This is a genomic window from Mesorhizobium sp. M6A.T.Cr.TU.016.01.1.1, assembly GCF_003952585.1.
Taxonomy (GTDB): Bacteria; Pseudomonadota; Alphaproteobacteria; order Rhizobiales; family Rhizobiaceae; genus Mesorhizobium; species Mesorhizobium mediterraneum.
In genome coordinates this window covers 2,060,975-2,172,654 of record NZ_CP034452.1, presented here as the reverse complement: position 1 = coordinate 2,172,654, position 111,680 = coordinate 2,060,975, and the positions used below count along the sequence as shown (strand labels likewise).

107 protein-coding genes, 1 tRNA gene and 3 pseudogenes (2 of these 111 running past the window's edge) are annotated in these 111,680 nt (G+C 63.7%); 49 read left to right on the top strand and 62 right to left on the bottom strand.

The features are described from left to right. On the top strand, nt 1-175 hold the 3' end of the coding sequence (locus EJ075_RS10215) for a saccharopine dehydrogenase family protein (RefSeq protein ID WP_126104271.1). 929 nt of this gene lie to the left of the window's left edge; the window shows 175 of its 1,104 coding nt (coding positions 930-1,104); the start codon falls outside the window, past its left edge; its stop codon occupies nt 173-175. A 337-nt stretch (nt 176-512) separates the two neighbouring features. Here the strand turns inward: EJ075_RS10215 and lpdA are convergent, their stop codons facing one another. The 4 genes from lpdA to EJ075_RS10190 form a co-directional block, all read right to left on the bottom strand. Beyond that, nucleotides 513-1,910, bottom strand: a complete 1,398-nt coding sequence (gene lpdA, locus EJ075_RS10205; protein WP_126104270.1) for a dihydrolipoyl dehydrogenase — start codon at nt 1,908-1,910, stop codon at nt 513-515. Nucleotides 1,911-2,157: 247 nt separating this feature from the next. Then, a complete protein-coding gene (locus tag EJ075_RS10200) occupies nt 2,158-3,528 on the bottom strand; it encodes a dihydrolipoamide acetyltransferase family protein (protein ID WP_126104269.1) in 1,371 nt (456 codons plus the stop codon). Between the two features lie 235 nt (nt 3,529-3,763). Then, entirely contained in the window at nt 3,764-4,777 is a 1,014-nt protein-coding gene (locus EJ075_RS10195) for an alpha-ketoacid dehydrogenase subunit beta (protein ID WP_126104268.1), read from the bottom strand. A gap of 2 nt (nt 4,778-4,779) precedes the next feature. Further along, nucleotides 4,780-6,012: a 3-methyl-2-oxobutanoate dehydrogenase (2-methylpropanoyl-transferring) subunit alpha gene (locus EJ075_RS10190; protein WP_126104267.1), complete on the bottom strand. Its 1,233-nt coding sequence runs from the start codon at nt 6,010-6,012 to the stop codon at nt 4,780-4,782. A 435-nt stretch (nt 6,013-6,447) separates the two neighbouring features. Here EJ075_RS10190 and holA point away from each other — a divergent pair, with 435 nt between their 5' ends. Further along, entirely contained in the window at nt 6,448-7,494 is a 1,047-nt protein-coding gene (gene holA, locus EJ075_RS10185) for a DNA polymerase III subunit delta (protein ID WP_126104266.1), read from the top strand. A 306-nt stretch (nt 7,495-7,800) separates the two neighbouring features. Here holA and EJ075_RS10180 read toward each other — a convergent pair whose 3' ends face one another. From EJ075_RS10180 to mnmE, 5 genes are all read right to left on the bottom strand, one after another. Continuing rightward, complete coding sequence (locus EJ075_RS10180) at nt 7,801-8,685, bottom strand: ParB/RepB/Spo0J family partition protein (protein ID WP_126104265.1); 885 nt, start codon at nt 8,683-8,685, stop codon at nt 7,801-7,803. Nucleotides 8,686-8,743: 58 nt separating this feature from the next. Beyond that, nucleotides 8,744-9,544 (bottom strand): ParA family protein, encoded by an 801-nt coding sequence (locus EJ075_RS10175; RefSeq protein ID WP_126104264.1) that lies wholly within the window; start codon nt 9,542-9,544, stop codon nt 8,744-8,746. 36 nt (nt 9,545-9,580) lie between these two features. Next, nucleotides 9,581-10,216, bottom strand: a complete 636-nt coding sequence (gene rsmG / locus EJ075_RS10170) for a 16S rRNA (guanine(527)-N(7))-methyltransferase RsmG (RefSeq protein ID WP_126104263.1) — start codon at nt 10,214-10,216, stop codon at nt 9,581-9,583. Continuing rightward, nucleotides 10,213-12,087 carry a tRNA uridine-5-carboxymethylaminomethyl(34) synthesis enzyme MnmG gene (gene mnmG, locus EJ075_RS10165; RefSeq protein ID WP_126104262.1) on the bottom strand — a complete coding sequence of 625 codons (1,875 nt, stop codon included), beginning with the start codon at nt 12,085-12,087 and terminating at the stop codon, nt 10,213-10,215. Before mnmG ends, rsmG begins: the two co-directional genes overlap by 4 nt. A 444-nt stretch (nt 12,088-12,531) precedes the next feature. Then, a complete protein-coding gene (gene mnmE, locus EJ075_RS10160; protein WP_126104261.1) occupies nt 12,532-13,860 on the bottom strand; it encodes a tRNA uridine-5-carboxymethylaminomethyl(34) synthesis GTPase MnmE in 1,329 nt (442 codons plus the stop codon). Between the two features lie 64 nt (nt 13,861-13,924). Here mnmE and EJ075_RS10155 point away from each other — a divergent pair, with 64 nt between their 5' ends. Next, nucleotides 13,925-15,958, top strand: coding sequence for a thioredoxin domain-containing protein (locus tag EJ075_RS10155; RefSeq protein ID WP_245458133.1), 2,034 nt, complete (start codon nt 13,925-13,927; stop codon nt 15,956-15,958). 223 nt (nt 15,959-16,181) lie between these two features. Here the strand turns inward: EJ075_RS10155 and rho are convergent, their stop codons facing one another. The 3 genes from rho to hemE all read right to left on the bottom strand — a co-directional run bounded on the left by rho (nt 16,182) and on the right by hemE (nt 19,185). Beyond that, nucleotides 16,182-17,447: a transcription termination factor Rho gene (rho, locus tag EJ075_RS10145; RefSeq protein ID WP_095485107.1), complete on the bottom strand. Its 1,266-nt coding sequence runs from the start codon at nt 17,445-17,447 to the stop codon at nt 16,182-16,184. Between the two features lie 170 nt (nt 17,448-17,617). Continuing rightward, complete coding sequence (gene hemJ, locus EJ075_RS10140) at nt 17,618-18,154, bottom strand: protoporphyrinogen oxidase HemJ (RefSeq protein WP_126104259.1); 537 nt, start codon at nt 18,152-18,154, stop codon at nt 17,618-17,620. 2 nt (nt 18,155-18,156) lie between these two features. Next, nucleotides 18,157-19,185, bottom strand: coding sequence for a uroporphyrinogen decarboxylase (gene hemE, locus EJ075_RS10135; RefSeq protein ID WP_126104258.1), 1,029 nt, complete (start codon nt 19,183-19,185; stop codon nt 18,157-18,159). A 512-nt stretch (nt 19,186-19,697) separates the two neighbouring features. Here hemE and EJ075_RS10130 point away from each other — a divergent pair. From EJ075_RS10130 to dnaQ, 5 genes are all read left to right on the top strand, one after another. Then, the gene (locus EJ075_RS10130) at nt 19,698-20,519 is read left to right on the top strand and encodes a pyruvate, water dikinase regulatory protein (protein WP_126104257.1); all 822 of its coding nucleotides are present in this window, start codon (nt 19,698-19,700) and stop codon (nt 20,517-20,519) included. A 198-nt stretch (nt 20,520-20,717) separates the two neighbouring features. After that, nucleotides 20,718-21,317: a Maf-like protein gene (locus tag EJ075_RS10125; RefSeq protein ID WP_126104256.1), complete on the top strand. Its 600-nt coding sequence runs from the start codon at nt 20,718-20,720 to the stop codon at nt 21,315-21,317. Continuing rightward, nucleotides 21,310-22,161 (top strand): shikimate dehydrogenase, encoded by an 852-nt coding sequence (locus EJ075_RS10120; RefSeq protein ID WP_126104255.1) that lies wholly within the window; start codon nt 21,310-21,312, stop codon nt 22,159-22,161. The genes EJ075_RS10125 and EJ075_RS10120 overlap by 8 nt, the downstream gene beginning before the upstream one ends. Further along, nucleotides 22,158-22,760 (top strand): dephospho-CoA kinase, encoded by a 603-nt coding sequence (gene coaE / locus EJ075_RS10115; protein WP_126104254.1) that lies wholly within the window; start codon nt 22,158-22,160, stop codon nt 22,758-22,760. The genes EJ075_RS10120 and coaE overlap by 4 nt, the downstream gene beginning before the upstream one ends. An 86-nt stretch (nt 22,761-22,846) precedes the next feature. Then, nucleotides 22,847-23,566, top strand: a complete 720-nt coding sequence (dnaQ, locus tag EJ075_RS10110) for a DNA polymerase III subunit epsilon (protein ID WP_126104253.1) — start codon at nt 22,847-22,849, stop codon at nt 23,564-23,566. Between the two features lie 335 nt (nt 23,567-23,901). Here the strand turns inward: dnaQ and secB are convergent, their stop codons facing one another. Together secB and EJ075_RS10095 are read right to left on the bottom strand one after the other, a co-directional pair. Continuing rightward, nucleotides 23,902-24,402: a protein-export chaperone SecB gene (gene secB / locus EJ075_RS10100; RefSeq protein WP_126104252.1), complete on the bottom strand. Its 501-nt coding sequence runs from the start codon at nt 24,400-24,402 to the stop codon at nt 23,902-23,904. 140 nt (nt 24,403-24,542) lie between these two features. Further along, nucleotides 24,543-25,043, bottom strand: coding sequence for an FxsA family protein (locus EJ075_RS10095; protein WP_095485105.1), 501 nt, complete (start codon nt 25,041-25,043; stop codon nt 24,543-24,545). Between the two features lie 199 nt (nt 25,044-25,242). On the opposite strand from EJ075_RS10095, the gene EJ075_RS10090 reads away from it, so the two are divergent. The 4 genes from EJ075_RS10090 to EJ075_RS10075 are packed head-to-tail and all read left to right on the top strand — an operon-like array spanning nt 25,243 to nt 28,032. Then, nucleotides 25,243-25,947, top strand: a complete 705-nt coding sequence (locus EJ075_RS10090; RefSeq protein ID WP_126104251.1) for a Tim44/TimA family putative adaptor protein — start codon at nt 25,243-25,245, stop codon at nt 25,945-25,947. Between the two features lie 24 nt (nt 25,948-25,971). Continuing rightward, nucleotides 25,972-27,123, top strand: a complete 1,152-nt coding sequence (locus EJ075_RS10085) for a murein transglycosylase A (protein WP_126104250.1) — start codon at nt 25,972-25,974, stop codon at nt 27,121-27,123. Then, the gene (locus EJ075_RS10080) at nt 27,120-27,653 is read left to right on the top strand and encodes a Smr/MutS family protein (RefSeq protein ID WP_126104249.1); all 534 of its coding nucleotides are present in this window, start codon (nt 27,120-27,122) and stop codon (nt 27,651-27,653) included. Before EJ075_RS10085 ends, EJ075_RS10080 begins: the two co-directional genes overlap by 4 nt. A 10-nt stretch (nt 27,654-27,663) precedes the next feature. Then, nucleotides 27,664-28,032, top strand: coding sequence for a helix-turn-helix transcriptional regulator (locus tag EJ075_RS10075; RefSeq protein ID WP_095485104.1), 369 nt, complete (start codon nt 27,664-27,666; stop codon nt 28,030-28,032). A 7-nt stretch (nt 28,033-28,039) separates the two neighbouring features. Here the strand turns inward: EJ075_RS10075 and EJ075_RS10070 are convergent, their stop codons facing one another. The 3 genes from EJ075_RS10070 to EJ075_RS10060 form a co-directional block, all read right to left on the bottom strand. After that, nucleotides 28,040-28,657: a transglutaminase-like cysteine peptidase gene (locus tag EJ075_RS10070; protein WP_095484772.1), complete on the bottom strand. Its 618-nt coding sequence runs from the start codon at nt 28,655-28,657 to the stop codon at nt 28,040-28,042. Between the two features lie 171 nt (nt 28,658-28,828). Beyond that, nucleotides 28,829-30,106 (bottom strand): polyhydroxyalkanoate depolymerase, encoded by a 1,278-nt coding sequence (locus EJ075_RS10065; RefSeq protein WP_126104248.1) that lies wholly within the window; start codon nt 30,104-30,106, stop codon nt 28,829-28,831. Nucleotides 30,107-30,378: 272 nt separating this feature from the next. Then, nucleotides 30,379-30,738, bottom strand: coding sequence for a septal ring lytic transglycosylase RlpA family protein (locus EJ075_RS10060; RefSeq protein ID WP_126104247.1), 360 nt, complete (start codon nt 30,736-30,738; stop codon nt 30,379-30,381). A gap of 304 nt (nt 30,739-31,042) precedes the next feature. On the opposite strand from EJ075_RS10060, the gene EJ075_RS33100 reads away from it, so the two are divergent. Then, nucleotides 31,043-31,228, top strand: a complete 186-nt coding sequence (locus EJ075_RS33100; RefSeq protein WP_164547073.1) for a hypothetical protein — start codon at nt 31,043-31,045, stop codon at nt 31,226-31,228. A gap of 101 nt (nt 31,229-31,329) precedes the next feature. Here the strand turns inward: EJ075_RS33100 and EJ075_RS10050 are convergent, their stop codons facing one another. The 4 genes from EJ075_RS10050 to tauA form a co-directional block, all read right to left on the bottom strand. Continuing rightward, nucleotides 31,330-31,518 (bottom strand): hypothetical protein, encoded by a 189-nt coding sequence (locus EJ075_RS10050; RefSeq protein WP_095485103.1) that lies wholly within the window; start codon nt 31,516-31,518, stop codon nt 31,330-31,332. Nucleotides 31,519-31,535: 17 nt separating this feature from the next. Beyond that, nucleotides 31,536-32,408 carry an ABC transporter permease subunit gene (locus tag EJ075_RS10045; RefSeq protein ID WP_126104246.1) on the bottom strand — a complete coding sequence of 291 codons (873 nt, stop codon included), beginning with the start codon at nt 32,406-32,408 and terminating at the stop codon, nt 31,536-31,538. Beyond that, complete coding sequence (locus EJ075_RS10040; protein ID WP_095484767.1) at nt 32,405-33,172, bottom strand: taurine ABC transporter ATP-binding protein; 768 nt, start codon at nt 33,170-33,172, stop codon at nt 32,405-32,407. The genes EJ075_RS10045 and EJ075_RS10040 overlap by 4 nt, the downstream gene beginning before the upstream one ends. A gap of 137 nt (nt 33,173-33,309) precedes the next feature. Continuing rightward, nucleotides 33,310-34,323 (bottom strand): taurine ABC transporter substrate-binding protein, encoded by a 1,014-nt coding sequence (gene tauA, locus EJ075_RS10035; RefSeq protein WP_126104245.1) that lies wholly within the window; start codon nt 34,321-34,323, stop codon nt 33,310-33,312. 636 nt (nt 34,324-34,959) lie between these two features. Between tauA and EJ075_RS10030 the strand changes: the two genes are divergently transcribed. The 4 genes from EJ075_RS10030 (at nt 34,960) to EJ075_RS10015 (ending at nt 39,780) form a co-directional block, all read left to right on the top strand. Continuing rightward, nucleotides 34,960-35,412 (top strand): Rrf2 family transcriptional regulator, encoded by a 453-nt coding sequence (locus EJ075_RS10030; protein WP_126104244.1) that lies wholly within the window; start codon nt 34,960-34,962, stop codon nt 35,410-35,412. Between the two features lie 61 nt (nt 35,413-35,473). Next, nucleotides 35,474-36,823: an FAD/NAD(P)-binding protein gene (locus EJ075_RS10025; protein ID WP_126104243.1), complete on the top strand. Its 1,350-nt coding sequence runs from the start codon at nt 35,474-35,476 to the stop codon at nt 36,821-36,823. Nucleotides 36,824-37,177: 354 nt separating this feature from the next. Beyond that, entirely contained in the window at nt 37,178-38,602 is a 1,425-nt protein-coding gene (locus EJ075_RS10020; RefSeq protein ID WP_095484762.1) for a pyridoxal-phosphate dependent enzyme, read from the top strand. Next, nucleotides 38,599-39,780, top strand: coding sequence for a cystathionine gamma-synthase (locus tag EJ075_RS10015; protein ID WP_126104242.1), 1,182 nt, complete (start codon nt 38,599-38,601; stop codon nt 39,778-39,780). The genes EJ075_RS10020 and EJ075_RS10015 overlap by 4 nt, the downstream gene beginning before the upstream one ends. A 219-nt stretch (nt 39,781-39,999) precedes the next feature. Here the strand turns inward: EJ075_RS10015 and EJ075_RS10010 are convergent, their stop codons facing one another. Then, a complete protein-coding gene (locus EJ075_RS10010; RefSeq protein WP_126103272.1) occupies nt 40,000-40,986 on the bottom strand; it encodes an IS5 family transposase in 987 nt (328 codons plus the stop codon). A 313-nt stretch (nt 40,987-41,299) separates the two neighbouring features. Here EJ075_RS10010 and EJ075_RS10005 point away from each other — a divergent pair, with 313 nt between their 5' ends. The 5 genes from EJ075_RS10005 to EJ075_RS09985 all read left to right on the top strand — a co-directional run bounded on the left by EJ075_RS10005 (nt 41,300) and on the right by EJ075_RS09985 (nt 47,393). Then, the gene (locus EJ075_RS10005) at nt 41,300-42,277 is read left to right on the top strand and encodes a GlxA family transcriptional regulator (protein WP_126104240.1); all 978 of its coding nucleotides are present in this window, start codon (nt 41,300-41,302) and stop codon (nt 42,275-42,277) included. A gap of 292 nt (nt 42,278-42,569) precedes the next feature. After that, nucleotides 42,570-43,874: a Xaa-Pro peptidase family protein gene (locus EJ075_RS10000; protein ID WP_095484758.1), complete on the top strand. Its 1,305-nt coding sequence runs from the start codon at nt 42,570-42,572 to the stop codon at nt 43,872-43,874. A 17-nt stretch (nt 43,875-43,891) separates the two neighbouring features. After that, nucleotides 43,892-44,572, top strand: coding sequence for an isochorismatase family protein (locus tag EJ075_RS09995; protein WP_126104239.1), 681 nt, complete (start codon nt 43,892-43,894; stop codon nt 44,570-44,572). A gap of 27 nt (nt 44,573-44,599) precedes the next feature. Beyond that, nucleotides 44,600-45,577 carry an alpha/beta hydrolase gene (locus tag EJ075_RS09990; RefSeq protein WP_245458132.1) on the top strand — a complete coding sequence of 326 codons (978 nt, stop codon included), beginning with the start codon at nt 44,600-44,602 and terminating at the stop codon, nt 45,575-45,577. A 172-nt stretch (nt 45,578-45,749) separates the two neighbouring features. Further along, the gene (locus EJ075_RS09985; RefSeq protein WP_126104238.1) at nt 45,750-47,393 is read left to right on the top strand and encodes an ABC transporter substrate-binding protein; all 1,644 of its coding nucleotides are present in this window, start codon (nt 45,750-45,752) and stop codon (nt 47,391-47,393) included. A gap of 50 nt (nt 47,394-47,443) precedes the next feature. On the opposite strand, the pseudogene EJ075_RS09980 reads toward EJ075_RS09985, so the two are convergent. From EJ075_RS09980 to EJ075_RS09970, 3 genes and pseudogenes are all read right to left on the bottom strand, one after another. Beyond that, nucleotides 47,444-47,983: pseudogene (locus tag EJ075_RS09980) on the bottom strand (pyridoxal-dependent decarboxylase); the annotation flags it as partial. Nucleotides 47,984-48,089: 106 nt separating this feature from the next. Next, nucleotides 48,090-49,358: an aminotransferase class I/II-fold pyridoxal phosphate-dependent enzyme gene (locus EJ075_RS09975; RefSeq protein ID WP_126104237.1), complete on the bottom strand. Its 1,269-nt coding sequence runs from the start codon at nt 49,356-49,358 to the stop codon at nt 48,090-48,092. A 20-nt stretch (nt 49,359-49,378) separates the two neighbouring features. Further along, nucleotides 49,379-50,467, bottom strand: a complete 1,089-nt coding sequence (locus EJ075_RS09970; protein ID WP_126104236.1) for a pyridoxal-phosphate dependent enzyme — start codon at nt 50,465-50,467, stop codon at nt 49,379-49,381. A gap of 240 nt (nt 50,468-50,707) precedes the next feature. On the opposite strand from EJ075_RS09970, the gene EJ075_RS09965 reads away from it, so the two are divergent. From EJ075_RS09965 to EJ075_RS09950, 4 genes are all read left to right on the top strand, one after another. Continuing rightward, nucleotides 50,708-52,747 (top strand): BTAD domain-containing putative transcriptional regulator, encoded by a 2,040-nt coding sequence (locus EJ075_RS09965; protein WP_164547072.1) that lies wholly within the window; start codon nt 50,708-50,710, stop codon nt 52,745-52,747. Nucleotides 52,748-52,996: 249 nt separating this feature from the next. Then, nucleotides 52,997-53,782, top strand: a complete 786-nt coding sequence (locus EJ075_RS09960; protein WP_245458131.1) for a GntR family transcriptional regulator — start codon at nt 52,997-52,999, stop codon at nt 53,780-53,782. 197 nt (nt 53,783-53,979) lie between these two features. Further along, on the top strand, nt 53,980-55,215 hold the full coding sequence (locus tag EJ075_RS09955) for a D-amino acid dehydrogenase (RefSeq protein ID WP_126104235.1): 1,236 nt from the start codon (nt 53,980-53,982) through the stop codon (nt 55,213-55,215). 22 nt (nt 55,216-55,237) lie between these two features. Then, nucleotides 55,238-56,077 carry an aspartate/glutamate racemase family protein gene (locus EJ075_RS09950; RefSeq protein WP_245458130.1) on the top strand — a complete coding sequence of 280 codons (840 nt, stop codon included), beginning with the start codon at nt 55,238-55,240 and terminating at the stop codon, nt 56,075-56,077. A 350-nt stretch (nt 56,078-56,427) separates the two neighbouring features. On the opposite strand, the gene EJ075_RS09945 is transcribed toward EJ075_RS09950, so the two are convergent. The 13 genes from EJ075_RS09945 to EJ075_RS09885 all read right to left on the bottom strand — a co-directional run bounded on the left by EJ075_RS09945 (nt 56,428) and on the right by EJ075_RS09885 (nt 68,128). After that, nucleotides 56,428-56,667, bottom strand: coding sequence for a hypothetical protein (locus EJ075_RS09945; RefSeq protein ID WP_126104234.1), 240 nt, complete (start codon nt 56,665-56,667; stop codon nt 56,428-56,430). 239 nt (nt 56,668-56,906) lie between these two features. After that, nucleotides 56,907-57,125, bottom strand: a complete 219-nt coding sequence (locus EJ075_RS09940; RefSeq protein ID WP_337124585.1) for a hypothetical protein — start codon at nt 57,123-57,125, stop codon at nt 56,907-56,909. A gap of 167 nt (nt 57,126-57,292) precedes the next feature. Further along, entirely contained in the window at nt 57,293-57,985 is a 693-nt protein-coding gene (locus tag EJ075_RS09935) for a L,D-transpeptidase (RefSeq protein WP_126104232.1), read from the bottom strand. After that, on the bottom strand, nt 57,982-58,947 hold the full coding sequence (locus tag EJ075_RS09930) for a glycine betaine ABC transporter substrate-binding protein (RefSeq protein ID WP_126104231.1): 966 nt from the start codon (nt 58,945-58,947) through the stop codon (nt 57,982-57,984). The genes EJ075_RS09935 and EJ075_RS09930 overlap by 4 nt, the downstream gene beginning before the upstream one ends. Before the next feature lie 347 nt (nt 58,948-59,294). After that, a tRNA-Leu gene (locus EJ075_RS09925) sits at nt 59,295-59,379 on the bottom strand. Between the two features lie 67 nt (nt 59,380-59,446). Further along, on the bottom strand, nt 59,447-60,067 hold the full coding sequence (locus tag EJ075_RS09920) for a 2,3-bisphosphoglycerate-dependent phosphoglycerate mutase (protein WP_126104230.1): 621 nt from the start codon (nt 60,065-60,067) through the stop codon (nt 59,447-59,449). A gap of 32 nt (nt 60,068-60,099) precedes the next feature. After that, nucleotides 60,100-60,942, bottom strand: a complete 843-nt coding sequence (dapB, locus tag EJ075_RS09915) for a 4-hydroxy-tetrahydrodipicolinate reductase (protein ID WP_126104229.1) — start codon at nt 60,940-60,942, stop codon at nt 60,100-60,102. Then, nucleotides 60,939-62,810: an ABC transporter ATP-binding protein gene (locus EJ075_RS09910; RefSeq protein ID WP_126104228.1), complete on the bottom strand. Its 1,872-nt coding sequence runs from the start codon at nt 62,808-62,810 to the stop codon at nt 60,939-60,941. The genes dapB and EJ075_RS09910 overlap by 4 nt, the downstream gene beginning before the upstream one ends. A gap of 107 nt (nt 62,811-62,917) precedes the next feature. Beyond that, nucleotides 62,918-63,937 (bottom strand): glucokinase, encoded by a 1,020-nt coding sequence (locus EJ075_RS09905; protein ID WP_126104227.1) that lies wholly within the window; start codon nt 63,935-63,937, stop codon nt 62,918-62,920. Nucleotides 63,938-64,138: 201 nt separating this feature from the next. Then, nucleotides 64,139-65,257, bottom strand: coding sequence for a penicillin-insensitive murein endopeptidase (gene mepA / locus EJ075_RS09900; RefSeq protein WP_095484743.1), 1,119 nt, complete (start codon nt 65,255-65,257; stop codon nt 64,139-64,141). Between the two features lie 138 nt (nt 65,258-65,395). Further along, complete coding sequence (locus EJ075_RS09895) at nt 65,396-66,298, bottom strand: SDR family oxidoreductase (RefSeq protein WP_126104226.1); 903 nt, start codon at nt 66,296-66,298, stop codon at nt 65,396-65,398. Next, on the bottom strand, nt 66,295-67,455 hold the full coding sequence (queG, locus tag EJ075_RS09890; RefSeq protein ID WP_126104225.1) for a tRNA epoxyqueuosine(34) reductase QueG: 1,161 nt from the start codon (nt 67,453-67,455) through the stop codon (nt 66,295-66,297). Before queG ends, EJ075_RS09895 begins: the two co-directional genes overlap by 4 nt. Further along, a complete protein-coding gene (locus tag EJ075_RS09885; RefSeq protein ID WP_095484740.1) occupies nt 67,436-68,128 on the bottom strand; it encodes a glutathione S-transferase family protein in 693 nt (230 codons plus the stop codon). The genes queG and EJ075_RS09885 overlap by 20 nt, the downstream gene beginning before the upstream one ends. Nucleotides 68,129-68,320: 192 nt before the next feature. Between EJ075_RS09885 and EJ075_RS09880 the strand changes: the two genes are divergently transcribed. Continuing rightward, the gene (locus EJ075_RS09880) at nt 68,321-69,127 is read left to right on the top strand and encodes an undecaprenyl-diphosphate phosphatase (protein ID WP_126104224.1); all 807 of its coding nucleotides are present in this window, start codon (nt 68,321-68,323) and stop codon (nt 69,125-69,127) included. A 288-nt stretch (nt 69,128-69,415) separates the two neighbouring features. Next, a complete protein-coding gene (locus EJ075_RS09875) occupies nt 69,416-69,742 on the top strand; it encodes a hypothetical protein (RefSeq protein WP_126104223.1) in 327 nt (108 codons plus the stop codon). Between the two features lie 17 nt (nt 69,743-69,759). On the opposite strand, the gene EJ075_RS09870 is transcribed toward EJ075_RS09875, so the two are convergent. The 6 genes from EJ075_RS09870 to rsmI all read right to left on the bottom strand — a co-directional run bounded on the left by EJ075_RS09870 (nt 69,760) and on the right by rsmI (nt 77,154). Then, nucleotides 69,760-71,793, bottom strand: coding sequence for a winged helix-turn-helix domain-containing protein (locus EJ075_RS09870; protein ID WP_126104222.1), 2,034 nt, complete (start codon nt 71,791-71,793; stop codon nt 69,760-69,762). Between the two features lie 177 nt (nt 71,794-71,970). After that, the gene (locus tag EJ075_RS09865) at nt 71,971-73,722 is read right to left on the bottom strand and encodes a TRAP transporter large permease subunit (RefSeq protein WP_126104221.1); all 1,752 of its coding nucleotides are present in this window, start codon (nt 73,720-73,722) and stop codon (nt 71,971-71,973) included. After that, nucleotides 73,719-74,387 (bottom strand): TRAP transporter small permease subunit, encoded by a 669-nt coding sequence (locus tag EJ075_RS09860; protein ID WP_095484735.1) that lies wholly within the window; start codon nt 74,385-74,387, stop codon nt 73,719-73,721. Before EJ075_RS09860 ends, EJ075_RS09865 begins: the two co-directional genes overlap by 4 nt. Before the next feature lie 75 nt (nt 74,388-74,462). Next, a complete protein-coding gene (locus EJ075_RS09855; protein WP_126104220.1) occupies nt 74,463-75,602 on the bottom strand; it encodes a TRAP transporter substrate-binding protein in 1,140 nt (379 codons plus the stop codon). A gap of 252 nt (nt 75,603-75,854) precedes the next feature. Continuing rightward, nucleotides 75,855-76,232, bottom strand: a complete 378-nt coding sequence (locus tag EJ075_RS09850) for a YraN family protein (protein ID WP_126104219.1) — start codon at nt 76,230-76,232, stop codon at nt 75,855-75,857. Next, nucleotides 76,225-77,154 carry a 16S rRNA (cytidine(1402)-2'-O)-methyltransferase gene (gene rsmI / locus EJ075_RS09845; RefSeq protein ID WP_126104218.1) on the bottom strand — a complete coding sequence of 310 codons (930 nt, stop codon included), beginning with the start codon at nt 77,152-77,154 and terminating at the stop codon, nt 76,225-76,227. The genes EJ075_RS09850 and rsmI overlap by 8 nt, the downstream gene beginning before the upstream one ends. Nucleotides 77,155-77,321: 167 nt before the next feature. Here rsmI and EJ075_RS09840 point away from each other — a divergent pair, with 167 nt between their 5' ends. After that, nucleotides 77,322-77,513, top strand: coding sequence for a hypothetical protein (locus EJ075_RS09840; RefSeq protein ID WP_126104217.1), 192 nt, complete (start codon nt 77,322-77,324; stop codon nt 77,511-77,513). Between the two features lie 73 nt (nt 77,514-77,586). Here EJ075_RS09840 and EJ075_RS33505 read toward each other — a convergent pair. The 6 genes and pseudogenes from EJ075_RS33505 to rph all read right to left on the bottom strand — a co-directional run. Further along, nucleotides 77,587-77,730 (bottom strand): annotated as a pseudogene (locus EJ075_RS33505) (transporter); the annotation flags it as partial. Between the two features lie 108 nt (nt 77,731-77,838). Continuing rightward, nucleotides 77,839-78,162 (bottom strand): low molecular weight protein tyrosine phosphatase family protein, encoded by a 324-nt coding sequence (locus EJ075_RS09830; protein ID WP_095484730.1) that lies wholly within the window; start codon nt 78,160-78,162, stop codon nt 77,839-77,841. Between the two features lie 68 nt (nt 78,163-78,230). Continuing rightward, the gene (hemW, locus tag EJ075_RS09825) at nt 78,231-79,394 is read right to left on the bottom strand and encodes a radical SAM family heme chaperone HemW (RefSeq protein ID WP_126104215.1); all 1,164 of its coding nucleotides are present in this window, start codon (nt 79,392-79,394) and stop codon (nt 78,231-78,233) included. Next, nucleotides 79,391-80,053, bottom strand: a complete 663-nt coding sequence (gene rdgB, locus EJ075_RS09820) for an RdgB/HAM1 family non-canonical purine NTP pyrophosphatase (RefSeq protein WP_126104214.1) — start codon at nt 80,051-80,053, stop codon at nt 79,391-79,393. Before rdgB ends, hemW begins: the two co-directional genes overlap by 4 nt. Continuing rightward, nucleotides 80,053-80,463, bottom strand: coding sequence for a VOC family protein (locus tag EJ075_RS09815; protein WP_126104213.1), 411 nt, complete (start codon nt 80,461-80,463; stop codon nt 80,053-80,055). Before EJ075_RS09815 ends, rdgB begins: the two co-directional genes overlap by 1 nt. A 14-nt stretch (nt 80,464-80,477) precedes the next feature. Continuing rightward, the gene (gene rph / locus EJ075_RS09810; RefSeq protein ID WP_095484726.1) at nt 80,478-81,194 is read right to left on the bottom strand and encodes a ribonuclease PH; all 717 of its coding nucleotides are present in this window, start codon (nt 81,192-81,194) and stop codon (nt 80,478-80,480) included. 134 nt (nt 81,195-81,328) lie between these two features. Here rph and hrcA point away from each other — a divergent pair, with 134 nt between their 5' ends. The 6 genes from hrcA to EJ075_RS09780 all read left to right on the top strand — a co-directional run bounded on the left by hrcA (nt 81,329) and on the right by EJ075_RS09780 (nt 87,066). Beyond that, complete coding sequence (hrcA, locus tag EJ075_RS09805; RefSeq protein WP_095484725.1) at nt 81,329-82,441, top strand: heat-inducible transcriptional repressor HrcA; 1,113 nt, start codon at nt 81,329-81,331, stop codon at nt 82,439-82,441. Nucleotides 82,442-82,590: 149 nt separating this feature from the next. Continuing rightward, complete coding sequence (locus tag EJ075_RS09800; protein ID WP_126104212.1) at nt 82,591-82,788, top strand: hypothetical protein; 198 nt, start codon at nt 82,591-82,593, stop codon at nt 82,786-82,788. A gap of 208 nt (nt 82,789-82,996) precedes the next feature. Next, entirely contained in the window at nt 82,997-83,614 is a 618-nt protein-coding gene (locus EJ075_RS09795) for a LysE family translocator (RefSeq protein WP_095484724.1), read from the top strand. 226 nt (nt 83,615-83,840) lie between these two features. Then, nucleotides 83,841-84,821, top strand: coding sequence for a cysteine synthase A (cysK, locus tag EJ075_RS09790; protein ID WP_126104211.1), 981 nt, complete (start codon nt 83,841-83,843; stop codon nt 84,819-84,821). A 243-nt stretch (nt 84,822-85,064) separates the two neighbouring features. After that, nucleotides 85,065-86,195 (top strand): IS481 family transposase, encoded by a 1,131-nt coding sequence (locus tag EJ075_RS09785; protein ID WP_126104210.1) that lies wholly within the window; start codon nt 85,065-85,067, stop codon nt 86,193-86,195. Between the two features lie 244 nt (nt 86,196-86,439). Further along, on the top strand, nt 86,440-87,066 hold the full coding sequence (locus tag EJ075_RS09780) for a glutathione S-transferase family protein (protein WP_126104209.1): 627 nt from the start codon (nt 86,440-86,442) through the stop codon (nt 87,064-87,066). A 15-nt stretch (nt 87,067-87,081) separates the two neighbouring features. Here the strand turns inward: EJ075_RS09780 and EJ075_RS09775 are convergent, their stop codons facing one another. Next, nucleotides 87,082-88,338, bottom strand: coding sequence for a DUF6596 domain-containing protein (locus EJ075_RS09775; protein WP_126107294.1), 1,257 nt, complete (start codon nt 88,336-88,338; stop codon nt 87,082-87,084). Beyond that, nucleotides 88,338-88,691 (bottom strand): YciI family protein, encoded by a 354-nt coding sequence (locus EJ075_RS09770; RefSeq protein WP_095485097.1) that lies wholly within the window; start codon nt 88,689-88,691, stop codon nt 88,338-88,340. Before EJ075_RS09770 ends, EJ075_RS09775 begins: the two co-directional genes overlap by 1 nt. 260 nt (nt 88,692-88,951) lie before the next feature. On the opposite strand from EJ075_RS09770, the gene EJ075_RS09765 reads away from it, so the two are divergent. The 3 genes from EJ075_RS09765 (at nt 88,952) to EJ075_RS33500 (ending at nt 92,535) form a co-directional block, all read left to right on the top strand. Then, nucleotides 88,952-89,911 carry a TAXI family TRAP transporter solute-binding subunit gene (locus EJ075_RS09765; protein ID WP_126104208.1) on the top strand — a complete coding sequence of 320 codons (960 nt, stop codon included), beginning with the start codon at nt 88,952-88,954 and terminating at the stop codon, nt 89,909-89,911. A 159-nt stretch (nt 89,912-90,070) separates the two neighbouring features. Continuing rightward, nucleotides 90,071-92,161 carry a TRAP transporter permease gene (locus EJ075_RS09760; RefSeq protein WP_126104207.1) on the top strand — a complete coding sequence of 697 codons (2,091 nt, stop codon included), beginning with the start codon at nt 90,071-90,073 and terminating at the stop codon, nt 92,159-92,161. After that, nucleotides 92,158-92,535 carry a DUF1850 domain-containing protein gene (locus EJ075_RS33500; RefSeq protein ID WP_126104206.1) on the top strand — a complete coding sequence of 126 codons (378 nt, stop codon included), beginning with the start codon at nt 92,158-92,160 and terminating at the stop codon, nt 92,533-92,535. Before EJ075_RS09760 ends, EJ075_RS33500 begins: the two co-directional genes overlap by 4 nt. Before the next feature lie 44 nt (nt 92,536-92,579). On the opposite strand, the pseudogene EJ075_RS09750 reads toward EJ075_RS33500, so the two are convergent. The 3 genes and pseudogenes from EJ075_RS09750 to EJ075_RS09740 form a co-directional block, all read right to left on the bottom strand. Then, a pseudogene (locus tag EJ075_RS09750) lies at nt 92,580-94,142 on the bottom strand (DUF4166 domain-containing protein); the annotation flags it as partial. A 94-nt stretch (nt 94,143-94,236) separates the two neighbouring features. Next, complete coding sequence (locus tag EJ075_RS09745; RefSeq protein WP_126104204.1) at nt 94,237-94,680, bottom strand: DCC1-like thiol-disulfide oxidoreductase family protein; 444 nt, start codon at nt 94,678-94,680, stop codon at nt 94,237-94,239. Nucleotides 94,681-94,873: 193 nt separating this feature from the next. Continuing rightward, a complete protein-coding gene (locus tag EJ075_RS09740) occupies nt 94,874-95,020 on the bottom strand; it encodes a hypothetical protein (RefSeq protein ID WP_023801394.1) in 147 nt (48 codons plus the stop codon). Between the two features lie 408 nt (nt 95,021-95,428). Between EJ075_RS09740 and EJ075_RS09735 the strand changes: the two genes are divergently transcribed. Together EJ075_RS09735 and ligD are read left to right on the top strand one after the other, a co-directional pair. Continuing rightward, nucleotides 95,429-95,935 (top strand): ferritin-like domain-containing protein, encoded by a 507-nt coding sequence (locus EJ075_RS09735; protein WP_126104203.1) that lies wholly within the window; start codon nt 95,429-95,431, stop codon nt 95,933-95,935. A gap of 152 nt (nt 95,936-96,087) precedes the next feature. Beyond that, the gene (gene ligD, locus EJ075_RS09730) at nt 96,088-98,622 is read left to right on the top strand and encodes a DNA ligase D (protein WP_126104202.1); all 2,535 of its coding nucleotides are present in this window, start codon (nt 96,088-96,090) and stop codon (nt 98,620-98,622) included. A gap of 3 nt (nt 98,623-98,625) precedes the next feature. On the opposite strand, the gene EJ075_RS09725 is transcribed toward ligD, so the two are convergent. Continuing rightward, nucleotides 98,626-99,300 (bottom strand): winged helix-turn-helix domain-containing protein, encoded by a 675-nt coding sequence (locus EJ075_RS09725; RefSeq protein ID WP_126104201.1) that lies wholly within the window; start codon nt 99,298-99,300, stop codon nt 98,626-98,628. 68 nt (nt 99,301-99,368) lie between these two features. Here EJ075_RS09725 and EJ075_RS09720 point away from each other — a divergent pair, with 68 nt between their 5' ends. The 3 genes from EJ075_RS09720 (at nt 99,369) to EJ075_RS09710 (ending at nt 100,369) form a co-directional block, all read left to right on the top strand. Next, nucleotides 99,369-99,596 (top strand): DUF1127 domain-containing protein, encoded by a 228-nt coding sequence (locus tag EJ075_RS09720; RefSeq protein WP_126104200.1) that lies wholly within the window; start codon nt 99,369-99,371, stop codon nt 99,594-99,596. Nucleotides 99,597-99,695: 99 nt separating this feature from the next. Beyond that, the gene (locus EJ075_RS09715; RefSeq protein ID WP_095484713.1) at nt 99,696-100,028 is read left to right on the top strand and encodes an NIPSNAP family protein; all 333 of its coding nucleotides are present in this window, start codon (nt 99,696-99,698) and stop codon (nt 100,026-100,028) included. Beyond that, nucleotides 100,025-100,369: an antibiotic biosynthesis monooxygenase gene (locus EJ075_RS09710; RefSeq protein WP_095484712.1), complete on the top strand. Its 345-nt coding sequence runs from the start codon at nt 100,025-100,027 to the stop codon at nt 100,367-100,369. The genes EJ075_RS09715 and EJ075_RS09710 overlap by 4 nt, the downstream gene beginning before the upstream one ends. A 47-nt stretch (nt 100,370-100,416) precedes the next feature. Here the strand turns inward: EJ075_RS09710 and mbfA are convergent, their stop codons facing one another. Then, the gene (gene mbfA / locus EJ075_RS09705) at nt 100,417-101,400 is read right to left on the bottom strand and encodes an iron exporter MbfA (RefSeq protein WP_126104199.1); all 984 of its coding nucleotides are present in this window, start codon (nt 101,398-101,400) and stop codon (nt 100,417-100,419) included. 177 nt (nt 101,401-101,577) lie between these two features. On the opposite strand from mbfA, the gene EJ075_RS09700 reads away from it, so the two are divergent. The 4 genes from EJ075_RS09700 (at nt 101,578) to EJ075_RS09685 (ending at nt 105,644) form a co-directional block, all read left to right on the top strand. Then, a complete protein-coding gene (locus EJ075_RS09700) occupies nt 101,578-101,901 on the top strand; it encodes a hypothetical protein (protein ID WP_126104198.1) in 324 nt (107 codons plus the stop codon). 204 nt (nt 101,902-102,105) lie between these two features. Beyond that, a complete protein-coding gene (locus EJ075_RS09695; protein ID WP_126104197.1) occupies nt 102,106-103,083 on the top strand; it encodes a threonine/serine dehydratase in 978 nt (325 codons plus the stop codon). Nucleotides 103,084-103,176: 93 nt separating this feature from the next. Then, nucleotides 103,177-103,830 carry a glutathione S-transferase family protein gene (locus EJ075_RS09690; protein ID WP_126107293.1) on the top strand — a complete coding sequence of 218 codons (654 nt, stop codon included), beginning with the start codon at nt 103,177-103,179 and terminating at the stop codon, nt 103,828-103,830. Between the two features lie 143 nt (nt 103,831-103,973). Beyond that, entirely contained in the window at nt 103,974-105,644 is a 1,671-nt protein-coding gene (locus tag EJ075_RS09685; RefSeq protein WP_126104196.1) for a cyclic nucleotide-binding domain-containing thioredoxin-disulfide reductase, read from the top strand. A 26-nt stretch (nt 105,645-105,670) separates the two neighbouring features. On the opposite strand, the gene EJ075_RS09680 is transcribed toward EJ075_RS09685, so the two are convergent. The 5 genes from EJ075_RS09680 to EJ075_RS09660 form a co-directional block, all read right to left on the bottom strand. Further along, nucleotides 105,671-106,616, bottom strand: a protein-coding gene (locus EJ075_RS09680) for an IS630 family transposase (protein ID WP_126104195.1) whose coding sequence is annotated in 2 segments (ribosomal slippage) — nt 105,671-106,276 and nt 106,278-106,616 — 945 coding nt in all. Because the reading frame shifts where the segments join, the coding sequence is not laid out codon by codon here. 83 nt (nt 106,617-106,699) lie between these two features. Further along, nucleotides 106,700-107,836: an ABC transporter permease gene (locus EJ075_RS09675; protein WP_126107292.1), complete on the bottom strand. Its 1,137-nt coding sequence runs from the start codon at nt 107,834-107,836 to the stop codon at nt 106,700-106,702. Nucleotides 107,837-107,844: 8 nt separating this feature from the next. Then, entirely contained in the window at nt 107,845-108,765 is a 921-nt protein-coding gene (locus EJ075_RS09670; RefSeq protein ID WP_126104194.1) for an ABC transporter ATP-binding protein, read from the bottom strand. Next, a complete protein-coding gene (locus EJ075_RS09665) occupies nt 108,762-109,715 on the bottom strand; it encodes an HlyD family efflux transporter periplasmic adaptor subunit (protein WP_126104193.1) in 954 nt (317 codons plus the stop codon). Before EJ075_RS09665 ends, EJ075_RS09670 begins: the two co-directional genes overlap by 4 nt. Beyond that, the gene (locus EJ075_RS09660; protein ID WP_126104192.1) at nt 109,712-110,407 is read right to left on the bottom strand and encodes a DUF1956 domain-containing protein; all 696 of its coding nucleotides are present in this window, start codon (nt 110,405-110,407) and stop codon (nt 109,712-109,714) included. The genes EJ075_RS09665 and EJ075_RS09660 overlap by 4 nt, the downstream gene beginning before the upstream one ends. Before the next feature lie 90 nt (nt 110,408-110,497). On the opposite strand from EJ075_RS09660, the gene EJ075_RS09655 reads away from it, so the two are divergent. After that, on the top strand, nt 110,498-110,971 hold the full coding sequence (locus tag EJ075_RS09655) for a CYTH domain-containing protein (protein WP_126104191.1): 474 nt from the start codon (nt 110,498-110,500) through the stop codon (nt 110,969-110,971). Beyond that, nucleotides 110,968-111,680: the 5' portion of a CHAD domain-containing protein gene (locus EJ075_RS09650; protein ID WP_126104190.1), read on the top strand. The gene runs 235 nt beyond the window's last position; 713 of the gene's 948 nt are visible here — the first part of the coding sequence; it begins with the start codon at nt 110,968-110,970; the stop codon falls past the right edge of the window. Before EJ075_RS09655 ends, EJ075_RS09650 begins: the two co-directional genes overlap by 4 nt.

The following is a 111,680-nucleotide window of genomic DNA, read 5'->3' as shown; positions in this document are numbered from 1 at the left end:
CATCCAGATCACTACGGCCTCCGCCATCTGCGCCGTGCTCGACATGCTGGCCGACGGCACCTTGCCGGCGAAGGGCTTCATCAAGCAGGAGGACATCGCGCTCGACGCTTTCCTCGCCAACCGCTTCGGCCATGCCTATGCGCAGCATGAGATGGTTAGCCGGCTGGCGGGGTGAGGTGCCACCTCTGTGGAGAAGGATGGGAGCCGGAAGGAATAAGTTCGCGCCATTCCTCTCCCCCGTCGACCGGGGGAGAGGTGTCGAGCGAAGCTCGACGGAGTGGGGGTCGACCTGGCTCGGGCGCCGTTATTTCAGATCGGGGCGATGCCTCGCCCTAATTGAGCCCCTGTGGTGAGTTGTCAGCGGCGGCGCATTTGAGGACCGGCTTCCCCCACTCCGTCGCTGCTTCGCAGCGCCACCTCTCCCCCCTCCGGAGGGAGAGGAAAGGCGCCTGGCGACGTAGGTTCGCGCCGTTCCTCCCCTTGTGTCCAACAAGAGGGAAGAGTGAAGCACCTCAAATATGCAGCGCATGCCCCATCGCCTTCAGCGCCGCTTCCTGAAAACCTTCGCCCTGCGTCGGATGGGCATGGATGGTGCCAGCGATGTCCTCCAGCCGCGCGCCCATTTCCAGCGCCAGGCCGAAGGCCGTCGACAGTTCCGACACGCCCTGGCCGACCGCCTGGATGCCGAGCACAAGATGGTTGTCCGCCCGGGCAACGACCCGGACGAATCCCTCCTCACCCATCTTCGTCATGGCGCGGCCATTGGCGGCGAACGGAAACAGCCCGACCTTGACCTCGCCGCCGAGGGCCTTTGCCTCGTCCGGCGACAGGCCTGCGGTGACCAGCTCCGGATCGGTGAAGCAGATGGCGGGAATGCAGCGCTTGTCCCAACTGCGCTTGTGGCCGGCGACGATCTCGGCGACCATTTCGCCTTGCGCCATCGCCCGATGCGCCAGCATCGGCTCGCCAGTGACGTCGCCAATGGCAAAGATACCGCGCATCGAGGTGCGGCACTGGTCGTCGATGCGGATGAATTTCCCCGCCATGTCGAGGTCGATCTGGTCCAGCCCCCAGTCTTCGATCACCGGCTTGCGCCCGACGGTGACCAGGATCCTGTCGGCAGCGATCTTGGCATTCTTGCCGTCCTTCGTCTCGACCAGCAGCGCATCGCCCTTAGTCGACAGCCCCTTGGCCTTGGCGCCCACCAGCACCTCGATACCGAGCTCGGTGAGCCGCTTCACGACCGGCCGGGTCAGCTCTGCATCATACAGCGCCAGCACGCGCGGCAAAGCCTCGACCACGGTCACCCTGGCGCCCATCTTGGCGAAGGCAATGCCGAGCTCGAGCCCGATATAGCCGCCACCGACGACGGCAAGCCTTTCCGGCACTTCGCTCAGCCCAAGCGCTTCGGTCGACGAGATCACCGGCCCACCAAACGGCAGCGACGGCAGCTCGACCGGCGCCGAGCCGGTCGCGATCACCACCGTCTCGGCGCGGACCACCTGCATCCCGGTCTCGGTCTGGACCTCGACGGTCTTGCCGTCGCGGAATTTCGCCCAGCCGTGCACGGTCTTGACCCCGGCCTTCTTGAGCAGGCCGGCGACGCCACTATTCAGTCGGCTAACAATACCGTCCTTCCAGGCGATGGTGGCTTCGAGATCAATGGATGGTGCTGCGATTGAAATGCCGAGCGGGCTCTTGCCGCCGGCCATGTGGGAGATCTTCTCGAACTCCTCGGCCGCATGGATCAGCGCCTTGGACGGAATGCAGCCGACATTGAGACAAGTGCCGCCCGGTTTGCCGAACTCGACGATCACCGTGTCGATGCCGAGCTGGCCGGCGCGGATGGCGCAGACATAGCCGCCAGGCCCGGCGCCGATGACGAGCAGCTTGCAGGAGATTTCCTTCATGTTGTGACCCTAACTCGTCGCCGCACTCGATCCGAAGAAACGTTCTGTAGCGATCCTTCACGCCCCCCTCTGTCCTGCCGGACATCTCCCCCACGAGGGGGAGATTGGCAACTTCGGCGCTTCGCCCGTTCCTGCAACGTTGGAGATTGGCGAAAGCGGTGGCGACGTCCAATCTCCCCCCTTGTGGGGGAGATGCCTGGCAAGGCAGAGGGGGGCGCTGTCCCGCCATCATCTCGATCGTTCCGCCCTAATCCACGAAAATCAGCGCCGGGGTCTCCAGCAGCGTCTTGATCCGTTGAATAAACACCGCGGCGTCCCAGCCGTCGATGACGCGATGGTCGAAGCTGGAGGACAGGTTCATCATCTTGCGCGGAATGAACTGGGTTCCGTCCCATACCGGCCGCACCATCATCTTGTTGACGCCGATGATCGCCACTTCCGGGTGATTGATCACCGGCGTCGTCGCGACGCCGCCCATGGCGCCGAGCGAGGTGATGGTGATGGTCGATCCCGAAAGCTCGTCGCGCATCGCCGTGCCTGATTTGGCGGCCTCGGCCAGCCTGATGACCTCGGCGGCGCAATCCCAGATGTCGCGCGCCTCGGCGTGCTTGACCACCGGCACCACCAGCCCCGAAGGCGTCTGCGCGGCGATGCCGATATGGACGCCGCCATGCTGGTGGATGATGCCGGCCTCGTCGTCGAACAGCGCGTTGATATTGGGCTGGTCGGCAATCGCCCTGACCATCGCTCGCATTAGGAACGGCAGCAGCGTCAGCTTCGGCCGTTCCGCGCCGCCGCGCTTCTCCTTGTTGAGCGCGGCGCGCAGATCCTCGAGCGCGGTGACGTCGATCTCCTCGACATAGGTGATGTGCGGGATGCGCGACTTGGCCAGCGCCATTTTCTCGGCGATCTTGCGCCTGAGCCCGATGATCTTGATGTCCTCGACCGCCTCGTTGCGGGCGAGGCCGGAGACTTTCGCGAGCTGCGGTCCACGCGCCAGAAACGCCTCGATGTCCTCATGCTGGATACGGCCGGCCGGGCCCGTTCCCGCGACCTGCCGTAGATCGACGCCGGCCTCTTTTGCCCTGAGGCGGATGGCGGGCGACGCCAGCGGCTTTTCGCCTTCGGGGCGCGGCGCGCTGCTAACCCTGGACCTGACGCCGTCATCCTCGGGCTCGTCCCGAGGATCTACCGACCTCTCGGAACTGGTCGCGTCATATCCGTGTGGGACGGCAGATCCTCGGGACGAGCCCGAGGATGACGGCGCTAAATTGAGTGATGACGGCTCCAAGCCCGAGGACGGGCGAGCCCGTGCATCGTCAGTACCCTCCGCCGTAACGTCCGCAAGCGCCTCGCCCGCGCTGACATTGCCCTCTCCCGCCACTTTCAACCTGACAATGGGCGAGCCGATCGCCACCGTGTCGCCGATCTCGGCGCCAAGCCACAGGATTTCGCCATCGACGGGCGACGGAATCTCGACCGTCGCCTTGTCGGTCATCACAGCGGCAAGCACCGCGTCCTCGCGCACGAGATCCCCGACCTTGACCTGCCATTCGACCAACTCGGCCTCGGCGACGCCTTCGCCGACATCGGGCAGCTTGATTACATATTCGCCCATCGTCAGGCCTCCCCTACCGAGGCGTTTGCGCTGCCCCTCACCCCCGCCCATTCCGGGGCGAGCCGCTTGTCTCGCCCGTCCTTGGGACCCCCGTGGAGAACGGGGAGAGGGGGATCGCCTGCGTGGCGGCCAGCCCCTTCTCCCCGTCCCTCACGGGGAGAAGGGGCTGGCAGGCAGATGAGGGGCGGCGCCATGGTTGGCAATTGGTCCGAAGCGATTGCTCTGCCTCCCATCATCAGGCCTCCATCGTCTCAAGCAAGGCCCGGCCGAGCCGGGCGGGACCTGGAAAATAATCCCACTCCTGCGCGTGCGGATAGGGCGTGTCCCAGCCGGCGACCCGCGCCACCGGCGCTTCCAGATGATAGAAACAATTTTCCTGCACCAGCGCCGACAGCTCGGCGCCAAACCCCGATGTCAGCGTCGCCTCGTGCACGACCACGCAGCGGCCCGTTTTTCTCACCGAGGCGACAATCGTCTCGAGATCGAGGGGCAGCAGGGTTCTCAGATCGATGATCTCGGCGTCGATGCCGGTCTCCTCGGCCGCCGCCTGCGCGACATAGACCATCGTGCCATAGGCGAGCACGGTGACAGCGGCACCCTGCCGCCGGATCACCGCCTTGCCGAGCGGGACCGTGTAGTGGCCGTCGGCGACCTCGCCGAGCTCATGTTTCGACCACGGCGTCACCGGGCGCTCGTGATGACCGTCGAACGGGCCGTTGTAGAGCCGCTTCGGCTCCAGGAAGATCACCGGATCGGGATCCTCGATCGCCGCGATCAGCAGGCCTTTGGCATCGTGCGGATTGGACGGCACGACGACCTTCAGGCCGGAAACGTGGGTGAACAGCGCCTCCGGGCTCTGGCTGTGGGTCTGGCCGCCGAAGATGCCGCCACCGGTCGGCATCCTGACCACGATCGGACAGGTGAAATCGCCGTTCGACCGGTAACGCAGCCGCGCCGCCTCCGAGACGATCTGGTCGTAGGCCGGATAGACATAGTCGGCAAACTGCACCTCGACGCAAGGTTTTAGGCCATAGGCGGCCATGCCGATGGCCGAGCCGACGATGCCGGCTTCGCTGATCGGCGCATCGAAGCAGCGGCTCTTGCCGTACTTCGCCTGCAGCCCTTGCGTGCAGCGGAAGACGCCGCCGAAAAAGCCGACATCCTCGCCATACACGATGACGCGTTCGTCGCGCGCCATCGACACGTCCATGGCATCGCGGATCGCCTCGATCATCGTCCGTCTTGGCATGATCAGACCCCTGCCTGCTGGCGCTGGCGCCTGAGATGCGGCGGCATCTCGGCATAGACGCCCTCGAACATGTCGCGCGCCGAGGGCTTGCCGCCGGCATGCAGCGTGCCGTGCCGCTCGGCCTCCCTTTGCGCCGCGATCACCGTTTCGAGGATTTCTGCCTCGGCCTGGGTGTGGCGCTCGTCAGACCAGACGCCGCGCTGGATGAGGTGGTTTTTCAGCCTGACGATCGGGTCGCCGAGCGGCCATGCGTCGGACTCGGCCTTCGGCCGGTAGGCGGACGGATCGTCGGAGCTCGAATGCGCGCCGACGCGGTAGGTGACGTATTCGACCAGCGTCGGCCCGAGATTTTTCCGCGCCCGCTCGGCGGCCCATTTGGCCACCGCATGGACGGCGAGGTAATCGTTGCCGTCGACCCGCAGCGAGGGAATGCCGAAGCCGAGACCGCGCGCGGCGAAAGTGCCGGAGCCGCCCCGGGCGATGCCCTGAAAAGTCGAGATCGCCCACTGGTTGTTGACGACGTTGAGCACGACCGGCGCCTTGTAGGTCGAGGCGAAGACCAGCGCCGAATGGAAGTCGGACTCGGCGGTCGAGCCGTCGCCGATCCAGGCGGCGGCGATCTTAGAATCATTGCTGATCGCCGAAGCCATCGCCCAGCCGACCGCCTGGATATATTGCGTCGCCAGATTGCCGGAGATCGAGAAGAAGCCATGCTCCTTCGACGAATACATGATCGGCAATTGCCGCCCCTTCAGCGGGTCGGCCTCGTTCGAATAGATCTGGTTCATCATCGTGACCATCGGATAGCCGTCGGCGATGAGCAGGCCGGCCTGCCGGTAAGTCGGAAAGTTCATGTCGCCCGGCGCCAGCGCCTTGCGGAAGGCGCAGCTCACCGCCTCTTCGCCGAGATGCTGCATGTAGAAGGAGGTCTTGCCCTGGCGCTGCGCCATCTGCATGCGGGCGTCAAAGCTGCGCAGCGTCATCATGTGGCGCAGTCCTTCCAGCAATTCGTCGTCGGAAAGCAGGCCGGCCCATGGCCCGACGGCTTCGCCGGAGCGGTTGAGCACGCGGATGATCGAAAACGCCAGATCGCGGATGGTGCGCGGATCGACATCGATCCCCGGGCGCGGCACCGAGCCAGCTTTGGGGATGGTCACGTCAGAGAAATCCGGCGTCCCGCCCGGCCGCACCTCCGGCTCCGGCACATGGAAGCGCAACATTCCTGCATCGGCCATGACCACGATCCTCCAATGTTGCCTGGCGCGATAGTTGCACACCGCCGGACCAGTGCCAATTCGTCGGGCAAGGCTTCAGGCCAGCGACGCACCGGCCAGCACTCGCCAAGATGAAGATATGTCGGCGAAATTTCTTGTCGATCTTCCGCCGCCACGCGCAATTTGGCGTATGATTGCGCCGGGTTTCCCGCCAGATGAGCAATTCTCGGCGGATTGAGGGGCTTCGCGCTGCGTCTCCTTCTCCCCTTGTGGGAGAAGGTGGCCGAGCGAAGCTCGGTCGGATGAGGGGTGTTCCAGCCTGGCAAGGACGGCGCTCCGTCCAGCACCCCTCAACCGTCTTGGCGCTGCGCGCCAATCCACCTTCTCCCACAAGGGGAGAAGGAAGAAGGAGCCCCGCCGTTCACCCCGCGCCCGCATCATGCTAACCATCCCCCCATGGCACAGAAGAAAGGTTACGAGGTCGATTCGTGGTTGGCGCGGCCGGATCCGCGCGTCTCGATCGTCCTGCTCTACGGTCCCGATCGCGGGCTCGTCGCCGAGCGGGCCAAGGCCTTTGCCGGCAAAACCGGCCTGCCGCTCGACGATCCGTTCTCGGTGGTCAGGCTGGACGGTTCGGAAGTCGATCGCGACGAGGGTCGCCTGCTCGACGAGGCGAGGACCGTGCCGATGTTTTCAGACCGGCGCCTGCTCTGGGTGCGCAATGCCAGCGGCCAGAAGGCACTTGCCGACGACGTCAAGGCGCTGACATCAGAGCCCGCGCAGGATGCGATCATACTCATTGAAGCCGGCGACTTGAAGAAAGGCGTCGGCCTGCGCGCCATCGTCGAGGCGGCCGACATTGCCATGGCGCTGCCGTGCTACGCCGACGAGGCCCGCGACATCGACACGGTCATCGACGACGAATTGCGCAAGGCCGGCATGTCGATGACGCTGGAGGCGCGCCAGGCGCTGCGCCGGAACCTCGGCGGTGACCGGCTGGCCTCGCGCGGCGAGATCGAGAAGCTGGTGCTTTACGCCCATGGCCAGACCGAGATCGGCATCGAGGACGTCAAGGCGACATCGGGCGACGTTTCCGGTCTCTCCTTCGACGACGCCGTCGATGCTTTGCTCGAAGGCAAGGTCGGCGACTTCGACATGGCCTTCACCCGCCACTGCCAGTCCGGCGGCCAGGCTTTTCTGGTGCTGTCGTCGGCGATGCGGCAGTTGCAGGCGATCCAGGCGATGCGCGGCCTGATGGACACCGGCGGCCGCAACGCCGCTTCGGTCGTTGCCGCGGCGCGCCCGCCAGTTTTTTTTACCAGGCGCAAGCTGGTGGAGAAGGCCCTCGAACGCTGGAGCAGCGAGGCGCTTGGCCGCGCTTTGACCAGGCTGCAGACGGCGGTCCTGCAGACGCGCCGACGGCCGGATCTGTCGGTGGCGCTGGCACGGCAAGCGCTGCTCGGCATTGCCGTGGAGAGTGCCCGGCTGGCTCAGCGCGGATGATCTCCCCCCTTGAGGGGGAGATGTCGCCGAAGGCGACAGAGGGGGTCCCAGCGCGTGGAATGCCGACGCCTTTCGCGACGACAGACGACGTAGGCGCTTTATGTGAGCCGACCCCTTCTGGCCTGCCGGCCATCTCCCCTCGAGGGGGGAGGTCAGCAGCCTCGGCGATTTCGCCAATTACCAGAGCACTGAAAAAGGAAGGGCGGCATTCGCCAGCCCTCGTTGTATTACCAGGGCGAAGATGTCCGCCGGGTTGCTCCTAAGCCGAAGATTATTTGCCGGCTAAAAACATGCGTGCCTCAGCACCTACCGCTCCTGCTTCAACCGCCTGCACAATTCATCGAGCTGGTCCAATGTCCGATAGGCGACGCGCAGCACGCCGCCGCGTTCCTTGTGCTCGATCGTGACGATCATGCCTATCGTGTCGGTCATCAGCTTTTCCAGCGCCAGCGTATCGGCATCTTTTTGCGCCGGTTCCGCAGGCTGTCGTTTTACGGTTGGAGCGCCCGCCGGCATCTGCGCCAGCGCTTCGGCCTGGCGCACCGAAAGCCCCTCCTCGACGATCCGCTTGGCCAGGCCCGCCGGGTCCTCTGCCGTCACCAATGTGCGGGCGTGGCCGGCCGACAGCGCGCCGTCGACCAGCATGTCGCGGATCGCGTCCGGCAGCTTCAGCAGCCTCAGCGTGTTGGCGACATGGCTGCGGCTCTTGCCGATCACCTGGCCGAGATCGGCCTGGGTGTAGCCGTGATCGTCGATCAACTGCTGGTAGCCCATCGCCTCCTCGACCGGATTGAGGTCGGTGCGCTGGACGTTTTCGATGATCGCCAGCTCGAGTGCGGTGCGATCGTTGACATCGCGCACGATGATCGGGATCTCGCTCAGCCCGGCGCGCTGCGCCGCCCGCCAGCGCCGCTCGCCGGCGATGATCTCGTAGCGGCCAGCTTGCGTCGGCGACGGCCGCGCCACCACCGGCTGCACCACGCCGTGCTCGCGGATCGACTGGGCAAGATCGGTCAGGTCGGCGTCGCCAAAATGCCGGCGCGGATTTTTAGGGTTCGGGCTCAGGAACTCGATCGGCACCTTGCCGTCGGCATTCATGCCCTGCTTTTCCACTGCTGCCGGACGATCGATTTCGCCGATCAGCGCGGCCAGTCCCCGCCCCAGTCTTTTTCTTGAAAGGTCTTCGCTCATCGTCTGTCCAGATCGTTTCGGTATCGAATTATCTTCTGCAAGTCGCAATCCCGATGCATTAGGCGGCGCGCAGTTTGCGCTCGCGGCGGATCACCTCGGAGGCAAGCTGCAGATAGGCCTGGCTGCCGGAGCATTTGAGGTCGTACAGGATCGCCGGCTTGCCATAGGACGGCGCCTCGGAGACACGCACATTGCGCGGGATGACGGTTTCGTAGACCTTGTCGCCCATATGCGCCCGCACATCCTGCACCACCTGGTTGGCGAGGTTGTTGCGGCCGTCATACATGGTCAGCACGATGCCCTGAATGATCAGATCGGGATTGATCGAGCGGCGCACCTGCTCGACCGTCTCCAGCAACTGGCTCAAGCCTTCAAGCGCGAAGAATTCGCATTGCAGCGGCACCAGGACCGAATCGGCCGCCGCCATCGAGTTCAGCGTCAGCAGATTGAGCGATGGCGGACAATCGATGAGCACGTAGCCGAATGGCGCGCCACGCTCGCTCGCGGCACGGAGAGCATTGCGCAGCTTGAGCACCCGGTCGGGCGCGGAAGCGATCTCCATCTCGATGCCGAGCAGGTCGAGTGTCGACGGCACGATCGACAGCCCGGGCACCGCCGTCGGGATCGCCGCTGCTTCCAGATCCAGCTCGCCAGTCAGCACGTCATAGGACGAGACGGTACGGTCCTTGCGCTCGATGCCAAGGCCTGTCGAGGCATTGCCTTGCGGATCGAGGTCGACGATCAGCACCTTTTCGCCGATCGCCGCCAGCGCCGTGGCTAGGTTGATGGCCGTCGTCGTCTTGCCGACGCCGCCCTTCTGGTTGGCTACGGTGATGATTCGGGGGCCATTCTTAATCATGGGTCTATGCCAGAAATTCATTCCGAGGTCGCCGATCTAAGTCAGTTGGCGCAAATCAGACAGTTCGAGGATGACGCCATGAGCGTCGGTCGCGCTGGCATGTTCTACCAGATCGAACGACCATCGTTGAGCGCTTTCTGCCACTTCGGCGCGGTAATCCCGGCCTTTGTGGAACAGGCCGCGCCCGCCCGCCGTCAGCCACGGCGCCGATAGGTCAAGCAACGTCGGAAGCGACGCCAGCGCCCTGGCCGTGACGATTTGCGGTGTCGAAACAAGCGGATAGGCATCATCGATGCGCCGCGCGATGACTCTCGCCGGCAGACTGAACTGGCCGACGACCGCTTGCAGGAACGACGCTTTCTTCCGGTTGCTCTCAACCAGATCGATGCTGGCGCCGTCACGCTCGGCAAGCAGGAAGGCAAGCACCAGGCCGGGAAAACCGCCGCCAGAGCCGAGATCGACCCAGCGCTTCGCGTCCGGTTTGATTCGCGCAAGCTGCGCGCTGTCGAGGATGTGGCGGCGCCAGACATCGTCCTGCGTCGATTGCGCCGCCAGGTTTATCCGGCGGTTCCATTTCTGGAAAACCACCTCGAACTCGACCAGGCGTTCGAATGTTTCACGTGAAACCGGACCTGCAACCGCTTGCAGGCTCGCCCAGGAGGCAGCGCTCACGCAACATTCCTTCGCGCAGCAGCCTCGGCATTGCGAACATGCGCGACAATGATTGCCAGTGCCGCCGGGGTCATGCCTTCCATCCGCTGTGCGTCGGCGACGGAACGCGGCTGGCGTGCCAGCATCTTCTGCTTCAGCTCGTTGGACAGGCCCGGAACCGTCGCAAAATCGAGCGAATCCGGAATCAGCCGGCTTTCCTCATGCCTGATCTGCGAGACATCAGCCTGTTGGCGATCGAGATAAACCGAATATTTCGCCTCCGTTTCGAGGCGCTCGGCCGTTTTGGCATCGATTGCCGCGAACGCCGGGGCGATTCGGGCCAACCAAGCGATATCGACACCGGGATAAGCCAGCAACTCATAGGCGGAGCGACGCACTCCGTCCCTGTTGATCTCCAGCCCATGGCGCGCCGCTTCGTTGGGGGTCATGGTCGTTCCAAGCGCAAGGTCCCTCGCCTTTTCAAGCTCCTGCATGACATCGTTGAAGCGCTGCATCCGCTCCGGTGAAGCGATCCCGAGCTTCGTGGCCAGCGGCGTCAGCCGCTCATCGGCATTGTCGGCCCGCAGCGACAGCCGGAACTCGGCCCGCGAAGTGAACATGCGATAGGGTTCGGCAATGCCGCGGCTGGTCAAATCGTCGACCATCACCCCGATATAGGCCTCCGTGCGGCTGAGCACGATCGCGTCGCTTGCCGATGCCTGCCGCGCGGCGTTGAGGCCAGCAAGCAGCCCTTGCGCGCCAGCCTCCTCATACCCGGTGGTGCCGTTGATCTGCCCGGCCAGGAAAAGAGCGCCAATCCGCTTGGTTTCCAGCGTCGGCTTAAGCTCGCGCGGATCGACATGATCATACTCGATGGCATAGCCGGGTTGCAGCATGATGGCACGCTCAAGGCCAGGAATGGTCTTCAGAATGTCGATCTGAACGTCCTCGGGCAGCGAGGTCGAAATGCCGTTGGGGTAAACGGTGTCATCGTCCAGCCCTTCCGGCTCCAGAAAAATCTGGTGGCCTTCGCGGTCGCCGAACTTGACGATCTTGTCTTCGATGGACGGACAGTAGCGCGGCCCGACCCCTTCGATCGAGCCGGAATACATGGCGGAGCGGCTCAGATTGGCGCGGATCAGCTCGTGCGTCGCCGCTGTCGTACGCGTGATGCCGCAATGGATCTGCGGATTGTCGATGCGGTCGGTCATCAGCGAGAACGGCACCGGATCCTCGTCCGCCGCCTGGCTCTCCAGCGACGCCCAATCGATCGTCCGCCCATCCAGCCGCGGCGGCGTGCCGGTCTTCAGCCGCCCGAGCTTGAAACCCGCTCTGCTCATCGTCGCCGACAGGCCAAGGCTGGCCTGCTCGTTCATGCGGCCGGCAACGATCTTCTTCTCGCCGATATGGATTAGCCCGCGCAGGAAAGTGCCGGTCGTCAGCACCACGGCGCCGCAGGCAAGCCGGCGGCCATCCGCCAGCAGCACCGCTGCTATGCGCTCATTGTCGACTTCGAAATCCAGGACCTCGCCCTCGACCACGTCGAGACCGGCCTGCTCGCGAATCGCCGCCTGCATGGCGAGCCGGTAGAGCTTTCTGTCGGCCTGCGTGCGCGGCCCGCGAACTGCCGGTCCCTTGCGACGGTTGAGCAGGCGGAACTGGATGCCGGCAGCGTCGGCGACGCGCCCCATCAGCCCGTCCATGGCGTCGATCTCGCGAACCAAATGGCCCTTGCCGTTCCCGCCGATCGCCGGATTGCAGGACATGACGCCGATCGTCTCGAAGCGCAGCGTCACCAGAGCGGTTTTGGCACCGGCGCGCGCGGCAGCGCTGGCCGCCTCGCAACCAGCATGGCCGCCGCCCACCACAACCACATCATAGTGATCGGTCATTTTAGATTCCCGAATTCAAGTCGACCGACACATGTGCCCGTCAGAACGTAGTGTCAAGAATACGTGTCGCTTGGCGGGCAAATCTCTTCGAAGAAGTGGCGAAAGCCGGCGCCGTCTTCCCTTCTCCCCTTGTGGGAGAAGGTGGATTGGCGCGCAGCGCCAAGACGGTTGAGGGGTGCTGGACGGAGTGCGGTCGGTGCCATGCTGGAACACCCCTCATCCGTCGCCTTCGGCGACACCTTCTCCCACAAGAAGGGGAGAAGGGAGAGCCGCACAAGCACAAGCGCCGGCGCGCCACGCCTCGCCCCGGAATTGGTGAGGAGCGAACTCAACCTGGAGCGATTACCCGGCGAATCGTTTCACGTGAAACAATGCCTTCGACGTGATCACTCAGCGTTTCACGTGAATCATCGCGAGCCTTCCCTCCCCAGTGTTTCACGTGAGTCATTTGCCGATGCAGAATTGCGAGAAGATTACGTCCAGCAAATCCTCGACATCGACCGCCCCACCGATCCGGCCAAGCCTATCAGCTGCCAGCCGCAATTCCTCGGCCCGCAGCTCCTGCCCGCGCTCATCCCCTGCCACCGCCGCAAGCAGAAAGCGTTTCGCCTCATTGAGAAGCTCGACGTGCCGCAGCCGCGACGGCAGGATATCGCCGGCCTCGCCGATCTGCGCTGCCGCGCGACGCCCGATCTCCGCCAGCAGCTCCGCCAGCCCGGCACCGTCTCTGGTCGAGATAACGGCATCGTAGCGCGTCGCAAGCGCCGGTGATTCATCTTGCAACAAATCGACCTTTGTCCCGATCCACAATGTCGGGACCTCCGCTGGTATTGTGCCGATCGGGACCGGGTCCACCATATCCTCCAACACGAGCAACAGATCGGCGGTTCCCGCCTTGCTCCTCGCCCTTTCGATGCCAATCGCCTCGATCCTGCCGGGCGTCTCGCGCAGGCCGGCGGTATCCGTCACCCTGACCCGCATCCCCTCCAAATCCAGCACCACCTCGAGCAGGTCGCGGGTCGTGCCGGGCTCTTCCGTGACGATTGCCGCCTCGCGCCGGGCCAGCGCATTGAACAGGCTTGATTTGCCGGCATTCGGCGCGCCGAGGATGACGACCTCAAACCCGTCGCGGATGATCTCGGCCGCCCGGAATCCCTGGACATGACGCTCGATCTCGTCGGTCATCGCGCGAACATCCGACCAGACCGTCTCTGCAACGGAACCGGGCACATCGTCTTCGTCGGCAAAATCGATCTCGGCTTCGATCATCGCCCGCGCATGGATGAGCCGACGCCGCCAGCCCAGATAGAGCTCGCTCTGCATACCCTCGGCATTCTGCACGGCAAAGCGTCGCTGCGCCTCCGTCTCGGCGTTAACGAGATCGGCCAGCGCCTCGGTCTCGACCAGGTCGACCTTGCCGTTAAGAAAGGCGCGGCGGGTGAACTCGCCCGGCTCGGCATGCCTGACGCCATCGAAGCCGGCGATCGTCTCCAGCATCTTCGCCACCACGGCGCGGCCGCCATGGACATGGAATTCCGCGATATCCTCACCAGTAAAGCTGTTCGGTCCTGCGAAGAAAACGATCAGGCCGCTGTCGAGCACCGATCCGCCCGGCGCCCTGAACTTGCGATAGGCCGCAACACGGTTCTTAACCACTGGACCGGCAATCGTTTCGACGACGAATCGACTTTGCGGACCCGAAATGCGGATCACGGCAACGCCGGCGGGCAGGCGGCCGCTCGACAGGGCAACAATGGAATCACTTGAAATCATTTGCCGACCCAGCACAACCGCCCTAGCTTCGCTTATTCATCGACAATTCGCCGAGTGCCCGACCGTGACATTACCCGCGCAAAATCTGCCCGCGCAAAATCTACTTGCCGAAGAGGCCAGCCCCTATCTGCAGCAGCATAGCGGCAACCCGGTGCATTGGCGGGCGTGGTCGCCGGCGTCGCTCGCCGAAGCAAAGGCGCTGGAGCGGCCAATCCTGCTCTCGGTCGGCTACGCCGCCTGCCACTGGTGCCATGTCATGGCGCACGAAAGCTTCGAGAATGACCATGTCGCCGCCGTCATGAACCGTCTCTTCGTCAATATCAAGGTGGATCGCGAGGAGCGGCCGGACATCGACCAGATCTATATGGCCGCGCTGTCCTCGATGGGCGAGCAGGGCGGATGGCCGCTGACCATGTTCCTGACGCCGGACGGAAAGCCTTTCTGGGGCGGCACCTATTTTCCGCGCGAGACACGCTACGGCCGGCCGGGTTTCGTCCAGGTGCTTGAGGCGGTCGACAAGGCGTGGCGGGAGAAGAAAGAAAGCGTTAACCAAAGCGCCGACGGCCTGACCACGCATGTCGAGGCGCGGCTGGCGGGCACGCATGCCAAGGCCGTGCTCGACCGCGACACGCTCGCGAACCTTGCCCGAGGCATCGACGGCATGATCGACAGGGATCTCGGCGGCCTACGTGGCGCGCCCAAATTCCCCAACGCGCCTTTCATGCAGACGCTTTGGCTGTCGTGGCTGCGCGACGGTAGCACATCGCACCGCGACGCCGTCCTCCTCAGCCTTGAGCAGATGCTGCACGGCGGCATCTACGACCATATTGGCGGCGGGCTGAGTCGCTACTCGACGGATGCCGAATGGCTGGTGCCGCATTTCGAAAAGATGCTCTACGACAACGCGCAGCTCATCCGGCTGTGCAATTGGGCCTATGCGGCATCAGGCAATGATTTGTTCCGGATACGAATCGAAGAGACGATCGACTGGCTTCTGCGCGAAATGCGCGTCGACGGCAGCGCTTTCGCCGCCAGCCTCGACGCCGACAGCGAAGGCGAGGAGGGGTTGTTCTACACCTGGAGCAAGGATGAGATAGAAACCGCTCTCGGTGATGATTCCTCCTTGTTTTTCAAGTACTTCACGCTTTCCGGCCCGCATGGCTGGGAGGGCAAGCCAATCATCCACCAGACGCAAGCCCAGCAAACGCAAAGCGTGGCCGATCGCGATCGGCTCACTCCGTGGAAAGAGAAACTGCTGGCAACCCGGGAGCAACGCGTCAGACCCGGGCGAGACGGAAAAGTCCTGACCGACTGGAACGGCTTGGTCATCGCAGCTCTCGCCGAAGCCGGGCGCGCCCTGAAACGGATCGACTGGATCGAGGCGGCAGAACAGGCCTTCGCCGCCATTGCCAGCGCCGGGCGAGACGGCCGCTTGCCGCATTCGATGCTTGGCGCAAAGAAGCTGTTCCCGGCGCTGTCGAGCGACTACGCCGCCATGGCCAATGCGGCGATCTCGTTGTTCGAGGCTACCGGCACATCGAGCTATGCCGAACTGGCCGGCCAATTCGTCGCACAACTCGACCAATGGCACCGCGACGATGACGACACCGGCTACTATCTGACCGCTTCGGACAGCGCCGATGTGCCGATCCGCATCAGGGGCGATGTCGACGAAGCCATTCCTTCAGCCACCGGCCAGATCATCGAGGCCATGGTCCGATTGTCTTCGCTCTCCGGCGATCTCGAATTGCAGGAAAAGACCTGGAAAATCGCCGAACACGCGGCAGGCCGCGCGGCGCATCAGCCCTATGGCCAGGCGGGCGTCGTCAACGCTTGCGCCTTGGCGATCGAGCCGTTGAAACTGGTGCTGGTGGATGACCCGGAGAATCCCGGGCTTGTTCCGGTTGCGAATCGAAATCCCGACCCGCGCCGGGTCGACACTATCGTGCCGGTCGGCGCGGCAGGGAACCTGCCGATGCTGCCAGGCGGCATCCTGCCGCCAACGACCGAGCCCGGCGCCTGGCTGTGCACCGGGCAGGTCTGCCTGCCGGTGGTAACGGATGCCGAAGAGCTCGAGCGGCGGTTACATCGTCATTAGGCGCAAAGGTGCGCAGAACCGGGAACGCTGGAGGGACAGCGCCCCCCTCTGTCCTGCCGGACATCTCCCCCACTTGGGGGGAGATCGGCAGCTTCGCCGACAGCGTCCCTTTTGCAAAGTTGGTGGTTGGGGAAATCAGTCATCACGGCCAATCTCCCTCCTTGTGGGGGGAGATGTCCGGCAGGACAGAGGGGGCGCGAAGGATCGCCGCGCCTTTGCCCTCTTACGTATTCATCGAATCGAAGAAATCCGCGTTGGTCTTGGTCTGCTTGAGCTTGTCGATCAGGAACTCGATGGCATCGGTCGTTCCCATCGGCGCCAGGATACGGCGCAGCACGAAGATCTTTTGCAGGTCCTGGCGGGCGACCAGCAGGTCTTCCTTGCGGGTGCCGGACTTGAGGATGTCCATGGCCGGGTAGATGCGCTTGTCCGCAACTTTGCGGTCGAGCACGATTTCCGAGTTGCCGGTGCCCTTGAACTCTTCGAAGATGACCTCGTCCATGCGGCTGCCGGTGTCGATCAGCGCGGTGGCGATGATGGTCAGCGAACCGCCTTCCTCGATGTTGCGGGCCGCGCCGAAGAAGCGCTTCGGCCGCTGCAGCGCATTGGCGTCGACACCGCCGGTCAGCACCTTGCCGGATGACGGCACCACGGTGTTGTAGGCGCGGCCTAGGCGGGTGATCGAATCCAGCAGGATGACGACGTCACGCCCGTGCTCGACCAGGCGCTTGGCCTTCTCGATCACCATTTCGGCGACCTGGACGTGACGCACCGCCGGCTCGTCGAAGGTCGAGGAGACAACCTCGCCCTTCACCGAGCGCTGCATGTCGGTGACTTCTTCCGGTCGCTCGTCGATCAAGAGCACGATCAGGTAGCATTCCGGATGATTGGTGGTGATCGAATGGGCGATGTTCTGCAACAGCACCGTCTTACCGGTGCGCGGCTGCGCCACGATCAGGGCGCGCTGGCCTTTGCCGAGCGGCGCTACCAGGTCGATGACGCGGGCCGAGATGTCCTTCGAGGTCGGAACGTCCATCTCCATCTTCAGACGCGAGGTCGGGTAAAGCGGCGTCAGATTGTCGAAATGGATCTTGTGACGGATCTTTTCCGGGTCGTCGAAATTGATCGTATTGACCTTGAGCAGGGCGAAATAGCGCTCGCCCTCCTTCGGGCTGCGGATCGGGCCTTCGACCGTATCGCCGGTCTTCAGCGAGAACCGGCGGATCTGCGACGGCGAGATATAGATATCATCCGGACCCGGCAGATAATTGGCATTGGCCGAGCGCAGGAAGCCAAAACCGTCCTGCAGCACTTCGACCACGCCGTCACCGATGATCTCGATATCCTGCGTTGCCAGCCTCTTCAGGATCGCGAACATCAGCTCCTGCTTGCGCATGACGCTGGCGTTCTCGACCTCGAGCGATTCGGCATAGGCGATCAGCTCTGGCGGTTTCTTGTTCTTGAACTCTGCGAGTTTCATTTCTTGCATCATTAGACGGACTCTGAGTGAGTAAGCATTGGGAAAAATATCGGCGGGATGCGACAAATGCCGGGCGCGGCCGAAGCGATGAATGGGGCGGCGCATGACGGGAAGGAAGACCCGTCTTTTATCGTCGGTCGATTGAAAGAGCAAGCCGCCTTTTGCAGGTCGTCAAAGCCTCAGAAAGGCTTTACGATAACCAGCACGACGATGACGATCATCAGCAATGTGGGGATCTCGTTGACGATCCGCCAGTGCTTCGCGGGCTTTTCGTTGCGGTCCTCGGCGAATTTACGAACCGCGCCGGCCAGATAGCCATGAACGGCTGAGAGGCCGAGCACCGCGGCGATCTTGGCATGCAGCCAGCCGCCCTGAAAACCGAAGCCTTTCCAGGCAAGCCACAGGCCTAACGCCCAGGTGATGATCATGGCCGGATTGATGATGCCGCGCAGCAGCCGACGCTCCATCACCTTGAAGGTCTCCGACTGAACGGAGCCTTTCTCGGCATCGGCATGATAGACCAGCAGCCGCGGCAGATAGAGCATGCCCGCCATCCAGGAAATGACCGCGATGACGTGGATCGCCTTTGCCCAGGGATAGAAATCGTCAGGCCCAAACAAGAACAGCAGCCCAGCCAGGACGAGGAAAATGGCAATCGCGATCGCTGCGCGGCGCATCGCGCCAACACCACTTTCCGCAGGGCCTTTCCCCATCATAGTCACGACGCGCTCCGCACCAGTTTCACCATGGCCTCGACATGCGCGATCGGCGTCTCCGGCGTGATACCGTGGCCGAGATTGAAGATCAGCGGCCCATCGCCCAACGCCCCAAGGATCGCCTCGACACCGTCGGCTAGAGCCTTGCCGCCGGCCACCAGCCGCAACGGATCGAGATTGCCCTGCACGGCGCCGCCGTGCTGCAGTTCCTTCGCTGTCGTCAACGGCACGGTCCAGTCGAGCCCCAGCCCCGTCACGCCGGTCTTCTGGCGATAGCTCAAGTAATGGGTGCCGGCGCCCTTGGGAAAGCCGATGATCGGAACGTCGGGATGGACGGCCCGGACCTGCCTGACGATCTCGGCCACCGGCCTGACGCAAAAGGCCTCGAAAGAAACGTCGTCGAGCACGCCCGACCACGAGTCAAAGATCTGCACCACATCGGCGCCGGCCTCGATCTGGCGGATCAGGTAGGCAGCCGAGTGGTCGGCAAGCACGTTCAGCAGCTGCAAGAAAGCCGCCGGCTCGCGATAGGCGAACAGCCGCGCTGGCGCCTGGTCAGGCGTGCCATGGCCGGCGATCATATAGGTCGCCACCGTCCACGGCGCGCCGCAGAAGCCAATCAGCGTCGTCTCGTCAGGCAGTTTTGCCCGTAATCGCCTGACCGTCTCATAGACCGGTTCGAGATTCACGTGAAACGTTTCGCCGTCGAGAGCCGCAATCTCCGTGGCCGAGATCGGCGTCAAAAGCGGCCCGCGTCCTTCCTCGAAGCGGACGTCGCGGCCCAGCGCATGCGGCACGACAAGGATATCGGAAAACAGGATCGATGCATCGAAGCCGAAGCGCTCGATCGGCTGCAGGGTCACCTCCACCGCAAGATCGGGATTATAGCAGAGATCGAGGAACGACCCGGCCCGCCTGCGCGTCTCCCGATATTCCGGCAGATAGCGGCCGGCCTGACGCATCATCCAGAGAGGCGGCGGAAACACCGCTTCGCCCTTCAACACGTCCAGCATGATCCGGTTTTCAGGCATTCAGCGCTCGCATGGTGGCCTGCGGCCGATCGCAGATGTTGGAGATTGGCGGCTGAAGGCCGATCGGCAGCGACCGTTCATGATCTCTCTTAGGCCCACTCAAAGAGTCAAATCCTCTGCCTCTCCAGGCTTCTCTATAATTAAATATTCTATTTCTAGGAATCTTATGATTCTAAGAGTCTGTTGGTATCGGTGGTTGTCTCCTGTCCCGTTTTGCCCCGGAAAAGGCCAGCCAGCATATTGTCGCGTGCTTCTTCTGCCGGATAGGAGGGGATTGGGGACAGTTGGAAATTTCCGACTGGGAACAATGCGTTGCCGCCCGCGCAAAGAGAATGGGCCTGTGGATGGGGCTGAGTCAAAAAAGCCCGTCCCCGGACTTGTCCCCAGCCGCCCGACGAAGCCGACAGCGCATCGAATTGTGGACAAACTGGCATCTGATACAGTCGCCCCAAACCGACCGATCTTTCCGACCGACCTTATCCACATCGGCCCACAGCTTGGAACGAACGCCTGTGAACAAACCCCAGAGCTTCTTTCACCTTCACCTGATTTCCGATGCCACCGGTGAAACGCTGCTGGCGGCCGGGCGGGCGGCTTCCGCGCAATACAAGGATGCGCGCGCCATCGAGCATATCTACCCGCTCATCCGCACCGAAAAGCAGGTGACGAAAGTGTTCGAGGACATCGAGGAGGAGCCGGGCATCATCCTCTATACGGTTGTCGACCAGAAACTCGCCCGCGGCATCGACGAACGCTGCGCCGCCATGGGCCTGCCTTGCGTCTCAGTGCTGGAACCGGTGCTGACCGTGTTCCAGTCCTATCTCGGCACGCCGGCCGGCCGCCGCGTCGGCGCCCAGCATGTGCTGGACGCCGAATATTTTCGCCGCATCGACGCGCTCAACTTCACCATGGAGCATGATGACGGCCAGCTGCCGGCCAATATGGACGACGCCGACATCGTGCTCGTCGGCATTTCGCGCACGTCGAAGACCCCGACCAGCATCTACCTCGCCAATCGCGGTATCAAGACCGCCAACATCCCGATCGTGCTCGGCGTGCCGGTTCCGGAAAGCCTGGTCAGCGCCACGAAGCCGCTGATCGTCGGGTTGATTGCCACCGCCGAGCGAATCTCGCAGGTCCGCCAGAACCGCATCCTCGGCAACACCAGCGCCTATGAGCCGACCGACTATGTCGACCGCGCCGCGATCTCCGAGGAACTCGCCTACGCCCGCCAGATCTGCACCCGGCATGGCTGGCCGATGATCGACGTCAGCCGCCGCTCGATCGAGGAGACGGCGGCGGCCATCGTTGCCCTGCGGGGTAAGACACGGTAGGGTTCGGGCGCTTGTGCTGTGGGCGGTCCTTTCCTTCTCCCCTTGTGGGAGAAGGTGGCCGAGCGAAGCTCGGTCGGATGAGGGGTGTTCCAGCTTGGCACCGACAGCAATCCTTCCAACACCCCTCAACCGTCTTGGCGCTGCGCGCCAATCCACCTTCTCCCACAAGGGGAGAAGGGCAAGACCGGACGAAAAACCATGACCGAAAAAATCATCCTCGCCTCGGGAAGTCCGTTCCGCAAGGCTATGCTCGTCAATGCCGGCATCGCCATCGAGGCGGTTCCGGCGGAAGTCGATGAGCGCGCGCTTGAGGCTCCGCTAAAAGACAGCGGTATCTCGCCCGAGGACGTCGCCCTGGTGCTCGCCGAGGCCAAGGCCACCGAGGTCAGCGAGAGAAAGCCCGGCGCCCTGGTGCTTGGCTGCGACCAGACGCTGTCGCTCGGCGACGAAGTGTTCCACAAGCCGGCCGACATGGAAGGCGCGCGCCGCCATCTCTTGGCGCTATCGGGCAAGACCCATCAGCTCAACAGCGCCGTGGTGCTGGCCCGCGACGGCGCAGTTCTGTGGCGGCATGTCGGCATCGCCAGCCTGACCATGCGCAAGCTCGACCCGGCCTTCATCGGCCGTCACCTGGCGCGGGTCGGCGCCAAGGCGCTGTCCAGCGTCGGCGCCTACCAGATCGAAGGCGAGGGCATCCAGCTGTTCGAAAAAATAGAAGGCGACTATTTCACCATCGTCGGCCTACCGCTTTTGCCCGTCCTGGCCAAGCTGCGTGACCTCGGAGCCATCGATGGCTGAGGCCGCGAAAAAGGCCTTCGTCACCGGCCACCCGGTCGCGCATTCGCGGTCGCCCAAGATCCACTCCTATTGGCTGGCGACATACGGGATCGACGGCAGCTACCGGGCCATCGACGTCGCGCCGGACGATTTTGCCGAATTCGTCAAAACGCTCGAGACGAATGGCTACCGCGGCGGCAACGTCACCATCCCGCACAAGGAGGCCGCCTTCGCGCTGGCGGCGCGCCGCGACGATGCGGCCGAGCAAATCGGCGCGGTCAACACGCTGTGGTTCGACGGCGGAAAACTGTGGGGCGGCAACACCGACGCCCATGGCTTTGCCGCCAATCTCGACGAGCATGCGCCGGGCTGGGCAAACAATGGCCCGGCCGTGGTGCTCGGCGCCGGCGGCGCCTCCCGCGCGGTCATCCAGGCGCTGATTGAGCGCGGCATCAGCGACATCCGCATCGTCAACCGGACGCTTGCGAGGGCGCAGGAGCTGCGCGACCGTTTCGGTGCCGGGGTCTCGGCCCACGGCACGGCCGCGACCGGCGAGCTGCTTGCCGATGCCGGCCTGCTGGTCAACACGTCAGCGCTCGGCATGCATGGCAATGAAGGCCTGTCCGCCGACCCGGCCAGGCTGCCGGACCATGCCATCGTCACCGACATTGTCTATGTGCCGCTGGAAACGCCATTGCTGGCCGCAGCCAAAGCGCGGGGCCTGGAAACCGTCGACGGGCTCGGCATGCTGCTGCACCAGGCGGTGCCCGGCTTCGAGCGCTGGTTCGGGATCAGGCCGGAGGTCACTGCCGAATTGCGCCGGATGATCGTCGCCGATCTCGGCGCCAAGGAGCGAAAGGCATGATCGTGCTCGGCCTCACCGGATCGATCGGCATGGGCAAGTCGACCACGGCGAAGATGTTTGCCGAGGCCGGCGTGCCGGTCCACGATTCGGACGAAGCGGTGCATCGCCTCTACGCCGGCAAGGCGGCGCCGCTGGTGGAGGCGGCTTTTCCCGGAACCACCGGATCAGGGTCGGTCGATCGCACAAAGCTGGCCGAGCGGGTGCTTGGCGATGCGGCTGCGCTGAAACGGCTGGAAGCGATCATCCATCCGCTGGTCCGCGCCGACGCCGACGCCTTCCTGGCCAGGAACCGCGCCGCCGGCGCACCGCTTGTCGTTCTCGATATCCCGCTGCTGTTCGAAACCGGCGGCCGAGACCGCGTCGACAAGGTCGTGGTCGTCACCGCCTCGGCCGAAATCCAGCGCGCCCGGGTGCTGGCGCGGCCGGGCATGAGCGAAGAGAAACTGGCGTCGATCCTGGCCAGGCAGGTTCCCGACGCCGAAAAACGCAGCCAAGCCGATTTCGTCATCGACACCGGACAGGGTTTTGATGCGGCGCGCGCGGCGGTCAATGCGATCGTCGCCGAACTGGCCGGGGATAAGGTCGGCAAGCCTGCTTAACGACGCTTGCAACCGGCGTAATATGTTGCCAATTTGTTCCCATCATGATTCGGCTAGAGTGACGCCGGAGCCAACGGGTTGTTTAGATGCGCGAGATCATCTTCGATACGGAAACCACCGGTCTCGATTTCCGCGACGACCGCGTCATCGAGCTTGGCTGCATCGAGCTGGTCAATCGTTTCCCGACCGGCCGCACCTTCCACCATTACATCAACCCGCAGGGACGACCGATTCATGCGGAGGCGCAGGCCGTTCATGGCATCAGCGCCGCCGACCTCACGGGCAAGCCGACCTTCAGCGACATCGCCGAGGAGTTTCTTGCCTTCATCGGCGGCGCCAAGCTGGTCGCCCACAATGCCACTTTCGACATCACTTTCCTCAATGTCGAATTTGGCCGGCTTGGCCACCCGGTCGTTGACCCCGGGCTTGTCGTCGACACGCTGGCGCTGGCGCGCCGCAAGCATCCGATGGGACCGAATTCGCTGGACGCGCTCTGCCGGCGCTACGGCATCGACAATGCCCGTCGCACCAAGCACGGCGCGCTGCTCGATTCGGAATTGCTGGCCGAGGTCTATATCGAGCTCATCGGCGGCAAGCAGGCGGCGCTCATCCTCGACAGTGCCACGGCGCCGGCCGGCGGCAGGAGAAATGTCGACGATATCGACATCAGCATCGGCGTGCGGCCGATAGCGCTGCCGTCTCGCCTGACCGACGCAGAGCGCACCGCGCACGCGAGCATGGTCGGCACCTTAGGAGAAAAGGCGCTCTGGCTGCGCGTCGCCCCGGAAGCGAGTTCCGCGGCATAGTGATTTTGGGGGCCGAACCGACGCGGCGCAGACCCTGGGATCCATGCCGTTACCTCAGCCGAAGAGTGCAGCGGCTCAGGATCAGCCGACCTGTAGCGATCCTTCGCGCCCCCCTCTGCCCTGCCGGGCATCTCCCCCACGAGGGGGGAGATTGGCAGCTTCGACGCTCCGCTCATTCCTGCAACGTTGGCGATTGGCGAAAGCCGGTGTGATGTCCGATCTCCCCCCTTGTGGGGGAGATGTCCGGCAGGACAGAGGGGGGCGCTGTCCCGCCGACTTCCCTACAAAAAAGCCCGGCGCGAGGCCGGGCTTCTTAAACGCTACCGAGATAGCCTTCAGCTCGCCTTGACCTTGCCGGCGGCCTGGTCCTCGGCCAACTTCTGCTGGAACATCTGGGCGAAATCGATCGGGTCGAGCATCAAGGGCGGGAAGCCGCCATTGCGCGTCGCCTCGGCGATGATCTGCCTGGCGAACGGGAACAACAGCCGCGGACATTCGATGAACAGCAGCGGCAGCATATGCTCCTGCGGGAAACCGCTGATGGCGAAAACGCCGCCATAGACCAGCTCGACATTGAACAGCACTTCCTTATCGAAGGACGCCTTGGCGTTCAGCGTCAGATTGACGTCGAACTGCTTGTCCGAAAGCGGGTTGGCGTTGACATTGACGTTGATGGCGATGCCGGGGGCCTTGTCGCGGCCGCGCAGCGAATTCGGCGCGCCGGGGCTTTCGAAGGAAAGGTCCTTCACATATTGGGCGAGCACGTTGAGCGAAGGCTGCGTCACGTCACCGTTGCCATTGGCCGCGCCGGTCGGCGCGTCGTCTTTGCTGGCCATAAGCTGTTGTCCTTTTGCCTGGGCAGCGTTGCTGACCGGATTGAAATCGGGCGTTCGCTACCATGGTCGGCATGACAAGACAAGGTTTGCCGGGCATTCGTTCCGGAGGCGTTTGCCGACCTAGTCGTCCTTGAGGCGACCTAGTCGTCCTTGAGGCGGCGCCAGGGAGAAGTGTGATCCGGTCCACGCCCGTGATCGTCGCCGCGCGAATAGTCGCCGTCGTCGAGATCGATGGTCTTGTCGCGTTGCCGGGCGCGGAAACCGCCGGTGCCGAAATTGGTCGCCAGCACGATACGGCCTTTCAACAGGCGCCAGGCAAGGTCGCGGACCGGCGGCAGGAACAGCAGAATGCCGAAAATGTCTGTTATGAAGCCGGGAATGATGAGCAGGATCGCCGCCAGCACGATCATCGCGCCGTGCGCGAGCTGGCGGCTTGGATCACGTCCGGCGTCCATCTCGGCACGGACCCGGCTCATGACGCCGAAACCCTGGTATCGCAACAACAGCGCGCCGGCGATGCTCGAGGCCAGCACCAGGCCGACCGTCGCCAATGCGCCGACCTGGCGGCCGACAACGACGAAACCGGCGATCTCCAGCAGCGGAAGCGCGAGAATGAACAGGGGAAGCAGCGAAATACGCAAATCTTGACCGATCGTTTCCATGTTTTGCCGGCCGGCGAGCAATCGCCGCTGGCACTGGAGCTTGTAGATAGGTATGCCTGCCTTTAATTTGAATGATGGCACCTTGCGTTCTATATGCTTTGAATGTTGAACGCTATGCGACCGCAGCCATTGCTAGGCCGGGCGGTCCGGCCGGAGTAGGGATTGATTGGCGGAAGATATGGGATTCTTCGACTTCGGCACGATTTTCTTTCTGGTTGCGGCGGTTGTGATCTTTTTCCAGCTGCGCAACGTGCTCGGCCGCCGCACCGGCAGCGAACGCCCGCCCTTCGATCCCTATACGGCGAGCCGGACGCGCGAGGACGCCGCCCAGAAACCCGAGAATGTGGTCTCACTGCCGCGCAAGCGGGCGCCGGGAGAGCCGGCCATCGACGCCTATGCGGCGATCGACGCCTTCGCCAAGCCTGACACCGATCTCAACAGGGGCCTGCGCACGATCAAGGACAATGATCCGGCATTCGACCCCAAGACCTTCGTCGACGGCGCCAAGATGGCCTATGAGATGATCGTCATGGCCTACGCCGATGGCGACCGCAAGACGCTGAAGAACTTGTTGTCGCGCGAGGTCTATGACGGCTTTGTCGCGGCCATCGGCGACCGTGAGGCGAAATCGGAAAAGATTCAGTCGTCTTTCGTCGGCATCGACAAGGCCGACATCGTCTCCGCCGAGATGAAGGGCGGCGAGGCGCATATCACGCTGCGCATCGTCAGCGAGCTGATTTCGGCGACGCGCGACAAGGCCGGCGCCGTCATCGACGGCGATCCCGAGACCGTCGCCGAGGTCAAGGACGTCTGGACATTCGCCCGCGACACGCGCTCGCGCGACCCGAACTGGAAGCTGGTCGCCACCGAAGAAGAAGACTGAGCCCGGACCACGGCGGGGTCTGTCGTGTCGCTTTCTCAGGCGTTCCGCGAAAAATCCTTTGACGATCTGCCCGGTTGGGACGAGGACGACTATCTGTCTGCGTTCGCGGCTTTCCGGCGTTCGGCTTTTCATGTCCTGACAAAACCCTATCGCTCCGGCGGGCTCGGCGTCGACTTCAACGCCTTCACCGACGCCTACGCTGCGGCCCGCACCGTTCCGCCAACCGACCGGGCGCAAGCCCGCGCCTTCTTCGAGCGTCATTTCATCCCGGCGCACATAAGGGCCGAAGGCAGCGGCGCCGGCCTCGTCACCGGCTTCTATGAACCCGTGGTCGACGCCTCACCGGTGCGAACCGAGCGCTTTACGGTGCCGCTGCTGTCGCGCCCGGCCGACCTCGTCGACATCGACGACGCCAACCGGCCGCCCGGCATGGACCTTTATCTCGCCTTCGGCCGCGAGACGCCGAACGGACCGGTCGAGTACTTCGACCGCGGCGAGATCGAGCGCGGCGTGCTTGCCGGCGAAGGTTTGGCCGGCAAAAGCCTGGCCGGCAAGGGGTTGGAAATCGCCTGGCTCGCCGACAAGGTCGACGCCTTCTTCATCCATGTGCAGGGTTCTGCGCGGCTCACCATGACCGACGGCCGGCTTTGCCGCGTCACCTATGCCGCCAAATCCGGCCGGCGCTTTACCGGACCGGGCAAGATCCTGAGTGAGCTAGGCGAAATCCCGCTGCAAGCGGTGACCATGCAGTCGATCCGCGCCTGGTTCAAGGCGCATCCGGATCGCATCGACGAGATCCTGTGGCGCAACCGCTCCTATATTTTTTTCCGCGAGATTTCCCTCAGCGAGGCGGGGGTCGACGACCCGGAACTCGGGCCGATCGCTGCCGCAAAGGTGCCGCTGACGCCGGGCCGCTCCGTCGCCGTCGACCGGCTGCTCCATACGTTCGGCACGCCGTTCTACATCGACGCGCCGTCGCTGACCGCCTTCGATAAAAAGCCGTTCCGGCGGCTGATGATCGCGCAGGACACCGGCTCGGCCATCACCGGGCCGGCCCGTGGCGACCTGTTCGCCGGAACGGGCGACGCGGCCGGCGAGATCGCCGGTGTCGTCCGCAATCCTGCCGATTTCTACGCGCTGATACCGCGTCCGCTTGTTCGGGAGGCGGGGCGATGACCCGACGCATCGACAGGCTGAGCGAGGACGACCGGGTGCTGTGGAACCTGGTGGCGCGCACGGCCAAGCCGCTGAAGGGCAAGTCCACCATCGACAGTCCCGACATCGGCCCGGACAACGGTGATGACACGAAGCCACCGCCGCGTGCCCAGGCCATGGCTCCGGCCGCGGCGGCGAAAGCAAAGACGCAGCACGTTTCACATGCGCTCGACGAACCGACGCTGGAAAAACTGTCGAAGGGCCGGCTGCCGATCGAAGGCCGCGTCGATCTGCATGGCCTGACCCAGGACGAGGCCTATTCGCTATTGTTTTCCTTCCTGCACCGGGCGCATGCCGGCGGCATCCGCTATGTGCTGGTCATCACCGGCAAAGGCTCCTCGTCGGGCGGCGACGGCGTCTTGCGGCGCGCCGTGCCGGCCTGGCTGTCGACACCCGCATTCAGGCCGCTCGTCTCCAGCCACGACCATGCCGCCCGCAACCATGGCGGCTCGGGCGCGCTCTATGTCCGCCTGCGGCGGGCGCGCCCTTGAGGATGAACTTGTGACCCCGTTCGGCGAAAAGCTTCGCGCGTTGCGAAGCGAGCGCGGCGTCAGTCAAAAGGCCATGGCCGAGGCGATCGGCGTCAGCGCCGCCTATCTGTCGGCGCTGGAGCATGGCCGTCGCGGCGCGCCGACCTGGACGCTGATCCAGAAGATCATCGGCTATTTCAACGTCATATGGGACGATGCGGAAGAACTCGCGCGGCTGGCCGAGACCTCGCACCCGCGGGTGAAGCTCGACACGTCAGGCCTAAGCCCCGCTGCCACCGAGCTTGCCAATCTGCTGGCCGAGAACATCGAAAAACTCGACGAAGCCGAGCTTCGCCGCATCACCGCATCGATCCGCGCCGCTTTGAAGCAGCCGAAGTGATCGCCTGCTACTGGACCGCGCCGACCAGAACTTGCTGGCCATCACGGATCGAGACCCAGCGGCCGGTATTGTCGATCGCCTGCCGCTTGAGGAAGCGGTAGCCGGTCCGGTCCCACGCGCGGACCTTTCCGTCCAGATTGTCGAGGATGTAGTCGCCCTTGCTCGTGCGCACCGTCAGCACTGCATGGCCCTCGCCGTCGGGCTTGCGCACCACGGTCATCAGAAGATCGGCGTAAGACACGCCCATGCGGTTCAATTCGCGGCGCTTCTCCAGGACATAGTCCTCACAGTCGCCGACACCCTTGGCCGGATAGGCCCAGACCTCGTCCTTGCCGTAGATGTCGAAGTCGCTTATCGGCTTGACGGCGGCGTTGACCCTGGCGTTGACGCTGAGCATCTTGCGCCAGAGCGAGCCGGTCATGGTGGCGGGGGCGAGATTGCCCGGGCGGATCGAGCATTCGGCCGGATTGGTCTTGCAGAAATCGTAATGGCCGATCGGCTGCGATGTCGGGCCGCCGGTTGCCATTGGTCCGGCCGCCGAAGCCGCCGTCGACCAGCCTGCCGCAAGTGCCAGCCCTGCGAGTGCGCACACGCGCACCTTTCTCGCCATTGGTGAGGAAATCATTGTCCCCCTCGTCCCTTGTTGTTAACGAAACGTTAAGGGCGATTCACAGTCCCGTCAATTATACGAACGGCCAGATTTGCGACATGGTTACCGGCACGGCCGAAAACGCGGCTATTGTGCAACAGGTCGATTTGAGCGGCTGCTACCATCCGGGCCTCATAAGGTGCATTCTTACTTTTTGGCGGTGCGGACCAGCTTCGGCTTCACTGCAACGCGGGTCTGGCGGCCATAGCTGGTGATGAAGTCGACGATGCGCGGCACGATTTCGGAGCGGAAGCGCGAGCCGTTGAAGACGCCGTAATGGCCGACCGCCGGCTGCATGTAGTGAGCGTGCCTGTCCGCGGGGATGTTGACGCAGAGGTCGTGTGCGGCCTGGGTCTGGCCGAGGCCGGAAATGTCGTCGTTCTCGCCCTCGACGGTGAACAGGGCGACATTGCGGATCGCTGAGGGATCGATGGCCACGCCGCGATGCGTCATTTCGCCCTTGGGCAAAGCGTGGCGGACAAACACGGTGTCGACCGTCTGCAGGTAGAACTCCGCCGTCAGATCCATCACCGCCATATATTCGTCGTAGAAGTCGCGGTGCTTCTCGGCATTGTCGCCGTCATGCTTCACCAGATGCATGAAGAAGTCCTTGTGGGCGATGATGTGGCGGTCGAGGTTCATGCTCATGAAGCCCGAAAGCTGCAGGAAGCCGGGATAGACCTCACGGCCGAAGCCCGGCACCGGCCACGGCGCCTGCATGACGACGTTGTCGCGGAACCAGTCGATGCCCTTTTCCTCGGCCAGAAGATTGACCGCGGTCGGATTGCGGCGGGTGTCGATCGGCCCGCCCATCAGCGTCATCGTCGAGGGAACGAACGGATCGCCGCGCGTTTCCATCAGCGCCACCGCCGCCAGCACCGGCACCGACGGCTGGCATACCGCCATGACATGGGTGTCGGGCCCCAGCGCATGCAGCATGTCGACGATGTAGTCGATATAGTCGTCGAGGTCGAAGCTGCCGTCGCTGAGCGGCACCATGCGGGCGTCCACCCAGTCGGTGATGTGCACGTCGGCATGGGGCAGCATCGCCTCGACCGTGCCGCGCAGCAGCGTCGCATAATGGCCCGACATCGGCGCCACGATCAGCAGCTTCGGATCAGGCCGGCGGTCGGCGGGAACCGCCCGCTCGAAACGGAGCAGATTGCAGAAGGGCCGCGACCACACCGTCTTTTCGGTGACGTCGACGCTTTTCCAGTCGACCACGGTCTTGGTCAGGCCGAATTGCGGCTTGCTGTAGCGGCGCGTGGTGCGCTCGAACAATTCGGCCGTTGCCGCGACGGAGCGGCCCCAGGACGTGTGCGAAAACGGATTGAGCGGATTGGTGTAGAGCATCCGCACCGCATCGGCATAGAGGCGGGCCGGCTGCAGGGCGGCGTGGTTCAATTCGTAGAACTGGTAGAACATCGAGAACCCCGCTGCTGCGACCAAAGGGACGACGGGCAGCGCCGAGCCTTAGATGTCTCGCGCGGACGTTAGCAACAAATTGCTGCGATGCAATACGTCAAGTGGCCTGATTTATGCTCATCCTTTCGTCCAAGGCCTTGAAAATCGGCTTTGAACGGCGAGAGCCGGCTTATTGTGCGACTGCGAAAGCCGCCGGGGAGAGCATGGGCAATCGCTTCATGTTTGTGGCCATCCGGCCTTGAGGCCGGACAGCATATCTCAGACGCGTGGCGTCACACGCGGGCCGTGCACACGGAGGTATGACCCGAGCTGATGAAGCCGAGCCGGCTGGCGGCGCCCTTCGACAGGTCTATCACGCGCCCCTTGATGAACGGGCCGCGGTCATTGATGCGCACGACGACGCTGCGGCCGTTGTTGCGGTTGGTGACCTTCAGCTTGGTGCCAAAAGGCAAGGTGCGGTGCGCGGCGGTCAGTGCCGACGGGTTCATCCGCTCGCCGGAAGCGGTCTTCGAGTGCAGCGCGTACCAGGAGGCGCGGCCGCATTGAGCGGCGGCAGGGGAAGTGGATGCGCCGACCATCAGGCCAGCCGCGATCGTCGCCGCGACAAGCGCGGTCTGGTTGCTTTTCTTCATGTTTGGGAATGTCTCCGTTGACAGACCCAAGTCGTTGGAGGCGAATAAGGCAGGAAATGCGGCAAAGGTCCGGCAGTTCCGTGGCCGCGGCACACGTTTGGAGTCGGCGCGAAACAGTCTGTCAGAGTTTTCTGCTGGCTGGTTGCGAGTCTTCGATGATCTTCGCGCTGATCTTCGAGATGTCTTCAGCAAGATCAGACGTTAAGATGCAAGGTAGGGTGAGCGCCATTGGATCGCTTCCTTTCGCTTTGTCATTCGCGGCCATGGCCGAATTGACGATCGACTTGAGAAGGAAATTCCGGCGATGAGATTGATCAAGAATCTGCTGGCGTTGTTGGTGCTCGCCATTGGTGCGCTCTGGTCGCTCCAAGGCATCGGCCTCGTCGGCGGCAGCTTCATGACCGGCCAGTCGCAATGGCTCTATATCGGCATCGTCGCCATGTTGGTCGGGCTGGCGGGATTGGTGTGGGCGAATCGTTCGCGCGGTTGACCCAATGCATGGCGCTCAAGCAAGCCTTGGGCTTGGACCGGGGTGCGCAGCGGTTTGTTGCAGGGACCAGATCAGATGGCGCGGGAGCCGGGTCGCGCTATTCACTGTGACCAATACTGCCAGGCCCAGTAGAAGCTTTCGTCGCGCGGCGGCAGGCGGCTGCGCCCGGCGTCCAATTGGACGGGGACTGGCGATCTGGGCTCGTCCTCGGCCGCCTGACTGTCCCTGGCCTGGATCAGGCGAAGCCGGCTGCCAAGAAACGCAAACAGTGTTGCGGTGGAATGGTCCATCACTGTCTCTCCTTTGTTCACTCCCGTCCTGCCCATGGAACGAGCGCGCGCTCGAGCCTGCGGATGATGAATTCGAGCACGAAGGCGATGGCAGCGATCACCAGGATGCCCATCACCACCACGTCGGTGACGAGGAACTGGGCGGCCGACTGGATCATGAAGCCAAGCCCGCGCGTCGCCGCCACCAGCTCGGCGGCGACCAAGGTCGACCAGCCGGCGCCAAGCGCGATGCGCAGGCCGGTCAGGATCGAGGGCAGGGCGCTGGGCAGGATCACATGCCGTATGACCTGCGCCCGCGTCGCGCCAAGCGAACGGGCCGCGTTGACGCGTTCCTGCGAGACGCCGCGGACGCCCGAAGCCGTCGACAGCGCGACCGGCGCCAGCATGGCGATGGCGATCACCAGGATCTTTGACGGCTCGCCGATGCCGAACCAGATGATGACCAGCGGCAGATAGGCGAGCGGCGGGATCGGCCGCAGGAATTCCAGCAGCGGATCGAAGATGCCGCGACCTATCACGCTGGTGCCGATGGCCAACCCAACGGGGACGCCGACGATGATGGCCGCGACCAGCGCCGCGAACACGCGGCCCAGGCTGGCGACGATATGCTGGACGAGCGTCGCGTCCACAAAGCCGTCGCGGACGACGGCAATGAATTTGATCCAGACGGCGGCAGGCGACGGTAGAAAGACCGGCGACACAAGTTGCAGGCGAGCCGACAGCGCCCATGCCGCCAGCACGGCCAGAATGGTGACAGTGCTGACCACGCGCGCCGAAACCCGGCCCCGTTTTGGCCGCTGCCGCGACCACGGCACCGACAAGGCGTCGGTCTCGTCGGCCTTGGCGTCGGCGTTGGTAATTGGCCGTTCCGTGTAGGAGGAGACGGTCATGCCGCCTCTCCCTCGAAGATCGCGTCGGTCAGCTCGCCGCGGGACGCCGCGAAGGCCGGATCGGCCTTGATGGCGCGGATGGGCTCGCCGGCCGCATAGCGCCGGCTGAAGCCGGTTTCGAACGTCCGCACCACCCGGCCCGGCCCGGGCGCCAGCACCACGATGCGGGTGGCGAGCACCAGCGCTTCCTCTATGCCATGCGTGACCATCAGCACGCCGACATGGCTTGCGGTCCACAGATCGAGCAGCGTCGTCTGCATGCGCTCGCGCGTCAGCGCGTCGAGCGCGCCCAGCGGCTCGTCGAGCAGCAGGAATTGCGGTTCGGCGGCGAGTGCCCGGGCCAGCCCGACGCGCTGGCGCATGCCGCCGGAAAGCTCCCAGATATGCTTGTCGCCGGCGCCGTCGAGCTTCACCAGCCTGAGCAGCTCGTCGGCGCGCCGTGTCCGCTCAGCTGGCAGTGCGCCGCGCAGCCTGAGAGCAAAGGCGACATTCTCCCGTGCGGTCAGCCACGGAAACAGCGCGTCGTTCTGGAACACGACGGCCCGGTCCGAGCCGGGCGCGGTGATCGGCCTGCCGCCGATCGTGGCGCTGCCGCGCACCGGCTCGACCAGGCCGGCGGCAACATTGAGCAGCGAGGTCTTGCCGCAGCCGGAGCGGCCGACCAGAACGACGAAGTCGTGCTTGGCGACATCGATCGACACGCGCTCGACGGCCGGCTGGCCGTCATAGTGAACCGAGACTTTATCGAGCACGAGATGCGTCATGTGGCCTCGCAGAACCCTTTGAAGAGAATCCGCCTGCCCCGGGCGCTTAAAGCGGCTCCGGGGCAGGCAGCACGCGGCGTCAGGGAGGAGAACCGCGCGCGTTCTTTTCCGGAACCAACGGTTCCGGACTCATGCACTCAGTTCGAGGCAAGCGCCTCGCTGACATATTTCGACGACACATATTTCGAATAGTCGGGCAGCACGGCGTCGACCTTGCCCTGCTCCTTGAGGAAGGCCGATGTCGCCTCCACAGCCTTGACCGTGCCGCCGCCGAGGAACTTGTCCGAGGCCTGCTCTCCGAGCGTCGGGAAGACATAGCCCTTGAGCAGCAGCGGCACGTCGTCCAGCTTGGCGCCGGTGAGCTTGGCGATCTTTGCCGCTTGTGGCGACGACACCGACCAGGCGTCCGGCTTGGCCAGGAACTCGGCATAGGCCGCACCCGTCACCTTGACGAAGTCGCGCACCGCTTCCGGATTCTTCTCGGCGAAATCGGTGCGCACGATCCAGGCGTCGAAGGTCGGCGCGCCCCAGGCGGCGACCTGTGAGGAGTCCACCACAACCTTGCCGGACGTCTTGATCTGGCCGAGCGCCGGATCCCAGACATAGGCCGCGTCGATGTCGCCCCGCGCCCAGGCCGCCGCGATCTCCGGCGGCCTGAGATTGAGGATCTCGACCGATTTCGGATCGACGCCCTCATGCTTCAGCGCGGCAAGCAGGCTGTAATGCGTGGTCGAGACGAAAGGCACGGCCACTTTCTTGCCGGCGAGGTCGGCGACCTTTTCGATGCCGGCGCCGTTGCGGGCGACAAGGGCCTCGGATTCACCGATCAGGCCGACGATGAAAATGGTCTGGATCGGAAGCTCGCGGCTGGCCGCGGCAGCCAGCGGGCTCGACCCGACATAGCCGATGTCGACCGAACCGGAAGCGACGGCGGCGATCACATCGGCGCCGGAGTCGAATTTCCGCCAGTCGATGGCCGCCTTGGTCGTGCTCTCGTAGACGCCGTCTGCCTGCGGCACTTTCGAAGGCTCGACCACCGTCTGGTAGCCGATGGTGATCTTGAGGTCTTGCGTCTGGGCCGGGCCGAGGAAGGCGGCGCCCGCGAGGGCTGCCGACGATAGGAGAACGATGCGTCGTGAAATGGTGGACATGAAAGGCTCCTTGAAAAGAGAAAACCGGACTGCCTTTCATAGTCATCTAATTCTATCGTTCTTGTGGAGTTAAATCCTTCCAACGGCGAAGGGTTTGGTGGAAAAAAGCTATCGGCGACGGACTGGCGAGCGGATAGAGCGGCTGCGGCGGGCCGGTTGCTACAGGTGGCACTAAAACCTTGGAGCTTGGTCGAAGACATTACGCTGCTGGGTGCGACCAGCCGTAATCGGGGTGAACTTCAATTCCCGATCCAGCGTCGGTCCGGTAAATCCATACTTCAAACAAGCGATAAATTGGAACCTCATTCCCTGTCTTCGCGTGTAACTATAGTATTCTTATCGACTTAGGGAGTTGACGAGATGAGCGACCATACCCACCGTGCTCCGGCGATCGCTCGTGGCATCGGCCCACATGCTCCGATGCATGCGAGCCGTGTTTCTGTGTCCTCGGCGTCACAAGCCTGGCCCAAAATCGCTGCCACGGCTTGAAAACCAAGCAAAATCAACAGCAACTGGCTTGTATATCATGTCACTAGAAATTATGTGTCATACAAGCTTGGCCGCGGTGGGGACCCACGCCAGGCGTTTCGCAACCGGTGGCCCTGCGCCATCGCACGACAGAGAAACGTTCGGTCTATGCTCACGAAAAAGGGCAAGTACGGCCTCAAGGCGCTCGTGCATCTTGCGCGGCTGCCGGTTGGACAGCTCGCCTTCGTTGGCGATATCGCCACCGGAAACAACATTCCAAAGAAGTTTCTCGACGCTATCCTCGGCGAATTGCGCAATGCCGGTTTCGTCCAGAGCCGCAAGGGCAAGGAGGGTGGCTATCGCTTGGCGCGGCCGGCGGATGAAATCAAGATCGGCCATGTCGTGCGCGTGCTCGACGGGCCGCTGGCCCCCATTCCCTGCGCCAGCCGCACCCGGTATCAGCGCTGTGAAGACTGTAACGAGCCGACATGCCAAGTCCGACACCTGATGCTGGAGGTCCGGCAAGCGATCGCCGAGGTGCTGGATCAGCGCAGCCTCGCCGAGATGCGCGATATCGCCAGCGACGAAGACCTTTCGGTTGCGTTGGAAATCCAGGCCTGAGCCAACAAAGCCTGAACCAGCAACGCTGGAACCATTGGCTCCTGAGGCAATTGGTGCGCGCATGACCAGTCGCGCAAATTCGATCGTCCCAAATTCGATCATTATCGTCGGTGGCGGCGCCAGCGGCGTCGTCCTTGCCGCGCATCTGTTGAAGTCGCCCAATCCCGATCTTCGCGTCACGCTGATCGAAAAGCGCCCGCATTTCGGCCAGGGCATCGCCTATTCCACGCTGCTGTCGGCGCATGTGCTGAATGTCAGCGCGGCCGGCATGAGCGCCTATGCCGACGACCCCGGCAATTTCTGGCGCTGGCTGCTCGAACGCGGCCTGGCAACCCCGGAGCAGGCGCCGGTCTACGCGCCGCGCAGTGTCTATGCCCGCTATCTGAAGGAGCTGCTGGACGAGCTTGAGGCCCGCGAGACGGGGCGCCTTCGCCTGATCCGCGAGGAGAGCCTGTCGATCTCGCCGACCGCATCCGGGGTCGAGGTGGCGCTGGCCAACGGCACCAGCGTCGTCGCCCACCTTGCCGTGCTGGCGACCGGACATGACGAGGAGCCGGGCGCCGGCCAGGGCCACGCGATCAGGATGGGATCGGAAGCCGACACCGCGCTGGACCCCGAGGCCCGAGTCCTGGTGCTGGGCACCGGCTTGAGCATGGTCGATGCGTTCCTGTCGCTCGAACAGCGCGGCCATCGCGGCGATATCGTCGCGGTGTCACGGCGCGGCCTGCTGCCTTCGCCGCACCGCAAGGGCAACCCGATCAAGCTCGACGTTGCCGATATTCCGCTCGGCACCCAGCTCTCCTATTTCGTCGGCTGGTTCCGCGACCTGATCCGGGAAAACCAGAAAGCCGGCATCGACTGGCGCGATGTCGTCGATGGTCTGAGGCCCTTCAACCAGAAAATCTGGCAGAACTGGCCGTCCTCGGCCAAGCGCCGCTTTGTCGAGCACACCAAGGCATGGTGGGACATCCACCGCCATCGCATGGCGCCGGAAGTCTACGGCCGTGTCACCGAGGCGGTTCAAAAGGGACGCATCCGGCTTGTCGCCGGGCGCGTCGTCGACATCACGGCGGGCGACGAATTCACAGTGCAGGTCCAGTCCCGCCACACGCAGCGTCTCGAAACGTTCGAAATCGCCCGCATCTACGATTGCAGCGGCATCGCCAGGGACATCTCGACCACCTCGAACAGCGTGGTGCGGTCGCTGGTCGACCGCGGGCTGGCCCGGCCGGATCCGCTGCGCCTTGGCCTCGACGTATCAGACAATTGCGAGGTCATCGCCGGCGACGGCACTGTATCGGCCAAGATACTGGCGGTCGGGCCACTGACACGCGGCACCTTCTTCGAGATCGACGCCATTCCAGATATTCGCGTCCAATGCGCGCGGCTGGGGAAGCGGTTGCTGGGTTGAAAAGGGGTTCTTGGTTACCCTCTCTTTCGTCATCCTAGGGCGGAGCAGGAGCGAAGCGACGTCGCGGAGACCCTAGGATCCATTCCGTGACCTGCGAGCGTCACGGCTGTGCAGAAGACTTTAAGGCGGAGACGGTGCATCGACAAAGGTCTGTACCGTTGCATTCCTCGGTCCCGGTCACGGCATGGGCCCTCGGGTCAAGCCCGAGGATGACGAAGGTGCGGAACTGGAATCCCATTCCTCGTCTGGCCAATGGATTGGCACGATCTATCTTCTTTCAGACTGCAAACGGCTGGAAAAGAGGATAGGCTGACAGCCTGCCCAAGGCGGTCGCTTGACCATGGAGCATCTGATATGAGCAAGCATAAGATCGTGGCACGGGACGATGAACTGTCCCGCCTGCGTCCGCCCTATGCCTCGGTTCTCGACCTGATCGGGCAGACGCCGGTCGTCGAGCTGACCAAATTCGATATCGGCAAGTGCCGGCTGTTCATCAAGCTTGAAAGCCAGAATCCCGGCGGCTCGATCAAGGACCGCATCGCGCTGTCGATGATTGCCGCCGCCGAAAAACAGGGCAAGCTGAAGCGCGGGGGCACCATCGTCGAGGCGACCGCCGGCAACACCGGTCTCGGCCTCGCGCAGGTCGGCATCCCCAAGGGCTACCGCATCATCCTCGTCGTGCCCGACAAGATGTCGCGCGAGAAAATCCAGCATCTGCGCGCGCTCGGCGCCGAAGTGCGCATGACCCGTTCCGATGTCGGCAAGGGTCACGCGGAATACTATCAGGACATGGCCGAAAAGATCGCCGCCGAGCTGCCCGGCGCCTTCTATGCCAACCAGTTCGCCAATCCCGCCAATCCGCTCGCCCACGAAACCACGACCGGCCCGGAAATCTTTCAACAGCTCGATGGTGACGTCGATGCGGTGGTCGTCGGCGTCGGCTCGGGCGGCACGCTGACCGGGCTTGGCCGCTATTTCGCTGAGGTCTCGCCGAAAACCGAGATGATTCTCGCCGATCCCGTCGGCTCGGTGCTGGCGCCGCTGATCAAGACCGGCAAGATGACAGAGGCCGGAAGCTGGACCGTGGAAGGCATCGGCGAGGATTTCGTCCCGCCCAATGCCGATCTGTCGCTGGTCAAAAAGGCCTACTCGATCACCGACAAGCAGAGCATGCTGGCGGTCCGCGACCTGCTTTCGAGGGAAGGCATCCTCGCCGGCTCGTCGTCCGGCACGCTGCTTTCAACCGCGCTTCGCTATTGCCGCGAGCAGACCGTGCCGAAGCGCGTCGTCACCTTCGTCTGCGACAGCGGCAACAAATATCTGTCGAAAGTGTTCGACGATTTCTGGCTGGCCGAGCAGGGCCTTGCCGAGCAGGAGCAGCATGGCGATCTGCGCGATCTGGTGATGCGCTCGCACCGCACCGGCGACACCGTGTTTGTCGGCCCCGACGAAAGCCTGCTCAACGCCTATGGCCGCATGCGCCGTTCGGATGTCTCGCAATTGCCGGTGCTGGATGAGGGCAAGCTCGTCGGTATCGTCGACGAAAGCGATATCCTCGCCCACGTCGAAGGCCCCTATGACAGCCGCTGGGACCGCTTCAAAGCCCCTGTGCGCACGGCGATGACCTCCACCCTGCACACGCTGCAGGCCAGCCAGACGCTCGACGCGCTGCTGCCGGTCTTCGATCGCAACGAGGTCGCCATCGTCTTCGACGGCGACGAGTTCATCGGGCTGATAACCCGCATCGACCTGATCAACCATCTGAGGCGCGCCCGATGACCATCAAAGCAACCGTATCGGGCAGGAACCGTCTGGCCTTCTCGACGCGCACGATCCATGGCGGCCAGAGCCACGACCCGACGACCGGCGCGGTGATGGTGCCGATCTATGCGACCTCGACCTATGGCCAGCAGAGCCCGGGCGTGCACAAGGGCTTTGAATATGCGCGCAGCCAGAATCCGACCCGCTTCGCCTTCGAGCGCGCGGTGGCCGACCTCGAAAGCGGCACAGCCGCCTTCGCCTTCGCTTCGGGGCTGGCGGCTATCGCCACCATTTTCGAGCTGCTCGATTCCGGCGCGCATGTCGTCGCCACCGACGACATCTATGGCGGCACTTTCCGGCTGCTGGAGCGGGTGCGCAAACGCTCGGCAAACCTGCAGGTGGACTTCGTCGACTTCACCGATCTTGCGGCGGTCGAGGCGGCGATCCGCCCGGAAACCAAAATGCTCTGGGTCGAGACGCCGACCAACCCGCTGCTGCGTGTCGTCGACCTCGAAGCGGTGGCCGCACTGGCCAAGCGCAGGGGCGTGCTCTCGGTCGCCGACAACACCTTCTGCAGCCCCTATCTGCAACGGCCGCTGGAACTCGGCATCGACATATCAGTCCACTCGACGACCAAATACCTCAATGGCCATTCCGACATGGTCGGCGGCGTCGCCGTGGTCGGCGACAACAAGGATCTCGCCGACCAGCTGAAGTTTCTGCAGAACGCCATCGGCGCCATATCCGGGCCGTTCGACAGCTTTCTGGCGCTGCGCGGTCTCAAGACGCTGGCGCTGAGGATGGAGCGCCATTCGTCGAACGGCCAGAAGATCGCGCACTGGCTGGAAAGCCGCCCCGACATCCGCCGCGTCATCTATCCCGGCCTCCCCAGCCATCCGCAGCACGCCATCGCCAGGCGGCAGATGCACGCTTTCGGCGGCATGATAACGGTCGAGCTCGACCGCGACCTCGCCGGCACAAAACGCTTCCTCGAGCACACGCAGCTGTTCACCCTGGCCGAAAGCCTCGGCGGCGTCGAAAGCCTGATCGAGCACCCGGCGCTGATGACGCACGGCTCGATCCCGGCGGGAAAACGCGCGGAAATCGGGATTTCGGATTCGCTGGTGCGGTTGTCCGCTGGGATAGAGGATGGGGATGATCTGATTGCGGATTTGGATCAGGCGCTGGCGAGTTGAGCCCGGCAACAAGAACCTTGCGAGACGTCGGCGGGACAGTGCCCCCCTCTGCACTACCGGGCATCTCCCCCACTAGGAGGGCTTTGCACGGGGAGCGAAGTGGAGTTCGGTGGTCAGTGGGGGCCTTTTTGAAGGCCGGCAGAGCGGTTTTCCGCGGCCCTTGCGAGGCCTTTGTCGGTTTAGGCAGCCATCCTGCCGGATTGTGGACGCACTCCTCCCTCATGTCCGCCTCTCATCGGGTGGATAGAGGACGCCAATCATGGTGCGCAGATTGTAAGCGCAGGCGGCCAGTATGCACTGCGTGCGGTTGGTGGCGAGGTTGAAGAAGCGCAGGCGTCGCATGCCGTAACGCTCCTTGAACACGGCGAAAGGCCGCTCCACTGCCGCCCGCACCTTGGCGATCAGCCGGTTGCGCAGCTTGTGGCGCGGCGGCAACTCGGGGTGATGCTTGTTGGGCCGCCGCATCAGCCGGTCCTTAATGTTGGCGGCGGCGAGCCGGGCATGGCGGGCGTGGGTGTAATAGGCTTGATCGCCATAGGCCGCCTTCTCGTCGCCGCAGATCAACTGGTCGGCCGGCTCGGTGTCGGTGACCGAGGCGTCGCTCGCCTCGACACGCCGGATCAAGGTGTGCTCCTGGTCGACGCCGATGTGCATCTTGTAGCCGAAGGTGCTCTTCTTGCCCTTCTTGCCCCAACGCGCATCCTTGTCGGCCGACGGCTTGACCGGACCTTGGTGGCCCTTTTTCGGCTGCTTGGGCGGACGGCCACGAGCCTGCAGGAACGTGGCATCGACCAAGGTGCCGCGCTTGACGATCAGGCCCTTCTCCTCCAGCTGACGGTTGATCTCCTCAAAGACCTTGTCGATCAGTCGCTCACGCGTCAGCTCCTCGCGGAAGCGCCACAGTGTCGAATGGTCGGGCGTGCGGTCCGAAAGGCTGAAACCGGCAAAGCGGCGGAACGACAATCGGTCCCGGATCTGCGCCTCAAGCGCCGGATCGCTCAGCCCATGCCACATGCCCAGCAAAAGACAGCGCACCAGCGGTTCCGCCGGATAGCTGGTGTTGCCCGAGCCAGGACCGCTGCGCTGACCCAGCAATGTTCGGATCGGCGCCCAGTCCAGTTCCTTCGATACTAGGTCGAAAATCGTCTCATCCGACGCCGCCAGACCGTCCGCCAGACTCAACTGACCCAAAACACGATCCGCCATCCCGAATCTCCCTGCTCCAACCTTCACCACAGAATCACCGTTCGGCTTCTGTGCAAAGGTCTCACAAGGGGGGAGATTGGCCGTCATCTTGCGCTTCGCCAACCTCCAACGCTGAAACACGGACGGGACGGCGAAGCTGCCGATCTCCCCCCTTGTGGGGGAGATGTCCGGCAGGACAGAGGGGGGCGTGAAGGATCGCCAACGAGCGGCGCTTGTTCTGCATCTTGTGTCTTACATTCAATTCCGTTGACCTTGGCGCCATCTGGCAGAATTGTAGCTTCTTGATCCACCTTGCTGCCTGGCTCCGGAAGTTATGAACAACCGACAACGCAACCAACCGACGGCAAGCGACACCCCGCTCACCTTCGCCATCCTCGTCTTCCCCGGCTTTCCGATGATGGCGTTCAGCTCGGTGATCGAGCCTTTGCGCGCCGCCAATGTGCTGGCGAAGAAAAATTGCTACCGCTGGATCATCGTCGGTGCCGCCGAAGGCCCGGTCGAGGCCTCGAACGGCGTCGTCATCCAGCCCGGATTTTTCGCCGGTGATGCGCCGAAGGTCGATCGCATTGTCGTCTGCTCGGGCGGCAATGCCGATCATCTCGTCGCCGACGATGCGGTGAGCTGGATCCGCAAAAGCCTGCGTGGCGGCGCCCATATCGGCGCGGTGGCGGATGCCGCCTTCTTCCTGGCGCGGGCCGGCCTGCTCGACGGCCATGCCTGCACCTTGCATTGGACAAGCCAGGCCGCCTTCACCGAGGCGTTTCCGGATATCGAGCTGAGGCGCGATCTCTACGTCATCGACCGCAAGCGCTTCACCTCGGCCGGCGGCGTCGGCAGCCTCGACATGATGCTGGAGATCATCACCAACGACTATGGCGCCGAGCTTGCGGCCGGCGTCGCCGAATGGTTCGTGCACAGTCCGCTGCGCTCCAGCATCGACCGCAAGCTGATGCCGCTGCGCTTGCGCACCGGGGTCCAGAACGAGCTGGTGCTGTCGGCCATCGCCATCATGGAGGATGCGGTGGAAGAGCGGCTCGGCATGGCGGCGCTGGCGGATAAGCTCGGCGTCTCCTCCGACAAGCTCGAGCGGAATTTCCGCTCCGAGCTCAGCATCTCGCCCAACGGCTATTACCGCCGCCTGCGGCTGAAGCGCGCCGCCGATCTCTTGGCGCATTCGACGCTGATGGTGCGCGACGTGGCGCTCGCCTGCGGCTTCGCCTCGATGTCGAGTTTTGCGCGGGCATTTCGGGAGGAGCATGGGCACGCGCCGAAGGTGGCGCGCAGGCGCTAGGTCCTCTCGGACGTTGGCGGGACAGCGCCCCCCTCTGCCCTGCCGGGCATCTCCCCCTCAAGGGGGGAGATTGGCAGCTTCGATGCTCCGCTCCTCCTGCGACGGTCGAAATTCGCGAAAGCGGCGATGACGGCCGATCTCCCCCCTTGAGGGGGAGATGTCCGGCAGGACAGAGGGGGCGCCGTAGAGCGCTACGGACGACTTCAAGCGGCATCCGGCACAACACCTGCGGGATTCCGCACAGCCTCTGCGCAAGGCATGGCTCATCTTCCCCGTTTCCAGGAGGCACCCCATGAGCATTGTCGTTTTTGATCCCGACAGCACCGAGGACGTGGATTTCAAAGACCGTATGCGCCACCCGGCGGCGGCCGATCCGGCCGGCGGCATGTGGCTGTCCGATACCGAGCCGTCCTTCATCGACGCCGACGCGCTGCGCAAGGGGCGGCTGGCGAAACTGCGCGCCTGGATGCGCGAGGCCGGCTATGGCGGCGTGGTGCTGTTCGATCCCTACAACCAGCGCTACGCCACCGGCTCGCGCAACATGTTCGGCTATTTCCTGCGCAACTCGACCCGCTACTTCTTCATCCCCACCGAAGGGCCGATCGTGCTGTTCGAATATCCGCAGAGCTACCATGTCTCGATGGTGCTCGACACGATCGACGAGGCGCGTCCTTCCAAGCTGGTGTGGTCCTCGGTGTCGGGCCGCGACGATGAAACAGCGGGTCCCTTCGCCGACGAGATCGCCGAGCTGCTCAAGGCGCATGGCGGCGGCTCGATGAAGCTCGGCCTCGACCGCTGCGGCCATCTGCAGGCGCTGGCGCTGGAAAAGCGCGGCTGCGAGGTCAGGGATTGCCAAGGCGAAATCCTCGCCGTGCGGGCGGTCAAGACGCCCGAAGAAGTAAAATGCCTGCAGGTGTCGATGGCCGGCGCCGAGGCCGCCGTCTATGCGGTGCGCGAGGCGATCAAGCCCGGTGTTTCCGAAAACGACCTGTTCGCCATCATGTATCACGAGGTGATCCGCCAAGGCGGCGAGTTCATCGAAACCCGGCTCTTGACCTCCGGCCAGCGCACCAACCCATGGTTCAACGAAGCGAGCGGCCGCAAGATCAGGCCGGGCGAACTTTTGGCGCTGGATACCGATACGATCGGCTGCTACGGCTATTATTCGGACTTCTCGCGCACCTTCCGCTGCGGGCCGGGCAAGCCGACGGATTATCAGAAATCGCTCTACCGCATGGCCCACGACCAGGTTCAGCACAACATCTCGATCGTGAAACCCGGCATGGCGTTTCGCGAGATTGCTGAAAAGGCCTGGAAGATCCCGGACCGCTTCGTCGACCAGCGCTATACCTCTGTCATGCACGGCGTCGGCATGCATGGCGAGACGCCGTTCATCGCGCACGCCATGGACTACGAGACCTATGGCCGCGACGGTTTTGTCGTGCCCGGCATGGTGGTCAGCGTCGAGAGCTATATCGGCGAGAAAGGCGGACGCGAGGGTGTCAAGCTCGAGGACGAGATACTGATCACCGAGACCGGCACCGAGCTTCTGTCGCGCTTTCCCTATGAGGACGATTTTCTTGACAAGCAGGTTTGAATGAAGGGCAGGTTTGAATGAAAGGCCCGGTCTCGATCGAGCGCGGCACGGTGGCCGCGGTGTTCGTCGACCTCCAGGAGGAGCATCGGCAGGACAGGCGCTATTTGGTCGAGGGTTTTGGCGGCGTTCTCGCCAATGTCCAGCGTCTGCAGGCGGCGGCGCGGGCCAACGATGTGCTGCTCTACCATTCGGCCTATATCGTCGATCTCACCAGGGAGGCGCGGCGGTTCCATCCGGTCGATGCGAATGGCAGGTCGGCTTTCTCCGACAAGGACGATCCGCTGACCGCGATCTGTCCGGAAGTGGCGCCGGTCGCCGGCGAGATGATGCTGGTCAAGACTGAGGCCAGCGCCTTCGGTGCAGGCCCTGCCGCAGGGCGGCTCAAGGCCGAAGGCATCGAGTGGCTGGTCGTTGCCGGCGTGTGGACCGAGGCCTGCATCGACGCCACCGTCAGGGATGCGGTGTCATCAGGCTTTCGGGTGCTGCTGGTCAAGGATGCCTGCGGCAGCGGCAGCACGGCGATGCACCAGACCGCCATCCTCAATCTTGCCAACCGGCTCTATGGCGGCGCCGTGACCACCACCGGCGGCGCCTGCCGGCTGATCGCAGGCGAGACCGTCGATGCATGGCAGGTCGTGGGTTCCGTGCCTTTGCGCTTCACCTACGAAAACGCGGCCCGGCTCTACGACGAGCTCTGACGCTTCCAGCGGATTTGGTGGGATCGGATGGCAATGGTCAGCGACGCCGAAAAGCCCGAGACAGCAAAACGGGGAAAATACGCGACGCTGCTCGACCCGGCGCTGTGGGCCTATATCGACCGGGTCAACGCATGGTATCCGCCCGAAATGGATCTGCCGGTCGACAAGCAGCGGGCGGTCTATGACGCGATGTGCCGGGCGTTTCACGCGGGCACTCCCGCAGGCGTCGAAGCCAGCGACAGCGCGGTTGCCGCCGGCGACCATGCGATCCCGATCCGGCGCTACCAACTGGCGGGCAAGGCACCGCAAGCGATGGTCGTTTATTATCACGGCGGCGGCTTCGTGCTTGGCGGGCTCGACAGCCATGACGATATCTGCGCCGATATCTGCGCCGGCACCGGCTTTGCGGTGCTGTCCGCCGACTACCGGCTGGCGCCCGAACATCTGCATCCGGCCGCCTTCGCCGATGCGCTGGCGGTGTTCGAATGGGCGGCTGACACAGAGGGCCTGCCGATCGTGCTGTGCGGTGAGAGCGCCGGCGGCAATCTTGCCGCTGGGGTGGCGCATGCGGCACGCCATCATCCTCGCCACGCAATCGGCCAGGTGCTGATCTATCCGGAGCTGGGCGGCGATGAGAGCGCCGGCTCCTATGTCGAGCACGCCGAAGCGCCGCTGCTGACGCTCAGCGACATCGGATTCTATCGCCAGGTCCGCTCCGGCAAGGCACAGTCGCCAGACGAACCGACCTTCGCGCCGCTGCGCGACAGCGACTTCTCCGGCCTGCCGCCGACGGTCGTCGTCACCGCGCAATGCGATCCGCTGTCATCGGACGGCGAGGCCTATCGTGACCGCATCCTCGCCGCCGGCGGCCGTGCCTGGTGGCACGAAGAGCCGCGCCTCGTGCATAGCTTCCTGCGCGCCCGCAAAACCGTGCCGCGGGCCGGCGAAGCGTTCACCCGCATCGTCGCCGCCATCGCCACGCTCGGCAAGGGCGGCTGGTTGTAGGGAAGCCGCGATGAGGGGGACCTTCCGTCTGCGGAACAGCGCACAACAACTGCGGAAATGCGAACATTTCTTCGCTGAAGCCCGCACTATCATCGCCTATGACCAAAGGCGCCCGGCAACCGCATCCGCCCCCGCGAAGCGGTCGACCGGGCGCCGACAGGAAGGACCGACGATGAAATTCATGCTGACCGACAGAGCGTTGCATCCGCAGGCCGAGCCCGTCGCCGACGGCTTCAAGAAAGGCGGCATGAACCGGCGCGAATATCTCGCCACCATGGCAGCGCTTGGCGTCAGCGCCGCCGGCGCGCTGGCGCTGGGCGGCCTTGCGCCCTCCCCGGCCAGGGCGGCCGAGGAGCCGAGGCGCGGCGGCGTCTTGCGCGTCGCCATGAACGTCAAGGGCTGGAAAGACCCGCGCACTTTCGACGGCGTCGAAATGGCCAATGTCGCCCGTCAGTGCAACGAATATCTGGTGCGCTGGAACCGCGATTTCACCTTCGAGCCGTGGCTACTCGAGAGCTGGGAGACCAGCGACGACGCCCGCGTGCTCACGCTGCACGTCCGCAAGGGCATCACCTGGTCGAATGGCGATACCTTCAACGCCGCCGACATCGTCCACAATCTGACGCGCTGGTGCGATGCCGGCGTCGCCGGTAATTCGGTCGCCGAGCGCATGGGCGCGCTGGTCGACGCCGCTACCAAGAAACCGGTCGACGGCGGCATCGAGCGTGTCGATAACTTTACCGTCCGGCTCAATTTGCCGAAGCCCGATATATCGCTGATTGCCGGCATGACCGATTATCCGGCGCTGATCATGCACCGCAGCTACGACGGCGACGGCGATCCGCTGAAGGCGCTGGCGATCACCACCGGACCTTGCGAACTGGTGGCATGGAACGCCGAGGTCGGCGCCGAGGTCCGCCGCAAGGACAAGCCGTGGTGGAAAGGCGACTTCTATCTCGATGGCATCCAATGGGTCGACTACGGCTCCGATCCCAATGCCATGTTCTCGGCTTTTGAATCGGGCGAGATCGACACCAACCACGAAACCGCCGCCGACACGGTTTCGCAAACGGACGCCATGGATCTGAGCAATTCGGAGCTTGCCACCGGCTCGACCATCGTCGCGCGCTTCAACGTCGGCAATCCGCCCTATGACGACATCAGGGTGCGTCGGGCCGCCCAGCTCGCCGTCGACAACAGCGCGATCCTGAAGATCGGCATGAACGACCGCGGCAAGCCGGCCGAGAACCACCATGTCGGCCCGATGCACGCCGAATATGCCGATATCGGCCCGGCCGTGCGCAATGTCGACGAAGCCAAGGCGCTGCTTGCCGAGGCCGGCAAGTCCGACCACGAATACGACTTGATATCCGTCGATGTCGACTGGCAGAAGAACACCGGCGATGCCATCGCCGCGCAGATGCGCGACGCCGGACTGAAGGTCAAACGCACCGTGCTGCCGGCGGCGACGTTCTGGAACGACTGGAGCAAATATCCTTTCTCCTGCACCGAGTGGCTCGGCCGGCCACTGGGCGTTCAGGTGCTGGCTCTGGCCTACAGATCGGGCGCTGCCTGGAACGAGAGCGCCTACGCAAATCCGGAGTTCGACGCCTTGCTCGACAAGGCGCTGGCCACACCCGACGCCGGCGCCCGCAAGGAGATCATGGCCAAGATCGAACAGAATTTGCGCGAGTCCGGCATCATCATTCAGCCCTATTGGCGCTCGGTCTACCGGACTTATCGCAAGGGCGTGCATGGCTGTGAGCAGCACCAGTCGCTGGAGCAGCATTTCGAGAAGGTCTGGCTCGAGGCGTGAGCTTTGCAGACGGGTCGGCAAGCCGGCGGTCAACGCAGCGAATGCCGGCGTCAGCCGGCCACGCCAGGCCTTGATATCTCTCGTCCGAGGCGAACCGTTTCCCGCACCAGCAGGTCGAGATCCCCGCGCCGGGTGCGGTGGTTGTTGATCGCCACCCTGAGGCAATGCTGGCCATGCACCGTCGTATCCGAAAGGGCGGCGATGCCTTCTTCCTGCAGCCTCAGCATGATCTCGGTGTCGAGCGCCTTCAGGGCCTCGCTGGTCAACTCGTCGCCCGTCAGCCCGTCGCCGCGGTAGCGAAAACAGACGATGTTGATGTTCGCCGGCGCGACCAGTTCCAGCAGCGGCTCGGCCTCGATCAGCATACTGAGATAGTGTCCCTGCGCGATGTTCTGGTCGATCAGGCGGCCGAACTTCTCGATGCCGTGCTCCTTCAGCGCCATCCATACTTTCAGCGCCCGGAAACCGCGTGACGTCTGCAGGCCGTAATCATGCAGCCAGTGTCCGGAGGCGAGGCCGCGCGGCGTCGATTCCAGATATTCCGGCGTGACCGCGAAGGTTTTGCGATGCGCTGAAGCATCCCTGACTAGGATCAGGACCTATTAATTTGGCATTCAGCAGTCGATTGCAACGGCCGCCAGCCATCGCTCAAGCGATGGACCAGAAGCCCTTGTGTGAGCTCCTGCTCGCCAGGAGTTAGGCTGCGACTTCCCGGATCGCTCGCGCAAAGACGGGCAAAGAGCGCTCCACCATGCCGTCGTTTGCAGTCAAACTGATCCGCAGACGTCCAGGCAATTGGGCGACGCTACCGGGCAGCACCCAGACACCGTCAGTTGCGAGGCGTGCCGCGAAGGCCACGTCGTCCGGTATTGGGGAGCGTGGAATGAGATAGAAGGTACCTTCAGGCACCGGCAGGTCGTATCCCGCTGCCCTCAAGCCTTCGACCATGCGATCGCGGCGCCGCGCGAGGGCTGCGACATCTATGCTGAGCTTCTCGAGATCAGGCAGTGCCCGCTGCAGAGTACGGCCGGCGAAAGCCCAACCGTGCGAAACCTGCGCTATGTCGACAGCCTCGCGCAATAGTATGCGATCGGCCTCGGGCATGTCCGCCCCGAGTGCGAGCCAGCCCAGGCGCTCGCCGGGCGCGAGCAAGGTCTTGCCGAAGGAATAGGCGATTAGCGTGTGCGGGTAGCTCTCGGCCGGACTGATATGCGCATGGCCGTCAAACACCAGTCGCGCATAGGGCTCGTCGGCAAGGAGATAAATCACCTTGCCAAATCTTTCGGACGCGGCCGCGAGCTTGTCGGCGAGCGCGTCGAGTTGAGCGCGGGGAAAGATGCGGCCGGTCGGGTTGTGCGGCGTGTTGACCACCACCACGCGGGTGCGCGGGGTGATCGCTGCCTCAATCCTTTCGAGATCGAGGTCATAGGTTCCCGGTGCTAGGTCGACGGCGACGGGTGTCCCTGCCGCGCCGCGAATCTGGGCACCATAGGCGAACCAGCCGGGACGCGGATAGATGACCTCCTCTCCCACCTCGAGCACGGCGAGCAGCGCAGCCGCTATCGCGCCGAACCCTCCCGCGGTGATCGCAATGTCGTCTGGCTTGTAGTTCCGGCTTCGCGCCTGGCTGAGCGAGCGGGCCACCGTTTCGCGCGCCAGCGCATCGTACTTTTTATAACCGAACCAGTGAACATCCTGTGGCTCGACGTGGCGGATCAATGCATCGACAAATCCACGCAACGGCGTTTCCTGCGGATTGCCGAACATGAAATCGCAGGCATCAGGCCCCAGGCCGTCGCCCTCCAGGACGTTTCGCGCAAAATCCATGACCGTGCGCATTTCCTCGGTGACGGCGAGCATCCGGCTTGACACGGTGGCGATTGGCACGCACTTCCCCTGCTGCAGGCGGCGCATGTCGAGCGTTTCTTCGAAAGCCATGCCGGAGGATTTTGGCGTCGCGTCCATGGTGATTTCTCCCTCTCCCGTTATTCAGCCGGGAACTGGCAACCCGGCGTCGAGCGCGAAAGCGCTGTCTCCTCCGCGTCCATCTCGGCTTCGATGCCGTCGAACAGCGGCGTCGTCATGTAGCGTTCGCCGGTGTCGGGAAGCATGCACAGGATCACCGAGCCGGGTGCGGCTTTTTCCGCGATCTGGCGTGCCACGGCAAAAGTGGCTCCGCCGGAGATGCCGGTGAAAATCCCTTCCTTTTGCGCCAGCGCCTTGGCCCATTTGATGCCCTCGGGCCCGGGGACAGGCACGACCTCATCATAAAGGCTGGCGTCGACCGCCTCCTGCAGCACGTTGGGGATAAAATCCGGGGTCCAGCCCTGGATCGGGTGCGGCTCGAAAGCCGGATGGCTGGCGGCGGGCGCTCCGTCGGCGCCACGCTCCTGTGCCTTGCCGCTGCCGATAAGCTGGGCGTTGGCGGGCTCGGCCAGCACGATTCTGATCTCCGGACGCTCCCGGCGCAGCACGCGTCCGACACCGACGACGGTGCCGCCGGTTCCGTAACCGGTGACGAAGCAGTCGAGCCGCGATCCGGCAAAGTCGTTGATGATCTCGCGCGCCGTCGTCGCCTCGTGAATGGCGGCATTGGCCTTGGTCTCGAACTGGCGGGCCAGGAACCAGCCATTGGCCTCGGCCAGTTCCACCGCCTTGTTGTACATGCCAAAACCCTTCTGGGCGCGCGGCGTCAGCACCACCTTGGCGCCCAGCATGCGCATCAGCTTGCGGCGCTCGATGGAGAAACTGTCGGCCATCGTCACCACCAGCGGATAGCCCTTCTGCGCGCAGACCATGGCCAGCCCGATGCCGGTGTTGCCGCTGGTCGCCTCGACGACGGTCTGGCCCGGCTTCAGGGCGCCACTGCGCTCGCCCTCCTCGATGATGTTGAGCGCCAGCCGGTCCTTCACCGACGCCGCCGGATTGAAGAACTCGGCCTTCACATAGATCGTCACACCATCGGGGCCGAGATTGTTGATCCTGATCACCGGCGTATCGCCGACGGTGTCGAGAATACTGTCGAACAGGCGGCCGCGGCCGGCCGTGGTCCTGATTTTTTGCTGATACAACATGGCTGTTCTCCTCTTTTTGTTATTGTCACGAGTTGTCGTCACGAGCCGGTTACAAACCGGCGGCTTGGGCGGCGAGGTTTCGAGACCTTACCGCGGTAAGGTGCCTTTGCCGGCAATGCGGCTCGGAAAGCGGCGGTGCCGGCGTCCGGCGCGGAAAATGCGTTGCCGGATGCACTCTATCGCTTTCAGTGATAAAGCAGAGGGCGATAGGCCAGCGTGGGAGCAAGCGTGGAAACGCACGTGGAATCCGCTCGATCGAGCCTGGGCGGCGCAACGGCCGGGCTGTCCGTGCGGCTGCTCGGGCCGCTGACGATCATGCGCGACGGTGCCGTCGTGCAACTGCCGGCATCGCGCAAGCTGCGCGCGCTCTTCGCCTATCTGGCGCTAGCGCCGCATGCCGTCGGACGCAGCCGTCTGTGTGAGCTCTTGTGGGACGTGCCGAACGATCCGAGGGGCGAGCTTCGCTGGTGCCTCAGCAAGCTCAGAAGCATTCTCGACGACCCCGCCAGGATCGAGACGTCTGGCGATACGGTCGCGCTTGATCTCAGCGGCAGTCTCGTCGACGCAATCGATATTGCCTCTGCCGCCGCTGAAGGAATCGAGACGCTCGATCTGGAGCGGCTGCAGGTCTTGTCCGGCCTGTTCGTCGGCGATTTCCTCGACGGGCTGGAGATCGACCGCAGCCCGCATTTCAACAGCTGGCTGATCGCGCAACGCCGCCGGTTCAGATCATGCCATGCCGCCATCCTGGAACATCTCGTCAACAATCTCCCGGCAGATGCCGACGAAACCTCTCCGCATCTGGAAAAGTGGGTGGAACTTAATCCGTTCGACGGGCGCGCGCATGCGGCTCTTCTGGCAGGGCTTGCACGGCGCGGCCAGATCGGCGCGTGCGAGGAACATCTCGCTTCCGCGGAGCAGCTGTTTGCTTCGGAGGATCTGGATTTCAGTCCCGTTCGTGAGGCATGGCGGACGATCCGCAGCGAACGACCTGCCGCGACGCTCTGGGCGCGACCGGCACTCCTGCCCGCGGCCCCCCAGGCGTCGATTGTGCTTCCCCATCCCGATACTGCTGCATCGCAGAAGGCTTCGCTTGCCGTGATGCCTTTCATCGAGGAAGCCGGCATCGGCGGTGTTCGCGGTGGCCCCTCTCGCGGTGGATTAGCCGACGGCCTCACCCACGACATCATCACCCGTTTGGCCAAGCTCAGGGACTTCTTCGTCATCGCCCGCGGCTCTGTCTTTGCGCTGGCGGAAAAAAACATCGCGCCCGAAGACGCCGGCCGGCGGCTTAACGTCGACTATGTCGCCACCGGCACCGTGCGCAGCCAGGCAGGCCGCATCGTGGTCTCAGTCGAACTTGTCGAGGTTCGCACGGCCAGGATCGTCTGGGCCGAGACGTTCGAGCGCAAGCCCGACGATATCTTTGCCGTCCTCGACGATATCGGCAACAGCATTGTCTCGTCGATCTCGGCCGAAATCGAGATGGTCGAGCGCAACCGCGCCTTGCTGAAAGCGCCCAACTCGCTGAATGCCTGGGAGGCTTACCATCGCGGCATCTGGCACATGTATCGCTTCACCCGCACGGAAAACGAACAGGCCCGGCATTTCTTCGGCATGGCCCTGAAGCTCGATCCGACCTTCGCCCGAGCCTATGCCGGCCTGTCCTTCACCCATTGGCAAAACGCCTTTCAGCGCTGGGGAGACCGCGACAGGGAAAGCGCCCTCGCCTTCGAAACCGCCGGCCAAAGTCTTCTGGTCGATGACCACAATCCGGCCGCCCACTGGGCCATGGGCCGGGCTCTGTGGCTGCGCGGCGAGCAGGACGGATCCCTCATCGAGTTGGAGCGGGCCGTCGACCTCAGCCCGAACTTCGCGCTTGGCCACTACGCACTTTCGTTTGTACACTCGCAGTCGGGTGACCCAAAAGCGGCGATCGGTTCATCCGACCATTCGCGCCATCTGAGCCCGTTCGATCCGCTGCTGTTCGGCATGCTGGGGGTCAGGGCGATGGCGCATGTCCGGCTCGGCCAGTTCGACGAGGCCGCCGAATGGGCGCTGAAAGCCGCCGCCCGTCCCAATGCTCATGCCATCATCCTGGCGATCGCGGCTCACTGCCTTGCGCTGGCGGGACGGCTTGACGAAGCGCGAAACTTTTCCGCCGCGCTGCGCAAGACGCTGCCGAACTACTGCGCCGATGATTTTATCGGCACCTTCCGCTTCGAGCCGGACGCCGAGGCCATGTTCCGGCAAGGGGCGGGAAGGATTGGGCTGGGCTGATCCATCCCAGGTCGGGATGGTGCTTGTGAAGCGAATGAGCCCGAGCCATGCCTCCGTCTGACACTACAACCGATCGTGGCCGCGATCCTCGCCCGGCCTTCCTCGGTGCGGATAACTGAGTACACTTTACGACTCAGCTATGTATCTTATCGGAGCTGACCTTCTCGGGAGGCTAATGCATGTCGCCCAAAAGGGGTAATGACATGCATACAAAAAAATAAAGCGCGTCGCATGGGCCTCTTCAGACGCGTGCTTCAGCTGCGTGCGTGGAGGCATGAGGACAGGATGACAACGAACCCCAGGAATGACGTCAATGACGGGGTAAAAGTCCAAACGCGCGCAAAGGAGCGAGAGCGCATCGTCCGCGCTGCCGACAGTGTCGATCGGGTCTACGCGGCGATCAAGGAATTCGCGATCGACTATCGTTTCCGGCCGGGAGAGAAGATCAACGAGGTCGAACTCGCGACTGAACTTGGCGTAAGTCGCACGCCGGTGCGCGCGGCCCTCAACAGATTGCAGCGCGACGGCTTCGTGGCGTCCGTTCCGAACAAGGGATTCTATGCCCGCGAGCTCACGCCGGAAGCCGTGCGCGATCTCTACGAGCTCCGCGCGGCGATCGAGCGGGCCGCATTCGTCCTGGCCTGTGAGCGGGCAACGGACACCGAGATCCAGGCGACGGTCGACGCATGGACCAAGCATAGCAGCCTGAAGGGTGAAGGGTCGTGGGCGAAGGTTGCCGTTGCCGATGAAAGTTTCCACATGGCCCTGACGCAATTGTCGAAGAATGCGCAGATGGTCAATGCGCTCGAGGGCCTATGTTCGCGGATTCGCTTTTTCCGGCGCATCGATCTGGAGTCCATGCCGCGCCGCAGCCACAGCTACCAGGAGCATGAGGCGATCATTGATGCCCTGCGCCGTCGCGATGCCGCGGGCGGGGCAGCCCTGGTCGAAAAGCACATCACGCTGAGTTCGGCGCATGCAATGGAGGTGGCCGCGCGTGGCTTAGCGCGGATCTTTTTCGGCACTACCGCGTAGGAGGACCATCGCGGAGAGCGGGGAAGAGGAACACAGCGAGGCGGAACGAGCGTGAGCGGCGGAACAGCCGATCTCCCCCGCATGGGGCCGCATGGGGGGAGATCGGCAGCTTCGTCGCCTCGCCCATCTCTTCAGGCCTCTTGTGAATTCCAACCAACCTTCTAAAGTGTACTCACTTTGTGATTTCCGGAGGCGTCATGCGCATAGTGGTGCTGGGTGGCGGCGTCGTTGGTGTCACGACAGCATATCAACTCCAAAGAGACGGTCACGAAGTCGCGCTCATTGAACGCAATGCGCAGGTCGCCGCTGAAACGAGTTGGGGCAATGCCGGCATGATCGCGCCAGGCCATTCCTTTGTCTGGTCGTCCCCCAAGGCGCCGATAACCTTGCTGAAATCGCTGGTGCTCAAGGACCAGGCGCTGCGCTTCAAGTTCTCGGCGGATCCGCGGCTCTATACGTGGTCCTGGTTGTTTCTCATGGAATGCACGGCCGCCAAGGCGCGGCGCAACACGCTGCTCAAGCATCGCCTCGCCGCCTACTCGCAGGCAGTGCTGCGCGAGGTCGTTGCCGACGAGCAAATCGACTACGACCGTAACGATCGCGGCATCGTCTATTTCCACCGCAGCCAGCAGGCGCTTGACAATGGTGTCGAGCATATGAAGCTGCTGCAGTCGGACGGACAAGAGATCAAGGTCCTCGACCGAGACGCGGTCGTCGCGCTCGATCCGTCTCTGGCGTCCGCCAAGGACAAGATTGCCGGCGGCATCTATTGCCCGACCGACGAGACCGGCGACCCGGCAAAGTTCACCAGGGCCCTCGCCGCCAAGATTATCGCCCGCGGCGGCGCCATCCACACAGGCACGAAGATCACCGGTATCGAAACGACCGGCGACGCTGTCGCGCAGGTGCTCACCGACAAAGAGCCTTTCAAGGGTGATGCCTATGTGATTGCGCTCGGGAGCCACAGTCCTGTTCTGGCAAGAAAGATCGGCATTCGACTGCCGATCTACCCGATCAAGGGCTATTCGCTGACGATCCCGATCGGCAATCGTCCGCTGCCGCCGACCATCGCCTCCGTCGACGAGCACAATCTGGTTGCCATCTCGCGCTTCGGCGACCGCATCCGCGTCACCGCAACGGCGGAGTTCGCCGGCTACGACACCAGCCATAAGCCCGCCGATTTCGCCTTCATGAAAGGGGTTGCCGAGGACCTCTACCCCGAGGGCGCCGACTACCATCGCGCGGAAATGTGGGCGGGTCTGAGGCCCATGACGCCGAACAATCTTCCCGCCTTCGGACGGCAACGCTTGCGCAACCTCTTCCTCAACACGGGGCATGGCCACATCGGCTGGACCATGTCGCACGGGTCGGCCCGGATCACCGCCGATCTGATCGCCGGCCGGACGCCGGCCATTCCAATGGATGGTCTTTGAACCGACTTTGAAAGGGAACGCCATGTCTTTCGACAACGCTATGTCTCTCAACAACGTCATGTCTGCCAACCTCGCCGCCACGCGCCTTGCGTCTTCCGGGCCGATTGATCTCGGCGTGCTGCCATCGGAACTCGACGGCGGTCTGGCGTCACGCGCGGCGATCGGCCTTGTGGTGCTGGCCACGGATCAGACCCTGGAGCATGAATTCCGCGCGCTCGTGCGCCAGTCCGGTGTCGCCTTCTACGAATCCCGCGTGTTCAGCGACAACGACATAACGACTGACACCTTGCGCGCCATCGGTCCCAGGATCGCGCCGGCCGTCGACCTCATCTTGCCGAGCATTCCCCTGGACGTCGTTGCCTTCGGCTGTACCTCGGCGACGATGACGCTCGGCGAAGAGGCGGTTTTCGCGGAGATCAGGAAGGCACGGCCAAATGTCGCCTGCACCACACCCGTCACCGCTGCGCTCGCGGCGTTCAAGGCTCTCGACGTCAAAGGCATCGGCCTGCTGACGCCCTACGCGCCGCAGATCAATGAAAACCTCGTTGCCTATTTCAGCGGGCGCGGCGTCGACATACCAGCCGTCGCGACCTTCGACCGGCGCGACGATCGCGACGCCGCCCGCATCTCGGTCACATCGATCGAAGCCGCGGCCGAGCGGATGGCTGCCACGCCGGGGGTGGATGCGGTCTTCGTATCATGCACCAGCCTGCGCATCGCCGAAGCGGCAGCCGGGCTCGAGCAGCGCATCGGCGTGCCGGTCACGTCCAGCAACCACGCCATGGCCTGGCATTGTCTGCGGCTTGCCGGGATCAATGACGTCGTGCCCGCCGGAAGGCTTTTTGGATTGCCAAGCAACTGACGGGCGATCGCCTTGCACTGCCTTGCACTGGCGGGGTGGCTTGACGAGGCACGAAATTTTTCCGCAGTCCTTCGCAGGACGCCGCGGCCGTGTTCCGGCAAGGCGCCAAGCGCATCGGACTGGGCTGATCCACTCCTGCCCCGGCCTGTTTCAACCGGTCAAGGCCGCGATGCCTAGAGCGCTTCATCGTTTCACGGAAACGCCGAACCGCTCTATCTCTTTGTTTTTGCGCAATTCCGGACGGAAAACCGCTTCACACTTTTCCTGGAATTGCTCTAACCGGTCGACAGCCGAACAAAAGCCCGGCAATCGGCCAAGAAGATCGGCCAGCAAAGCCGCGTTCGTCGCAGCTATATGCCGAGCATCGTCTTGGCTTGGTTGAGCGCAGCCTCTGATCCTGCATGATCGCCGGCGGCGTGCAATGTCTCGCCTTGGGCGCGCAGTTCCTTGACTTTGGTCTTATCGGCCTCGGAGAGGGTGGCGGTCGGCAACGCCGCGTCGATCGCGGCCATGATGGTCGGGCATGAGTTTGCAAAGGCTGTCGCAGGAACGACCGCCAGGAAAACCGCAAGCGAAATTGATCGGAACATGGACGTTTCTCCCTTGCCGGAACACGCTGCGTCGGCGACCGGCGTAGGAAATGGTACAGCGGATGCCCGAACCTGCCAATCACGATGATGCCGCCGGGTGAGGCAAGCTGCGGTCGGCCGGTTTTTTCTCGAGGTTTCTGAGCCTTTCATCACGGCTGATCGCCACCACCTCACGTCCGAAGTCGACGCCAGCTTCGCGGCAATCGTCAGATCGCCCAAAATTCCTCGACCAGAGCGGATCAGGCAGGCTGAACCGATTTGACATTGCCTTCGGTATCGACAAGGCAGCTTGTCTTCTTGCCGCCGGCATCGAGCTCGACCTGATAGGTTTGGGGATCGATCTTGCTCGACGAAACCGGAAGTATCTTCGTGCTGTCGACGCCGCTCGCCTTGGCGGCCGCGTCGGCGCAAAGAAGCTGAAGGTCCGCCGGGGCCGTCTCGACCTTGGTCCTGGACATCTGTTCCTGAGGCGGCGGCGGCGGGGCGCTGACGCAAGCGCTCAGGGCCCCCACCAGAAATCCAATTGCTGTTGCCCGGATCGAAGTTCTCACTGCACATTTTGCCGACATTGCTTGGTCCCTCTCCGAATGCCGCTTCACACACCCCGGCTTCACACACCCCGGCTTCACACACCCTTGTAAAGTGCCGCCCCTTGCATGAGAACGATGACCTTGGCTCCAACCTTGACGCGGGAAGCGAGATCGGTGATGTCGTCGTTCCTCATCCGGATGCACCCTGATGACACGTCGAGCCCGATCGTCCAGGGCTCCGGCGTGCCGTGTATCCGGTAGATCGTGTCCTGGTCGCGCTCATACAGATAGAGCGCCCTGGCGCCGAGCGGGTTGTCCGGCCCTCCCGCCATGCCTCCCGCATGTTTGACCGCATTCGGATCACGAGCGATCATTTCGGCCGGGGGTGTCCAGGTCGGCCATTCCGCCATGCGGCCGACGCGCACGATTCCGGCCCATCCAAATCCCTCCCGGCCGACGCCGATACCGTAGCGCATGGCCCGCTGACCCGGCTGCACAAGATAGAGAAAATGCTGGTTGCCATCGATGATGATCGTGCCGGGCACTTCCGCGGTGCGGAACTTGACTATCTGCGGCCGGAACGCCTCCGGCACTTCATTGTGCGCGGCATAGTATTTGCGTGCCTTGGTGCGGTCATAGTCCACCCATTTGCGGGTTTTCGGATCGAAAACCTGTGTTCCCGCAGCCAGCGCCGCCACTGCGACAAGACCGAACGCTGCCGCGACAATTGCCGTCAGGGAGCGACGCTGGAGAATGGCGCATCCCGCGATCATCAGCTTGCCGTTCATGGATTTGCCCACCCGTTCACCCGAGCGCCCTGTGCAGCAACCCATTGTTTGGCGTACTCGTAAGGATCCTGACGCTCCACTTGGAGCGCATAACTCATCTTCGCGGCGTCTTCGGGCTTGAGCGCGACCCGTTCCAGGAACTCGACCACCTTCGGATATTTTTTGCGCAGTGAGGTGGCGTAAGCGATATGGAAATGTGCGGTATCCCATGACACTGGCGCGCTGGACTTCGAGACCCAGAGCGGGTCCTCGGAAGGCAGCACGATCTTCCACTTTGCCGGGTCAAAAGGCGGCTCGGTAAGCCGGACAATGTCGTGCAGCTCAAACACGTGATGCGGTGCATAGCAGGCAAACACCATCGGATGAGCCGTGGCGACCGCGGCATCGACAGCCGCCATTCCGACATCCTCCGGCGTCTCCAGCAATGTCATTGTCTTGGCATAGCCATAGCTGTTGGCGCGGACACGCTCGATAGCCGTCGAGGACCAACCCTCCGCGCCAATCCACAGTTCCCCATGTCCGTCCCGATCAGTGTCCAACGCGGCAGTTTTGCGCGGGTCGGTGAGGTCCGAAATGTCGCGAATGCCAAATTTGTCGGCGGTTTCGCGGGTTGCGCATATGCCTTGCCATGCCGGCACACCGATGGGACTGATGGCAACCGTGCCGGCATCGTCCACATACTTCTTCACCAGATTGTCGAGGTTGGGCAGCCACATTTCGGGATGAATATCCACCTCGCCCGAATCGAGGCCGGCAAAGGCAATAAGCGTCCCCATCTCGCGCACATCGGCATCGAGCCCGAAATTTTCCTTCAGGCTGACCTTGAGAATGTTTGCCGTCGCCTGGCCCGACGGCCAGTTCGGCATTGCAATGACGAGATCAGCCGCTTGGGCCGGGATCGCCAGCATCGTCAATGCCGCCAGCGACATTTTCCGCAGACACTGCCGAAATCGGTTGTGCATTTCTTCCCCCTCGCTTCGGCGCGGGACGGGAACAATCTGTCACGGCAAGCACCGGGTTGTGACAGCAGCCCCATCTTCTGACGGCAACTGCTGAAGGTGCGGCAGCGCATTCGCCAAAGGGAGCGCCGTCACGTGCCGCTCCTGCACGCTACTCGATGACATACCGTATGGGAAGATGCTTACAACCGGGGGTCGCGCGCCAACTTTCAAGTTGTCCGCGGGCACACGCCTTACGAACTGTAGGGCGTGCTAGGACACCTTGTTGGGTGAGGTCATTCGCAAGGTCATGTGCAGCCGACGGCCCGGAAACCGCAGTTTCCGGGAAATCAAGAACTTACAAAGGGATTTGGTGCCCAGAAGAGGACTCGAACCTCCACTCCTTGCGGAACACGGACCTGAACCGTGCGCGTCTACCAATTCCGCCATCTGGGCTGGTGCGGGCTCTTTAGGCGGGCAAACGGTGAGTGTCAACGCGCTTTTTTGAAACGCACTCGCCGGCTCAGTTCTCCAGCACTTCCTTGGATGCCACGGTCGAATCGGCGTTGAGCTTGTAGATGACCGGCACGCCGGTGCCGAGCTCCAGTTTGACGATCTCCTCGCCCGACTTGCCGTCCAGCGCCATGATCAGCGCACGCAGCGAATTGCCGTGCGCCGCCACCAGCACGGTGCCGCCGCGCAGCACATGCGGCTGCAGGTCGTGCAGATAATAGGGCCAGACGCGCGCGCCGGTGTCCTTCAGGCTTTCGCCGCCGGGCGGCGGCACGTCGTAGGAGCGGCGCCAGACATGCACCTGCTCCTCGCCCCATTTCTTGCGCGCATCGTCCTTGTTGAGGCCGGAGAGGTCGCCATAGTCGCGCTCGTTCAGCGCCTGGTCGCGGATGGTCTCGAGATCGCTCTGGCCGACCGCGTCGAGAATGTGCTGGCAGGTCTTCTGCGCCCTGATCAGCGACGACGTGAAGGCGATGTCGAATTTCATGCCGCGCGCCTTCAGCTTGGCGCCCGCCTCCTTGGCCTCGGCGTGGCCCAGCTCGGTCAGGTCAACGTCGCGCCAGCCGGTGAAGAGGTTCTTCAGGTTCCATTCGCTCTGGCCATGGCGCACGAGCACGAGAGTTCCCGACATTTTTGCTCCTTCAGTTTGTGGATCAGATCGTCTCAGGCGAGTCCGAGCACGTCCCGCATCGAATACAGTCCCGGCTTCCTGCCGCGCGCCCACAGTGCGGCCTTGACCGCGCCGCGAGCGAAGATCGCCCGGTCCTCGGCGTGATGGGCGAGCGTGATGCGCTCGCCGGTGCCGGCCAGCACCACGGAGTGGTCGCCGACCACCGAGCCGCCGCGCAGCGTGGCAAAACCGATCGAGCCGGTCTTTCGCACGCCGGTGTGGCCGTCGCGCGACCGCACGCTGTTCCCGTCAAGATCGATGCCGCGCCCGACGGCAGCGGCTTCGCCGAGCAGCAGCGCCGTGCCCGACGGCGCGTCGACCTTGTGCCGGTGATGCATTTCCAGGATCTCGATGTCGAAATCGTCGGCGTCGAGCGCGCGCGCCGCCTGCTCGACCAGCACCGCCAGCAGATTGACGCCGAGGCTCATATTGCCTGACTTGACCACCGTCGCGTGGCGCGCCGCCGCCTCTATCTTGGCATTGTCGTCCGCCGAGCAGCCGGTGGTGCCGATGACATGGACGATGCGCGCCTGCGCCGCGTAGCCGGCGAATTCGACTGTCGCTGCCGGGCTCGTGAAATCGAGCACGCCGTCGGCCTTGGCGAAGGCCGGCAGCGGGTCGTCGCCGATCGCCACGCCGATATTGCCGATGCCGGCAAGCTCGCCGGCATCCTTGCCGAGATGTGGCGAGCCGGCCCGTTCGATCGCGCCGGCGACGCGTGCGCCCGGTATCGTGTGGATGGCGCGGATCAGCGCCTGGCCCATGCGGCCGGCGGCGCCGACCACCACCAGGCCCATTTCATTGACGGGGGGATCGTTTGTGGCCGTACCGCTCATAAATTTCTCCCAACCGCCTTTTTCGCGCGTCGCACCGGAGTTTGGATTGGCTTGCCGTCGTCGACAAGCCCCAGCCCCTTGTTGCCCTGCACCCGGTGGAAACGGGCATAGACGCTGTGCGGGTCGGCCATCAGCGAGGCATGCGTGCCTTGCTCGACCAGCCGGCCCTGTTCCATGACGACGATGTGGTCGGCATTGACCACCGTCGACAGCCGGTGCGCGATGACGATGGTCGTGCGCCCTTCCGTCACCTGGGTCAGCGCCTGCTGGACGCGCGCTTCCGCCTCGTTGTCGAGCGCCGAGGTCGCCTCGTCGAGCAGCAGGATCGGCGCCTGCCGCACGATGGCGCGGGCGATCGACAGACGCTGGCGCTGGCCACCCGACAGCGTCACGCCGCCTTCACCGACAGGGGTGTCATAGCCTTGCGGCTGCTGGCGGATGAAGCCGTCGGCCTCGGCCTGCTGCGCGGCCTGTTCGATTTCGGCATCGCTGGCGCTCAGCCGTCCGTAGCGGATGTTGTCGCGAATGGTGCCTTCGAACAGATAGGGCTGCTGCGAGACATAGGCGATGGAGCTGCGTAGCGACTGCTTGGTCACCTCTAAAATGTCCTGGCCGTCGACCTCGATGCTGCCCGCGTCGACATCATGGAAGCGCTGCAGCAGCGCCACCAGCGTCGACTTGCCCGCGCCCGACGCGCCGACGATGGCGGTCATCTTGCCGGCAGCGGCGACGAAGCTGAGATCCTGCAGCACCGGAGCGTCGGCGACATACCCGAACGACACATTGTTGAAGCGCACCTCGCCCCTGGTGATCTTCGCTTCGACCGCTCCGGGCGCGTCGCCCTGTTGCGGCTCGAGGTCGAGCAGCTCATAGATCATGCGCGCATTGACCAGCGCCCGTTCCATGCCGACCTGCATGCGCGCCAGCCGCCGGGCTGGGTCGTAGGCGAGCATCAGCGCCGTGATGAAGGAAAATACCGCGCCAGGCGGCTGGCCGCTGACGGCTGCCCGGTAGCCGGAATAGGCGATGACGCCGGCGACGGCGAAGCCGCCCAGCATGTCGGAGATCGGCGTCAATCGTTCCGACACGCGAGCGATGCGGTTTGCCCGTTGCTCGGCGCCGGCGACGAGATCGCTGATGCGGCGCGACAGCTCGTCTTCCAGCGTGAACGCCTTGACGATGGCGATGCCTTGCGTTGCTTCCTGCATGGCGCCGATCAGCCGCGAGTTGATCTGCACCGCTTCGCGCGTGGCGCGTCGTATTCTGCGTGTCAGGTAGACGACCGTGTAGATCAGCGGCGGCCCGATCAGCAGCGACGTCAGAGATAGCATCGGATCCTGCCAGATCATGACGCCGATCAGCGCGACCAGCGATACGGCGTCGCGTGCCAATGACGTCAGCGTCATCGAGAGCAGGTCGCGGATGCCGTTGACGTTCTCGTTGATCTGGGCGGCCAGCCGCCCCGAGCGCGTGTCGTTGAAGAAACCGACGCCGAGCTTCATCAGATGAGCGAAGATGCGGCGCTGGTAGCGCGCCACCAGATTGTTGCCGATCCTGGCCAGCGTCACCGCCTGGCCGTAAGTGGCCAGCCCGCGCAGCATGAATGCGCCCAGGATCAACAAGCAGATCAGCGCGATGAGATCGCCGCGCTGCTCATAGAATATCTGGTCGACGACGTCCTTCATGATCCAGGCGGTGAAGGCAGTCGTAGCCGCAACTATCACCAGGCACAGAACGGCCAGAGCATAATACCAGCGGTACTCGTGGCTGTTCTCGGCGATGATGCGGCGGACCACCGCCACGATCTCGCCGGGCCGGGCCTTGGCTTGGTGCCGGGCTTCCGCTTCATGTTTGGGCGACTGGTTCAAGTCGGGATCGTTCCGTGATGTCGGTTTCGGCTTCGCGGCCGGGCTAATTCCTCTTAGCGCTCCGGTGGCGGCTTGCCTATGGCCGAGGTCGGCAAAACATCATGGGCTTAGGCCCGCCAGCGCCGCCCCGCCGTCTGGACGCCGAACAGCGACGGGTTTCTGGCATAGGCGGCAAGACCGGAAAGCGCTGCCAGCGGATGGGTGATCACATAGACGGGCATGGTGCGCATCATCTCGCTATGCGGCGCCTTATCCTCGAAGGCGGCGCGGAACTCGCCCGTTTTCAGCGCCGGCAGGATTTTCTGGGCGATGCCGCCGGTCAGGAAGACGCCGCCGCGGCTCATGAACACCAGCGCAAGGTCGCCGGCAGTGCGCCCCAGGCACGTGACGAACATCGACAGCGCTTCCTCGGCCACCGGATCTGACTTGGCCAGCGCCGCGGCGGTGACCTCGGCCGGCGTGGTGAAAGGCGTCGGCTTGCCGTCCGCCTTGGCCACCGCCCGGTAGGCATTGACCAGGCCGCGTCCGGACAGGATCTGTTCGCCGGAGATTCTGCCGTCGAGCTTCTCGATATGCGGAAAGACCTGGAAATCGCGCGGCGAGCGCGGCCCGATGTCCATGTGCCCTCCCTCACCGGGCACCGGAATCCAATGGTTCAGCGCGTGGACCAGGCCGGCGACGCCAAGCCCGGTTCCGGGACCGAGCACCACCCGTCCGGCATTGGGCTCCGGCGCATCGCCGCCGATCTTTTCCATATGCTCTTCGCCAAGCGCCACGACGGCCAGCGCCTGCGCCTCGAAATCATTGAGCACCACGACGTCGCTGAGGCCGAGGCTGGCAAACATCTTTCTCGGCTTGACGATCCACGGGCAATTGGTGAGCGGGATCTCGTCGCTGTCGACCGGGCCGGCCACCGCCAGCACGGCGGAGTTGGGCCGGACCGGCGAGCGGTCGAGCACCGCTGCCTGGATCGCGTCGTCGATGGTGTTGAAGTTGGCGGTCTGGACGATCTGCGGCTCGGTTGGTTCCGAGTTCGCGTCGAGCACGATCGAAAAGCGCGCATTGGTGCCGCCTATGTCGCCGATCAGAACCGGAAACTGCAGCGCTGTGTCGTCGTCGCCTGGCATGCTCTTGTCCGTCTCGGTTCCCAGTGGCGTTCCGCTGTTCTTTCGTTGACTAGCGCATGACCTGGAAAAGGGAAAGTCGCTTCAGAGTCAGTTCCGAGGCAATCACTTCAGGTTCGAATTTCGTCCTCGCCCCATTCAGCGCGGACCCCAACGGTTGGCCGTCTCAAACATCAGTTGGAAGCCGAGGCGATTACTCTGGCGTCAGTTCCCCGGCCGCGGTCGCGGCAATGGGATGCCGATCTCGGGTGTAGCCGCGAAGGCGTTGATCGAGGCCGGAAGCGCTGCCGCGCCGCTTGCGGATGCCCGCGCCGGCGCCGGGGCCACCGTGAGAGTGGGTGCAGCCGCGACCGGCACGCCGTCGCCATAAAAGGTGACCGCCTCCGCCGAAGCCGGATCGGGCCCGTCGAGCACCGCCTGGCATGCCGCGGGCAGGCTCGCCATCGTCATCACGTCGCGCGCTTTCGGCCTGTCCGGGTTTTTGTTGGGGCGCCACGGTTCCTCGGTGAACCACCATGCCAGAGACTGGTCGCAGCCGTCGCCGGGCGCCGTGTTTTCCTGTGCTTTGCAATTGGGCGAGCCGGGCTGGCAGCCGATGCGGATGTGGAAGTGATAGTCGTGGCCCCAGAACGGCCTGACCTTGCGCAGCCATGCGCGGTCGCCTTTCACCGTGTCGCAGAGCTTCTTCTTGATGCCGGGATTGACCAGGATACGCTCGACTTCCGCGTAGCTTGCCGCGCGCTTTAGGAGCCGCATATGCGCCGGCACCCAGAGCGCATCCTTCACCAGATGGGTCTTTTCATCGACAAGCAAGGTGGCGCTCATATTTTCGCGCTGGTCGATCGAAAGCTTGCGGTCGGGCATCGGCGTCAGCCAGATGTCGGCGTCGAGGCCGATCTGGTGCGAGGCATGGCCGGTCAGCATCGGGCCGCCGCGCGGCTGCGAAATGTCGCCGACCAGCAGGCCGGGCCAACCGTCGGCCGCGGCGTCGCGCGACAGTTTCTCGATCAGCGCGATCATCGTCGGATGGCCCCAGCGACGGTTGCGCGAAGGCCGCATCACCTCCCATTTCGGGCCGTCCATGGGGATGGCGACGCCGCCGGCAAAGCAGCCCTTGGAATAAAAGCCGATCGATTGCGGCGCAGCCACGGCCGGCAGCTTTTTGGCGCCGAACAGGTCTTTCGCCAGGCCTTCGGCGGCGGCAGGTCGCGCCGCAAGCCCCGCCAGGGCGAGGACGGCGAGCGCTGCTAATGCATGTCGCCCAAAGCATGCCCTCGGGCTTGAACCGAGGGTGCGCAGCGGCTTTGGGACAACGACAGGCATAAACAGAGATCTAAAGCGCGTCGCGACGCGCTTTAGCAGCAATGCTCTGCCGGGCAATGATTGCTTCAACAGTTTCATGAAGCAGAACCCCTCTGCGAATTTAAGTCGAATCATATCATGCCCGGCGTAAGGTTTCGATCACGACCGCATCGGGCTGCGCGCCTCGCCGTCGCGCCATCTGCCGTCAGACCACATTTGGTCGAAGGCCGAGCGGTAGTCGGGAAAGCGAAAGCGATAGCCGGCAGCCTTGATCGCCGTGTTGGCGACACGCTTGTTCTCGCCATAGAAGGACCGCGCCATGGGCGAAAGTTGCGCGGTCTCGAACGGAATTTCGGGCGGCGGTGTGACGCCCATCAGCCCGGCGGCATAGGCGACGACATCCTGCGGCGGCGCTGGCAGGTCGTCGGTGACGTTGAAGATGCCGCCGCGATTGTCTTCGATTAAGTGCCAAAGCGCCCCGGCAATGTCGTCGCAATGGATGCGGTTGAACACCTGGCCCGGCTTGATCAGCCGCCGCGCGGTGCCGTTTTCTAGATTGACCAAGGCATTGCGGCCCGGTCCGTAAATGCCGGAAAGCCGCAGGATCGCCACCGGCCGGCCGATGTCCCGACCCAGTCTCAGCCAGTCCCGCTCGGCGGCGACACGCATCATCGAGCGCTTCGACACCGGCCGGCATTCGGCGGTCTCGTCCACCCAGCCGCCGCCATGGTCGCCATAGACGCCGACGGTGGAGAGATAGGCGATCCATTTCAGCGCCGGCATCTCCGTCCTAATTGTCTCGCGCGCCGCATTCAACACCGGGTCGCCGGCCTCTTCCGGCGCCACCGAGACGACGAGATGGGTTGTTTTCTCGAGCGCGTCACGGATTTCGGGCGTCAGCGCGCCATCGAAAAGCAGCGGCTGGATCCCGGCTTGCCGCAACGCTTCGAATTTCTCCGGCGCGCGTGTCGTGCCAAGGATCGTGCCGGCATCCTTGTTGGCGCGGGCAAATGCCTTGCCCGAATAGCCCGCGCCGAAAATGAAGATCTGCTTCTCGCTCATGCATGCGCCTCGATTTGATTTGCCAGCGCCAGGCGCCATTCGCTTTGCACGGCCTCGTCTCTTTCTGCCTTCAACGCGGCCGAGGCGCGTTTGGCAAATTCCGAAGCCGGCACAAGCCGTGACAGCGCCCATACCGCCGCCCCGCGCACCAGAGGCGAGGCATCGCCGAGCAGCGCGCGCACGGCCTTGCCGAGCGAGAAATCGCCGGAATTGCCGGCGGCGATCAGCACATTGCGGACAAAGCGGTCGCGGCCGATGCGCTTGATCGGCGAACCGGTGAACAAGGACCGGAAAGCCGCGTCGTCGAGCGCCAAGAGATCGGCGAGCGGCGGCTCGCGCAAGTCCGCGCGGGCGACGAGCTTTGCCTCCGACGCAGTCTGGGCAAACTTGTTCCACGGGCAGGCGGCCAGGCAGTCGTCGCAGCCATAGATGCGGTTACCGATTTTTTCCCGGAACTCGTGCGGGATCGGCCCCTTGCTCTCGATGGTGAGATAGGAGATGCAGCGTCGCGCGTCGAGCCGGTAGGGTGCCGGAAAGGCGTCGGTCGGGCAAACGTCGAGGCAGGCGCGGCAGGAGCCGCAGTGATCGTCCTCGGGCGTGTCAGGTGCAAGCTCGGCCGTCGTGAAGATGGTGCCGAGGAACAGCCAGGAGCCGTGCTCGCGGCTGACCAGATTGGTGTGCTTGCCTTGCCAGCCGAGGCCGGCGGCTTCTGCCAGCGGCTTTTCCATAACCGGGGCGGTATCGACGAACACTTTTACATCGCCACCGGCGCGCGCCACGATCTTGCCGGCAATCTCTTTCAGCCGGCCCTTCATCACGTCGTGGTAATCGCGGTTCTGCGCGTAGACCGAGATCGCGCCGCGGTCGCGCTTCACTAGGACCGCGCGCGGGTCGTGGTCGGGGCCATAGTTCATGGCGAGCACGATGATGGAGCGAACTTCGGGCCAAAGTGCTGTCGGCTCGCCGCGGCGCTCGAGCGTCTCGGCGATCCAGCCCATCGAGCCGTGAAAACCGTCGGCGACGAATTCGGCAAGCCGGGCCGGCGCCTGCGGAATGGCATCGGGCGTGGTGACGGCGACGGCATCGAAACCGGCGCGCCGTGCCTCGCGGTCGATCAGCGCGCGCAGGTTTTCCGCTTTAGAAATCGAGGTCCGCATAATGTGACACCGGCGATAGGCCGCGCACCCGGTCGGACAAAAGCGGCCGGAACGATGGCCGCGATTTCACCCGTGCATACCATTCGCGCGCGGCAGCGTGTTCGCGCCAGTCGATCTCGCCGAGATAGTCGAGCACAGACAGCGCAGCTGCAGCCGCGAGATCGGCATAGGTGACCTTGTTGCCGGCCAGCCATTGGCGGGTGCCGGCCAGCCAGTTGGTGTATTTCATGTGCTGGCGGATGTTGGCGCGCGCGGCACGGATCGCTGCCGAATCGGGCGAGCCGCCGCCCGCCGTTTCCGGCATGACCGGCTTCAGCACGCGCTCGCGCACCAGATGCCGCGTCACCTCGCTGTCGGCCTTGTTGAGATACCAGTCGGTCAGCCGGCGGATTTCGGCGCGCCCCATCGGATCCTCGGCGAACAGCCGCTTGTCGCGCTTGAGCACGCCGCGCGTCTCGTCGAGATATTCGCCGATGACCATGGCGCCGACGATCGGCACGTCGCCTTCGGCGAGGAGGATCGGCAGCGTGCCGGCCGGGTTCAGCGCCAGGAACTCCTTGCGCCGCGTCCACGGCTTTTCCTCGATCAGCGCCAGCTCCTCGCCATATTCGCCGAAAGCGAGGCGCACGAACCGGCAGGAGGCGAACATCGGGTGGTGGAAAAGCGTCAGCATGGTCCCGCGATAATAGAGCGCACTGGCAAATCGCCGGCTGCGCCGGTAAGTCTTAGCCGCCCCGATTCAGAGGGCCGCCCCGATTCAAAGGGCTGTCAGGGTGCTGCGACCTATAGGAGGAGTTCCGCGCCATGACAAGCAAGCCCTTTCGCAAGCCGTTCTTCAAGCTCTCACTCGAACGCCGAGGTTGCCATGGAAAGCCAGACCATCGTCGAAGCGCTGCTGCTCGGCATGATCGAGGGCATGACCGAGTTCATTCCGGTCTCGTCGACCGGCCATATCCTGCTTGCCGGCCATTTTCTCGGCTTCCACTCGACCGGCAAGGCCTTCGAGATCCTGATCCAGCTCGGCGCGATACTGGCGATCCTCAGCGTCTATTTCCATCGTCTGTGGCAGATGCTGGTCGATCTGCCGCGTGATCGGGTGACGCGGCATTTCGTCCTCGGCATCCTCGTCGCCTTCCTGCCGGCGGCCGTCATCGGTGCGCTGGCGCACGACTTCATCAAGACGGTGCTGTTTGAATCGCCGAGGCTGATCTGCATCATGCTGATCATCGGCGGCGTGGTCCTGCTGTGGGTGGATCGTCTCAAGCTGAAGCCGTTCTACCACGACGTCGAGCGGTTTCCGCTCAGGCTCTATCTGCAGATCGGACTGTTCCAATGCCTTTCGCTGATCCCCGGCACGTCGCGCTCCGGCTCGACGATCGTCGGCGCGCTGCTTCTGGGCGTCGACAAGCGGGCGGCTGCGGAATTCTCCTTCTTCCTCGCCATGCCGACGATGGTCGGCGCCTTCGCCTTCGACCTCTTCAAGAACCGCAATGTGCTGACCAGCGCCGATCTGCCCGTCATCGCCGCCGGTTTCATCGCGGCCTTCGTCGCGGCGCTGATCGTCGTGCGCTTCCTGCTCAACTACGTCTCGCGCCACGGCTATTCGCTGTTCGGCTGGTGGCGGGTGGTCATCGGCACCGTCGGGCTGGTTGCGCTGTTTATCTGGGGGTGAGGCGGCACAGTTAATTTACCGCCCAAGGCTCTATTTGTTCGCTGGCGTAGCAATGCCGTTGATGGTGGGGACGACCAACGTAGACCTGCCCCCGACCCATGCCGACCTCGCAGGATCGTTCTTGCCGCTTGCGTGCATTCCGTAGCCAAAATCGACTGCGTTCACCACTCTTCAGAACTTTTTCACGTCGATTTCATGACTTCGAACGACCCCTCGCGTTCTCTCTCACAAGCCGTCCCCACCAAGCCGTCCCCACACGGTTCGGGCGTCGAACTGAGGAGATAAAAGATGATCAACCGCATCTTGGGAATTCTCGTGATCGGCGCGGCGACCACCGCGTCCGCTGGTGATGATCTGAGCCGTCACATTCTCGAACGGGCAGCAAGCTGCTGGCCTACGCAGACGGCGATGCGCGGAATCAGCTTCAGCGCCGATGTCCACGTCAGCTTCACGCGCGAGGGTCAAGTCAGTGCCATCGAAATCGTCGACGTTGCGCCACAGACCGAGACGTTCCAGGCCTTAGCCAAGGATTTCGCTGACGCATTGAAGCAGTGTGGCCCGTACGGTACCGAAGGCGTGAGCGAAATGGACCTCAATCTCTCATGGCCGCTGTAGGCGCGGCGAAGTTGCTGCTACTTCGTCACCGAGAATTCGTAACGCTTGAAGCGAGACAGAAGTATGTATTCGTTCCTGGCTCCAGATATGCCGCTCAGGTTGCGGAACACAGCGCCACAGCCCGTCAGTTTACGCGGATACGCGCTGCACAAGCTGTCGCCCTGCACCCACATCTGACCGGTCACGACCTCCTCACCAACTGTTCTGGTCACGCTGCTGTCTGCCGCAACCACAGCATGGTAGGCTAAGACATCGGGCAGAATCTGGCGTCCCGTTAGCTCGTGTCCGATTATGAGATTCCCGATGTCGACGCCGTTCATCCGTTCAGCGGATTCCGGCTCCATTCCGGCGGGAAGCTCAGAAACCCCCGCCTTCCTCAAGCCATCGAGCAGGCGAGCGATGTCCTCCGGCCGCTTGTAGACGAAGAACTGCTGCGCGATCAGCAAGTTGGGCTGCCCCTCTTGCATGTCCGACAGCACGCGTCGGAGCTGCCCTAGGGCCGAGGCCGCTTCCGGCAGGCGATCGAGATGCGCAAGCGCCGCGACAAGAACATGCAGGCCGTAGAACTTCGTCCACGGATTGGGGGAGCGGACATCGACCTGCTTAAGCTGCGCGACCGCCTCCTCGTAGCGGCCTTGGCCGAACGCCGCCAAGCCAGCCTGATAGTGTCGCCACTCCGTCCATCCGGGATCGACGCGTAAGGCCGCATCGAGAAAGGTTCGCCCCTCGGCCGGCCTGCCGTTGAAGTTGAGGGCCTGGCTCAGCCCTTCGTAGGTCCAGGAATCGCTCGGGTCGAGCGCTATCGCCTTTTGCAGGGCAGCCACCGCCTCGTCGGACCTATGCTCTCGGACCAGAAGTTCGGAAATCAGCTGATAGTAACCGGGAGACGGATTTCCGGCAGCGATGGCCAGACTGCCGTAGAGCTCGTTGTCGATTTCGGTCCAACTGATCCCGAGAGCTTGCCTCCTTACCTCGTCGGCGTCCCAGTGGAGCCACGCCAATTCCGCGGCCGCCGCGCCGAAATCGGCGTCCAGCGCCAAGGCTTGGCGAAGGAAGCCCGATGCTTCCACCGTGCCCGATGGTGTATCCCTTCGTCGCGCCTCGATAGCGCGTCGAAACGCCTGGTAAGCTTCCGGGTCGTCAGTATCACCGGACACGGCGAGGTTTGCTTTTCCCGGGACCAGCTTCAGCTGCAGCGCGGCGACAATTTGACCGATCACCTGATCCTGGAGCTTGAACACGTCGGTGAATGGACCTTCGAACCGCTCGGCCCAGATCTGCCCAACAGTCGAGGCATCAACCAAATGCGCATTGATGCGCACCTCATCGCCGAGACGTCGAACGGAGCCCTCCAGCAGATAGCGGACGCCGAGCTCTTTTGCGATCTTCGCCGGCGGCAGACCGCTGTCGCGATATGCACGCGCGGCATTGCGCGAGACCACGAACAGGCCGGGAACGCGCGCCAGCTCTGTCGTCAGATCGTCCGCGAAACCGTTGGCAAGATAAGCCTGTGCCTCGGCTTCGCTGAGATTTGCGAACGGCAGAACCGCGATCGACAGGGAGGTCGGCACTTCCGTTTCAAATGTGGGCCTCCAGATGAACACCGCGACTGCGGCAGCGATCACCAGTATAGCGACTACAAACATCAGGCCGCGCCGGGCTTTAATTTCGCGCGGATCAGAAGAGGCAGTGCCGTAAATCTGCGGGTAGGAATCGTGCGGTATGCCGGGCGCTTCGGTTTCGGGGACAAAGCGATATCCCCGTCGCGCGACTGTCTTTAGCAGGCTCTGCTTCTCGTCGCCGATGGCTTTCCTGATTTCGCTGATGCACTGGGAAAGGCTGTTTTCCGTCACCGCGATGCCGGGCCAGACGGTGTCCAGGAGCTCCTCCTTGGTCACAACACGGTTGGCGTTGGCGACCAGATGCTTCAGCACCGCGAGCGATTGAGGCCTCAGCGGGACATCTTCACCATGCTCGCCGTGCAGGAGACCGGCGTCGAAATCGAACTCGACACCGTTTAGAACAAGGCTCGGCGGATTGACCAGGGTCAAAGCTGCTCTCGATCATCGTTCTGATCGTTCGGGCGGCATGTTGCTCGGCAGGCCGCCTTGACCTTGAGAATCGGCGCCTGTCGCCGAAAGTCAACTGGCGTTTGAAAGTCGGCATTATCTCCCCGGCAAGAAACCTTCGCGCTGCGATCGCAAAAGTCCGGAAATGGCGGAGTCTTCTCAGCTGCCGTAAAGATAATTCGGAAGCCAGAGCGCCATGCCGGGCCAGATATACATGAGGACCATGCAGAGGATGACGATCAGCATGTAGGGCATCATCCCGGCGAATATCTGGTTGAGCGTGACATGCGGGGGCGAAACGCCCTTGAGATAGTAGGCCGACATCGCGACCGGAGGTGACAGGAACGCCGCCTGCAGATTGACGAAAACGAGAACGCCCCAGAGAACCGGATCGATGTCGAAGTGCGTCAGCATCGGTAGGAAGATCGGCACGAAGATGATGATGATCTCGGTCCATTCGAGCGGCCAGCCGAGAATGAAGATGATCGCCTGCGACAGGATCATGAATTGCACGGGCGTCAGGTCGAGCGCGAGCACCCATTGCTCGAGAAGTGCCTGGCCGCCGAGGATCGCAAAAACGGCGGAGAACAGCGCCGAGCCGACAAAGAGCCAGCAAACCATGGCTGTGGTCTTGGCCGTCAGGAACACTGCTTCTTTGATGCGCTTCCAGTCGAGCGTTCGCGCCTGTAACGCCAGCAGAAAGGCACCAGCGGCGCCGACTGCCGCGGACTCGGTCGCCGTCGTGATTCCGAACAGGATGACGCCGAGCACGACGACAGTAAGTATGGCCAGCGGCATGACCGACGAGACCAGGAGCTTTACGACCTCGAGCCGTTCGGCAGTCATGTTCCGGTAGTAACGGACGAGCACCACTGCGGCGAGTGCTGCGATGATGCCGAAGGTGGCGTAGAAGCTGGTTGCCGGCCCTGCGTCCACTGCGGGTGCGCCAAGTTCCTCCACCGCCGGAGCGCCGAGCTGCTCCAATCCCTCTGGAGCTTCGACGTCGGCCGATGCCTGCGGATGGATGACGACATACCACCACACCAGCAGGAGGGTGAGTGCTGTCAAGGCGAGGGGCACCAGCGCAGCGCAGAAATTCTTGAACAGCTCCCAATATGTGAGGCGTCCGTTCTCCGTCTCGAGCGCCATCGCCCTGGACGGCGAGAACAAGGCGGAAAGAAGTCCAACAAGCATGTTGCGCGAGTAAACTGTCTGAAGGCTTCCCATCCACGCAGGCACCGGAACCTTTGTTTGATCCTCCGGCAAAGGCGGGGCGATCTTCGGACTGATCGTCGCCCAGCCAAGAATGTAGACGAGATAGAGGAAGGCGAGGAAAAAACCGGGGAACATCGCCGCAGCGTAGAGCTTCACGACGGACTGGCCTGCAACTGCCGCATAGACGATGATCATGACTGACGGCGGGATCAGGATGCCCAGCGTGCCGCCCGCGGTGATCACGCCGGAAGCGAGCTTCACATCGTATCCGGCGCGCAGCATCGGATTGAAGGCAATCACCCCCATCAAAACCACAACGGCGCCGACGAGGCCACTGGCGATGCCCCAGAAGGTGCAGACAATGAGCGTAGCGATGGCCAGCGACGCCGGTACTCGTCGGAACGAAAGCTGGATGCTGTAGAACATCTTGTCGACCAGCGCCCCGCGTTCCATCACGTATCCCATGAGCACGAAAAGCGGGATGGAGATCAGGACGTCGTTGGTCATTGCCCCATAGGTGCGCTGGACCATCAGATCGAAGACGCGGTTGTCGATCCAGTGCTCCGCAGGGTTGTAGAACGCGTAGAACCCGAAGAACATGCCAAGGCCCATCAGCGTGAAGGCTGTCGGGAAACCCATGACTATGACGACCACGATGAGCATGAGCATCGTGAGTCCGAGGGCTGGATCGCTCAACTCTGCAGGTCTCCACCCATTCCGCGCTGGCGCGCTTGCTCGTCTATCTTTTGTGCGCGCTCGATCGCGGTCTTGCGCGTCTCTTCATCCACATATTCGCTGAGCGCGAGCTGTTCCTCCACGACGTCGATCTCCGCAACGTCCTTGCGCCGGCTGGGCCATTGCCCGGCCCTGAGACAGACGATGCAGCGCACGATCTCGGCCACACCCTGGAGCATCACCAAGGCGCCGGCCAGCGGAATGACCGACTTGAAGTGGTAGATCGGCGGACCCTCCGCTGTCACGGTCGAATGCTCCCCGATCCGCCATGAAATCGCGGCATAGTCGTAGCCTGCATAGACGAGGGCCGCGATCCCCGGCAGGAAGAAAACCACGTACAACAACAGATCGAGCGCGGCTTGGGTGCGGGGCCGCATCGAGCTGTATAGAAAGTCGCCGCGCACATGTGCATTCTGCGCCAGCGCATAGGCTCCGGCGAGCATGAACAGCGAGCCGTAGAACATGTTGCTGGCGTCGAATATCCACGCCGTGGGCATGTTCAGGATGTAGCGCTTGAAGACCTCGACGCAGACCAGCGTCATCAGCCCGATGATAAGCCACGCCGCGGCCTTGCCGACCCACGTGCTGATTGCATCGACTGTATTCAGGAAATGCTGGACGTTCATGCGCGCCCCCGGATGACGGGTACCTTGGTCAGAAGCATCACCGGGCCGCTGCCCGGTGATGCCCGAACTCACGGGTCAGAACTCCTTCGCCACACCGCCCTGTCCGAAGTAGTGATCGAACGCCAGTCGCCGGCCGACGACGGTGTCCTGCTCCCACCGCGTTGCCCGCTCGGCAAAGGCGATCTGGGAGAGGATGATTTCCTTGAAAGCCGGGTTTTCCGCCGCCTTCTTCTTCACGACCTCGTCGTAGACCTCCAATTGTTTCTTGAGGATTGCCTCCGGCGTCTTGTAGAATTTGACCTTATCGGTCGTCTGCATCTCCACATAGTCTTTCGAATAGCGGTCGATCGCCTTCCAGTGCATGTCCTGCGAGGCCGCCTCGACCGCATTGGTGATGATGGCCTTCATCTGGTCAGGCAAGGCGTCGTATTTCGCCCGGTTGAACAAGATCTCGAACTGCTCGGCATTCTGATGATAGCTTTGCAGCATGCAGATCTTGGAGACGTCCGGGAAGCCGAGGACCCGATCGGACGAGGCGTTGTTGAACTCGGCCGCGTCGATCAGGCCGCGATCCAGAGCCGCGACGATCTCGCCGGCCGGCAGCGCGTTGACTGCGGCACCGAGCGCGGTGAAGACGTCGATCGAGATGCCGACGGTGCGGAATTTCAGGCCCTGGAGATCCTCGGCCTTCGCCACCGGCTTCTTGAACCAGCCGAGCGGCTGTGTCGGCATCGGCCCGTAGAGGAACGAAACGACATTGGCGCCGATGGATTCGTAGAGCTTTGCGAGCAGCTCCTTGCCGCCGCCGTATTTGTGCCAGGCGAGCAGCATATTGGCATCCATGGCGAAGCCCGGACCGGAACCCCACAGCGCCAGCGCCGACTGTTTGCCATAGTGATAGACGACCACGCCGTGGCCGCCGTCGAGCGTTCCTTGCGACACCGCGTCAAGCAGGCCGAAGGCCGGCACCACGGCGCCCGCCGGCAGCACCTCGATCTTCAGGTCGCCGCCGGTCATGTCGTTGACCTTCTTGGCGAAATCGAGCGCGAATTCGTGAAAGATATCCTTGGAAGGCCATGTGCTCTGCCAGCGCATGCTGACCGGCCCCTGTGCCTTGACGACGCTCGGCGCGGCAACGATCGCCGCAGCTGCCACGGCCGCCTCGCCAAGGAACTTGCGGCGCGACCTCATATTCTGGATACTTGCTTTGGTCATCGGTTCCTCCCGAAGGTGTCGGCTTTTCAAGCCCACGTCCGACAATACTACTCAAAGACGGCCCAGCAAAAATTGCAGCGCACGTCCCATTCGCCTAAACTAGTGCGGTTCTCTCTTAAGGACAGGGGCCGGTACTTTCCCAAGCAATGGGCGAATAGCAGTTACGCGCGCGACGGTAGCGCCCACACGTTCTTCCCGGCGATAAGTGTTGCGGCTACTGTTACATTCTGGCGCTGATCAATGAATCCTGAGCTAGTTTCGCCCGTAGAAAACATTCTCGACATGCACCGGCCAGCGCCACGGCAGCACCGCGACCATGTCGAAGCGCACCGACAATCGTCCATAGTCGGACTGGCGCGACAGCCAGAGATCGGCAGCGCTTTCGATGCGGCGCTCCGACTCGTAAGCGATAGCCTCCATGGCTTCCATCAGCGTGCGGCGCGCCTTCACCTCGACGATCAGCACCAGGTCGCCGCGGCGCGCGATCAGGTCGATCTCGCCGAACCGCGTGCGGTGGCGGCGCGCCAGTATCCGGTAGCCTTTCACCATCAATGCTGCCGCCGCCAGCCACTCGCTGCGATGGCCGCGCCGATAGGCCTGCCGGCGGCTGGCGACCGGGCGTTCAGCCATCGCCGTCTTTCCCGATCTCCCCGTTCTTCCCGGTCTCCTTGAGCTCAAGCAGTCGCCGGTAAAGCGCCTGCTTCTGGCCGCCGGTCATCTTGGCGGCTTCCGCCGCCGCCTTGGAGGCCGGCATCTCGGCGGCAAGCGAAAGCAGCAGCCGATCGATGTCTTCAGGCTCGTCGGCCGTTGCTTCCGACGGGCCGACGCAGATGACGATCTCGCCCTTCGGTGTGTCGGCCGCCTCATAGTGTTCGGCGAGCGACCGCAAGGTGCCGGTTCGCATTTCCTCGAAGGTCTTGGTCAGCTCGCGGCCGATCGCGGCCTTACGGGCGCCGCCCAGCGCCTCGACCATGGCACTGAGCGTCTCGGCCAGCCGGCGCGGCGATTCGAAGAAGATCAGCGTCGCCGGCACCGCTTTTAGCGCTTCCAGCCGCGTCAGCCGCTGTCCGGTCTTCACCGGCAGGAAGCCGGCAAACAGAAACGCGTCGGAGGGCAGGCCCGAGGCCGTCAGCGCCGCAAGCGGCGCCGACGGGCCGGGGATCGGCACGACGCGAATGCCTTGATCGAGGGCTTCGCCGACCAGCCGGTAGCCGGGATCGGAGATCAGCGGCGTGCCGGCGTCCGAGATCAGCGCCACGCTCTGCCCGGCCAGCAAGGCTGCGATGAGTTTCGGTCCGGCCTCGCCGGCATTGTGCTCGTGATAGGCAGTGGTGCGGCGGCGGATGCCGTAGCGGTCGAGCAGCACGCGGCTGACACGCGTGTCCTCGCAGGCGACGATATCGGCGGCGGCCAGCGTTTCAAGCGCGCGTAATGTGATGTCGGCGAGGTTGCCGATCGGCGTCGCCACCAGGTAGAGCGCCGGCGCGAGCGGCCGGGCTGATATCTCGGTCTGGCCGATTACATAGCTGCGTTTCGCCAACTCGCCGGTCACCGGTGTTCCCCGTCAGGCTCTGACACTTGAATGCATTCGGCCCTGTTTGCCACGGCTCTCGCCTGGTTGCAAAACCCGCGCCGAAGTGAAGTGGCCGCCATGCCTTTGCCATAGTACGGAACGAAACCACGCCCGACGGATTTATCCCTGATCTCGGGAGGAGCAGGATGGACAGCCTCAAGATACAGGACGTTTTCGAACCCTACTATGCAGGGCGCAAACGCTTTGCCGCGCGAAAGGACAAGCGCCAGCCTGCCAAAGCCGGCGCGGGCCTGGCCAAAAAGCCGCGAAAGCGTCGTCCTTCAAAGGCAACCAACCTGGAAATCGAGCCTTCGACCGGTAGCACGATGGAGCACTGACCAGACGATGCCCAATCGCTTCGACATTTTCATCACCCGCCTTGAAACGAAAAGCTCCCGCAATGGAGCGCCCTCACACCCCATAAGCGATCAAAACCGCGCCCGCCGCGACAAGGGCGACGCCGAGCCGGCTCGCTCCGGTGAGACGGACGCCGAGAAAGACCACGCCAAGCGCCGCCACAAGCACGACGCTTGACTACCGCAACCTCGCGATTGGCCGAGACACTTCTCTCTTCGTCATCCCCGGGGCAGAGCAAGGAGCGAAACGACGCGGCGCAGACCCCAAGGATGACGAAAGCGCCGGTGAAAACGCTCAGCCACATCATCAACCCAGATATTTCGAGACGCGCGCTTCCAGAAGGCGAACTAAGACCGGGTCCATAAATTCATAATCGTCCGGAATATCGAGGCAGATCACACGAGCCTTCTTCAGGCTGGCCTTGAATTTCTTCTGCAGTTTGGCGCGGTGCGCCTTTTCCATCACGAAGATGATGTCGGCCCAGGAGACGAGGTCGTGCGTCAGCGGGTTGTCGGCATCATGGTTGGTACCGGCCGATGCGACCTCGATATCCCTGCGGCCGCAAAACACCTGTTCCGCGGTCGGGCTGCGCAAGCGGTTCTGGCTGCAGACGAAGAGGACGTTCTTCAACGGGTCCCATCTTCCAGTTTGAACATGATCTGGTCCGAAAACCGGATCCCACTTTTCGGGATCATGCTCTACCGCGCCAGATCCGCCACCACGGCGTCGAGCACGATCATGCCAGCCGGCGTGGCGCGCAGGCGGGCATTGCCGATCGGCGCCACCAGCCCCTCGCCCTGCAGCACCGACAGCCGCGCCGTCGACAGGCCGCGGCCGGAAAACGCTTCGTAGCGCGAGAGGTCGATACCCTCGGCCAGCCTCAGCCCCATCAGCAGGAATTCGTCGGCCTCTTCCGAGCGCGTTAGGGTCTCGCCGCCGGTGATGCCATGGCCCTTGGCCTCGACCAGATTGGCCCAGGTCTCCGGCATCCTTTCGGCGATCGTCACCACGCGGCGGCCGTTTTCGACGAAGCGGCCATGCGCACCGGGACCGACGCCGACATATTCGCCATAGCGCCAATAGGTGAGATTGTGCCGGCTTTCCGCCCCAGGCCTGGCGTGGTTGGAAATCTCGTAAGCCGGCAAGCCGCGTGCAGCGGTGATCTCCTGCGTCAGCGCATAGAGATCGGCGGCGTGGTCGTTGTCGGGAATGGCGAATTTCCTGGCCGCATGCAGCGCGTGGAACGGCGTGCCTTCCTCGATGGTCAGCTGGTAGAGCGATAGGTGGTCGGCGGCGTGGCCGATCGCCTGCTCGAGCTCCATCTGCCACGCTTCCGGTGTCTGGCCGGGCCGTGCGTAGATCAGGTCGAAGGACAGCCGCGGAAAGATTTCACGCGCCAGGCCGATCGCATGCAGTGCTTCATCGACATTGTGCAGCCGGCCGAGGAACCGCAGATCCTTGTCGTTCAGCGCCTGCACGCCGAGCGACACCCGGTTGACGCCTGCCGCCCGGTAGCCGCGAAAGCGCTCGGCCTCGACCGAAGAGGGGTTGGCTTCCAGCGTCACCTCGATGCCATCGGGCACCGTCCAGTTCCTCGCCACCGCGTCCAGCACCGTCGCCACGGTTTGCGGCTTCATCAGCGACGGTGTGCCGCCGCCGAGAAAAATGCTGGTCACCTCGCGCGGTCCGGTCCGGTCGCGCATCGTCGCAAGCTCGGTCTCGAAGGCGCGCGCAAAACGCTCCTGGTCGACCGGCTGGTGGCGGACATGGCTGTTGAAGTCGCAATAGGGGCACTTGGCCGCGCAAAACGGCCAGTGGATGTAGACGCCGAAGCCGGGGCTGCGGTCGAGCAGCATGGTCATTTCACGCCCGATCGTGCCAAATCCAGTCTGGCTTGCGCGAATTTCTGGAAGGCGCGGGCGCGGTGCGACAATGCCGTCGGCTGGCCGGGCTTCCAGCCATGTTTTTCCTCAGCGGTCATCTCGCCGAAGGTCTTTTCGAAACCGTCCGGCACGAACACCGGGTCGTAGCCAAAACCGAGTTCGCCGCGCGGCGGCCATACCAGCGTGCCCTCGACCTCGCCGCGGAAATATTCGGCCGCACCGTCGGGAAAGGCCAGACAGATAACGGCGACGAAGCGACCCTTGCGCTGAGCCGGCGCGACCGCGCCGATTTCCTGCAACGCCACTTCCGCTCGCTGCATCGCCATGCCGAAGTCGCGGGACCCGTCCGGCGCCTCGGCCCAGTTGGCGGTGTAGACGCCGGGCGCTCCGCCCAGCGCATCGACACATAGGCCGGAATCGTCCGACAATGCCGGCAGGCCTGTCGCCTTGGCGGCGGCTAAAGCCTTGATTAAGGCGTTCTCCTCGAAGGTGGTGCCGGTCTCGTCCGGCTCCGGCAGGCCGTATTCCTTGGCCGACTTCGCTTCTATGCCGAATGGTGCCATCAGATCGGCGAATTCCCGCAGCTTGCCGGCATTGTGGCTGGCGACGACGATCTTATGTCCATCAAGCGAATGCATCAGATGCCCCAGATTCTTGGCTCGGCGAATTCGATCGAATTGCCGGAGGGGTCGCGAATATAGATCGACCGGCCGCCCTGCGGCCATTCGAACTCGCTTTCGATGGCGATTTTCTTCTGCTCGAGATGCGCTTTCCAGCGCACGATCTCGTCCGCGCTTGCTGCAAAGCAGAGATGGCCGTCGCCGACCGTGCCGTGCGGCGGCACTTTCAGCCTGGCGTCGGGCGCCGGCGGCACCTTGGTCGCCTCCGCGTTGAAGATGAGCAGCACGCCGTCCCCGCAACGGAAGAAAAGATGCCTGCCGTCGACCTTGCCCAGTAGATCGAGCCCAAGCACGCCGGAATAGAAGTCTTCCGCGGCATCGAGGTCGGTCACATAGAGGGCTGATTCGAGGATGGCGGAAGGAATCATGACAGAACCGAAAATTAACCTACAGCCATCTGCTGTAGGCTGACCAGTCGCGCAATGCCCTTCTTGGCCAGTTCCATCAGCGCCGTGAACTGCTCTTCAGAGAAAGGCTCACCCTCGGCCGTGCCCTGGATCTCGACGATGCCGCCCTTGCCGGTCATGACGAAGTTGGCGTCGGTGCCGGCCGAGGAATCCTCGAGATAGTCGAGGTCGATGACCGGCTGGCCGTCATGGATGCCGCAGGAGATCGCCGCGACATGGTCCTTCAGCACCTTGGCGACGCTGGCCATCTGTCGAGCTTCCATCCAGCGCAGGCAGTCGTAGAGCGCCACCCAGCCGCCGGTGATCGAAGCGGTGCGCGTGCCGCCATCGGCCTGGATCACGTCGCAGTCGACAGTGATCTGCTGCTCGCCGAGCGCCTGCAGATCAACCACGGCGCGCAGCGAACGGCCGATCAGCCTCTGGATTTCCAGCGTGCGGCCGCCTTGCTTGCCGGACGAAGCTTCGCGGCGCATGCGTTCGCCGGTCGAGCGCGGCAGCATACCGTATTCCGCCGTCACCCAGCCCTTGCCGGAATTGCGCATCCAGCCCGGCACCTTTTCCTCGAGGCTGGCCGTGCACAGCACATGTGTGTCGCCGAATTTCACCAGGCACGAACCTTCCGCGTGCTTGGAGACGCCACGCTCAAAGGAGATGGCGCGCATTTCGTCGAATTGGCGTTTGGAAGGGCGCATTCAGGCTTTTTTCCTATCTTTTTCGGAATCGTGGCCGGCTTGTAGCCGCATGGAGCGCAGGGCGCAAAGGAAAATGGCTGGTTGCGCGGGCACCGCCGAAGTCTATATCTTTGGGCCGGAGGTATTTGGCTCGAATGACCAAGGCAGTCGATCCCAGTTCCCAGTCGCCCGTGCTTCAGTCGCCCGCATTTCAATCGCCGGCGTTTCAATCGCTCGACATGCGCTCGCGCGACATCTTTCGGCGCATCGTCGATTCCTACCTGAAGGACGGCGAGCCGGTCGGCTCACGCAGCCTGTCGCGGATTCTGCCGTCTTCGCTGTCGCCCGCAACCATCCGCAACGTGATGAGCGATCTCGAGCATCTCGGACTGATCTACGCGCCGCATATCTCGGCCGGCCGGCTGCCGACCCAGGCCGGCCTGCGCTTCTTCGTCGATGCGTTCATGGAGCTTGGCGACCTCTCCGATGAGGAGCGCCGCACCATCGAGGCACAGGTGCGCGCCTCCGGCTCGGGCGCGACGCTGGAGCATATGCTTACCGAAGCCAGCCAGATGCTGTCCGGCATGTCGCGCGGCGCCGGCCTCGTGCTTGCCGCCAAGAACGAGGTGGCGCTGAAGCACATCGAGTTCATCCAGCTCGAGCCGACCAAGGCGCTGGCCGTTCTGGTATCGCAGAACGGCGACGTCGAAAACCGCGTCGTCGATCTGCCCGCCGGCATCACCGTTTCGCAATTGCATGAAGCCTCGAACTTCCTCAACGCCCACATCCGCGGCCGCACGCTGGCCGAGGCGCGGATCGAGATCGCCCGCATCAAGGAAGAAACCAGGGCCGCCCTCGACACGCTGTCGCAGGACCTGGTCGAGAAGGGCCTGGCGGTCTGGGCAGGCGCCGACAGCGGCCTGCCGGCGCGTCTCATCGTGCGCGGCCGCGCCAATCTGCTGGAAAACGTCACGGCCCAGGCCGACATCGAGTTGTTGCGGCACTTGTTCGAGGATCTGGAGACGCAGGACGGGCTGATCCAGCTTCTCGATCTTGCCGAGGAAGGGTCCGGCGTGCGCATCTTCATCGGCTCGGAAAACAAGCTGTTTTCGCTGTCGGGCTCGTCGCTGGTCGTGGCGCCCTATCGCGACAAGGATGCCCGCGTCATCGGCGCGCTCGGCGTCATCGGCCCGACCCGGCTGAACTACGCACGCATCGTGCCGATGGTCGACTATACCGCGCAGCTTATTTCCCGCATGCTGCGATAATGCATGTCGCCCAAAAGCCTGCCCTCGGGCTTGACCTGTGATGCGCAAGCGGTTTTGGGATAACGACATGCATAAAAACAAGAAAGCAAAGCGCGTCGCAGGAAACCTTCAAACGCGACGCGCTTAGGCCGGACCTCAAGGAGAAAAAAATGGCGCTGGAATCATTCAAGGCCCAGATCAGCCTGTTGCTCAAGGAGATGATCAACCAGCCCGAGGATCAGCATGAAGTGCAGGAGCAACTGCGTGAAAAGCTGAGGGAAATGCGCGCCATGGGCCTGCCGCTGCCGGCCGATCTCGTCGCGCTGGAAAAGCGCCTCGACGACGATTTTTACGCAGCCGGAAACTGAGTTCCGAAAACCGATCGATTCCGCTTCAACTCTCCGTGTGCGCGTCACCTACGACAAAAGTCCGTCCTGATCGGCGAGTTCGCCCGGCCGGTAGTTCTGGTGCAATCGAATCCGGGCCTCAGGGAGTACACGCCTGCCAGCCTTTGTGCGACAAGGCGCAGTCTTAAAAGTCGATTCCGTTTTGGAGTCATGCGCTAAGGCCGAAATCATGACCCTCACCGGATTCCTCGCCTACAGCGCGGCCCTCGGCATCGCCGCCGCCATTCCTGGCCCAGGTCTCACCGCGCTTATTGCGCGTGCGCTTGGTTCCGGCTTTCGCTCGGCGCTCGCCATGTCTTTCGGGCTGATGCTCGGCGATCTCACCTATCTCACCGCCGTGGTGCTCGGCCTGGCCCTCGTCGCTCAGACCTTCGGCATGGCCTTCCTGGTAATCAAATGGCTGGGCGTCGCCTATCTCGCTTTCCTTGGCTGGCGCTTCTGGACGAGCGGCATCACGCCCGAAACGGTGGAGGCGAAGAAAGGCAGGGGCGGGCTGGTGTCGAGCTTTATTGCCGGCCTCGCCGTCACGCTCGGCAATCCGAAGACGATGATCTTCTATCTCGCCATCACGCCGACCATCGTCGATCTGAAGACCATCACGCTCGCCGATTACGGCATCCTCGTCGCGCTGACGCTCTTCGTGCTGCTGGTGGTGCTGGTGCCCTATCTGGCGCTGGCGGCCAAGGCGCGCGGGCTCCTGAAGTCGCCGCGTGCGCTGCGGGTGCTGAACCGCACCGCCGCCGGTTTCATGGTCGGAGCAGCGGCTGCGATCGCCGCCCGGCAATAGGCATCTCGCGGTCGAGCCATTCCTAAACAGGACACCGCCTGAAATGCTTTTCCAGGCCGAAGCTGTTTTCAGCATGCGTCCCACTCGGATATTTTCAACCGACAGACTATCTTGCGCGGCGGATGGCCCTATCTTATGCCCGCCTGACACTTGCCTGACTGACTCTGGCCAACCTGACGCTGGCCGATCTGACCTCTGGCCCATCTGAACTCGGGGAGCGAAACCAATGAACAAGCCCGCCACCACCGCGCATGTGCCCGGCCGCGGCCGCATCTACAATTCGATCACCGAAACGATCGGCGACACCCCGCTGGTGCGGCTCGACAAGTTCGCCAATGAAAAGGGCGTCGTCGCCAATCTGCTGGCCAAGCTCGAATTCTTCAACCCGATCGGCTCGGTCAAGGACCGCATCGGCGTCTCGATGATCGAGGCGCTGGAGGCATCGGGCAGGATTGCGCCCGGCAGGACCACGCTGATTGAGCCGACCTCGGGCAACACCGGCATCGCGCTCGCCTTCGCCGCCGCCGCCAAGGGCTACAAGCTGATCCTGACCATGCCGGAGACCATGTCGGTCGAACGCAGGAAAATGCTGGCGCTGCTCGGCGCCGAACTGGTGCTGACCGAAGGGCCGAAAGGTATGAAGGGCGCCATCGCCAAGGCCGACGAGCTGGCCGCGACGCTGCCCGACGCCATCATTCCGCAGCAGTTCGAAAATCCGGCCAATCCGGAAATCCACCGCCGCACCACGGCCGAGGAAATCTGGAATGACACCCAAGGCGAAGTCGACATCTTCGTCGCCGGCATCGGCACCGGCGGCACCATCACCGGCGTCGGTCAGGTGCTGAAGCAGCGCAAGCCCTCCGTGCATGTCGTCGCCGTCGAGCCGGAAGCCTCGCCGGTGCTGTCGGGCGGCCAGCCCGGCCCGCACAAGATCCAGGGCATCGGCGCCGGCTTCGCGCCGAAGATCCTCGACACGACGATCTATGACGAGATCGTCAAGGTCTCCAACGAGGATTCGGTCGCCAATGCCCGACTCGTCGCCCGCCTCGAAGGCGTGCCGGTCGGCATCTCTTCGGGCGCCGCCCTGCAGGCGGCGGTCGTCGTTGGCTCTCGGCCGGAGAACAAGGGCAAGAACCTGGTGGTCGTTATTCCATCCTTCGCCGAACGCTATCTGTCGACGATCCTGTTCGAAGGGCTGGGTGCTTAGGTCCTCGACACGGGAATTCCGATAGATTCGTAGCGATCCTTCACGCCCCCCTCTGCCCTGCCGGGCATCTCCCCACTTGGGGGAGATTGGCAGCTTCAGCGCGCAGCTCACTCCTGCAACGTTGGCGGTTGGCGAAAGTCGGAATGATGGCCGATCTCCTCCCTGTTTGGACCGGGGACATCGCGAACAGGTGTGCGAGGACATCGCGAACAGTTTGGCGCGCTTTGCGCTGGGGGGTTCGAGATGCCATTCGAGGACACGAGCGTGCTGAAACGGAAGCTGGAGTTTGTGCGGCTGGCTGCGGCGGAAGGAGCGAATATGAGCGCGTTGTGCCGACGCTTCGGGATCGGCCGGACATGCGCTTACAAGTTGCTCGCGCGTTGGCGGGCTATTGGCGAGGCCGGGCTTTTGGAGCGTTCGCGCCGGCCGCAGTCGAGCCCGACGCGCAGCGCACACGAGATCGAGGCGGCAGCGCTTTCGGTGCGCACGACGCATCCGGCCTGGGGCGGGCGCAAGATCGCCCGGGTGCTGGCGCGCCAGGGGCTGGGCAATCCGGCCGCCTCGACGGTGACTGGCATCCTGCGCCGCAACGGCGTCGAGTTGGGTGCGCTGGGTGGCGGCGCCAAAGCGTTCATCCGCTTCGAGCACGCCGCTCCCAACGACCTGTGGCAGATGGACTTCAAGGGCCATGTGCCGTTGCGCGCCGGGCGGCTGCACCCGTTGACCGTGCTCGACGATCATTCGCGCTTCTCGCTGGTGCTGGAAGCTTGCCCCGACCAAACCACCGAAACTGTCAAAACCCGCCTGATCGCCGCCTTCCGGCGCTACGGCCTGCCGTGGCGCATCGCCACCGACAACGGCCCGCCCTGGGGCGACGGCGGCCGCAACAACTTCACCATGCTCGGCGTCTGGCTGATCGAGAACGGCATAACGATCGGCCATTCCAGACCCTGCCACCCACAGACGCTGGGCAAGGAGGAGCGCTTCCACCGCACGCTCAAGGCCGAGGCGCTGCAGGGGCCGCCCTTCGACAGCCTGCAGGCGGCACAGCGCGCCTTCGATGCCTGGCGTCACATCTACAACGCCGAGCGGCCGCACCAGGCCATTGCGGACGCTGTGCCGCTCGACCGCTATCGGGCTTCGGCGCGCGACTTCGCCGATGCCGTCCAGCCATTCGAATACGCGCCCGGCGACCAGGTCCGCAGAATCCAGCAGAAGGGCACAACTTCGCTGTTCGGACACGCCGTCAAGATCTGCAAGGCGTTTGCCGGCAAGGCCGTCGCCTTCCGCCCTACCGAAACCGACGGCGTCTTCGACGCCTACTTCCGTCATCAGAAAATCCAAACCATCGACCTCAACGCAAGCCAACGATAAGATGGGAAACTGTTCGCGATGTCCTCGCACACTTGTTCGCGATGTCCCCGGTCCAAACACTCCCGTGTGGGGGAGATGTCCGGCAGGACAGAGGGGGGCGCTGTCCCGCCGGCATCAAAAGTTCCGCGGCGACACTTCGGTCTGGACCGCTGAAAAAACACCTGTGGCGGCCGCCGCTCGCTTGAGTAAAGTTGCGCTTCCGGTCAGATCGTCGCCGGCCTTGCATCGGCTGGCGGAGGATTTCATGTACAAGCTCTATACCCGTGCCAACACTGGCGGCTTTGTCGTCGAGGCGGCGCTCGCTTTGGCGGGTGTGCCTTTCGACCAGGTCGACGTTCCGAAATCGACCTCGCCCGATCAGGCCTTTCTCGACATCAGCCCCTTGAATCAGGTGCCGGTCCTGGTCTTGCCGGACGGAAGCTCGATGACCGAGTCGGCGGCGATCTGCATCCTGCTTGCCGAACGCCACCCGGAAGCAGCTCTGGCGCCGGCAGCGAACTCGCCCGCCCGCGCCGATTTCCTGCGCTGGATGACCTTCATGTCGTCGGTCATCTATCAGGCTGACCTGCGGTTCTTCTACGCTCATCGCTACACCGCCGATCCCGGCGGCGTGGACGCCGTCAAGCAGGCGGCGATCTCGGAAATGGATCGCGGCTTGGCCATTCTCGACGCTGCCCTCGAAGGCCGTGACTGGCTGGTCGGCAACCGGCTCTCGCTGGCCGACATCTATCTTATCATGCTGGTGGCCTGGCATCCCGAGATCGAAAAAGTCCGCACCAACCGGCCGAACATCGAACGCCTGTGGGCCACGTTACGGCAGCATCCGGTGATGAGGAAATTGAACGCCTCCCACGCCATGTGGCCGGCCTGAACCGATTGTCTCGTCTCAGGCTTTGTCCGCGCGGCCGAGCCCAGCCCGTCGTTCCTGCAGGAACCGGCGCACGGCCAGGTCGCGTTCGAGGCCGATCGCCCGGTCATAGGCCTCAGTCGCTTCCCGAGTTTTGCCGAGCCTGGCCAGAAGGCCCGCGCGGGCGGCCCAATAAGGCTGATAATCATGCAGCCGCTTGTCATCGCCAAGCTCATCAAGTGCGCTCAATCCCGCCGCAGCGCCGTCGGCCTCGGCAATGGCCACCGCGCGGTTGATCGACACGACAGGCGAGGCGGCAATCACCGACAGCGCGTCGTAGAGATGTCTGATCGCGACCCAGTCGGTCCGGCCGGTCAGCCGTCTTGTCGTATGGGCGGATTGCACGGCCGCCTCGAGCTGGTAGCGGCCGACGACGCCCTTGGCGGCGGCTCGCCTCAGCAATGTCTCTGCTTCGTCGATCAAGGCGTGGTCCCACAGCGCAAGCTCCTGCTCGGCCAATGGCACATAGTCGCCGGCGGCGTTGCGCCGCGCCGCACGCCGCGCCTCGGCAAACAGCATCAGCGCCAGCAGGCCAAGCGCTTCCGGCTCATCCGGCATCAGCGACGCCACCAGACGGCCGAGCCAGATGCCTTCGGTCGCGAGATTGCGGCGCCGGGTTTCGGTGCCGGCCGGGTCGGACCAGCCCTCGGCGAACGCGGCGTAGATCGCTTCCAGCACCGCATCCAGCCGCTCGCCGAGCTCGGTTCTTTCAGGCACCCGGAACGGAATGCCGGTCTCGCGGATGCGGTTTTTGGCGCGCACCAGGCGCTGGCCCATCGTTGCCGGTGACACCAGGAAGGCCGAGGCGATCGTCGCCGCGTCGAAGCCCAGAATGGCCTGCAGGATCAGCGGCGCTCGCACGCCCGCCTCGATCGCCGGATGGGCGCAGGCAAACATCAGCCGCAGCCGCTCGTCGGGCAGGTCTTCATCGATGATGCGAGCCTCCATCTCCTCGGCGATCAGCCTGAGATGGTCGCGGCCCGCCTCGCTGGTCAGCCGCCGCCGGATGGCGTCGACGCGGCGCCGGCGCGCCACCGCCAGCAGCCAGGCTTCGGGCTTCTGCGGCACGCCGGTTTGCGGCCAGCGCTCCAGCGCCGCCGCAAAGGCGTCGGCCAGGGCGTCCTCGGCGCTGACTACATCACGCATGCGCGCGGCGAGATAGGCGATCAGCTTGCCGTAGCTTTGCCGGGCGGCCGCTTCCGCCGCCGCCCGCGCGATGTCAGGCCGTTCCGATATCACATTGTCTGTTCCCAGATCGGCCGCACCTCCACCGTGCCGGTGCTGGCACCCGGACAGCGCGCCGCCCAGGCAATCGCGGCATCGGCATCCTCGGCCTCGATCATGTAGAAGCCTGCGAGCTGTTCCTTGGTGTCGGCATACGGGCCGTCGAGCACGTTGGTCTTGCCATTGGCCATCCGCACCGAGGTCGCGGCCTGGGTCGGCTTCAGCCGGTCGCCGGCCAACCAGGCGCCGGACTTCTTCAACGCCTCGGTATAGGCGCCATAGGCTGCGCTGATCTCGTAGGTCTTGTCGGTCGGCGCGGCCGCCATCGCGGCTTCGTTCACGTAGATCAAAAGCATGTATCGCATGGTCTTCTCTCCCATGTTCACAGGGCCGCATCATTGCGAGCCGGACGTATGTCGCGCGGCCCGGCCCGATTTCGACAGGCGTCGGAAAAATCTTTCGGCTCCGATGGCGTTTTACGCAAGCGGCCATGCGTTGCGGCATCACTCAGCCGTTCGTCTAATGGATACTATTGCGGGTTGGCATTTCCCGCCCGCTGTCTAAACTCGCCTCGGCTCGTGCTGGGAGGGTGGCACGGCCGCTGATATTTCAGGGAGGAAATCGCATGCTCAATTTCAGGACGAAGTTTGTTGCCGCCGGCGCGCTGGCGCTGTCGCTGGGCCTTGGCGCGGTGTCGGCCAAGGCGCAGGAATTCATCAACGTGCTGACCGGCGGCACCTCGGGCGTCTACTATCCGCTCGGCGTCGCGCTGTCGGAAATCTACGGCAAGGGCATCGAAGGTGCCCGCACCCAGGTCCAGGCGACGAAAGCTTCGGTCGAGAACCTCAATTTGTTGCAGCAGGGCAAGGGCGAGATCGCCTTCGCGCTCGGCGATTCCGTCAAGCTGGCCGCCGAGGGCAATACCGAAGCCGGCTATCCGGGCAAGCTCGACAAGCTGCGCGGCATCGCCGCCATCTATCCCAACTACATCCAGATCGTTGCCAGTAAGGAGTCCGGCATCAAGACGCTCGCCGACCTCAAGGGCAAGAGCCTGTCGGTCGGCGCGCCGGCCTCCGGCACTGAGCTCAACGCCCGCGCCATCTTCGCCGCCGCCGGGCTGAAATACGAGGATCTCGGACGGGTTGAGTATCTGCCCTTCGCCGAATCGGTCGAGCTGATCAAGAACCGCCAGCTCGACGCCACGCTGCAATCGGCCGGCCTCGGCGTCGCCTCGATCCGCGACCTCGCCACCTCGGTGCCGATCAACGTCGTTGCCGTGCCGGCGGAGGATGTCGCCAAGATCGGCTCGCCCTATCTTTCGGTGACCATTCCTAAGGGCACCTATGAGGGCCAGACCGAGGATGTTGCGACCGCCGCCGTCGGCAACTTCCTCATCACCAGCGCCGACGTCTCCGACGAGACCGCCTATCAGATGACCAAGCTGCTGTTTGAAAATCTCGACCAGCTCACCGCTGCCCATGCCGCCGCCAAGGCGATCGACCCGGCCAAGGCGCTCGACGGCATGCCGGTGCCGCTGCATCCAGGCGCCGAGAGGTATTACAAGGAGAAGGGGCTGGTGAAGTAAGGGCGCTCCCTCCCCCTTGAGGGGAGGGTGCCGAGCGAAGCGAGGCGGGTGGGGTCGGTTCAGGCCGCGCACTGCCGCAACGACCCCACCCGTCCATCCGCCTTCGGCGGCTGTCCACCCTCCCCTCGAGGGGAGGGGCGCCCGCCAGGAACCCCGCCAATGACCGATACCCCGACCATTCTCTCCCCCACCGCCGAAGCTCCGGTCGAAGGGCTGCCGCCGGGTTTCGGCGAAGGCATCGCCGGCAAGGCCGCCTTTCTCATCGCCGTCGCCTTTTCCATCTTCCAGATCTACATCGCCGCTTATGGCAGCCTGCCGAGCCAGGTGGTGCGCGCCATGCATGTCGGCTTCTTGCTGCTGCTCGGCTTTGGCCTGATCGCCAATCTGCGCGCCACAAGCATCCCGGCGAAAGCAGCGTTCTGGGCACTCGGCGTGCTCGGATTCGCCACCGGCCTGTATAATTGGGTGTTCTATGCCGACCTCATCCGGCGCTCCGGCTTCCTCACCACGCCGGACCTGATCGTCGGCACGGTGCTGGTCGTGCTGGTCTTCGAGGCCGCGCGGCGGTTGATGGGGCTGCCGCTTGCCCTGATCGCCTTGATCTTCCTCGCTTACGCATTTGCCGGCAATCACCTACCGTCGCCCTTCATCCATCGCGGCTATGATTTCGCCCAGCTCGTCGACACCTTCGCCTTTGGCACGGAAGGCATATACGGCACGCCGGTCTACGTCTCGGCCGCCTACATCTTCATCTTCGTCGTCTTCGCCGCCTTTCTCGAACGCGCCGGCATGATCGCGCTGTTCAACGATTTCGCCCTTGGCCTGGTCGGGTCGTGGCGCGGCGGCCCGGCCCAGGTCTGCGTCCTGTCATCGGCGCTGATGGGCACCATTTCCGGCTCCGGCGTCGCCAACGTGGTGGCCAGCGGCCAGTTCACCATCCCGCTTATGAAGCGCTTCGGCTTCCGCCCGGCTTTCGCCGGCGCCGTCGAGGCGACCTCCTCGATGGGCGGCCAGATCATGCCGCCGGTGATGGGTGCGGTCGCCTTCATCATGGCCGAGACGCTGAACATCCCCTATGCCGAAGTGGTCAAGGCGGCGATCATCCCGGCGCTGCTCTATTTCGGCGCCTGTTTCTGGCAGGTGCATCTGGAAGCCGGCAAGGCCGACCTGCACGGCATGGCCAAAGCGGATCTGCCCAATCCGTGGGACGCGGTGAGAAGACATTGGCCGCTGGTGCTGCCGCTTGCCGCGCTCATCTATCTGCTGTTTGCCGGCTATACGCCGATCTTCGCCGGCACCATGGGGCTGGCGCTGACCATCGTGCTCATCCTCGGCACGCCGCTGGCGGCGTTGATCGGGCCGCTTGCCTTCCGCATTGTCTTCTGGCTGGCGCTGGGGCTTGCCGCCGCCTCTTTCATGAAGTTCGGCGTCAACATCCTCAGCCTTGTGATCGCGGCGCTCGTCATCGCTTGCTTCACCTTCAGGGGCGGACGCGAGACGTTGCAGATATGCATAGACTCGCTTGCCGAGGGAGCAAAGAACGCGCTGCCGGTCGGCATCGCCTGCGCCATTGTCGGCATCGTCATCGGCACGCTGACGCTCACCGGCATCGCCTCGACCTTCATCGGCTGGATCATCTCCATCGGCGAGAACAACCTGTTCCTGTCGCTGCTGCTGACCATGCTGACCTGCCTGGTGCTCGGCATGGGCATCCCGACCATCCCCAATTACATCATCACCTCGTCGCTGGCCGGGCCGGCCCTGTTGGCGCTCGACGTGCCGCTGCTGGTCAGCCATATGTTCGTCTTCTATTTCGGCATCATGGCCGACCTCACCCCGCCGGTGGCGCTGGCCGCTTTCGCCGCCGCGCCAATGGCCAAGGAGAGCGGCCTCAAGATCGGCATCCAAGCCACCAAGCTTGCCGTCGCCGGCTTCGTCGTGCCGTTCATGGCGGTCTACACCCCGGCGCTGATGTTGCAGGACGCCGGTCCGATCGCCGCCCAGTTCGGCTATCCCGTCGAGGTCGCCTATATCGTCGCCAAGGCCTGCATGGGCATCGTCCTGTGGGGCGCGGCCGCTGTCGGGTTCCTCGCCCGGCGCATGGCCTGGTGGGAACGTCTCGTCGCCTTCTGCGCAGGCGCGCTGCTGGTTGCCGCGCTGCCGCTCACCGACGAGGCCGGCTGGGCGCTCTCTCTTGTCTGGATCGGCTGGCACTGCTGGCGTGCACGGCAGGCGTCCGGGACCGCATGAGCCTTTGTATCCTGGCCGCCGGCAAGACGGTGACGCTGGCTGTCGCCGCTTTCACGCTGTCCTGGACGCATTCGGTGGAAAAGACGCATTGGCAGGAAGACTGGAAGGTGATGCCTTCCGGCCTGCAAATCGTCGAGGCACGGATCAAGGGCTCGGGCGCCGGCATGGAGCCGCCCGAGGGCGCGCTTCTGCGGGACGGCTGGTGGGCCTACACGCCCCCGATCAAGCCTCAGCCGCGCCTCGTGCTCGCCGCATCCGGCGCCACCGGCGAAGGCTGGACACTGTGCACGGTTGAAGACTGCCGCGAACTGGGCAAGGCGGCCGGCGGCACGATCGTGTTGGAACCGTGCGAGGGTTCGAGCCAGCCGCGATAGCGCACGATTAATCCAGTGAGCGGATGCGAGATCTCGACATGGAAGCGGAAGCGGCCGTTCTCCACGCTCTCAAAAGATGTCGAGCGCGGGCAAAGCCACATCGGCAGCTTCAGGCCAATAATGCTCCAGCGGCTCAGCACGAGCGACAGCCGGTTCTCCTCGGCGACCAGCGCCATGGCGAAGGTCAGCGGGCCGAAGCGTTCGCACAGCAACCACTCGGATCGGCCGCATCCGGCGAACTGGCGGCTGGAGAAACCCTGCCCGCCGAATGTCCGCGTCCAGGTTTCTTCGTTTTCGTTGGCGTGGAAGCGGACATCGACCGGGATGTCGTCACGGGTCTTCGGAAACCCGACCAGCCAGGCTGCAAGCCGGCCAAACATATTGCCTCCGCGCTCGACGCTGGCGCGTCCCTGCGCCTTGGTCGTGCCATCGTGCATGGCGCGGATCTCCTTGGGCAGGTTTTGCCAGGCGTCGCCGAGCAAGGCGGCGTAGAGCGGCTTGTCCGCATCGGCGGTATCGTCCCTGAAGCCGGTATGGATCGTCCGGTTGGCAAACAGCGCTTCATAGTCCTCGAGTTCCAGGTCGCGCACGGCCGCCCGCGCTCCTGGCGCAGGCATATGTCCGTCCAGCGCCTTGCGCACCAGCGCCTCGACCGCCATCGACGGGATCAGCGGCCCGTCATTGCCCTCCGCCAGCAGATGCCATGAGCGCCTGACCAGCGTACGCGACCGATCCGCGCCTTCCACCGCGACAAACATGCCGCCGCGATGCTCGCCCCAGCGCAGCCGGTTGCTCGCCCAGTGCATGAGCGAAGCCAAGGGCAAGAGCGAGCGGACCAGGCCGGCGCGCACGAGCCAGGCGAGACCGATCAGAGCGCGGTGCAGCACTTCCGGCACCGGCCCGGCGCCCATCCAGATCGTCTGTGCCTGCGGCCAGAGATCGGCGAGCGCCCGCAGGTCCGGCACGTCGACCAGCGAGAACAACGTGCTCCTCAGCGGCAGGCGGCCGGGCGGCGCGATCGTGTAACGCATCTGTTCGGTGAACGGGTGGCCCTGCGACGGTTCGCCGTCGCGTGCGAGCTGCACTGGTTGTCCGGCATAGCCGGCAATGGCGCGGATGACGTTTTCGCCGACCCCGGCAAAGGGCGACGGCGCGATGCCGCCACGAATGGTCTCGACCCGCGCCATATCAAGAGATAGCCGGCGCACCGCCGCTGCCGTCAGCACCGGAAAGCTGGAAACTCCGGACAGCACGAAAAGACCGGTCTCGCGCGCCGCCGCGTCGAATGCAGAAACGCCGGCGACGAAATCCGACCCGTCGGCGAGATCGAGATAGTTGACGCCCTGGGCGATACAGGCCTCGATAACGCGGTAGCGCCCCTCGCCATAGGCCTGGAACGGACCGCTGGCGTCGACCATCGTGTCGGGACGCAATGAGGCCAGTTGCGCCGCAAGATCGCCGTCGCGGTCGAACTGTGCCGGCACGAGCCGCGCCTCAGCGCCGTGACGGCTCCCGCAATAGGCATTGGCTTTGGCAAGCGAGCGGCCGGCGATGATCAGCGTCAGGCGCCGGTTGGTTCTCCAGCAGTTCGACGATGCGGCCGCCAAATGTGCCGTAGCCGCCGACGATGAGAACCTTCATCGGCTGCTCTCCCAAGCGCTGCCGCCTCGGGTAGCGCAGAAGCTTCCCAGGAGCCTTCGCTTAGCCAATCAGCCGCCCTTTCAGTTCAGCGGAGGGGATCTCGCAACTCTCTTTCCTGCCGAACAGCGCGTACCGGTTCTTCGCAATGCGGTCATAGAGCCAGTCGCGAAGCGGGCGCGGCAGCAGGAGGAAAGACCTCGCCGCCCGCCACGGCCAGCCCAGTTCGGCCATGACGGCGACGAAACTGTCCAGGCGGGTGAAGGCGGCGCCGTCGATGAGGACCAGATTGGTCTCGTAGCTATCCGTCCGCAGCCCGTATTTTCGAAACAGCGCTTCGCCGAGCGGCGACTGCGCCGTGGCGAAGCGGAAGCGGCTTTTGGGGTCGAGCCTGACCACCATGCGCACGAAGCCCGAGCACAGCACACAGACGCCGTCGAACACGATCAACGGATGGCTTGCATCGAAGGCTGGCTTTTCAGGAGGATGGTTTGGCTGGGTGGTCACGCGGGTCCCGGCTGCTTGGTGTCAAACGACACTAAGCTTGCCGGCGGCGAGATCAAAGCCCCAGAATCTCAGAACCTTGTTGTCGCACGCCGCCGGTCGGCGAGCGCAGAACGCTCCGTGCGATAGGTGGTCGCACGGTGATCGGCGGCCGGCCTGCAGATCCGGCTGTCATGACGGCTTTCCATGGTCGTCATCAGTGCGCGCTGATGCCGAGCGTGTGGCCGCGGCGTGCGCAAGCAGGGCCTGGGCCGCGCATGTAATAGCGCTCCGGCCGGTAGGTCGGCGCGACGAATTCGCGGATGGCGGCAGCGTAGCCGATGAGGTGCGTCAAGAAGTTCATTTTACCTGTCCCTGTCCCGATTTCGGATGTCCCTTCCGAATTGCGAGGATCATAGCGTCGAGGCGTGAATAGTCGGTGAACACGATGTTAATATCTGGTCGAAAATGCCTTGGTTCATGGCCGCAATGCGGCTGATTCGGGGTCTTTCCATGCAGTGCGTCGACATTTCGGTCGATGTGACTTTTGCATCACATATGTTTCGTTTGGATGTCGCTGCGGCGCGCTTCTGTTTCAGCCTTGGCCGGTGCCGCGAAATTTCCGTGCTTGCCCAGGGAAAGTCAGGAACCCGTCCGATAGCCGCACGTTGACGACAAGAGCCGCACCAACCCGGCTCCAGCAGACAGCGGCTTCCGTGCGGAACCGCCGCCGGAATCCCAACACAGCGAGAACGATGGAAAGGCAAAAGCCATGGGTTTCTTTTCGAAAGACATCAAGACGCTGGACGACCTCTTCGTCCACACGCTGCGCGACATCTATTACGCCGAAAAACAGATCGAGAAGGCGCTGCCGAAGATGATCGACAAGGCGACCAATCCGCAATTGAAAGTCGGCCTGGAGAAGCACCTCGGGCAGACCAAGGGCCATATCGCGCGCGTCGAGAACGTGTTCGAACTGCACGGCGTGAAGGCCAAGACGGTCAACTGTCCGGCCATCGACGGCATTCTCGAGGAAGCCGATGAAGTCAGCGGCGACATCGACGACAAGGATGTTCTCGACGCCGCCCTGATCGCATCCGCGCAAGCGGTCGAGCACTATGAGATAACCCGTTACGGCACGTTGATTGCCTGGGCCAAGCAGCTTGGCCGCAGCGACTGCGCCAATGTCCTGGCCAACAACATCAAGGAAGAGCAGGCAACCGACCGCAAGCTTACCGAGATCGCGGAGGCCAAGGTCAACCTTCAAGCCGCCGAATAGCACTCTCGATCGAGGCAACGCCGGGCAATCCGGCGTGCCTCGCTCTTCGCGGGGCCGGAACTGAAACGATTTCTATCCGTTCAAGACCTCGTGCCGGCGTCGCCAAGCCGAAGCCTTCGACGCCATAGCAAATCCGCATAGGATCGCGTGTCATGGCCAGCCTTGAGCAGTATCACGCCAAGCGCGATTTCAAGAAGACCGCCGAGCCGGCCGGCAAGGTCGTTCGCAGCAGGAAAGGTGAGGCCGGCGGCATCTTTGTCATCCAAAAGCACGCCGCGACACGGCTGCATTACGACCTTCGCCTCGAACACAATGGCGTGCTGTGGAGCTGGGCGATAACCCGGGGCCCGAGCCTCGATCCGCATGAAAAGCGGTTCGCCGTGCATGTCGAGGATCACCCAATCGACTACGCGTCCTTCGAGGGCACCATTCCCAAGGGCGAATATGGCGGCGGCTCGGTCATCGTCTGGGACGAAGGCAGATGGCAACCGGAGACCGATCCGGCCCAGGCGATGAAAAAGGGCCATATCAGCTTCGAGTTGCACGGCCACAAGCTGAACGGTCTCTGGCATCTGGTGCGCCTGAAGCCGCGTCCCGGCAAAACGCGCGACAATTGGCTGCTGATCAAATCCGACGATGTCGCCGCCCGGCCGGGCGAGGACATTTTGCAGGAGGCGCCAGAATCGGTGAAGTCGGGCCTGACGATCGAGGAGGTCGGCGAAGGCAAGACCGCCGATGGCAAGAAGCCAAGGGTCTGGCATTCGAACAAACGGCTCGCTAGCAAGGCGAAGGCCAAGGCGGCAAAGCAGCTCGAATTCATTGAACCATGCCTCGCCACACTGCAAAGGGATGCCCCTCCCGGCAAGGAATGGCTGCATGAGGTGAAATTCGACGGCTACCGCATGCAGGCGCAGCTTGCCGGCATTGAGGTGCGGCTCTTGACGCGCACCGGCCTTGACTGGACGGACAAGTTCGGCGGCGAGATTGTTGCGGAACTCGGGCGCCTGAAATGCATGGATGCCATCATTGACGGCGAGATCGTCGTGCTGGCGGACAGCGGCGTCTCGTCCTTCGCGCTGCTCCAGGCGGATCTGTCGGCGCGCCGCACGGATCGTTTTCTCTATTACGTCTTCGACCTGATGCGTCTCGACGGCGAGGATCTGCGCACAGAGCCGCTGGTCGAGCGCAAGCAGGCTTTGCAGGACTTGCTTGGCAAACAGCCAGACAATTCGGCAGTCCGCTTCAGCGACCATTTTGCCGAACCGGGCAAGGTCATGCTGGAGCACGCCTGCCGCATGGGGCTGGAGGGTATCGTCTCCAAGCGCGCCGACGCGGCCTATCGCAGCGGCCGCGGCTTGTCCTGGGTGAAGTCGAAATGCACGCTTCGCCAGGAATTCGTCATCGGCGGCTACCTGCCGTCGGAGAAGACCGGGCGTGGATTGCGCTCCTTGCTGGTCGGCTACCATGAGGGCGGCAAGCTGCACTATGCCGGCCGTGTCGGCACCGGCTTTTCGATGCAGGGCACCAACGACCTGAAGAAGAAGCTTGATGCTCTGAAGGCGAAGACCTCGCCCTTCGACAGGGCGCTACCGAGGGGCAAAGGGCTGGGCAAAGGAGTGGTTTGGGTGAAGCCAGACCTTGTCGGCGAAGTGGAGTTCCGTACCTGGACGTCCGACCGTATAATACGCCACGCCTCGTTCCAGGGATTGCGCGAGGACAAACCGGCGGAGGAAGTCGTGCAGGAAAAGCCAAAGGCACCCGCAGGCAAGGCCGATACCGAGGAAAAGCCTGCCGGGGGCAAGGGCACCTCTGTTGAATCCTCGGGGGCGGCAAAAACCGCCGTAAAGCTTTCTCATCCCGACAAGCTTCTGTGGCCGCAGGAGAAGGTATCGAAGCAGGGCCTGCTCGATCATTACGCTTTGGTCTGGCCGCGCCTGCAACAATTCGTCGTCAATCGGCCGCTAAGCCTGGTGCGTGCGCCGGACGGCGTCGAGGGCCAGCGCTTTTTCCAGAAGCATGCATCGGCCGGCATGCATGACAAGATCGCCAGGATGAAGGATCCGACGGACGGCGAGGAGATCCTGTTCATCCGCGACTTCGACGGTGTCGCTGCCTTGGTCCAGCTCGGCGTGGTCGAGATCCATATCTGGGGCTGCACCATCGACGAACTGGATAAGCCGGACCAGATCATCTTCGATCTCGATCCCGACGAAGGCGTCGACGTGAAAGCGGTGCGCGCGGCGGCGCTCGAAATCCGCGGTAGGCTCGATGAGCTGTCCTTGCCGAATTTCGTCAAGACGTCGGGTGGCAAGGGCTACCATGTCGTCGTGCCTCTGAAACCATCGGCGGATTGGGATGAGGTGAAAGACTTCGCCCATGATTTCGCCCGCGCGCTGGAACAGGCGGCACCCGACCGCTACACGGCGACGCTGTCGAAGAAGGCGCGCACCGGAAAAATCTTCGTCGACTATCTGCGCAATAGCCGCGGCTCGACCACGGTGGCGCCTTATTCGTCGCGGGCCAAGAAGGGCGCTACCGTGTCGATGCCGGCGACCTGGGCGGAGATCGAGGCCGGACTGGCGCCGAACGCATTTCCGATCGGCGACAAGACGACGCTGAAGCAGTTGGCCGAAGCCGATCCGTGGAAGGATTTTTTCAGGCAGGGCAAGGTGCTCAAGCGCGGCTAGCAATCAAGCGAGAAACACCTTCTCGAACGCCTGCTTGCCCGTCGGCGAAAAGATCACCGCGCGGCTGTCTTTCTCGCGCCTTGCCCATTTTTCGGCAAGGATCTTGTCGAGAATGGCGGCGCCCAGCGTGCCGGCAAGATGTGAGCGCCGCACGCTCCAGTCGAGGCACGCCCGGCACACCGGTCGTCGCGCCTTGCTCTCGACACCGATGCCAATCGCGGCAAAATACGAGGCGGCCGACGGCCCAAGCCTGATCTCCTTGTCGTCGCGCAGGAGCACTTGTCGAGCGACAAGGCGGTCGAGCATCGCCACGGCCTGTTCTCCGGCGAGGTGGTCGTAGCAGACACGCGCCACGCGCATGGCCGCATCACGGGGACCCGGCCGGACCCGCTGCGGCCCGACCGCTGCGGCGACACCGGTGATGGCTTCGATCATGCCAGCCACCTGCGGCCCGGCGAGGCCGTAATAGCGATGCCGCCCCTGGCTTGCCAGCGTCAGCAGCCCGCCCTCCATCAGTTTCGACAGATGCGAGCTGGCGGTCGGCAGCGACACACCGGCCTCGAGCGCCAGTTCGCTCGCCGTCAACGCCGTGCCGCCCATCAGCGCGGTCAGCATGTTTGCCCGCGCCGGATCGCCGACCAGGCTGCCGATGCGGGCTATATCTGGTCCTTCACGCATAGTTCGTTCCTCATCGAAGCATTCCTGTCAGATAACCACTAACCTCCACTGAGATCAAGGAGACGACGATGACTGCAAGAACCGTTCCCGACGCCGTATCCACTGGCCGGTTCGGCCGCCGGCCGTTTCCGTTTTTCGTCTTGCGCCGGTTGCATTTGCGGCTCCTGGCGCGGTGGCACGACCGCTATCTGCAGCGCCTCGACCTTGCCGAGATCGACGAGCATCTTTTGCGCGACCTTGGCCTGACGCCGGAAGACGTTCGCCACGAATGCGCGAAATCGTTCTGGCAAGCATGACCAGCGGAGAAATTGCCTAGCACACTAGAACCACTGAACATTTCGACACCGCTCGAACTGTGGGCGCAAGAATGCATCCACCCGTCTAGGAGACAAAAGATGACCATCACCTGCTTCATCCGCTACGAGATCGACCCGTTCGGCAAGGCGGCGTTCGAGGAATATGCCCGTAACTGGGGCCAGGCCATTCCGCGCTGCGGCGCCGATCTGATCGGCTATTTTGCTCCGCATGAAGGCTCGGCCACGACCGCCTACGCCGCCTACAACATCGACAGCCTGGCGGCTTACGAGGCCTACCGTGCCAGGCTGGCCGCCGATCCGGTCGGCAAGGCGAATTACGAGTTCGCGCGGCGTGAAAGATTCATCCTGAAGGAGGATCGCATGTTCCTGAAGCTGGCGTCCGGGCCGCATGCCTCTCTGGTGAAATTATGATCGCCGTCATCTTCGAGGTCGAGCCGGCAGCGGGCAAGCGCGATGCCTATCTCGGCCTCGCCGCCGACCTGCGCCCGCTGCTCGACGGCATCGACGGTTTTCTCACTATCGAGCGCTTTCAGAGCCTCACTGACCCGAATCGCATCCTGTCGCTGTCGTTCTGGCGCGACGAGGAGGCGGTGAAGGCCTGGCGCAACACGGAGGAACATAGGCGGGCGCAGAAGGCCGGCCGTGGCGGCATCTTTGCCGACTATCGTCTGCGCATCGCCCATGTCGTGCGCGACTATGGCCTGACCGAACGGGCCGAGGCGCCTGAGGACAGCCGGGTGGTGCATGGGTGAGTGGACCGGCGTGGCTCCCTTCCCCCCTTGTGAGAGAAGGGAAGAAGCTAAGCATTCCCGATCAGCACGCCGGCCGCAAACACCAGCGCGCCGCCCAGCACCACCTGGAAGGCGGCGCGCCAGAACGGCGTCTGCATGTAGCGGTTCTGCACGAAGGCGATCGCCCATAGCTCGAAGAACACCACGACCGCAGCGACAATCGTCGCCGTCCAGAAAAACGGGATGAGGTAGGGCAGCGCGTGGCCGAGGCCGCCCAGCATGGTCATGATGCCGACTGTCAGCCCGCGTTTCACCGGCGAGCCGCGGCCCGACAGCTTGCCGTCGTCGGAGGCCACCTCGGTGAAGCCCATCGAGATGCCGGCGCCGATCGAGGCGGCAAGCCCGACCAGAAAGGTCTGGAACGTGTCGTGCGTGGCGAAGGCGGCGGCAAAGATCGGCGCCAGCGTCGACACCGATCCGTCCATCAACCCGGCCAGTCCCGGTTGCACATAGGTCAGGATGAACTGGCGCTGCTCGGCCGCGGCTTCCTCGTTCTTCACCGCGCCCGGCACATGCTTTTGCTCCAGCCGCTGCGCCAGCGTCTCGTGGCCTTGTTCGGCCACCGCCAGATCGTCGAGCAGCTTTCGCGTCGAGGCATCGCTGGTGCGTTTCGCCGCCTCGACGTAGAACAGATACGCCTGCCGCTCCATCGACTCGGCCTGTTGGCGCACATGCTCGATACCGAGCGGCCTGACCAGCCAGTCCGGCTTGCGCTCGTAATAACCTTTCACATGCTCGCGCCGGATCAGCGGAATGCGCTCGCCGAAACGCTCGCGGTGAAGCTCGATCAGCGAGTCGCGATGGCCGTCCTCCTCCTCGGCCATCTCCTCGAACACCTTGGCCGAATGTGGAAAACTATCTGCCAATCCATCGGCATAGGCCCGGTAGATACGCCCGTCGTCTTCCTCGGAAGAGATGGCGAGCGCCAGGATCTCTTGCTCCGAGAGCGATTCGAAGGGACGGCGGCCAAAGCCGAAAACACGGGAAAGCATGAGAAATTCACCATAGTTTAGAATAGTTCTAAACTATGGTCTGGTGCGCCGTTGGTCAATCGCGCCCGTCGCCCGGAGGTTCAAAATTATTGGCTCTGGGGATCCTCCGCCGCCCTTAACTATTGGTGAATGTTCACCTATATAGCTGAACCTAAGCCAAGAGAAAGGAATCCGTAGATGCCGGCAAAGCAGCCCACCCATGCGTTTGACCCGAAACCTGTTCTCGACCTCATCGCCAATATCGAGGCCGACCTGCAGCGCCTGAAAGGCCTGGTCGAGCAGCAGGTCGAAAAATTCGATCCCGCCAATCCGCACAACAAGGCCCCCGACGGCAAGCTGACCGAGGAGGGCGTCGAGTGCTGCTACCGCATGTTCGACGAGGGCAAGTCGCGCTATTCGGTTGCCCAGCAGATGAAGATCTCCTTCGCCGCCGCCACCCATCGCTTCAACAACTGGCGCAAGATGGGTGGCGCTAAACGGAAAAGGGCGCTTTTGGGGTGAGGAGCGGTCGGCGAAGCCGATCAATCGACAACGATTTGTCGATTGAAGCGACGAACGCCCGGAGCCATAGCGGAGGGCCGGGGAGCCGGTAGGCGACGGGCACGCCCGCTTTCCTGCCCAAAGGCGAATTGTGTCGGTCACATTTTTTCAGTGGTGCGTGGCCCGGTTTTCCGTGCACCATGGGCGATCACACAGGACCTCGCCATGACCTCGCCTCCCGGCATCGCCGATATCCGCGCCGCAGCATTGCGATTGTCAGGCTTGATCGTCGAAACGCCGCTGATCGAATCGCCGGAGCTGAACAAGCGCTTCGGCGCCAGGATCCTGTTCAAGCCGGAGACGCTGCAGCGCACCGGCTCGTTCAAGTTCCGCGGCGCCTACAACAAACTGTCTTCGCTCACCGAGGAAGAACGCAGCCGTGGCGTCGTCGCCTTCTCGTCGGGCAACCACGCGCAAGGTGTCGCCGCGTCGGCGGCGATGTTCGGGGTCAAGGCGGTCATCGCCATGCCCACTGACGCGCCGGCAATGAAGGTCGGAAATGTCAGGAAAATGGGAGCGGAAGTGGTTCCGTTCGACCGTTTCCGCGATGACCGCATGACGGTGGTTCGCCCTTATATGGACCGGGGCATGGTCCTGGTCCCGCCATTCGACGATCCGGCCATCATCGCCGGCCAGGGCACGATCGGCCTCGAATTGATGGCGCAGGCGAAAGCGCTCGGCGTGAGCCTCGACGCGGTCGTCATTCCCTGCGGCGGCGGCGGCTTGAGCAGCGGCATCTCCATCGCGGTCAAGGATGCCTCACCTGATACGGCCGTCTGGGCGGTGGAGCCCGAGCATTTCGACGACACCTGTCGTTCACTGGCTAGAGGTGCGCGGGTTTCGATCGAACCCGGCCACTCGTCGATCTGCGACGCGCTCCTCACCGCCGAGCCGGGCGCGATGACCTTCGAGATCAACCGCAGGAATCTCGCCGGCGGCATTGCCGTTTCCGACAAGGCAGCGGCACAGGCGATGCGCGACGCCATGGCCCACCTCAAGCTGGTGGTCGAGCCTGGCGGCAGCGTCGGGCTGGCCGCGCTATCGTCGGGCGAGATCGAGCTATCAGGCAAATGCGTTGCCGTGGTGCTGTCCGGCGGCAATGTCGATTTCGGCACCTATGCGGAGATCATGGCGGCGGCTTAGGTGGCGATCAGTTCCGGGCCACGCGGCCGGTTAAAGGCGTCAAAGCGCCCCCTACGTGTCCAATCGAACCGTACCATTCAAGGACAGACAGGAATGAAACTGTTCTTCAGCCGCAATCCCAATCCTCGCCTCGCGGTCGCGGTGGCACGTTATCTCAACGCAAAGGTCGAGTTTGAATTCGCCTCCCCCTTCGCTCCCGGACAGGCCGAGCGATTTCGCCCGCTAAATCCCAATCTTTCATTGCCCATACTTGTGGGCTCGGGAAAGAGCCTCTGGGAGGCCGACGCCATAGCTTGCCGGCTTTCACGCGACGCGCATTCGGATCTCTGGCGCACCGGCGACGACGAACCCGAGATGATCCGATGGCTCAGTTGGGGGAAGGAGAACTTCGCAAGAGCTTGCGACGTCGTGCATTTCGAACGCGGGACCAAACAGCGATATGGGCTCGGCCCGATCGATCAGGACCGGGTTGAGGAGGGCCTGAGAGACTTCCGCACTGCCGCTGCAACACTCGAGGCCGCGCTTTCGGATCGAGAATGGCTGGTCGAGAATTCGGTTTCCTACGCCGACTTTCGAATGGCGACGTTTCTGCCCTTCAACGATGTCGCCAGATTGCCGCTCGCTGATTATCCGTCTGTCGGCCGTTGGTATCGTCAGTTTGAAGAAATCGACGCCTGGCGCGATCCTTTCAAAGGGCTGGATGCGCCTGAATTGCCGCCGGTACCGGCTCAGGCCAAGCCGGCATGAAGCTCGACCCGAATGGTCATGCCTATCGGCACAACCCGACGCGCTTCAAGCGCGCCGTTTCACAACCTATCCGCCAAGGCGAGACTCCGCTTTTTTGTTGATCAAAACGGAAAAACAACGCTAATTGGCTCCCGCGAGGGACCATGCTGACAGTTGATGAAGTGGGAGCGATCCCGTTGTTTTCGGGGTTGCCGGCAGGCGAGCTGGAGCGGCTGGCGCGGACGGCGGCCGACCTTCATCTCAGCCCCGGAGAGTTCGCGGTTCATGAGGGCGGAGAGGCCGCGCTGTTTGCGGTTCTCGCCGGCAAGATCGAAGTCGTAAAGACCTTCGACGGCGTCGAGCGGACACTCGGCTGGCGGCTGCCGGGAACGATATTCGGTGAGGTGCCGATTGCCTTGGGCTCGGGTTTTCCGGGCGGGTATCGCGCCACTGAGCCGTCCCGCGTCATGCGGCTCGAGGTCCAGCAATATTATTCCATCGCGGCGGTTTCAAAGGACGTGGCCCAAAAGGTCAGCGCGCTTGCGCGCGAGCGGATGGGCGGGCTGCAGAGCATCACCGCCGAGCCGCAGAAGCCGCGCGTGACACTGGTCGGCCATCGCTGGGACACGGCGTGCGGGGAGCTGCGCCGGTTTCTGGCCCGCAACCAGATCTCATTCACTTGGGTGTTGCCCGACACATCGGATGCCGAGGCCTTCTGGTCCGCCACGGGCAGGCCGGCTCTCGATGGTCCCGTTGCCCGGCTGGCGGACGGAGAGATCATGGAAAGTCCGGCCGTGCGCGATCTTGCCATTCGCCTCGGGTTGCAGACGCGCCCGCGCGGCGCCGAGTACGATGTGGCGATCATCGGTGGCGGCCCGGCCGGCCTTGCCGCCGCGGTCTACGGCGCATCCGAGGGGCTGCGCACGATCGTCGTTGAGCGCGAGGCGCCTGGCGGACAGGCGGGGACATCGTCGCGGATCGAGAACTATCTCGGCTTTCCCAGCGGAATTTCCGGCGACGAACTGGCCAGTCGCGCGCTGCAGCAAGCAAGACGGCTGGGCGCCGAAATCCTGGTCACCCGCTCCGTCGCCGGCATCGATCCTGTTACGCACGATCTGTTTCTCGACGGCACCGATGTCGTGCGGGCGCGCAGCCTCATCCTTGCAACAGGCGTGACATGGCGCCGTCTCGGCATAGACGGGTTCGACCGGCTTATCGGCAAGGGCGTCTATTACGGAGCCGCGCGCAGCGAGGCAAGCACCACCCATGGACTGGATGTCTTCCTGATTGGCGCCGGCAACTCGGCCGGCCAGGCAGCGCTGCATTTTTCGGGCCATGCGCGCAACGTGACACTGCTCATGCGCGGCCCGTCCCTTGCAGACAGCATGTCCCGCTATTTGATCGAGCAGCTCAGGGCGAAATCGAACGTAAAAGTCCAGCTTCGGTCGGAAGTCCAGGCCGTGCACGGTGAGACTCACCTGACGGCGATCGACATTCTCGACAAGGCGACCAACGAGGTGAGCCGGCACGATTGCGGCGGGCTGTTCGTTTTCATCGGCGCCAACGCCGAGACCGAGTGGCTGCCGGCCGATGTCGTGCGCGATGCCCGCGGATACGTGCTGACTGGGGACGATGTGAAGAAGGCCGGGGGCTGGTCGCACGACCGCGATCCCTATCTGCTCGAAACCAGTGCGCCCGGAATCTTTGCCTGCGGCGACGTACGCTTGAGTCCTGTCAAGCGGGTTGCGTCAGCGGTCGGAGAAGGGAGCATGGCGATCGCGTTCGTTCACCAGTATCTGGCGAATGAAGAGAAGGCCAAACGCGGCCAAAGCTAGGCCACAGGCCTTAGAGCATTTCGCATTTAGGTTGACTTATAGCCTGCGCTTTCGATGTAGTTGTTGCATTCGTTTGGGCTGACCTCGTCGAGGGTTTGGGCGATGGCGTCGTGCACGGCCTCGACGCTTCGTTTGGCGGCCCGTCGCATGCAGTGTTTGAGCTTGGCGAACAGTTTCTCTATCGGGTTGAGGTCTGGACTGTAGGGCGGCAGGAAGAAGAGCCTTGCGCCAGCGGTCCTGACGATGTCGCGGACGGCTTGACCCTTGTGAGAACCAAGATTGTCGAGAATGACGATGTCACCCGGCTTCAGTGTTTTGATGAGTTCGGTCTCGACATAGACGCGAAAGACCTGCGCATTGATGGGGCCGTCAATGACCCAAGGCGCCTCTACCCGATCATGTCGGAGCGCAGCGATGAAGGTCATCGTCTTCCAATGACCATACGGCGCGTGGGCCATCAGTCGCTTGCCGCGCACACCCCAGCCACGCAATGGCGCCATGTTGGTCTTGACCCATGTTTCATCCAGGAAGACTAGGCGCGTAGGGTCAATGCGGATCTGGTAGCGCATCCATTGCGCACGACGGCGCATCAGCTTTGGCTTGAGCTGTTCGGCCGGCAGAACGGTTTTTTTTAAAGCTCTTGCCCTCGCGATGCAGGAAGCGCCCGACGCTCGCAGGGTGAATGGTGAGGCCACGTTCAGCCAGTGCCGCCGTCAATTGATGAAGCGTCATGTTGGCATCTCGCTCGACCTCGCTCAGGACAAAAGCACGATACTCCCCATCGATCAGATAGGGCCGGTGACCGCCCATCTTGCCAGGTGCCGCACTGCCCAACCGACGCTTGCGCGCTGCCCACTTGATCACGCTCGACACTGCCACCTTCAGCGCCGCAGCCACCTCGCGGCTCGTCTCACCCTCTTCAAGGCGGGCAAGCGCCCGCTCCCGCAGATCCATCGAATAAGGCTTCGTCATCAGTCCCGACCTCCAACGGTCAGGACATCGAATCTGATTTGCTCATTCTTGGGAATCCCGATTCAGAGAAAACGCGAACCGCTCTAGTCCAGCGTTCGGCGGAACCGCACCAGCGCCACGCCGGCGAAGAGCGCCACGAACCCGACGAGCCAGCCGATCTCGGTTGCGACCGCCGGCAGTTCGGCGCCCTTCAGCATCACCGCGCGGATGATGCGCAGGAAATGCGTCAACGGCAGGATCTCGCCGAAGATCTGCGCCCAGCCGGGCATGCCGCGATAGGGGAACATGAAGCCCGACAACAGGATCGACGGCAGAAAGAAGAAGAAGGTGAGCTGCAGCGCCTGCATCTGGGTGCGCGCCATCGTCGAAATGGTGTAGCCGAGCAGCACCAGCGCCAACACGAAGACCAGCACCGCCGCAAGCAGCAGTGACAACGACCCGGTGAAGGGAACGCCAAACAAAAGCTTGGCCGCCGCCAACACCACCACCACTTGCACGGCGCCGACCACCAGATAGGGCAGCACCTTGCCCAGCATGATTTCAAGCGGGCTGGACGGCATCGCCAGGAGATTCTCCATCGTGCCGCGCTCGGTCTCGCGCGTCAGCGCGATCGAGGTCATCATCACCATCGTCATCTGCAGGATGACGCCAAGCAGGCCGGGCACGATGTTGTATTGCGAGACGCCTTCCGGATTGTAGCGCCGGTGCACCACCACTTCGAGCTGGCCCCGGGCAGCTTCGGCGGCCGTCTCCTGCATGCCGCGTGCCCTGAGCAGCGCCTGGTTGGCGACCGTGCCGAGCGTCGAGATGGCGCCGCTGGCGACGGCTGGGTCGGTGGCGTCCGCTTCGATCAGGATCTGCGGGCTGTCGCCGCGCTCGACCCGCCTGGCAAAATCGGCGGGGATGGTGACGACGAAGGCGACGTCGCCGCGCGCCATCAGGAATTCCGCCTCGGCGGCACTTTGCGCGACATGGTCGAAGCGGTAGTAGCCGGTGGTCTGCAGCGCCGAAACCATGGCCCGCGTGTAAGGATCGCTGCTCATCGCCACCAGGGCTGCCGGCAGGCTCTTCGGATCGTTGTTGATGGCATAGCCGAACAGCACCAGCTGCATCAGCGGCACGCCCAGCATCATGGCGAAGGTGATGCGGTCGCGCCGCATCTGGATGAACTCCTTGATCAGCAGCGCGCCGAGCCTGGCGAAGGAAAAGACGCTGTTTATCCCATTTTTCATCCCATGTTGTCCTTCGAGCCGGACATGAACTGGATGAACACATCCTCCAGGCTGGTCTCGCCCGGCGTCACCGTCACGCCCTTGTGCTCTTTCTCGACATCGGCCAGTGCTGCTTCCAGTTCCTTCTTGTCGGAACCGACGACATGCAGCGTCGCGCCGAATGGCGCTACCTGGTCGACGCCGGGGCGGCCGCCGAGTGCGGCAGCAACCTGATCAAGCCGCGAGCCCTGCACGACGAAGGTCGTTAGCCCGGCATTCCTGACCACCTCTTCGACCGTGCCTGACGCCAGCATCTTGCCATACGAGATGTAGCTGATGCGGTGGCAGCGCTCGGCCTCGTCCATGTAGTGGGTGGAGACCAGCACGGTCAGGCCGCCGCTGGCCAGCCGATGGATCTCGTCCCAGAATTCGCGCCTGGCTTTCGGATCGACGCCCGCCGTCGGCTCGTCGAGCAGCAGCAATCTGGGCTTGTGCATGATGCAGGCGGCCAGCGCCAGCCGCTGCTTCCAGCCGCCGGACAGCGTGCCGGCCAACTGGTCCTTGCGCGAGGTGAGGCCCAGATCCTCCAGCGTCTTGGCCACATGCTCGTTGAGCGGCTTCAACCCATAGAGCCGAGCCACGAACTCAAGATTCTCGGCGATCGTCAGATCCTCGTAGAACGAGAATTTCTGCGTCATGTAGCCGACTTCGCGCTTGATCCTCAGACTGTCGGTGCGGATGTCGAAGCCGAGCACCGTGCCGTCGCCTTCATCCGGCGTCAGCAGGCCGCACATGATGCGGATGGTCGTCGTCTTGCCCGAGCCGTTCGGGCCGAGGAAGCCGACGATCTCGCCTTCGGCCACCGTCATCGTCACATGGTCGACGACGGTCTTGTCGCCGAAGCGCTTGACCAGGCCGTGAACGTCGATGACGTTCATTTGCCGATGTCCGCCAGATCGACATCGACGATCTGCCCCGGCTGCAGGGCGCTGGCGTCGCCCTCCGGCCGCGCCTCGACCAGGTAGACCAGCTTCTGCCGGGTCTCCAGTGAATAGATCACTGGTGGCGTGAACTCCGGGTCCGGCGACACGTATCTGACGCGAGCCTTCACGTCCGGCCCGCAGCCATCGCAATGGACATTAAGCAGCGTACCGACTTTCACCGACGAGAACGCACTTTCCGGCACATAGACGCTGAGCTTCACCGCGCCGTCCGGCAGCATCGAAATGACCGGCGCGGTCGGGCCGGCCGTATCACCAGGGTTGCGGATCACGTCGTTGACGCGGCCGGGCGACGGCGCCGCCAGCACGCGCTTCGAAAGCCGCCATCGCGCCTGCTCGAGCGCCGATTGCGCCTGACTGACCTGATTGTCGGCGGCCTTGATCGTCTCGGGCCGTGCCGGCAGGCCGCCAACGGCGAGATTGGCTTCCGCCTGGCCGACCTGCGCGTTGGCTGTCTCCAGCGTGGCCGAGGCGGTATCAAAATCAGCCTGCGTGCCGGTGCCGCGTTTGAACAAATCGCTGGCGCGGGTGTATCTGCGTTTGGCGTCGGCGGCTTGCGCCCTGGCCATGTCGACCTGCGCCTTGAGCACCTCAATCTCTTCCGGCCGCTTGCCGACCTGCAGGTCGGCAAGTTGCGCCTGGGCCTGGGCAAGCGCCGCCTCGGCTTGCGCGCCGGCTATTCTTGCGTCGGCGCTTTCAAGCGTCACCACCGGCGTGCCCGGCGCGACGCGGTCGCCGCGCTTGACCGAAATCGTCTCGACCTGCGCCACCTCGATCGGCGCGAGCAGCACATAGTCGCCCTCGACATAGCCGACGGCGAGCGGCGCGGCCGGTGCGCAGGCGCTGAAAAGCAGGGCGGCGAGCGGCAGAGAACAAAGAAAACTCATGACCTACGATCCTTCCGGGCGGCCAATATGGCCCCAAGGTTATCCGTCACCGCCGCTGCGATCTTGGCGGCCTCGGCGTCGCCGATCGCGCGCCAGCCCATGCGGCGCATCACCGCCTCGCGGCCGATGCGGAAATAGACGACCTGGCCGATCAGCGTGAACACTGTGAGCCGGGTAGCCTCACTCTCGGCCGGCTCCCCCGTCGCCTGTTCCCAGATCAGGCACAGCCGGCGATGCGCCGGTTCGAACACACTGTCATAGATACGGTCGAGCGCGGCGGTTGGATGGGACAGCTCGCGCAGGACGAACTGCACGATCTCGCCGGCTTCCGGCCTTGCCGCGATGAAGGCCACCATCCGCTCAAGTGCGACGAATAAATGTGCCCGCGCTGCCTCGGGATCGGCCATTGCCGCCGCGGGCGCTTGCAGATTGCCGATCGCCTGGCCGGCTATGGTCTGGATGGTGTCGACGATATAGTCGGCCGCAGCGTTTCGGAGCCCTTCCTTGCCGCCGAAATGATAGGCGATCGAGCCGATATTGGCCTTGGCCTCAGCCGCGATCTCGCGCGTCGACGTGCCGTCGAAACCCTGGCGTCCGAACAGTTTCAGCGCCGCGCGGACAAGTGCCGTGCGCGTCATGTCGGCGGGGGAAGCCTCGCGCCGCGGAGTTTTGGCGTTTGTCGATTTGCTCATGATAAACGATTTAATCAATCGAATGATTAAAGTCAACCCGGCCCATCGCCGCCTTGCCATCTCTAGCCGCAAGCGCTTTAGTGTGAAGCCATGGTCAAGGAAATCGAGCGCAAGTTCCTGGTCTCCGGCAATGAGTGGCGGGATCTGGTCGAAGCGGATATCTGCATTCGCCAGTTCTATCTCGCCGCCGCATCCGGCCGCTCGGTGCGCGTGCGCATCAGCGACGGCGCCTCGGCAAAGCTGACGCTCAAATTCGGCAGCAAGGCCCGCGAACGCGACGAATTCGAATATCCAATCCTTCTGGCGGAGGCGGAAGAGATGCTGGCCTTCGCCATCGGACGTGTCATCGAGAAGACACGCCACCATGTTAGGCATCGCGGCCATCTCTATGAAGTCGATGTCTTCGGCGGGATGCTTAGTGGTCTGGTGGTCGCCGAGCTCGAGACGCCTGAGGACGTGCCGGACGAAATGCTGCCAGATTGGCTCGGCCATGAAGTCACCGGCGAGCAGAGGTTCTACAACGCGTCGCTCGCCCTCGAGGGGATTCCGGAGATCGCCGCATGAGCTATCGCATCAATCCGCGCCTGCCGTTGACCGGCGAGGTTCGGCGCATCCTCGCCGAGGAGATCGGCAAGGCGCTGGTCCATCTGGACACGGCGCGCGACAGGCCGGAACAGGGGCTGCACAAATGCCGCAAGCGGCTGAAGAACGTTCGCGCCTTGCTGCGCCTGGTCCGTTCCGGAGACGAAACATTCTGCGTGACCGAGAACCAGTGTTACCGCGACGTTGCAGCCCTGCTTGCCGGTTCGCGCGAGGCGACCGCGCTGGTTGAAACAATCGACCGGCTGGCAGCAAGCTTTCCCGAACAGAGCGCGGGTGGCGGTCTCGATGCCGTTCGCGAGACGCTCGTCGCGCGCCAGCACGAACTACATGGTGGAGCAGGCCTCGACGCTGCAATAGGCGCGGCGATTGCGGCTTGCGAGGAGGGCATCAGCCGGATCGACATATTGGTCTTGCCCGACCAGCCCGAACAGGCCGCCGATGTGCTTGCCGACGGCGCCCGCATCACCCTGCGCCGCGCCAGAAAGGCGCTGGACAAGGCTGGCTCGCGCGGCGAGGCCGATGATTTCCACGATCTGCGCAAGGCGGCAAAGACCCACGGCATGCATCTGTCGCTGCTCGGAAGACTGTGGCCGACGCCGATCAAGGCCCGGCGCAAGGCGGTCGACGAACTCGGCGAAAGACTGGGCGAATTGCATGATGTGCTCGTCAT

What these genes read in the sequence shown, in the direction of transcription:
- mnmE (WP_126104261.1), bottom strand. Translation starts at nt 13,860, where the DNA reads ATGATTTCAAGTGATTCCATTGTTGCCCTGTCGAGCGGCCGCCTGCCC.
- EJ075_RS10195 (WP_126104268.1), bottom strand. Translation starts at nt 4,777, where the DNA reads ATGCCAAGACGGACGATGATCGAGGCGATCCGCGATGCCATGGACGTG.
- EJ075_RS09985 (WP_126104238.1), top strand. Translation starts at nt 45,750, where the DNA reads ATGAAATTCATGCTGACCGACAGAGCGTTGCATCCGCAGGCCGAGCCC.
- hemE (WP_126104258.1), bottom strand. Translation starts at nt 19,185, where the DNA reads ATGCCTGAAAACCGGATCATGCTGGACGTGTTGAAGGGCGAAGCGGTG.
- EJ075_RS09795 (WP_095484724.1), top strand. Translation starts at nt 82,997, where the DNA reads ATGACCCTCACCGGATTCCTCGCCTACAGCGCGGCCCTCGGCATCGCC.
- EJ075_RS09850 (WP_126104219.1), bottom strand. Translation starts at nt 76,232, where the DNA reads ATGGCTGAACGCCCGGTCGCCAGCCGCCGGCAGGCCTATCGGCGCGGC.
- EJ075_RS10080 (WP_126104249.1), top strand. Translation starts at nt 27,120, where the DNA reads ATGACCCGACGCATCGACAGGCTGAGCGAGGACGACCGGGTGCTGTGG.
- EJ075_RS09800 (WP_126104212.1), top strand. Translation starts at nt 82,591, where the DNA reads ATGGCGCTGGAATCATTCAAGGCCCAGATCAGCCTGTTGCTCAAGGAG.
- EJ075_RS10050 (WP_095485103.1), bottom strand. Translation starts at nt 31,518, where the DNA reads ATGGACCATTCCACCGCAACACTGTTTGCGTTTCTTGGCAGCCGGCTT.
- EJ075_RS33100 (WP_164547073.1), top strand. Translation starts at nt 31,043, where the DNA reads ATGAGATTGATCAAGAATCTGCTGGCGTTGTTGGTGCTCGCCATTGGT.
- EJ075_RS10005 (WP_126104240.1), top strand. Translation starts at nt 41,300, where the DNA reads ATGAACAACCGACAACGCAACCAACCGACGGCAAGCGACACCCCGCTC.
- EJ075_RS10015 (WP_126104242.1), top strand. Translation starts at nt 38,599, where the DNA reads ATGACCATCAAAGCAACCGTATCGGGCAGGAACCGTCTGGCCTTCTCG.
- EJ075_RS09945 (WP_126104234.1), bottom strand. Translation starts at nt 56,667, where the DNA reads ATGTTCCGATCAATTTCGCTTGCGGTTTTCCTGGCGGTCGTTCCTGCG.
- EJ075_RS10200 (WP_126104269.1), bottom strand. Translation starts at nt 3,528, where the DNA reads ATGGGCGAATATGTAATCAAGCTGCCCGATGTCGGCGAAGGCGTCGCC.
- EJ075_RS09920 (WP_126104230.1), bottom strand. Translation starts at nt 60,067, where the DNA reads ATGTCGGGAACTCTCGTGCTCGTGCGCCATGGCCAGAGCGAATGGAAC.
- EJ075_RS09940 (WP_337124585.1), bottom strand. Translation starts at nt 57,125, where the DNA reads ATGTCCAGGACCAAGGTCGAGACGGCCCCGGCGGACCTTCAGCTTCTT.
- EJ075_RS09660 (WP_126104192.1), bottom strand. Translation starts at nt 110,407, where the DNA reads ATGAGCAAATCGACAAACGCCAAAACTCCGCGGCGCGAGGCTTCCCCC.
- EJ075_RS09655 (WP_126104191.1), top strand. Translation starts at nt 110,498, where the DNA reads ATGGTCAAGGAAATCGAGCGCAAGTTCCTGGTCTCCGGCAATGAGTGG.
- EJ075_RS09735 (WP_126104203.1), top strand. Translation starts at nt 95,429, where the DNA reads ATGGGTTTCTTTTCGAAAGACATCAAGACGCTGGACGACCTCTTCGTC.
- EJ075_RS10040 (WP_095484767.1), bottom strand. Translation starts at nt 33,172, where the DNA reads ATGACGCATCTCGTGCTCGATAAAGTCTCGGTTCACTATGACGGCCAG.
- cysK (WP_126104211.1), top strand. Translation starts at nt 83,841, where the DNA reads ATGAACAAGCCCGCCACCACCGCGCATGTGCCCGGCCGCGGCCGCATC.
- EJ075_RS10180 (WP_126104265.1), bottom strand. Translation starts at nt 8,685, where the DNA reads ATGAGCGAAGACCTTTCAAGAAAAAGACTGGGGCGGGGACTGGCCGCG.
- EJ075_RS09720 (WP_126104200.1), top strand. Translation starts at nt 99,369, where the DNA reads ATGACTGCAAGAACCGTTCCCGACGCCGTATCCACTGGCCGGTTCGGC.
- EJ075_RS09880 (WP_126104224.1), top strand. Translation starts at nt 68,321, where the DNA reads ATGGAAAGCCAGACCATCGTCGAAGCGCTGCTGCTCGGCATGATCGAG.
- EJ075_RS09885 (WP_095484740.1), bottom strand. Translation starts at nt 68,128, where the DNA reads ATGCTGACGCTTTTCCACCACCCGATGTTCGCCTCCTGCCGGTTCGTG.
- EJ075_RS10125 (WP_126104256.1), top strand. Translation starts at nt 20,718, where the DNA reads ATGACCGAAAAAATCATCCTCGCCTCGGGAAGTCCGTTCCGCAAGGCT.
- EJ075_RS10190 (WP_126104267.1), bottom strand. Translation starts at nt 6,012, where the DNA reads ATGGCCGATGCAGGAATGTTGCGCTTCCATGTGCCGGAGCCGGAGGTG.
- queG (WP_126104225.1), bottom strand. Translation starts at nt 67,455, where the DNA reads ATGCGGACCTCGATTTCTAAAGCGGAAAACCTGCGCGCGCTGATCGAC.
- EJ075_RS10090 (WP_126104251.1), top strand. Translation starts at nt 25,243, where the DNA reads ATGGGATTCTTCGACTTCGGCACGATTTTCTTTCTGGTTGCGGCGGTT.
- tauA (WP_126104245.1), bottom strand. Translation starts at nt 34,323, where the DNA reads ATGTCCACCATTTCACGACGCATCGTTCTCCTATCGTCGGCAGCCCTC.
- EJ075_RS09935 (WP_126104232.1), bottom strand. Translation starts at nt 57,985, where the DNA reads ATGAACGGCAAGCTGATGATCGCGGGATGCGCCATTCTCCAGCGTCGC.
- EJ075_RS10175 (WP_126104264.1), bottom strand. Translation starts at nt 9,544, where the DNA reads ATGATTAAGAATGGCCCCCGAATCATCACCGTAGCCAACCAGAAGGGC.
- EJ075_RS10070 (WP_095484772.1), bottom strand. Translation starts at nt 28,657, where the DNA reads ATGATTTCCTCACCAATGGCGAGAAAGGTGCGCGTGTGCGCACTCGCA.
- mnmG (WP_126104262.1), bottom strand. Translation starts at nt 12,087, where the DNA reads ATGACCGATCACTATGATGTGGTTGTGGTGGGCGGCGGCCATGCTGGT.
- hemJ (WP_126104259.1), bottom strand. Translation starts at nt 18,154, where the DNA reads ATGATGGGGAAAGGCCCTGCGGAAAGTGGTGTTGGCGCGATGCGCCGC.
- EJ075_RS09710 (WP_095484712.1), top strand. Translation starts at nt 100,025, where the DNA reads ATGATCGCCGTCATCTTCGAGGTCGAGCCGGCAGCGGGCAAGCGCGAT.
- holA (WP_126104266.1), top strand. Translation starts at nt 6,448, where the DNA reads ATGGCACAGAAGAAAGGTTACGAGGTCGATTCGTGGTTGGCGCGGCCG.
- dapB (WP_126104229.1), bottom strand. Translation starts at nt 60,942, where the DNA reads ATGAGCGGTACGGCCACAAACGATCCCCCCGTCAATGAAATGGGCCTG.
- EJ075_RS10045 (WP_126104246.1), bottom strand. Translation starts at nt 32,408, where the DNA reads ATGACCGTCTCCTCCTACACGGAACGGCCAATTACCAACGCCGACGCC.
- EJ075_RS10000 (WP_095484758.1), top strand. Translation starts at nt 42,570, where the DNA reads ATGAGCATTGTCGTTTTTGATCCCGACAGCACCGAGGACGTGGATTTC.
- EJ075_RS09670 (WP_126104194.1), bottom strand. Translation starts at nt 108,765, where the DNA reads ATGAACGTCATCGACGTTCACGGCCTGGTCAAGCGCTTCGGCGACAAG.
- EJ075_RS09690 (WP_126107293.1), top strand. Translation starts at nt 103,177, where the DNA reads ATGAAACTGTTCTTCAGCCGCAATCCCAATCCTCGCCTCGCGGTCGCG.
- coaE (WP_126104254.1), top strand. Translation starts at nt 22,158, where the DNA reads ATGATCGTGCTCGGCCTCACCGGATCGATCGGCATGGGCAAGTCGACC.
- EJ075_RS09700 (WP_126104198.1), top strand. Translation starts at nt 101,578, where the DNA reads ATGCCGGCAAAGCAGCCCACCCATGCGTTTGACCCGAAACCTGTTCTC.
- EJ075_RS09765 (WP_126104208.1), top strand. Translation starts at nt 88,952, where the DNA reads ATGCTCAATTTCAGGACGAAGTTTGTTGCCGCCGGCGCGCTGGCGCTG.
- EJ075_RS09715 (WP_095484713.1), top strand. Translation starts at nt 99,696, where the DNA reads ATGACCATCACCTGCTTCATCCGCTACGAGATCGACCCGTTCGGCAAG.
- EJ075_RS09975 (WP_126104237.1), bottom strand. Translation starts at nt 49,358, where the DNA reads ATGGACGCGACGCCAAAATCCTCCGGCATGGCTTTCGAAGAAACGCTC.
- ligD (WP_126104202.1), top strand. Translation starts at nt 96,088, where the DNA reads ATGGCCAGCCTTGAGCAGTATCACGCCAAGCGCGATTTCAAGAAGACC.
- EJ075_RS09995 (WP_126104239.1), top strand. Translation starts at nt 43,892, where the DNA reads ATGAAAGGCCCGGTCTCGATCGAGCGCGGCACGGTGGCCGCGGTGTTC.
- EJ075_RS09770 (WP_095485097.1), bottom strand. Translation starts at nt 88,691, where the DNA reads ATGCGATACATGCTTTTGATCTACGTGAACGAAGCCGCGATGGCGGCC.
- EJ075_RS10065 (WP_126104248.1), bottom strand. Translation starts at nt 30,106, where the DNA reads ATGTTCTACCAGTTCTACGAATTGAACCACGCCGCCCTGCAGCCGGCC.
- EJ075_RS10010 (WP_126103272.1), bottom strand. Translation starts at nt 40,986, where the DNA reads ATGGCGGATCGTGTTTTGGGTCAGTTGAGTCTGGCGGACGGTCTGGCG.
- EJ075_RS09905 (WP_126104227.1), bottom strand. Translation starts at nt 63,937, where the DNA reads ATGCCAGGCGACGACGACACAGCGCTGCAGTTTCCGGTTCTGATCGGC.
- mbfA (WP_126104199.1), bottom strand. Translation starts at nt 101,400, where the DNA reads ATGCTTTCCCGTGTTTTCGGCTTTGGCCGCCGTCCCTTCGAATCGCTC.
- EJ075_RS09990 (WP_245458132.1), top strand. Translation starts at nt 44,600, where the DNA reads ATGGCAATGGTCAGCGACGCCGAAAAGCCCGAGACAGCAAAACGGGGA.
- EJ075_RS09815 (WP_126104213.1), bottom strand. Translation starts at nt 80,463, where the DNA reads ATGATTCCTTCCGCCATCCTCGAATCAGCCCTCTATGTGACCGACCTC.
- EJ075_RS09860 (WP_095484735.1), bottom strand. Translation starts at nt 74,387, where the DNA reads ATGAACGTCCAGCATTTCCTGAATACAGTCGATGCAATCAGCACGTGG.
- hemW (WP_126104215.1), bottom strand. Translation starts at nt 79,394, where the DNA reads ATGACCATGCTGCTCGACCGCAGCCCCGGCTTCGGCGTCTACATCCAC.
- EJ075_RS09695 (WP_126104197.1), top strand. Translation starts at nt 102,106, where the DNA reads ATGACCTCGCCTCCCGGCATCGCCGATATCCGCGCCGCAGCATTGCGA.
- EJ075_RS10120 (WP_126104255.1), top strand. Translation starts at nt 21,310, where the DNA reads ATGGCTGAGGCCGCGAAAAAGGCCTTCGTCACCGGCCACCCGGTCGCG.
- rph (WP_095484726.1), bottom strand. Translation starts at nt 81,194, where the DNA reads ATGCGCCCTTCCAAACGCCAATTCGACGAAATGCGCGCCATCTCCTTT.
- EJ075_RS09970 (WP_126104236.1), bottom strand. Translation starts at nt 50,467, where the DNA reads ATGTTGTATCAGCAAAAAATCAGGACCACGGCCGGCCGCGGCCGCCTG.
- mepA (WP_095484743.1), bottom strand. Translation starts at nt 65,257, where the DNA reads ATGCCTGTCGTTGTCCCAAAGCCGCTGCGCACCCTCGGTTCAAGCCCG.
- EJ075_RS09950 (WP_245458130.1), top strand. Translation starts at nt 55,238, where the DNA reads ATGTCTTTCGACAACGCTATGTCTCTCAACAACGTCATGTCTGCCAAC.
- EJ075_RS10060 (WP_126104247.1), bottom strand. Translation starts at nt 30,738, where the DNA reads ATGAAGAAAAGCAACCAGACCGCGCTTGTCGCGGCGACGATCGCGGCT.
- EJ075_RS09665 (WP_126104193.1), bottom strand. Translation starts at nt 109,715, where the DNA reads ATGAGTTTTCTTTGTTCTCTGCCGCTCGCCGCCCTGCTTTTCAGCGCC.
- secB (WP_126104252.1), bottom strand. Translation starts at nt 24,402, where the DNA reads ATGGCCAGCAAAGACGACGCGCCGACCGGCGCGGCCAATGGCAACGGT.
- rdgB (WP_126104214.1), bottom strand. Translation starts at nt 80,053, where the DNA reads ATGCATTCGCTTGATGGACATAAGATCGTCGTCGCCAGCCACAATGCC.
- EJ075_RS33500 (WP_126104206.1), top strand. Translation starts at nt 92,158, where the DNA reads ATGAGCCTTTGTATCCTGGCCGCCGGCAAGACGGTGACGCTGGCTGTC.
- EJ075_RS09955 (WP_126104235.1), top strand. Translation starts at nt 53,980, where the DNA reads ATGCGCATAGTGGTGCTGGGTGGCGGCGTCGTTGGTGTCACGACAGCA.
- EJ075_RS09785 (WP_126104210.1), top strand. Translation starts at nt 85,065, where the DNA reads ATGCCATTCGAGGACACGAGCGTGCTGAAACGGAAGCTGGAGTTTGTG.
- lpdA (WP_126104270.1), bottom strand. Translation starts at nt 1,910, where the DNA reads ATGAAGGAAATCTCCTGCAAGCTGCTCGTCATCGGCGCCGGGCCTGGC.
- EJ075_RS10030 (WP_126104244.1), top strand. Translation starts at nt 34,960, where the DNA reads ATGCTCACGAAAAAGGGCAAGTACGGCCTCAAGGCGCTCGTGCATCTT.
- EJ075_RS10025 (WP_126104243.1), top strand. Translation starts at nt 35,474, where the DNA reads ATGACCAGTCGCGCAAATTCGATCGTCCCAAATTCGATCATTATCGTC.
- hrcA (WP_095484725.1), top strand. Translation starts at nt 81,329, where the DNA reads ATGACCAAGGCAGTCGATCCCAGTTCCCAGTCGCCCGTGCTTCAGTCG.
- EJ075_RS09855 (WP_126104220.1), bottom strand. Translation starts at nt 75,602, where the DNA reads ATGACCAAAGCAAGTATCCAGAATATGAGGTCGCGCCGCAAGTTCCTT.
- EJ075_RS09740 (WP_023801394.1), bottom strand. Translation starts at nt 95,020, where the DNA reads ATGAACTTCTTGACGCACCTCATCGGCTACGCTGCCGCCATCCGCGAA.
- EJ075_RS09840 (WP_126104217.1), top strand. Translation starts at nt 77,322, where the DNA reads ATGGACAGCCTCAAGATACAGGACGTTTTCGAACCCTACTATGCAGGG.
- rho (WP_095485107.1), bottom strand. Translation starts at nt 17,447, where the DNA reads ATGCAAGAAATGAAACTCGCAGAGTTCAAGAACAAGAAACCGCCAGAG.
- EJ075_RS09760 (WP_126104207.1), top strand. Translation starts at nt 90,071, where the DNA reads ATGACCGATACCCCGACCATTCTCTCCCCCACCGCCGAAGCTCCGGTC.
- EJ075_RS09930 (WP_126104231.1), bottom strand. Translation starts at nt 58,947, where the DNA reads ATGCACAACCGATTTCGGCAGTGTCTGCGGAAAATGTCGCTGGCGGCA.
- EJ075_RS10020 (WP_095484762.1), top strand. Translation starts at nt 37,178, where the DNA reads ATGAGCAAGCATAAGATCGTGGCACGGGACGATGAACTGTCCCGCCTG.
- dnaQ (WP_126104253.1), top strand. Translation starts at nt 22,847, where the DNA reads ATGCGCGAGATCATCTTCGATACGGAAACCACCGGTCTCGATTTCCGC.
- EJ075_RS09685 (WP_126104196.1), top strand. Translation starts at nt 103,974, where the DNA reads ATGCTGACAGTTGATGAAGTGGGAGCGATCCCGTTGTTTTCGGGGTTG.
- EJ075_RS09780 (WP_126104209.1), top strand. Translation starts at nt 86,440, where the DNA reads ATGTACAAGCTCTATACCCGTGCCAACACTGGCGGCTTTGTCGTCGAG.
- EJ075_RS09895 (WP_126104226.1), bottom strand. Translation starts at nt 66,298, where the DNA reads ATGAGCGAGAAGCAGATCTTCATTTTCGGCGCGGGCTATTCGGGCAAG.
- EJ075_RS09875 (WP_126104223.1), top strand. Translation starts at nt 69,416, where the DNA reads ATGATCAACCGCATCTTGGGAATTCTCGTGATCGGCGCGGCGACCACC.
- EJ075_RS09725 (WP_126104201.1), bottom strand. Translation starts at nt 99,300, where the DNA reads ATGCGTGAAGGACCAGATATAGCCCGCATCGGCAGCCTGGTCGGCGAT.